We start from the raw sequence: 115,343 nt of genomic DNA, 5'->3' as shown, positions 1-115,343 counted from the left end.
GTTTCAATTCATGAGGAAGATGGTTCTGTTCGAGTATTCACTCAAGCATTCTCATCATTGCCCGTAATGCAACGAGCTGGAACATTTAAATATGAAGTTACAGCAGGTCAATACAATGGTGGCATAACCGAGGGTAATAAAAAAAGTAATTTCTTGATGGGGACACTCATATACGGATTACCAAAAGCGGTCACACTCTATACTGGTTTTTTAGGGGCTAATCATTACTGGACAGGTATTGTTGGTACAGGTTTCTCATTAGGCTCATTTGGTGCTATGTCAATCGATGCGACCCATGCCTATGCCACAATCAGAGATGAAAATAAGCAAGGTCAATCTTTCAGACTTCGTTATTCAAAAAACTTATCTGATTTTGGTACATCTATTGACTTGACCGCGTTGAGGTACTCAACAAAGGACTACTATAGTTTTTCAGACTTTAACCATGCAGGTTATCGTTTGAAAGATAATGTTGCCCCGTGGTTGAACGGGCGTCAACGCAGTAGCTTTCAATCTTATATAAACCAATCACTTGGCAAATGGGGGGCAATTTATTTTAGGGGTATGCGGAGTGATTATTGGGGCCGTAAAGATACAGTAACGACCTTAGGGGTTGGTTATAGCGGTTTCTATAAAGGTTTATCTTATGGTATCGATTACAGTATTAGCCGTACACAAGGCGATGGAAACTGGCCTGAAAACCGCCAAGTTAGCTTCAACGTTAGCGTGCCATTTAGTCTGTTTTCACATAACAAAGATATTGAAAATATCTACAGTAACTTCCAAATAAGTCACGATAATACAGGTAGAACCTATCAACAGTTGGGTATTAATGGCCAGTTATTAGACAATAAATTGACTTATCAGTTAAGTGAAAGTGGCGATAACCGTGACCAGAAATTATCCAGCTCTATCAATATTGGTTATCAAGGAAGTAAAGGTTATGCGGGTGTTGGTTACAGTTATGGCCGTGAAAACCAACTTACTTATGTGAATGGAAATGGTGGTGTTGTCATTCACCCAGGTGGCATAACATTAAGTCAGTTCATTGGTAATTCTGCCGCGATAGTCTATGCACCAGAAGCTGCGGGAACAAGCATCAATAATGGAGCGGCTGTTATTGACTCTCGAGGTTACGCTATTGTGCCTAATATGATGGAATATAGCCAAAATATTATTAACTTAGATATTAATACGTTACCGACAGATGTTGAGAGTAAAGATACGTCCACGAATGTTTACCCAACAAAAGGGGCTTTAGTCAAGGCTAAGTTTAATACCCTAAAAGGGTATCAAGCAATGATCACATTAACAGGGGAAAAAGCAATTCCAATGGGAGCTGTAGCATCACTACAGCAATCTGAACAAGAGAGCCTTGGGGCAATATCAGGAATTGTTGGTGACAATGGCCGTGTATATATAAGCGGATTACCTGAAAAAGGCACATTATTGGTTGTATGGGGCAGAGCGACTTCTGAGCAATGCCAAACCCCATTTGATATGAGTCAATCAACTGAAAACACTTATTCGTCACTGCGTAATTTAACGATAACATGTCAGTAATTTTTAGGTAAAATAATGAAAAAGATTTTATTAGCAATGGTTTTGACAAGTATAACGTTACCAACATTCGCTGCGGACGTTAAGGTATTTAATGGGCGAGGTTTAGTCGGGGTATTTGGTTATTATTGGAAAACTAATCGTATGACTACACATGCTAATGTTGGTGATGTATATCAGTATGTTACTTTAACTAATCATTTTAATGGATACTACAACCAATGCTATCAACGTATTATGATGGAAGTCGATGGCATATGGGGAATACCGATTAGTAATGACTTAATGCTAGTCCCTGAGTTTACTTATACGGATAAACGAACAAAAATGACTTATCCATTCCAACCCATAGATACTGTAACAGGGCACTTTAATGGCTGGGGTTCTGGTACCAACCAATATCCATATACCTCAGCGTGTATTTTTGAACCTTACCAATCAACCCCCGAAATGAGTTTAACTCATAACGTAACAATCACGGGGCGTTTGCTTGTTTATGGAACTGGAAATCAAAAAAGTGGTACATACTTTTTAAAAGATAATATAGGAACTTCAATTAAAGACTGGCGTAATTTAAATGAAGGGGCATGGGTAGTATTAGTTTCTAAATCTGAACCAATAAATATCACGGTTTCTGGACTAACATGCAATTTACAGACTGCGAATAAAATTAATTTTGGTATTCAAGACTCAGGTGCGGCTGAAGGTACTTTATTAGCTTCTGTTCAACGTCCTATGACGATAAATTGTAGCCAATTTAAAGATCAAGTTGATGCCTATATCGGAATTTCAGCTAATGTTAAACCAGAGTTCTATTCTGGTAATGCTATTGATGTCAATTTAAATAGCGGAAGTCGTAGAGCTGCTGCATATGTAAAATTATTTGTGCACCACAACGGTTCTAAATTACCGATACGTTTAGATCAGAGTATGGTCGATCTTGGGCATATTAACGCAAATGAAAACAATATCAATATGACAAAAATGCTTGAATATGAACTTTATTCAAAAGGGACAGGAATAACCGGTGTAGCACGTGGTTCCGTGGAGCTTTCCGTCATTATGCGTTAAGTTTATCGTAAGATTGATTTTAAACTAGGCATTTTAAAATTAGCGATAGCTCACCAATAATCATGACAGTAGATTTAATACTGTGATTGACTCTCAAAAAGGGACTGAAGATAGAGATAAAACCCTGATGGTAGTTTTTCATAATTTAACCATACGGACTATCGCCTAAAAGATAATGTTGCATTGTGGTTAAGCGGATATCAATACAGTCGTTTTTTATCTTATATAAATCGAACACTTGGAAAATGAGATTCAATTTATTTTAAAAGATTATTGGGAATGTAAAGATACGATAACAACTTTAGGAGTTAGTTATAGTGGTTTCTATAACATGCCAGTAATTTTTAGGTAAAATGATGAAAAAGATTTTATTAGCAATGGTTTTGACAAGTATAACGTTACCAACATTCGCTGCGGACGTTAAGGTATTCAATGGGCGAGGTTTAGTCGGGGTATTTGGTTATTATTCGAAAACTAATCGTATGACTACACATACTAATATTGGTGATGTATATCCGTATGTTACTTTAACTAATCACTTTAATGGATACTACAACCAATGCCATCAACCTGTTATGATGGAAATCGATGGCATATGGGGAATACCGATTAGTAATGACTTAATGCTAGTCCCTGAGTTTACTTTTACGGATAGACGAACAAGACCGACTTATCCATACGTACCCATAGATACTGTAACAGGGCACTTTAATGGCTGGGGTTCTGGTACCAACCAATATGGATATAACGCAGGGTGTGTTTTTGAACCTTATCAATCAACCCCCGAAATAAGTTTAACTCATAATGTAACAATCACGGGGCGTTTGCTTGTTTATGGAACTGGAAATCAAAAAAGTGGCAGATACTTTTTAAAAGATAATCTAGGAACTTCAATTAAAGACTGGCGTAATTTAAATGAAGGGGCATGGGTAATATTAGTTCCTAAAACTGAGCCTATAAATATCACGGTTTCTGGACTAACATGTAATTTACAGACTGCGAATAAAATTAATTTTGGTATTCAAGACTCAGGTGCGGCTGAAGGTACTTTGTTAGCTTCTGTTCAACGTCCTATGACGATAAATTGTAGCCAATTTAAAGATCAAGTTGACGCCTATATCGGAATTTCAGCTAACGTTAAACCAGAGTTTTATTCTGGTAATGCTTTTGATGTTAATTTAAACAACGCAAGTCGTAGAGCTGCTGCATATGTGAAATTATTTGTACACCATAACGGTTCTAAATTACCGATACGTTTAGATCAGACGATGGTCGAGCTTGGGCGTATTAACGCAAATGAAAACAATATCAATATGACGAAAACGCTTGAATATGAGTTATATTCAAAGGGGGCAGGGATAACCGGCGTAGCACGTGGTTCCGTGGAACTTTCCGTTATTATGCGTTAAGCGGTATCACTACAGGCAGTGAAGGATTATGCAAGCGAATATGTGGAACAAATCATATTGGCTGTAGTGGACGTAAATAACAATGTCGCGGGTGAAGTGTGGCTCACGTTCGTTAGGCTTCACACTCCATTATGATAACTAGCCCGATAAATTTTATTTTTACTTATAGTTTTAGATTTAAATCCAGTAATAAAATTAGGCTGTAGTTTATGTTATTTCCAAAATGGTCAACTCGAACACGCAATTTTCTCGAATTTTAATTCAGTTTCAATTAATAAAGATGAATAGTGAGGAAGGTTGATATTCTTAATAATAAATAATATAACGCATTGTTTATTACAGATTATCAAAAAATCCTTCCTCTAATATTTCTGTTTTCAAAAAGAGCGGTTGCGTGTTATCCCCCAAATAATAAGTGCAAATACGCTAACTAATGCACCTAAAATACAAACACCATTCCAACCTGCGTAAGCATACATGGCCGTTGAGCTGATAGCGCCCAAACCACTACCTATTGCATAAAACATCATATATAAGCTGATCATTCTGCTGTTTGCTTCCGGTTTAGTACGATAAATCATGCTCTGATTGGTAACATGTAATGCTTGCCCGCCTGCATCTAATAAAATAATCCCAACAATCAGAGCCCATATTGACCAACTGATTAATGATATTGGGAACCAAGCTAAAATTAAGATAACTAACGCATAAAAACTGACTTGTTTTCCATAACCACGATCTGCCCAACCCCCTGATTTTGAAGCGACTAATGCTCCAATAGCACCAACCAATCCTAAAGAACCAATAACTGTACGGGAGTAATTAAAAGGTGCATCACTTAATGGAATAACAATAGCGCTCCAAAAGATATTAAAAGCAGCAAACATGAGTAACGCTAAAAGTCCTCTAACCTGTAATACTTTTTGCTCTTTTAATAAATAAAATAGAGAAAATATTAATTGGTGATATTTTATATCTTTTGTCATAACGTTTAGGTTTGGTAGGCGACGCGATAGTGGGTATGCAATACTTAGCATCAAGATAGCAGAACAGATATAAACACCACGCCAACCCACTAAATCACTGATAAGGCCAGAAAAAGTGCGTGATAATAAAAGACCAATGAACACACCACTTTGCGCCGTACCAATAACTCGCCCTTGATCACTAAGACTAGAAGAACTTGCCGCATAGGCGATAAGACCTTGAGTCATCGCTGTCCCTAGCATGCCAACAGCTAACATTCCTATCATTAATGTCATTGGTGTCTTTGCCATTCCCACAACAATAAGCGATATAACCAGTGCAACCAACTGTAATAACATGAGTTTTTTTCGTTCTATTTTATCGCCAAGTGGCACTAAGAATAAAAGGGCAAGGGCACATCCTATTTGAGTCAGGGTGATCACACTACCAATTGCTGCATTACTTATACTAAATTCAAGTGAAAGGGCATCAAGCAATGGTTGAGCATAATAAACATTTGCCACACTTAATCCACAGGCAACCGCAAAAAGCAGAACAAGGCTATTCGACAATTTAGACTCGAGTCCATGGCTGATATGACAGTGGGTATTGGGGGTTGTGATTAATTCTTTCATTTAACACCTGCATTCTAGTTTCAAATTAAAACCAGTTGAACAATAGGATAACTAGTTTTAAAATGCAACTAGAAATTCATTTATTTAAAAAGAGAATTTTATGCTCAGTAAAAATGCAGTACCTCAAACGCCTTGTCCTGTTGCCAGAAGTTTAGATTTAATTGGTGACCGTTGGTCGTTACTTATTATCCGTGATGCTTTCGATGGAATTAGGCGCTTTCGTGATTTTCAGAAGAATTTAGGTGTTGCGCGTAATATTTTATCTGACAGGTTACGTAAATTGGTTGAGGCCAATATTTTAGAAATGAGAGAGGCCTCTGATGGAACCGCGTATCAAGAGTATATATTGACGCCTGAGGGGGAAAACCTGTTCCCAATAGTCGTTGCTTTTAGGCAGTGGGGAGAAAAGTATCTTTTCGAGCCAAACGAGCCACGTTCAATATTAGTGGATAAAGAGACGGGTGCAGAAATTGGATTAATGTTACCAGTCAGCAAAGATGGAAAGGTTTTAGATGCCAAAGCCACATTTGTGAAGAAAGTGGTAGAGTGATAGATATTTCGACTATTCGATTGATGCCATAATTTTTCTATAAATCCACATGTTCAAGTTAAGTTATATGAATATGAAGCTGAAAAGGAATTTTTGCATTTTTTCTGTGATTTATTGGGGATTAGAGGGCGGTTTTAAGGATGAACATACCTTTACTGATTTTTATATTACAGTGATTAACGGGTTAATAATACAAGTCTGTGATGGCGCGGATATTGATAAGCTTAATCAAGTGATCCTCAATGAGATCAAAGCATGGCCAATTTTTGGTGTGGATGTTAACTAGCAATAATCAGGAAATAAAATTAATACTATGATTGAACATAAAATTCGCCTACTCGGAATAGCTGATGTACAAGATTTTCGTAACATTCGCTTGTCAGCGTTGAAGAAATCGTCAGAGATGTTCGGCTCCACGTATGATTGTGAGGAAAAGCAGCCACTTCAATCATTTGTAAAACGGTTGGATAGTTTTACGGCATTCGGTGCATACATAGACGGAAAGATTGTCGGTTTGTGTGTTTTTAAACAAGAGGATGGCGTTAAAGATGCTCACAAAGCTTATTTATCGAGTGTTTTTGTTGAGCCTGAATTTCGAGGGTTAGGTATAGCTGAAAAGCTATTACAGTCAGTGAAAAATTATGCGATTAAGCATGTTGAACAAATCATGCTGAGCGTAGTAGATGGAAATGTCGCCGCTATCAACCTCTATGAAAAACAGGGTTTCAAAATCTACGGTGTGGAACCTCGTGCACTGAAAGAGGGCATGGAATATCGGGATGAAATTCTGATGGCGTTAATTCTTCGCTAAACCGTTCAATATCATCCTGAGTTTATTGAATAAGGGTAAAGCACCGGCACAATCCTTAAGTGCAATAATTTCCGGAACAGTTGTAACGGATAGTCTTGATGATGAAATAGAAGAGCTTACGAAATGGGCAATTCGTTAAATAATGAAGAACGTCTTTGTGTGACGTTGTCACTTATTTTTGTTGATAACGCTATAGACTACGATTATATAGCTTACATGGTTAAAAATTATGATATTAAATACATTGAAGATGTGTTGTTTAATTATGTGGCTCCAGCTTGCTACTTCAATGTTATATCGCCAGTTCCGCCTGTTTGTTATTTTTTTGATGAAGAGCAATTGCTTACAGAGATAGAAAAAATAAAAAGTATAAAAAACAAATTCTTAGGAAGGCTAAAAATGTCTTTTTTTACCTATTATCTTAAGATGGAGTTTAAAAATGAATGGATTCAGTTGAAATCACGTTTATAAAAATAATATTTTTAGAATCACGGGGTCACTACAGGTAATGATTCTGATATCAAAGGAGAATAGGGTAGCAGCATTTTATCAAGGCATAATAGTTGCTTTTTCGTTAAACTCCGGTAATTGGGATTGTGCTTCATATCACCTGGCTGTACTTTGCTAAAATTCTGAGCGATTACTTTATGTAGCATCCGTTTCAATCGCGTGGCGTCCAGATGTCATACCTGTCAATCTATTGAAAGCACTGATTCCTATTTATTAAAAGAATTTAGACATTGTTCGTAGGTGCTCAGCATTATTTTTGCATGATTCAAAAGATACATTTTGAATTGAAACTATGCTTTTAGTACTTTTTTATTACCCAAGTGATGATAGAAACCATCCAATTCAGAAATGCAATTTGCAATATCGTCGTTAGATTCCCCGAAAGAAAAATCGAATCTTTTACTGAATTTATTTTCCCAACACTTAAAGAAATACTTCAGCGTGAACAATTCCTTTTCTTGGTGCGGAAACGTAGAAGTGAAAACTTTCTTATTGAGTATATTGCAACAAACAAGGATGGAAGAGTTGGTTTGCTCATCGATTTAGGTCAGTATTTGTTTCTTATCCATGCTGTACTACGTATCTCATTAAAATGCACAGATTGGCGAGAAGTGAAGTGATTAAATTTTTAACACGTATCTGAATCAATAGGGGTTAGAAGCGCTAATTCATTGAAAGGGATTCATCCTATGAAGTTATTGGTCATTATATCCTATTTAACATAATATGCATTATGCGAATCCAAGGGTGAAATGAAGAAATCCAGTGTTCTGGCTGGTTAATCGTGTTGGTTCATTTAGGAACTAAATCGATGTTATTTTCATCATCTGCTATCACTATGTACAATCTTAGGTCTCCATGGTAAGTTCAAATGAACCCGATATAATTAGTTATTTTACGGAAAGTCCGTAATTGTCTTGAGACTAGCACGGGGGTTTTAACTGCCCTTCACTAAAGAATAATGCTTGTACTAAAAAGAGGATTAGACATGCCACAAATTGTTATGGAAAATCTTAAAAATCTTTACTACGACATGCGTTCAAATAAATTGTCAGTTCAAATTTATAATGTTCAGTTAGGCGCTATTAGTTTCAATGTCTGTTTTTCAATTTCAGAAAACCCATTTGTCTTAACTTTGACGTCTCGTACAGATACTCCCGAATTTTTTCTATTCAATGTAACAAATGGATTTAAACTAGAAACATTCATCAATATCGATACATTCAAACGACTTCAACATCTTCTATATATTGGAAAAAATAGTAATAAGCTAAGTACCGTTAACTGGTCAAACTGAAGTTATGCGAATAACTGAGGATGTTGGCAAGGTTAGTGAGTATATGAAGCGGTTTGAGTATCCTGCTGCAAAGTCTGGGGAATATGAAATAACTATCAAACAAATTTGGTTGATGTTTAGAAATAATGGCCGTACTGTTGGTTCATTCCAAATAAGAGGTGATAATGTTCGTACTGGGAATGGCTATATAAAGCCTAACTACACCAACGATGCAGTAATGGCGTTAATTAATGAGGCTAAAAAAGAAACTTTGCAAACTGGCAAACCAAGTCATATCGTTTTTGGTGGAAACTACGAAATCCCAATGAGCACAGGCTCTGGAAAATATACCCTTGCGAATAAAGGGAATCTATTAATTATACCGAGGGTGAGAAATAATGAGAAATATATTATTCCTCATTTGCTGGGTGATACTCACAAAGGGGAAGCAGCTCGATGCGAAGGCACTGCTTCCGCCCGCACGTCAGACGGTACGCTTGAGTATGCTGAGCTATATAATCCAGACGAGGCTTGGTTAAAGCTTGAAAAGCCATTAGTAGCGCTGAATGCAAATTACTTTGATGTAAGGCCTCAATTAAATGGAGCGACTTGGAAAAGCAATAAATGCTCAACGCCTTTGGGGATTTATTTTGATAATATTTCTAACGGGCCAACACAAGGTACTCACAACGAACCCAATAAGTATTTTGCGGGGCCTAGCTATTTCATTGATGAAGATGGCAGCAAAGCGCCGCTTGATGCCCTGTTTTGGAAAATGGATTTAAATTCAAGCATTGAAGTATATTACAGCAACGGTGTATCTGATCCAGCGATCGAACAACATGCTATAGAGTTAGACAATAGTGGTTATAAATTCCTTGCTATTGCAGGAACAGGATTACCTCTTAGTGTTGTTTCACCAAAACCTACACCTGATTCGGGTTCGTCAGAAACTACCCGCATAGGCATTGCCGCGGACGATAATAATAGTGTGATTTATGTGTTTCAAGGCGGAAGTTACCGTAATGGGATAAGTAGAACGGATCTTAAAAATCTGTATTATGGTTTAGGTGTTTCAAGTTCAATGGAACTCGATGGAGGTGGGTCTGCCGCCATTGCGATAGACAGTAATGCTTTTGTCGTTAAGGGAGATGCAAGGCCTTCCTCATCATGCGACACGTCGGGGGTCTGGTGTTCATTAATATCTCAGCCCGACGGTAAACATAGACCAGTACCTTCATGGTTAGGGCTATCTATCAATAAATAGTGATAAAAGAAGAGCTGAGTTTACTGCTCTTCTTTTTGAGCAAGGTAACATTGGTTAGTTATTTTTAATCAAAAGGATGGCATCCGAGACTAACCTTTCTTCTTCATCAGAAAAGGGACCTGTAGGCTTGCCGTCTACAATCATCACTGATGACCCGCCACCATCAAGGTTCATCGCAGTGATAGCGCCTAGCGCCTTCATTAAACGCCCCATTTCTGTAATGGTTGCCCCTTCTGAATTAGTTGGATTTCTTCCATAAACAACCGCGATGAAAAGAACATTGTCTTTAGTGATACCAATAGCTGTCCGAGGGTGCCGGCGAAGTACCCAGCCTTCATAAAACCCCTCTCTATTTTCGGAATCATTTGCGAGTGACAATCCATCATCGTCTTGACTTTGGTTAAGATCCTTTATTTTAGGGTAAGGATCCCAGCCCTGAGTAGCTCTGATTTCAATAGGAATATTTCCATTCACAAGAAGAGAAGGCCCAGCACTTATCATTGTTATTCCAGGTTTGAGTGTGAATTCTTTATTATCAATAAACACTTTGTGAACTAGCTTCACGGGTATATCTTTCTTCAATTCCAACTTTTTATTACCAGTCACCTGAATGTAAGTTTTATCACTCTCTATTTTTGTATTTACTTTATCTGAATAACTTATAATATCGCCACGTTTATTTATTATTATTTCTGTCGCCGTTACATTTGGGGTGTGGTTTCCATACATGCGGTTATAAGCAATAACTTCGTTATCATTGTGACACACAAAATCATGAACAGGTTTTTCTGTTGGCTTGCTTTCATAACCGCCACAATTTAATAATTTTCCCGGAACTCTATTTAACCCGTTTATTTGGTAACTCAGGTCACCTTGCGTTATAAATGATTTTGTTACCACTGACGTTCCAAAAAATACATTTGTTTTATTACCACTGTTGTCAAAAATAATGACGGGTCTATTATTTGTAGCCTCGCGTATCAACTCTCCATTACTTACATATATACCTGCTGGAGCGCCGTAATCACCGACTGAATTATCAAAGGCAAAAAAACCACCATTTACGCCTGCGATTGCTTTTTTTCTGTCAATCATTGATGTAACGGATTCTGCTCCCTGTATTGTATCTTTAGCTAGGGCGCTAACAATCTTCCCATCAAATTTATTTAAATCAATCTTTAATACGCTAATATCGAATGGCCCACTTGTATGCAAACCTTCCTGTGCGCTATACCGCACATTAAATTCAAGGCCTTTGGCTTGTAATTTATCCGCCTTGTCTTTAGCTTCATTTTGGTTATTAAAACCCTTAATTCTAATTATGGGGCCAATGAAATTGCCTAGTGGCGCTGTTTCAGGGGCGAAATTGACTTCAAAGGGAATATTTAAATTTTTAAGTTCGTCTATATATTTTTGTTTTGTCTGAGAATTTATTACACCAGTGGAAAGAATATACCCATCCTTCCCTACTGTTCCTCTTTTTATTTCATACAGAGTGGCTCCTTCACTCAAATCTTTTTTAATTACGGACTGGTTCAATTTTGGCTCTCCGATATTTAGATCAGGAACAATCCAATCAGAGGCATAGCTTAATAAGGGGGCCGCCGTAAGTAATGCCAGTAATATTATTCTTCGCATTAGAATTTCCTCAGGTGTCAAAGTACCGAGGATACATAATTCGTGATGAACAATATGTAACATGCATCATAATTTAACTATTTGGTGGAATATATAGATAAAATTGGAAAGGTAAGTTAAAACAGCTAAATATTGTCCAGTTTGACCTTGAGTTACAAAGTTATTTCTCTCTCTATAAAATATAATAACACTTTTGAATTCGCATGCTGTGGTTTGATGTAAGCGTAAGGCCCTTCTCTGCCGTTAGCATCACGGAATAACTTCATCTCCCTCAATGCCAAGTTCGGATTGAGGCATTCTATTCATAACTATTCATCTGTTTGATTTGTTTATCAAACCATTCTCACATTTTCTAGAATGGTGATGAAGAGAAAATGCGAAACAATTGTGACCCACAAAGAGCATTTGCTTCCTTAGAGTTAAACGACTTAGCAGACCTATGCGAGGCTTCAGTTTGGAGCAAGTTTATTTTAGCGCTGGACTTTATGTTTTTAAAATAAAAACGGAAATGTTATTTTGGATAGATTGTAATGTCGTATGAGCAATCAAACGAAAAGTTTATTTACTGGTTTATATAAATGCATAAGGCTTAATAATTTAGCCTTACGCAATCAAGCTATTTTTGAAGATTTTTATTATTAGCGATAATGCTGCTAATTAAAGACTCTCCTGGGAAGTCAGCGATTATTATTCCAACCGTTCGATTAACGCCCAGCCTGTTGTATTGATTAATTTTATCTCTTGTCAAAATATTTGTACCTTCAAACGCGATTGTACAAATCCCAATAAAACAAGAAACCCTAGGAAAATCAGGATAGCTATACTTCCAGCCCGGGGTCGTTAGTCCTGTAGATAACCTTGGGGCTGAAGTACCAGGAGATGAGTGACCGCTTGCTACAAAGTAAGGAAATGAACCTCCAGAACCACTCAGATAGTTAATATATGTAGTACGAGAACTACCGCTTGTTGCTGTCGCTAACTGTTCTTTAACATGTTCCCACTTCGTGTATAAGTCCCAATTGGTTTTAAGATGATATTCATCTTGTATATTAGCCTGCCAATAGGAGACGCCATAGTCCCAAAACTCCCTTCCATCACTCAATATGGCAAACTTCCCCCTCACTTCAGCCAATCTTGTGTTTAAAGACGTTAACTTCACATATTTATCCTTATGCAAGGAAATGTAATATTCTAGGGTTTCACTCATAGAGCGAGTGTTGTTATTATTTGGCTTCATTTCTTCTTTCAATCTAAATATAACGGTTTCGGATGGGTTCTTTTCCAGAAACCTATCAACGGAGTTAAGAAAATCGCCAAACATGACGTCTAGGAAAACAGTCCCATGATGCAAAGCAAACCTGTCGCTCGTATGTCTAACACGTATATCAAACATCCGAATTCCATATTCAAGTTGTTGATCAAAATTAAGAGTTTGAGTTGCGACGCTATCAACAAAACCTTTGTAAGCTGCGCTATCATGTGTACCTGGTATCGCTATCTCAGAAAGTAACACATCATCCCTAATCGAGCTCATCCACTTTGATTTACTAGTGAATCCGTCACTAGCCTTTCTGAAGTACGCAGAATCCCAATGAGCATGACTTGTGGTGCAAAAAGACATTATTAGAATATAGAAAAATATCTTTAACATGTTTTGTGCCCTTGATTTGGAGAGAAGAACATTTTGAATAAAGTGAAAAATCACGCGTTAGTTATGAGTGCAGCCATCTAAATGATAGCATTTTAGTGAAATAATGGAGTAACCTGGCAAGGAAGATTTTTTTATAAGAACTAATAAAAACAGATAGATAGCCGTTATTATTGCACCAGTAATAATATTGGTAATTAATAATTTGAAAGGCAGTTTTATTGAATTTATTACAAGATTTTGGCCGATCCGCTGGCATTTCCAAGATACCGTTAGGATTATCACTCACGGTTTGAATCACATTGACCCGATTTTATTCTTTATCCGACATAGCCACCAATATTTTAATGCCCTTTATTTCAGCAAAAGATTGACTTCTTTATGCTGAAAAATGACGTTTTTATTAACTTACACAGCTTCAGAACAGCAAATTGTGAAGATTGTAGCTGCCAAGTTTGGGGCCTCACAGCGTCATCCCTCTACTCTTTATTGTGTAATAACAATAAGTTTTTTGTAGATCATTACTGCAAGCGCGTTAGAATAACTGAACACTAAGCAATAATAAGAGACAGGGGTAAGCATGATCATTTTAGTTACAGGAGCATCATCAGGTTTTGGCGAAGCAATTGCTCGTCGTTTCATTCAGCATGGAGCAACCGTTATTGGTACCGGTCGACGAACTGAACGTTTAGTCGCATTACAAAAAGAGTTAGGCGATAAATTTCACCCTATTACGCTTGATATTCGTGATAGAGAAGCTATTCAATCAGCAATTGCAGGCTTGCCAGCATCACTAAAAAACATTGATGTATTAGTTAATAACGCGGGCTTAGCGTTGGGTATCGAACCTGCCTTCAATGCTAATCCAGAAGATTGGGCCACCATGATTGATACTAATACTAAAGGGTTGGTTAACATGACTTATGAAGTACTGCAAACGATGGTGGCCAATAATCATGGACATATTATTAACATTGGCTCAACCGCTGCAAATTGGCCATATAAAGGTGGTAACGTTTATGGTGCAACCAAAGCTTTTGTTAGGCAGTTTTCACTAGGTTTGCGTGCAGATCTTCAAGGTAAAAAAGTACGTGTCACTGACATTGAACCTGGCTTGGTTGGCGGAACTGAGTTTTCTAATGTTCGACTCAATGGCGATGATGCTAAAGCTGCTAATATATATAAAGGCGCCGACGCACTTACCCCTGAAGATATCGCTGAAACAGTTTATTGGGTCTCTACCTTGCCTGCTCGCATGAATGTGAATACACTTGAATTAATGCCTGTGTGCCAAACATTTGCAGGTTTAACCGTTCATAAAGAAGAGTGATTTTTCGTACTTTTCTAAAGGGATTCGCCTCATATTTGTGGTTAAATAGCGAAATGGAACTCATTTAGTAAGGATTTAATGATGAACTCATCTCTCAAAGTTGTTAAGCAAGGCTTGTCAGCATTATTGCTGTGTCTTCCTTTGTTAGGGCTTTCTTCAGCGCATGCTGCGAATGTCAACTGCACTGCGGGAAGTACTTGTGTAACGTCAGGAAATGTTGATAGTGTTCTGACGAAAGAGCAAGCTCGCCAAGAAAAAGAACAGTGGGATCAAACACGTCAGTTACGTACAAAAGTGAATGCGCGCACTGAAAAAGAGTTCGATAAGGTTGATGCCGCGTTTGATGCGAAAGATGCATGCGAAAAAAGTCTTAATTTAAATGCTTATTGGGAACCTAATACACAACGTTGTCTTGATGTAAATACTGGACGCCCATTAGCTCGCCCATAACTCATTAACCTAATTAAGGAGTTATTATGAAAACGAGACTTATACTTCCAGCACTGTGTATCCTGTTTGCCCCTGTATTAGCACAGGCATCATGTGAAAGTGTGATTGAAGAAATTAAGCAAAAGATTATCAATAATGGTGTTCCTGCTGATAATTTTAGCTTAGTGGCTGTTCCAAATGACGAAGTCGATCAAACACAAGGACAGGTTGTTGGCCACTGTCAGAATGAGACGTATAAAATCATTTATACTCGTCACCAATAAAATAGCTAGGGCGCTTTGAGCGCCCTTTTCAATTTTATCTAAGCATATTCACACATAAATTCTTTAAGCTTATCTTTATCTAAATATTGACAGAGTTCTTTCTCTTCTGGCCGCAATAAATAGGGGATCTCACCGAGTAATGGTGCTTTTAAGTGCTTTTGTAATCGACTAATAATCTGAGCGTAATGGGCAAGGCCTGGATTAATTCGGTTCGCTATCCAGCCGACAAGTGGTAAACCATCGGCTCGTATTGCCTCTGCTGTAAGCAATGTGTGATTAACACAACCGTGTTGAATTCCGACAACAAGTATTACACCAACCTTTTGGCCTTTTAACCAATCAGTGTAAAACGTATTGTCATCTAATAAATAACGCCAGCCACCATTACCTTCGATAACAACGGTATCGCATTGACTATTTAGGTTTTCTAAGCCTAGTTTAATTTTACTGAAATCAATACGGTTTTCGTGATTGTAATTATCTTTAATTTTTATTGGATTGATATCATCATATGATACAACCTCTTGTGATATTCCATGAATGAGTAAAGCATCCTTATTTCTCATACCTTCTGGAGTATCAATACATTGATCAGCAATGGGCTTGTAGCCTACCGCTTTAATTCCTTGGCTATTAAGCGCCTGCAATATGGCCAATGTGGATACTGTCTTCCCGACATCTGTATCTGTCCCGGTAATAAATAGATTCATCATAGTTATTTTCTATCCTGAAGTGACAGACGACTGCATAATTGCAGTGAAAAATGATATGGAATCAGTTTATGGGAATGGGCAAGTCTTAAGTTTGCGTTAGCTCAATTTTCTAGTTAATAGCAAAAACTTTATCAACTTTTGTTAACCTTGTAGTAACTGGATCAATAAAGAGCCATCGTATAAAGCCTGTTGAATTAAAGCAGTTTCACTCTCTTTTTTAGTAATTTCAGATTTTTCAATATGCAATTCTTGATAGTAGATATGAATGCACTGAGAGCGACAGTATTGATATAAAAGTGGATAAAATAGCGAAGAGACACGATTTAATGGTGAATTGATCAAAATTAACTCAATGCCAAAAATATTAATTAATTGATAGAGCTGCCCTGCGAGTATTTGAGCAATATTATCTAATATGTGCAGGCAAAGAGGATCTTCAGTTTCGATACCTAAACAGAAATTATCGAAATTAATTTCTTCATTTAAAAGCGAGGTTTCTGGGTATAAATGAAATAATTTAGGAATACGCTTTAAGATCGCTGGAATCGAAATCGATCTTTCTAAGCAGCCAATCCCGCCACAATAACAACTCTCGTGGCTGTTCTGAATCTGTCCATGACCGAAATAAATGGTACGTCTGGTATGGCTATCTAGCGCAATACCATTATTGATAATGGCGGCACTAACCACAGCATCGATTTGTAAATAAATAATATTTTTAGCTGTTCTTTTAGCATGAAAAGAAAAATAATCGGTTAAGGCTAACGTATTAACATAAGGTTGAATATAGGTTGGTAAACCGGTTTGTTCTGTTAAGTGATGGCCAAGTGATAAATGATCAATATCATAGTCCGGTAATTTATAAATCACACCGGAAAAAGGCTCAATTAGACCATCTAAAATAATGCTAATTGCAGTGACACGCTCAAGGTGTTGTGAGTAAGTGGCAAAAAAATGGCTAATTAAAGATGAGAGAGTATTTGAAAATTCATCATTGCCTTTTACGTGAAAAGGATAGCTTTGTTCTACGATGGTTTGGGTATTGATCTCTTTTAGGGCTAAGCTGATAGAACCATTTTCAATTCGGATAGATAAAAATTGCCACCCTTCACTTTCTATTACTAAGCCAATGGCTGGTCGACCACGTAAGCCAAGAACGGGGAATTCAATTTCTTTCACTAAGTGAGCATCGATCAATTCACGGGTGATTTTTGTAATACTCGCTGGAGCGAGTAGTGATTGTTTGGACAACGCAATACGCGAGATTGGCCCGTGTTGATCAATCACTCGGTAAACAATCCCTGTATTTAGTTGCTTAATCTGATCGATATGACCGGTTTGATTTTCCATTATGAAATATTAAATCCCATGCTAAAGCAGCCAGCTATTATGCGTAATATAAGTCATCAACGCCTTGAACCACATGTTAATTGTGACTTAAATCACATGATTTAACCAACAATGTTTTTTATGAGTAACTGAGTTAATTTTTGTGCGGCCGCTGGTAATGTCCTACGACTATTGTAGACTAACCATACCTCCGATGCTGCATTGATATTAGAAAATTTGATGTACTTTACACCATCAATCTTCATGCGAGTGAAGGACTCTGTGATAATAGAAATTCCCATGCCAGCTGCAACTAATCCTAAAATGGTCATCGCTTCACCGGCTTCTTGAGATATTTTAGGCGTGACCCCAGCGGATGTAAGCAGATTATGTATTTCATCATAAAGCGCCGTTCCCACCTCTCTTTCGAAAAAAACTAAAGGATAATCAGCCAATAAGTGAATATCGACACCTGTTTTTTCGTATTTTAATAGCGGATGCCCTTCATACACCGCAACCATGAAAGGTTCTTTAAACAATAATTGGTAATTCAATTGTTCGGGTAATTGAGTATTACGCATAATACCCATATCAATCCTACCCGTTAATAATGGTGCAAGTTGTTGTCTTGTATTCATTTGATGCATATGAATAGCGACTTCAGGGTAGGATTCACGATATTGACGTAAACACATAGTCACTTTATGCATAAAGGGGGTTGTTGAGGTGAAGCCTATAGAAAGTTCGCCTAACTCACCCTTTTCCATTCTTGCGGCTTTCGTGGCGGCAGCTTCGACCTGAGACAATATTTGATAAGCCTCTTTAAGAAACATAGTGCCTGCGGGGGTTAAGGATACATTCCTATTATTACGCTCAAGTAACTTTGCATTAATTTGCTCTTCAAGTGACTGAATTTGCTGACTCAATGGTGGTTGAGAAATATGCAGTCGATCAGCCGCTCTCCCAAAATGTAACTCTTCTGCAACAGCAACAAAATAGCGTAAGTGTCTTAATTCAATAGCCATTTTCTTTATGATATCTTTAAAGTATTATTGGTAATTATTAATATATTAGACAAAATAGTCTGAGATTTCTATCCTTTGATCGAAATCAATTGGGTTATATGGCAAGGAAATCTCTATGGAACATTCATCAAATAGTCTTACTACTGAAGACACCGCTAACGGAACGCGGGATAACTCAAATAAGAATACTGTCCCTAAAAAGCACTATATTCAACGTGATGATGCACTATATTTGCGCGTGACACTTTCATTCTTTACCGTGGGGTTAGCCACATTTGCATTACTTTATTTTGTGCAACCGATTTTGCCGATGTTATCAGAGGATTTTAATGTTTCCCCTGCTACGGCTAGTCTCTCGTTATCATTAAGTACTGGATTAATGGCGCTAGGGCTACTGATTACTGGACCAATTTCCGATGCGATTGGACGAAAAAATGTCATGGTCGTTGCGTTAACAAGTGCGGCATTGTTCACACTGTTAAGTGCTTTTATGCAAAGTTGGCAAGGTATTTTAATTGCTAGAGCGCTCGTTGGATTATCGTTGAGTGGTGTTGCAGCGGTTGCGATGACCTACCTAAGTGAAGAAATCCATCCTAGCTATGTCGCATTATCAATGGGGTTATATATTAGTGGTAACTCTATTGGTGGAATGAGCGGACGTCTTGTTACGGGCATTATCGCTGATTTTTATTCATGGCGTGTCGCTGTGGTTTTGTTGGGCAGCCTAGCTTTAATTGCTGCAATTGGCTTTTGGCGGTTATTGCCACCTTCACAACATTTTAGAGCAAGCTCTTTAAAACCCAAAAATTTGTGGATTAACTTACGCCTTCATTTTCGTGATAAAGGTTTACCATGGTTATTTGTTGAAGGCTTTGTTTTGATGGGAGGGTTTGTCACTATGTATAACTATATTGGTTATCGATTACTTGAAGCCCCCTATCATTTTAGCCAAGCTACTGTTGGCTTATTATCAATAATTTATTTAACAGGTACATATAGCGCATCGAAATCCGGAAGTTTAACCTCTAGATTTGGTTTGGGAAGTGTGCTGATTGCTGCATTAGTTCTCATGTTGTCAGGGATCTTGTTAACACTATTTTCGAGTTTTTGGCTCATCCTTTTGGGAATGACGGTGTTAACAGCTGGGTTCTTTTCTGCTCATTCAGTCGCCAGTAGTTGGGTTGGACACCGAGCTAAACGGGCTAGAGGCCAAGCTTCTTCACTTTACTTGTTTAGTTATTATGCAGGTTCAAGTATTGCAGGAACTGTTGGCGGGATTTTTTGGCTGCAATTTGGATGGGCTGGCGTTGCTTGGTTTATTGCTGGGCTGCTTCTTATTGGTATGCTAATCGCTTACAAATTAAAGGCTAACTGCTGATCAAGCCAGTGTCTTTACTTTATCAATACCTATTAAATGATGAAATTTATTTTGTGAGTTTGATTCAGTGAAAATGTTGCTCTCAACAACGATGAGGGCAACCAATGAAAAATCTATTTTTATTTCCTTTTCTACTCTGTTTTTCAACATTTATATTCGCGCACGGCTATGTATTTGAACCACAAAGCCGTGCTTACCTGTGTAATCAAAAGCTCAATGCCGAGTGTGGTGCAATACAATATGAGCCACAATCTCTTGAAGCTGCAAAAGGTTTCCCTTTATCAGGCCCTATAGATGGTCAAATCGCAAGTGCGGGTATTACTCGCTTTGCTGAACTTGATGTGCAAACAGCCGCTCGTTGGAGCAAAAATGATCTTCATCACTCTCAACAAACGTTTAAATGGTATTTAACTGCCAGACATTCAACATCTAAGTGGGAATACTTTATTACCAAGCCGAATTGGAACCCTAATTTACCAATAAGCCGTAATCAATTAGTTTTAACACCATTTTGCCAGTATGATGAACCCAAACGCCCTGGTTCAGTCGTCGAGCATCATTGTACATTACCAAAAGAAAATTTAGGCTATCAACTGGTGTTAGCGGTTTGGACGATTGCTGATACGGGTAATGCTTTTTATCAAGTGATAGACCTCAATATCAAATAAGACTTTTTATAAAGGGGAAAAGAAGGCCCCTTTCGTTCTGTTTGACAGATTTATTTTGCACGATGCTGAAGATTTGTTATATTTTCAACACATAGAATGTTGTAACTAAATGGGTGTGTTGGCTTATGACAAATGCTAAATATGAGCTTATAAATTGCTTTAATCAATTAGAGAACAAAATAAGTAAGTTTAGTCATCTCATGGCTGAACAGCCCGTTTTTTCTGCCTCCGTATTTCGTCTCCCTGAAATAATGAAAGGTGATGAAAATAATGAAATAAAACATATTGAGGTTGAGAAAATAACAGGAAAAGATGCAATCAATCATGCTATAGCGCATTTTAATTTGTTGTTTATTCATGATAAATCAGAGTTAACCAGCAACAAATCGGCAGTTAGGTTACCCGGTGCTATTTGTATAAATGCGCCCTATTCTACTTATCGGATGTTTCATTCATTACTAGAAGATATCAATGAATTAAAAGTGAAAATAAAGAAGATTGTGACTCAGCAATCTGGCGTCGATGAATCACAACGTTTTGAGTTTATTCATGATAGTCTCCATGGTCTATTGACGTTAAATACTTATCGTTCTTTAACTTATCTAACGGATGTCGATACCGTTAGATTTGGCTGGGCAAATAAAAAAGTCATCAATAAGACCACCAAAGAACAGGTATTAAATAAGTTGCAAGCCTCATTAGAAAATGGCCGTCAACCATTAGGTATACCTAGAGAACATTGGCTGAAGCAATTAGAGCAAGAAATTACTCTAATTAGTCAGCTAAATCAGGATGCCGTACTTAAAACTCAGAGACCGGTGAAAGTTCAGCCTATTGCTCGTGTTTGGGATAGCGCACAACAAAAACAGACTCAACTTGCCTGTGCCAATCCGTTAATCATATTTGCCGTCGAAAAATCATTAGATGATATTGTGATCGGTGATTTGCCGGATTATAACGCAGACAATATTACTCTTCGCAACCGCCCCCGATCAAAGCCCATAGAATTATTGATCCCTCGCCTCAACTTATATCAAGAAGTCTAGAGATAAAATGCGATGTTCGTTGGAGATTGAGCGTGATAAAAAGTACATAGATTATGCAACATAAAAAAGCACTTACTTATTGTTAAGCAAGTGCTTTTTTTAGCTTAAACTAATCTGTTAATTAGTTTTTCATGCTGCCAACCATATCTTCAGGACGAACCCACTCGTCGAACTGTTCAGCGGTTAGATAATTCAGTTTTAAAGCTGATTCTTTCAGCGTTAACCCTTCTTTATGGGCTTTTTTAGCAATTTCAGCTGCTTTATCGTAGCCAATATGGGTATTTAGTGCAGTCACTAACATCAGTGATTCATGCAGAAGTTTTTCAATGCGCTCACGGTTTGGTTCAATACCAATCGCACAGTGCTCATTGAAGCTACGCATACCATCGGCCAAGAGGCGAATTGATTGTAAGAAATTATCAATGACCATTGGACGGAATACGTTCAGCTCAAAATTACCTGAAGCACCACCAATATTGATAGCAACATCGTTACCCATAACTTGAGCACAAAGCATCGTTAGCGCTTCGCATTGTGTTGGGTTAACTTTACCTGGCATAATTGAGCTACCTGGCTCATTTTCAGGGATTGCAATCTCACCAATACCGCAACGAGGACCAGATGCCAACCAACGAACATCATTCGCAATTTTCATCAAAGATGAAGCAAGACCTTTTAGTGCACCATGAGCGTGAACTAAAGCATCACACGTTGCTAATGCTTCAAACTTGTTAGGTGAAGTAACAAATGGTTGCCCTGTTAACTCAGCAATTTTTTTAGCGACACGTACAGCATATTCAGGGTGAGTATTTAAACCCGTACCGACCGCGGTACCGCCAAGAGCCAGTTCGCACACATGAGGTACAGAGTTTTCAATATGTTTTTCATTGTGAGCTAACATCGCTACCCAGCCAGAAATTTCTTGGCCTAACGTCAGCGGAGTTGCATCTTGTAGGTGTGTACGACCAATTTTAACGATATCTTTAAATTCTTTTGCCTTAGCATCTAATACTTTATGTAATGCTTTTAGCTCAGGAAGTAAATGTTCGCGAATAGCAACAACGGCCGCAACGTGCATAGCTGTTGGGAAGACGTCATTGGAACTTTGGCTCTTGTTAACATCATCGTTCGGGTGAATAAGACGGTCATTACCTCTTTGGCCACCTAAGATCTCACTACCACGGTTTGCAAGCACTTCATTCATATTCATGTTACTTTGAGTGCCAGAACCTGTTTGCCAGATAGCAAGAGGGAATTCTGTCGGATGCTTACCAGCGAGTACTTCGTCAGCAGCAGCGATAATCGCATCGCCACGATCTTTAGGAAGTAATCCTAAATCCATGTTAACGCTTGCAGCTGCTTTTTTAGTCACCGCTAAGGCATGGATTAAAGCAACTGGCATCTTCTCTACAGATATACGGAAATGTTCTAAAGAACGCTGGGTTTGCGCGCCCCACAACTGGTCAGCTGGTACTTCAATTGGTCCCATTGAGTCTTTTTCAATGCGAGTGGCTGCCATTACTATCTCCTTAAGTACATACACAGAATAATCGGTTTTAAAATCACCAGCTTGCAGGTAAGCTGGCAATACCCCTCTATGATGCCACACATTTAATTTCAATAATGCGACTTAACCGTGTTTATTGTATTGTAGTATCAAGGAAATAAGTTGATTTTTAGAAAAAGAGAGTTTGGCTATGCTAAAAATGATTAATAAAGTTCAAAATTATGACTGGGGAAGTAAAACTGCGCTCACACAGTTATACGCTATCCCTAACCCAGAACATTTGCCAATGGCCGAATTATGGATGGGGGCCCATCCTAAAGCGAGTTCTTATGTTGTTAACGCTAAAACCGGTCAAAAACTCTCATTAATTGATTACATTGCCAGTGATCCTGAGAAAATTCTAGGCAAAAAAGTAGCCGCGTCTTTTTCATCACGCTTGCCCTTTTTATTCAAAGTATTGTGTGCAGCAAAACCCCTTTCTGTACAGGTTCATCCGAATAAAGTTTACGCTGAGGTTGGTTTCGCTAAAGAAAATGCAGCGGGTATCCCTCTAGACTCACCTATCCGTAATTATAAAGATGATAATCATAAGCCTGAGCTAATTTATGCGCTCACCCCTTTTAAAGCGATGAATGCATTTCGCCCATTGCAAGAGATCGCCGAGTTACTTGATTTTGTTTCCGCGGCACACCCTGAAATTCAATTTTTTGTTCAATCACCGACGGAAGAAAAGCTGGCTAAATTATTTGCACAAATTCTCAGTCTTTCTGGGGAGCAGAAAGAATTAGCATTAGGTGTATTAAAAGCGGCACTTAATAGCCGCCAAGGTGAACCTTGGAATACGATAAAACAAATGGTTAGCCTTTATCCTGAAGATACTGGTTTATTTGTGCCACTTCTGCTTAATGTGATTGAGTTACAACCTGGCGAAGCGATGTTCTTATATGCAAGAACGCCACACGCATATATTGAAGGTGTAGGTTTAGAAATCATGGCAAATTCAGATAATGTCCTACGAGCTGGTTTGACCAATAAGCATATTGATGTGCCTGAATTGATAGCTAACGTTGATTTTGTTCCTAAAACAAGCAAAAGTTTACTTAGTGAACCCCAGAAATCAGGAAATATCTGTAAATACCATATACCAGTAGAAGATTTTGCATTTAATATATATTCTATTAACGGCACGGAGATAAACATAACTAATGAGACAGCTTCTATCTTATTTTGTATAGACGGTGAGTTAGTTTTGAGATCAGGCAGTGAAGAATTAAAAATCAGTTCTGGAGAATCTGTTTTTATTTCAGCCTTTGAAAAAGAAGTTCGCTTAACAGGTATAGGTGAACTTGCTCGCGTGTATAACCTTTGATTTATTTTGCGTTTTGTTCGTCTTGATTGCACGCAAAAGACGGTTTGTTAAAACTTGTACAAAATTCATTGCATGTTGAATAACGTGCTGAAAGGATGGATGTTTATAATGAAAAAGTCATTAGTTGCAGTTGGTGTTATTATTGCTGTGGGTGCTGCTTGGACAGGGGCGTCATGGTATACTGGCTCTAAAGTAGAAAAGGAATTAAACAAAGTTATCAGCAACACTAACGCATTTTTTGCTGCAAATGCGCCAGAAGCTGGACTCACATTTAAAGTTGAAAACTTTAAACGTGGCGTATTCTCATCTCAAGCAAATATCGTTATTTCAGCAGCTGAATCAGCAGGTCCTGATGAAACTATCGTTTTCAATACCGATATTGATCACGGCCCTTTCCCGCTATCACAAGTTGCTAAATTTAACCTAATGCCGAAATTAGGTGCAGCACATATTGAATTGGCAAATAACGCTTCTACAAAAGAATTATTTGAAATAACAAAAGGTAAACCTTTTATTTCAGGTGATGCTGTAATTGGTTATAGCAAAAGTATTGATTCAGATTTAGAACTGTTACCGATTGAATATTCGAAAGAAGATGCAAGTATCTCTTTCAGCGGTTCAAAAATGGTGTTCAATACGACATCTGACCTCGAAAAAGTGGATGCATCTCTAATCACTGATAATTTAGTGATTCAAAAAGCAGATAAATCTGAGGGAATGACCTTAAAAGGATTGAAATTAATCTCTAACGTAACGAAAACTCAATATGGCTTCTATACGGGTAAACAAGAGTTTGTTATCGCAGATACTGATTTTAATATCCCTGAAGTTAAATTTTCTTTCAAAAATTTAGCTATCAATTCAGATACTGTTCTTGAAAAAGAAACGGTCAAAGGGAATTTAGCTTATAGTATTGATGGACTGACAGCGCTAGGACAAAACTTAGGTTCAGGTAAAGCGGTTCTTTCAATCGATAAATTAGATGCAAAAGCATTAGGTCAATTTGTTGAGCAGTATAACAAAGCCTTAGCAGAAGGTCTGGCAAGTGGTAATCCATCCGCTGCTGGGGAACAAATTGCTATGGATATAGTCACAAAAACATTACCTCAACTGCTGCAAAGCAAACCAACCTTTTCGATTAGCCCTGCTTACTGGAAAAATGATGCTGGACAAAGCTCAATTGACTTAAGCATGACTTTCAACAAATGGAATCAAGACGAACTGACTTCATTAGCGTTGTCGAATAAGGTTGATGAAGCAGTTAAGAGCCTGTTGACCTCTTTTGACTTTAATTTCACGCTGAATAAACCTATGGCGATCGAGTTGCTTGCTCAAGCAGCTATTTTAGATCAAGGTAAAGCTGTCGATGCTGAAATCAAAAAACAGTATGTGGAACAAGCAACAGCTGAATTTGAACAAGCACAAATGATGCTGACTTCTGATATGTTCTCTTCTCCGTTTGAAGAAATGTTTATGACAGACGAAGAACGTGCTGAAAAAGCTAAGCAGAAAAAATCACCGTGGATGGTTGAAAAAGGTAATGACCTGACAATGACTATCAAATTTGCAGGTAATGATATTACTTTCAACGCGGATAAATACACTTTAGCTGACTTCTTAACTAAGATGAAGATCATGTCTAGCCCAGAAAGCACTCTGGATTATGAAGAAGAAATCATCGTTCCTGAAGTTGAAGAAGCGCCAGCTGAAGGTGCAGAAGTCGCACAACCAGCAAACTAATTTAGTTTAAAATAAATCTTAAAACGCCAGTCAATCAATTTTGACTGGCGTTTTTACATCTATACTAAGAACATATATACAACGAACTATCAGCAAGATAAAGGGATGCAATTAGTGATTAACAGACAACTGCCATTAACGGATATCCACCGCCATTTAGATGGTAATATCCGCCCTGAAACGATTCTTTCTCTCGCTCAACAGCATAATATCGCGTTGCCTGCCTATGAGCTAGAAACTCTACGCCCTCACGTACAAATCATGACGCAAGAAGCTGATTTAGTCGGATTTTTACAAAAATTAGATTGGGGAGTCGCTGTGTTAGCAGATTTAGATGCCTGCAAACGAGTGGCTCAAGAAAATGTTGAAGATGCTTATAATGCAGGCATTGACTACGCTGAACTACGTTTTTCTCCCTACTATATGGCAATGCAACACAAATTACCCATTGAAGGTGTCGTTGAAGCCGTGATTGATGGGATAATGGCGGGTTGTAAGCAGTATGATATCAAGATCAATTTAATTGGTATTTTGAGCCGGACTTTCGGACCAGAAGCTTGTTCTCAAGAATTAGCGGGTCTTCTCGCTCATCGTGATAAGCTTTGTGCGCTAGATCTTGCTGGTGACGAACTTGGTTTTCCTGGCTCCCTATTTAATACCCACTTTACCCGAGCTCGTGATGCCGGTTTGCAAATAACGGTTCATGCGGGAGAAGCGGCAGGTGCAGAGAGTATTTGGCATGCGATTAAACAGTTAGGTGCGCAAAGAATCGGTCATGGCGTTAAAGCAAATGAAGACCCAGAACTCATTGAGTACTTAGCCTCACATAAAATCGGTATTGAAAGCTGCCTGACCTCCAATATTCAAACGAGTACAGTATCATCATTATCTGCACATCCGTTGAAAATGTTTTTAAATCACGGCGTATTAGCCTCAATCAATACAGATGACCCAGCGGTTGAAGGTATTGAGCTAGACCATGAATATAATATCGCCGCTCCGATGGCAGGATTAACGCAAGCTGAAATTGAACAGGCGCAAATCAATGGATTAACGATGTCTTTTCTCAGTGAGAGCGAAAAGCAGCAATTGCGACAAAAAGCTGCCCTTCGCTAATCAGGGGATATTCCTTTTTCATTTTGGGAGGTTGGCTTAGAGAACAAACGGTTGCTAGCTATCAACTCTTGCTCTAGCGCATTAAGGCATGAGAGTTTCGAGCCGCTCTCCCGCCATAAACAACCTCCTTTAACAGTGGATAAAATCGATGTTATTGAGTTGATGGGACATAGAAATAATATATAAGATTATTATTCAATTAGTTAATAGATTGAATATTCATTTTCAACCTTACTATCCGCTGTCATTAAATGTTTAAACGGATTTTAAGATAAAGTCAGATAAGCTGTATTCTAACCCCAAACATCCCCGTTTAGGGCAGTTCAACCAAATTCTGCCCTGTTTAGCTTTTTCATTTTCATACTCAGTGGCTAATGTATGAAGTTTGTTTCCACTCATTAGTATGTTGTAACTAAATGCGAGTATTTTATCGAGTAGATACCTCTACTCGACACAGGACTAATTATTTAGCTAAGCGCTTTGCATAGCGTTGAGCAAGAACAGCGCAAACCATCAACTGTATTTGATGGAATATCATTAATGGCAATAGTATCACTCCAACGACTGAGGCTGGGAAAAGAACATTCGCCATTGGAACACCATTAGCAAGACTTTTTTTAGAGCCACAAAATACAATCGTTATTTCATCTTCTTTGCTAAATTTAAATAGGCGAGCCGCTAATGTATTGAGCACCATAACAATAAATAAAATAAGGCAACTGATTACAGCGATCATAAAGAGTGAATAGGCATCAATACGCTGCCATATCCCTTCAACGACCGCTTCACTGAATGCAACATAAACAACCAATAATATTGATGACCGGTCGGTAATATTAATTAGTTTGCGATTCCGGTTAATCCAATTCGCTAATAACGGCCTAGAAAGGTGCCCTACGACAAATGGCAACATTAGCTGTAATAAAATAGCACCAATTGCATTCAGTGTATCCATCGCTTGGCTGCCATCTTCATCCATTAAGAAGCCCACTAAGATCGGCGATAAAAAGACCCCCAAAATGCTCGATGCTGAGGCACTACAAATTGCCGCGGCAACATTCCCGCCTGCAACAGAAGTAAATGCAATTGCCGATTGTACCGTTGCAGGTAACGCGCAAAGGTAAAGGAAGCCCATGTACACGGTTGGTGACATCCAAGTTGGCACCATGAAATGCAACCCTAAACCAATAATAGGAAATAAAATAAATGTGCTAGAAAAAACCAATAAATGCAGTCGCCAGTGTCCAATTCCGGCCATGATAGATTCGCGAGACAGCTTTGCGCCATGCATAAAAAATAACAGTGCAATTGCTGCTGTCGTTAAGTATTGAAAGCCGATTTTAATCTCCCCCTCACAAGGAAATAGGCTAGCAATTACCACAACACAAATCATGATAAGCAAGAAAGGATCAATTTTAAGTTTTGCTAACAAATTCATTTTAGTACCTAACAAAGAGCCAGCTTTTGCTGGCTCATTAATTTAAAATTAATTTTAGAAATCAATATCTACAGTACGTTTTTCTTTGGCTGAAATGATACCGGCTTCAATCAGCTTCATGATTTCAATCGCTTCTTGGGGTTGTACTGGGTTTTCGGCGCCATGACGGATTGCGTCGAAAATCTTAAGGTAATAACCACCGTAATGACCTTTTTTGTTCACCCACTCTTTAGAAATCAATTCATCGCCTTGTGACAGCGTCACAACTCCGTTACGTTCATCAACACCCCAATTTTCATCGTTGGGTAACGCCCCACTTTTTAGTTTATCTTCTTGGGAATCAAGACCATATTTAACATAACTGCCTTTCATGCCATGGACGACATAAAGCGGAGATTCCGCCGCAGCCACGGTGGTAGCATGAAGAATCACTTTTTTATCTGCGTAATTAAGCAACACATGGAAATAATCGACGGCTTCTGCATTAGGGCGGATCATCGCTAAATCTGCATGAATACTGGTAGGCTTACCAAAAAATTGTAAGGCTTGATCTAATAAATGCGGGCCTAAATCATACCAAATCCCACCGCCGGCAACAGCCGATTCACGCCATCTTTGGCGTGTCACTGGACGATAGCGATCAAAATGAGATTCATAATATTTAATGTCACCTAAGCAGCCGTCAGCAAAGAGCTGTTTTAACGTCAAAAAGCCCGCATCCCAACGACGATTATGGTACACAGAAAGTATTTTTCCTGCTTTTTGGGCCTGTTGTTGTAGCGCTTCGGCTTCTTCAACAGTAACGGTAAAAGGTTTATCCACAACAACATGTTTACCTGCCGCTAGTGCTTGGCTCGCCAGCGGATAATGAGTATCGTTCGGTGTTGGAATAATAACTAATTCTATTTCAGGATTTGCAAGTAACTGTTCTGGAGAGGAGACTACCGTAACATTCGGCCAATCTGTCGTCACTTTATCTGGCTGACTGCTTGAAATTGCTGTCAGCTCATAACCTGGCAAAGTGGCAATAAAAGGTGCATGAAATGTTTTACTTGCATAACCATAACCAATAATACCCACTTTAATTGGTGCAGACATAATAACCTCATTTTATTAGTTTCCACAGAACGTATAAAAAGTATCACCATAACCAATTAATTAGCAAATAAAACTATGGTAGGATATCCATTGATTGATTCTATCAAAATAATTTTAAGTACCATTGAACACTGAAAAAAAGCATTTTAAACGCTAGCTTAGATGCTCTTAGGCAGGTAACAATATGTATTTGAATTATTATGAACTTAAATATGGAATAAATTGATATGACGCCTGTCTATGACCATCATCGAATTACGGGTTGGCTCCTTGCTCCAGCCGCCTTTATTTTAATGACATTTTTTGCTGTGTGCGCCATGGTAGTAATGTATTCCATTAAACTTTATCAAATTGTCACTACTATTGAGAATTGGTCCAGTTATATCCCGTTAGATTGGTGTTTATCATTTCTTATTACCGTTGTGATGGCTCTATTTACCGCTCATATTTTGAAATTGATGTTTATTCGTTCTAAACATTTCCCTCGCCGTTTTATTATTTGGCTATTAGTGTTATTGCTGTTGGGATTAAAAACCTTCGCCTTCGCTGCCGTTGAAGACGATATCGCACTAAAAACACTCGCTTGGCCACTTATTGGCGCGGGAGTCTTTGTGCCTTACATTAAAAATTCTGCCCGCGTGAAAATGACTTTCACACAAGATCGATAAGCATCACAAAAATAGCTTGTTATCATACGTTCAGTTTTACTGACATACGTCGGTCTTTGTTCTTTAATTTTGTTTTCAGGCTATGAAATGACTGATTATCTTTTACTATTTATTGGAACAGTGCTGGTTAATAACTTTGTGCTGGTAAAATTCCTTGGTCTGTGTCCATTTATGGGCGTATCAAAAAAACTCGAAACAGCCATTGGAATGGGCTTTGCTACGACTTTTGTCATGACACTTGCCTCCATCAGTTCTTGGCTGATGGACACGTTAATTTTAGTGCCTCTTGACCTTCTCTATCTACGCACCCTCAGCTTTATTTTAGTGATCGCCGTCGTTGTTCAGTTCACCGAAATGGTTGTCAGAAAAACCAGTCCAACACTCTACCGCTTATTAGGGATTTTTCTCCCACTCATTACAACTAACTGTGCTGTGTTAGGTGTTGCTCTGTTAAATATCAACCAGTCGCATGGTTTCTTACAGTCAGCCGTTTATGGTTTTGCTGCCGCAGTCGGCTTCTCATTGGTCATGGTTTTGTTTGCCGCTATTCGTGAGCGGCTTGCTGTTGCCGATGTCCCTGCTCCTTTTCGTGGTTCATCTATTGGCCTAGTTACTGCTGGACTTATGTCTTTAGCATTTATGGGTTTTAGTGGTTTGGTGAAATTCTAATGATGTCGTTATGGATTGCTATTGGCATTTTAGCTGTTTTGGGACTGATTTTTGGTTTAGTCCTTGGCTATGCCTCTCTACGCTTTAAAGTTGAAGAAGACCCTATTGTCGAAAAAATCGATGCGATTTTGCCTCAAAGCCAATGTGGTCAATGCAGCTACCCTGGCTGTCGTCCTTATGCGGAAGCCGTCGCTAATAATGGTGAGATGATCAATAAATGTGCCCCCGGCGGCGAGCAAGTTATGTTGAAAATTTCCGAGCTGCTGAATGTCGACCCTCAACCGATTGACGGCGATGAGAGTGCACAGAATCCCGTTCGTAAAGTTGCCATTATTGATGAGGAAAACTGTATTGGATGCACCAAATGTATCCAAGCATGCCCTGTCGATGCCATTGTTGGTGCAACCAGAGCGATGCATACCGTCATTGAAGACTTGTGTACAGGTTGTGACCTATGTGTCGCACCCTGCCCAACCGACTGTATTGAACTGGTTCCCGTGAAAACGACGACGGCAAACTGGAAATGGGATTTAAACAGTATTCCAGTTAAAAATATTCCTGTGTCAGCTAATGAACAACAGCCCAAATCACCCTTTTCTGCGGTAAAAGGTGATGCACATGTTTAATTTATTTAACTGGCTGAAAAAAGATACTATTTGGGATTTTTCAGGCGGCATACATCCACCTGAAATGAAGCTTCAATCCAGCCAAGTTCCAATGCGCGTGGCTTCAATCCCTGAGCAGCTTATTATTCCGTTACAACAGCATTTAGGCCCTGAAGGTGAGTTAATTGTTAAAGCGGGTGATCATGTACTCAAAGGCCAACCTTTAACACGTGGTGTTGGCCGAACCGTACCTGTCCATGCTTCAACGTCCGGTACAATCACCGCAATTAAACCGATGGTTACCGCTCATCCTTCTGGCTTAAAAGAACTGTCGGTTTGCCTCAACGCTGATGGCGAAGATACTTGGTGCGAATTATTTCCTGAGCCTAATTATTTACAACTCACCCCAGCGCAATTATTGCAAAAAATTGAACAAGCAGGTATCGCCGGACTTGGGGGAGCAGGCTTTCCAACAGCCTCTAAGCTTGCTGGGGGGAAAGATGCGATCAAGACCTTAATTGTGAATGCCGCGGAATGTGAACCTTATATCACCGCGGATGATCGCCTCATGCAAGAACATGCGGATGAGGTCATCGAAGGCTGTCGCGTTTTGCAACACCTACTCAATCCTGATCAAATTCTTATTGGTATTGAAGACAATAAGCCAGACGCTATTGCGGCTTTAAAAAAAGCAATAACCACTCATGATAAGCATATTTTTATTCGGGTCATTCCGACTAAATATCCTTCTGGCGGAGCCAAACAGCTTACTAAAATTTTGACGGGTAAAGAGGTTCCCTCCGGTGCTCGTTCATCTCAAATCGGCGTATTAATGCAGAACGTGGGAACGGTGGTTGCAATAAAACGAGCCGTGATTGATGGTCAACCTTTAATCGAACGTGTCGTGACCGTAACGGGTGAGTCGATCGCCTCTCCGGGTAACTTTTGGACTCGTCTAGGTACCCCTGTACAACACCTTTTACAACAGACGGGTTTTACGCCTGCAACTGAGCAAATGGTCATTATGGGTGGCCCATTAATGGGGTTTACTTTGCCTGACCTTAACGCGCCCGTTGTTAAGATTTGTAACTGTTTACTGGTTCCTAGTATCGAAGAGGTTGGGCAAAAGCCTCTTGAAGAAGCGTGTATTCGTTGTGGTTTATGTGTTGATGCATGCCCTGCTGCTCTGCTCCCTCAGCAACTGTATTGGTTCAGTAAAGGTAAAGAGCATGAGAAAGCACAGAAGCATAACCTATTTGATTGTATAGAATGCGGCGCTTGCGCCTATGTTTGTCCAAGTAATATTCCACTCGTGCAATATTACCGACAAGAAAAAGCAGAAATACGTGAGATTAAGCAAGAGGAACGACGGGCAGCAGAAGCAAAATTACGTTTTGAAGCGAAACAGCAGCGGATGGAACGCGAAAAACTGGCCCGAGAAGAACGCCATAAAAAATCAGCTGTTCAAGTGGAGGCATCCGATAAAGATGCTGTTGCCGCAGCCCTTGCTCGTGTAAAAGCCAAAAAATCAGCTGCCACATCCGCAATTGATGTCATTGTAGGTGCAGAGCCTGATAACAGTGCGGTTATTGCCGCAAGAGCGGCACGTAAAGAGCAAGCGAGAGCAAAACAGGCCGAGAAACAAGCCGCTACAATGATAGCAGAAGATAATACTAACGACCCACGTAAGGCTGCCGTAGCCGCTGCACTTGCTCGCGCTAAGGCGAGAAAAGCCGCGGCCGCGCAAGAAAGCAAAGGTGACACTGTCACTCAACCTACGGAAGCAAACGAGGGGAATGATCCGCGTAAAGCAGCGGTTGCTGCGGCTATTGCTCGTGCGAAAGCCAAGAAAGCGGCTCAACAGGAGACTATCGCCTCAGAGAACGTAGACCCAACCAGCGCTGACGAACCGGCTGAGGTTGATCCACGTAAGGCTGCGGTTGCTGCGGCTATTGCTCGTGCAAAAGCCAAGAAAGCGGCTCAACAGGAGACTATCGCCTCAGAGAACGTAGAACCAACCGGCGCTGACGAACCGGCTGAGGTTGATCCACGTAAGGCAGCGGTTGCCGCCGCTATTGCCCGTGCTAAAGCCAAAAAAGCGGCTCAACAGGAGGCTACCACCTCAGAGAGCGCAGAGCCAACTAGCGCTGACGAACCGGCTGAGGTTGATCCACGTAAGGCTGCGGTTGCCGCCGCTATTGCTCGTGCGAAAGCCAAAAAAGCGGCTCAACAGGAGGCTACCGCCTCAGAGAACGCAGAGCCAACCAGCGCTGACGAACCAGCTGAGGTTGATCCGCGCAAGGCAGCGGTTGCCGCCGCTATTGCTCGTGCGAAAGCCAAAAAAGCGGCTCAACAGGAGGCTACTGCCTCGGAGAGCGCAGAGCCAACCAGCGCTGACGAACCAGCTGAGGTTGATCCACGTAAGGCAGCGGTTGCCGCCGCTATTGCCCGTGCGAAAGCCAAGAAAGCGGCTCAACAGGAGGCTACCGCCTCAGAGAGCGCAGAGCCAACCAGCGCTGACGAACCGGCTGAGGTTGATCCACGTAAGGCTGCGATTGCCGCCGCTATTGCTCGTGCGAAAGCCAAGAAAGCGGCTCAACAGGAGGCTACTGCCTCAGAGAGCGCAGAGCCAACCAGCGCTGACGAACCGGCTGAGGTTGATCCGCGTAAGGCAGCGGTTGCTGCGGCCATTGCCCGTGCGAAAGCCAAAAAAGCAGCACAAGATAAAGCACAACTTATCGCGAAAGCCGATGAAGAGGAAATGCTTTCCCCTGCTGCTGAGCAGCCAATTGAAGAAGAAACAGATCCTCGTAAAGTCGCCGTTGCCGCAGCGATAGCTCGTGTAAAAGCGAAACAGGCTCAAAAACAAAACGAACAAACCATGACAGAGTAAGTGATTAAATACCATGAAATTTAGGCCTATTGACCCAAATAATCGCCGTTTAAAAATTGCAAGCGCTCCATTTACCCATGATAATCAAAGCACTAGCCTTGTTATGCTATGGGTGATATTGGCCGCTTTGCCTGGTATTGCGGCACAAATTTACTTTTTTGGTATTGGTACTCTCTATCAAATTGTTTTAGCCATAATCACGGCCATTATCGTCGAGGGCATTGCTATTCGCCTTCGTCAAAAGCCTGTATTGAATGTACTCAAAGATAACTCTGCGGTTGTAACGGCGCTATTATTAGGTATTAGCCTACCGCCATTAGCGCCGTGGTGGATGATCGTTTTAGGAACAGCTTTCGCGATAATTATTGCAAAACAATGCTATGGTGGATTAGGACAAAATCCATTTAACCCTGCTATGGTCGGTTATGTTGTACTCTTAATTTCATTTCCCGTACAAATGACCAGTTGGTTACCTCCCCATGAGTTACAAACTTTAAATATCAATGCATTAGAAAGTCTATCAATTATTTTTACAGGGCATACCCCAACTGGAGTTACGCTTGATACCTTACGAATGGGTGTCGATGGAATGAGCCAAGCAACCCCATTAGACAGTTTTAAAACAGGGCTTTTAACTCATCCTATTTCAGATGTTTTACAGCAGCCTATTTTGCAAGGCTCTCTCGCTGGTATTGGCTGGCAATGGGTGAATATTGCCTATTTAGTCGGTGGCGTAATCATGTTGAATCGCCGTATTATCAGTTGGCAAATCCCTGTTGCATTTCTCGCTACATTGGCATTTTGTGCAATCGTAAGCTGGTTAATCGATTCTGGGCGCTACTCTCCACCTTTAGTGCAATTACTCTCAGGCGCAACTATGTTAGGGGCTTTCTTTATTGCAACTGACCCGGTAACAGCCTCCACAACACCAAAAGGTCGCCTAATTTATGGTGTGATGATTGGTTTATTAGTGTGGTTAATTCGTGTTTATGGTGGTTATCCCGATGCCGTCGCTTTTGCTGTCTTATTAACCAACATTACCGTTCCTCTCATTGACCACTATACGCAACCCCGTGCATACGGGCATGGACATAAGTAAGGAGGCTGTATGTTGAATACGATGCGCCGTCATGGGGCTATTTTGGCGCTATTTGCAGCAGGTACAACGGCTCTCAGTGCTACGGTTTATACGTTAACTAAGGATACCATTGCTCAACAAGCAGCGATTGTGCAAAAGCAATTACTTGACCAAGTCGTACCAACCCGTTTATATGATAATAATTTTGGACAAGAGTGTTATTTAGTCGGTGCTGAGGCCCAACTTGGCGGTAAACAACCCCATCGACTGTACATTGCACGAAAGAATGGTGAACCTGTCGCCGCCGCTCTCGAATCGATTGCGCCTGATGGCTATTCTGGCGCGATACATCTATTAGTTGGCGCTGATTTTAACGGTAATGTCCTTGGTGTTAGGGTGACTGAACATCATGAAACCCCCGGACTCGGCGATAAAATTGAAACTCGAATTTCCGATTGGATCACGCTATTAACAGGTAACGTTGCTTCTGAGCAGGACCCTAAATGGGCGGTAAAAAAAGATGGTGGTAATTTTGATCAATTTACGGGTGCGACAATAACGCCAAGAGCGGTTGTGAATGCCACTAAGCGCACTGCTGTTTTTATGCAAAAAATACCACAAAATCTATCAAGTTACCCAATTTGTGGAGCTGAATAATCATGAGTGAATCTAAAGAACTTTTTGCCCAAGGCTTATGGAAAAATAACTCAGCGCTGGTACAACTTTTAGGGCTATGCCCTTTACTCGCGGTTTCATCAACAGCAACCAATGCACTAGGACTTGGGCTTGCCACAACACTGGTATTAATCTGTACCAATGTGGCTGTCTCGGCATTTCGTCGTTGGGTACCGAGTGAAATCCGTATACCTATTTATGTCATGATTATTGCTTCTGTTGTTAGCGCCGTACAGATGTTAATTAATGCTTATGCTTTCGGCCTCTATGAGTCTTTAGGCATTTTTATCCCCCTAATTGTGACAAACTGTATTGTTATTGGCCGCGCGGAAGCCTATGCATCAAGGAATCCAGTGCCACTTTCAGCCGTTGATGGACTTGCTATGGGATTAGGGGCTACCGCGGCTTTACTTGTTCTCGGCGCTATGCGTGAAATTTTAGGCAATGGCACGTTATTTGATGGTGCAGATTTACTTTTAGGGCCATGGGCTAAATCATTAAGAATTGAAGTGTTACAGCTTGACTCTCCGTTTTTACTCGCTATGCTGCCACCGGGTGCTTTTATCGGTCTAGCATTAATGCTTGCGGGTAAATATTTAATTGATGAAAAAATGAAAAAACGAGCCGCTCTCAAGTCAGGTCTGCAACCTGAACGTGAATACCCAAAAGAACAAGGATGCGGCAGCCATATTTCTAGATAAAATTGATTGTGAGCTATGAATAAATCAAAACGTATTGAGATATTAACTCGTTTACGCGATAACAATCCCAATCCAACAACGGAATTACAATTTAATTCCCCTTTCGAGCTGCTGATCGCTGTTTTGCTATCAGCACAAGCCACGGATGTTAGTGTTAACAAAGCAACCGCTAAATTATATCCGGTAGCAAATACACCTGAAGCTATGTTGGCGCTAGGTGTTGATGGCATCAAAGAATATATAAAAACCATTGGGCTATTTAACACCAAAGCGGAAAGTGTGATTAAAACTTGTAAGATCTTAATTGAAAAACATAACAGCCAAGTGCCCGAAGATCGTGCCGCGCTCGAAGCCTTACCTGGCGTGGGTCGCAAAACGGCCAATGTTGTTCTAAATACCGCATTTGGCTGGCCAACTATCGCTGTTGATACCCATATTTTTAGGGTCTGTAATCGAACTAACTTTGCACCGGGTAAAAATGTTGTCGAAGTGGAAGAAAAGCTCCTAAAAGTCGTCCCCGCTGAGTTTAAAGTCGATTGCCACCATTGGTTTATTTTGCATGGTCGCTATACCTGTATTGCTCGTAAGCCTCGTTGTGGTTCTTGCATTATCGAAGACTTATGCGAATTTAAAGATAAAGTTTACCCTGAAAATTAATATTACACTGCTCCCAGTAATTTGTTCACGATGCAATTTTTTCTTGCTCTAAGACTTTGTCTTACGTAACAATGGGAGTCAAACTCAACCTCCATAAAAACGGTAAGTATGTTTCAAGACAACCCATTGCTCGCGCAACTCAAACAGCAGCTACATTCTCAAACCCCACGAGTTGAGGGTTTGATAAAAAGTACCGACAAAGGTTTCGGTTTTCTCGAAGTAGATGGACAAAAAAGCTACTTTGTACCTCCTCCGCAGATGAAGAAAGTCATGCATGGTGACCGTGTTGTGGCTGCCATTCATACCGATAAAGACCGTGAATTCGCTGAGCCAGAAGAACTTGTCGAACCTTTTCTCACGCGTTTTGTAGGTCGAATTCAGAAAAAAGATAATGATAACCGTTTATTCGTTATTCCAGATCATCCGCTACTAAAAGATACGATTTCTTGCCGCCCAACCAAAGACGTTACCCATGAATTTGCACAAGGAGATTGGGTTGTTGCTGAAATGCGTCGTCACCCCTTAAAAGGTGATAAAGGTTTTTACGCTGACATTACAGAATTCATTACGGATGGTGAAGACCATTTTGCGCCTTGGTGGGTAACACTGCGTCGTCATCAACTTGATCGTGCAGAGCCACAAATGGTGGATAGTGAACGTGACGATGAAGGCATTGAACGCATTGACCTCACTCACCTTCATTTTGTCACTATCGATAGTGCCAGCACGGAAGATATGGATGATGCGCTCTATGTTGAAAGAACCCCTGAAGGTAATCTAAAGCTTTATATTGCTATTGCCGATCCAACCAGTTATATCAAAGAAGGCAGTGAATTAGATAAACTGGCTTTGGCACGTTCTTATACCAATTATCTTCCTGGTTTTAACATTCCAATGCTACCTCGTGAGCTATCCGACAACCTATGCTCTTTGCGCCCTAATGAGCAGCGCCCTGCACTTGTCTGTGCCACGACGATATTAGCAGATGGCAGTATCGCTGAAGATATTCAATTCTTTAGTGCTTGGGTTGAGTCTAAATCTAAATTGGTTTACGACGAAGTTTCTGATTGGTTGGAAAAAACAGGTAGTTGGCAGCCAGCTAATCCAGCGGATCAACAACAGATCGAGTTACTAAAAGAGATGGCTGATAAACGCCATCAATGGCGTCAACAAAATGCACTGGTGTTTAAAGATCGCCCTGATTATCGTTTCCTATTAGATGATAAAGGCAATGTCATTGATATCATTGTAGAAAGCCGCCGTACAGCAAATCGTATTGTCGAAGAAGCCATGATAACGGCTAACCTGTGTGCAGCAATACAACTGAAAAACAGCTTAGGTTTTGGTGTATTTAATGTCCACATGGGCTTTGAACCATTACAAATTGACCAAGTTGTACAAACGTTGAAAGATCATGGTATCGAAACGACCGCGGACGCATTGCTAACTTTGGAAGGTTTCCGTCAACTACGTCGTCAGTTAGATGCACAACCGACCCAATTCTTAGACAGTCGTATCCGCCGCTTCCAAACATTTGCTGAGGTGAAAAGTGAACCCGGCCCGCATTTTGGCTTAGGTTTTGACGCTTACGCAACTTGGACATCACCGATCCGTAAATATACAGACATCGTTAACCATCGGTTATTAAAGTCTGTGATTGCTGGCGAGCCTTCAACGAATAAGCCAACAGAAGAGTTGTCAATAAAATTAGCTGAACGCCGCCGTGCAAACCGCATGGCTGAACGCGATGTCGGTGATTGGCTATATGCGCGTTTCTTAAAGCCATTTGAGGGGACTGACCAAGTTTTCCCAGCGGAGATCATCGATATTACTCGTGGTGGTGTTCGTGTCCGACTCACCGATAATGGTGCTGTTGCTTTTATCCCAGCGCCGTTCTTACATGCTGTGCGCGACGAAATACAATGTAGCCAAGAAACGGGCAGCGTATTAATTAAAGGTGAACCTGCGTACAAACTCAACGATATTATTCATGTCAATATCGCCGAAGTGCGTATGGAAACACGTAATATCGTTGCTCGCCCCGCCGCATAATTCTTTTTAATACTATACTATAAATATGCTACTGATTTTATCAGTAGCATATTGTTTTATTGCCGTCTTATTTAGTCTACAACACTTAGTTATATTTCCGTTTTTTATAGATATTAATTCCCGATAATTCTGATTCGTATAATTACTGATTGTGATAATTTGGTTACGTCCACAAAACTCGGAGTCACTAAAATGAACACGACAAGTAAACGCGTTACGACATTCGCTTTAGCCACTATTATCGCTATTAGCCTGAGTGCATGCTCAAATATGTCAAAACGAGACAAGAATACCGCTGTAGGTGCTGGCGTAGGTGCCGTAGGTGGGGCAATCCTAACGGGAGGTAGCACACTAGGAACTGTTGGTGGCGCTGCTGTTGGTGGGATTATTGGACATCAAGTCGGAAAATAAATTCATGGCTAAGGGGCTTTCCCCTTAGCCTGTACTACGATCAGCCACCCGCTAACTTAACGTGATAGCCTTTTGCTTCTAAAAGTTGTTTGATTATGTCGCGTTTATCGCCTTGGATCTCAATATCACCGTCTTTTACTGAGCCGCCACAACCGCACTTTTTCTTCAATTCCGCAGCCAGTTTTGCCAGTTCGCCATCGTCTAGGTCAAGTCCGGTAACAATACAAACGCCCTTACCTTTACGCCCAGCCGTTTCACGACGGATCCTAACAATACCGTCTCCTTTAGGCCGTTGGATTTTAGGCTTCTCTTGTTCTATTCGCCCACTCTCAGTGCTATAGACTAGGCGACTATTTGAATCACTCATACTCAAGCCTTAATCGATTGGTTGATTTGCTGTAATGCTAATGCAGGGTTATCGCTACGAGTGATCGGCCGACCAATCACCATATAATCAACCCCTGCTTGTAATGCATCTTGTGGCGTCATGATACGACGTTGGTCACCCACATCACTTCCTACAGGGCGAATACCTGGCGTGACTAATTTAAAATCACGACCACACAATGATTTCAATCTTTTTGCTTCGTGCGCTGAACACACGACACCATCTAAACCACACTCTTTCGTCAATAATGCCAAACGTTCAGCATGCTCTGCCGGTGTTGCATTAATACCAACCCCCAGCAAATCAGATTGATCCATACTGGTTAAAACGGTAACTGCTGTTAATAATGGCGCTTCTTTACCATAAGGCTCTAATGCTTTTCGGGCGGCTTCCATCATACGGCTGCCACCACCTGCATGAACGTTCACCATCCAAACCCCCATCTCTGCTGCCGCAGCGACTGCACGAGCAACGGTATTTGGGATATCGTGGAATTTCAAATCAAGGAAAACCTCAAAGCCTCGTTGATGCAGTGACTTGACAAAGTGCGGGCCATTAAAGGTAAACATCTCTTTACCGACTTTCAAACGGCATTCACGGGGATCAATTAGGTCAACAAACGCCAATGCAGCGTCTACATCTTCATAGTCGAGTGCAACAATGACTGGCGAGTGAGTAGATACACGAGCGTGGTTTTCTGTTGAAGAAATCATTTAGTTGTAGCCTTAATCATATTTGGTAAAAAGTGACACTGTCACTGTCCATCTAATCCACGAATTGGTTTGATTGTGTCCCATGAACGGCAAGATGGGCAATGCCAATATAACGAATGTGAGGTAAAACCACATTTGTGGCAACGGTAATCGGGTTTAGTTCTAATTTGCTCACCTACCATTTTGCGTAACAGGATTAAGCTTTCTTTTGCTCGCCCTTCTTCCGCTTCTTGTAGGTGGTAATCCATTAAGCGATAAAATAATCGCATGGTGGGATGGCGTTGAATCTGATCATTAATATAACTTGCAGCAGCCTCATGATTCTGTTTATCAACAATAATATCGGCTAAGTAAAGTTCAGCAATTGCGCCCGTATTGCCAGCAACACATTGACGTAAGTACGTTTCCCAATCTTCGATATTCGCAGTTTGTTGGTAGCAATCATGCAATAAAGGCAAGGTTTCAGCCACCAGCTCTCTGTCTTGTTCATAAACTTGTTTTAGGACCGCAATGGCTTTGTCATACTGCCCTTGCTCAATAAAAATGCGCCCTTTCATAATCGACACACGAGCACAGGTTTTATCGGCCTGTTCTGCCTTATTGAGTAAGCTTAATGCACCATCAAGGTCGTCACTGCTAAGATGTTGGCTAGCTAGCTCACAATAGAAATGCGCAATATTTTCACGTTGATCTTCATTACCCAATTTAACTAATTTGGTGGCAATCTCGATAGCCTTACTCCATTCACTAGTCAGTTGGAAAATACTGAGTAATGACTGCAAGGCATTTTGCTTAAAATCGACCTCATCAGTTAATTGCTGAAACATATTTTCAGCGCGATCATAAACCCCTGCCGCCATATAATCACGGCCGAGTTGCTGAGTGGCTAAAAGACGTTGTTCAAAAGATAATGATGCACTTTCAACAAGCGATTGATGAATTCGGATTGCTCGTTCAACCTCACCTCGGGAGCGAAATAAATTACCTAATGTGAGATGTGCTTCAAATGCGGAGCTATCCTCTTTCAACATATCGAGAAAGAGGTCAACAGCTTTATCTTGCTGATTTGACAAAAGAAAGTTAACACCCGTCACATAGTCTCGTGACAGGCGATTAGCATGTTGCTGCTTGTCTTGTTGAGCGCTTCGACGCCCCATATACCAGCCGTATGCAGCCGCGACAGGTAACAACAGAAACAGCAGCTCAAACATACAAGTTTATTCCTTGTTCTTCTGAGCCACAATTTCTGTAGAATCAGAGAATGTTTTATCATCCACACTCAGTTGGGATTCAAGGCGTTTGATTTTACGGCGCGCATTTTTCAGGCTAACCACCGCACGCAAATAAAACAGCCCTGCAACTAACCAACCGAGCACAAAACCGACCCCAAACAACGAAGCCAAAAGCGAAGATAATGCAAAATCTCCCTGCGCAATCAGATAGTTAAATGTAATCACCTGATTATTGCTTGAGCCTAGCGTTATTGAAATGATAAAAATCACAACAGCTAGTAATAATATCAGAAAATATTTCACATTCTTTCCCGTTATCCGTTTTTATGAAATGAAATTATCTACCTGATAAGGTAGCATTTCTGGCGCACTCAGACAAAGTAATTTATCTTATACGCCGACTTTGCTGATGCCTTATGGCGCTTATTTAAGCGACTTTTGTGCTATCACTCGCGACTTATGCTCGCTCTTTTAATACAGCACATGCCACCAAGGCTAGAATCGCGCTAATGATAATGGAGGCAATAGCATCAACTGGCCAATGCATTCCTAGTAGCAATCGACTCAAAACAATCCCTTCAGCCCACACAGCAATTATCACTGAAAGTAGATATTGCCTACGCTGCCAAAATAGCCCGATCAATAATAACGCCCAACCTGCGGCAAATAAAACATGGCCTGATGGAAATGAATACCCTGTTTCAGCCTGCCAATGTTTCCGTTGCCATGACGGAACCTGAGCATTTTCTGTAACAAACTGTTTAATTACCTCAGCCCGTTGTTTTCTTTTTAATTCATAAAAATCTGAATTCGAAATGCCATACTCTTTTTCTAACCAAACCACATAAGGTCGTGGTTCTTGGAGACTGTTTTTAACAATCCCTTTGATACCTTGTCCCGCAAGAATACAACAGATAATCACGATCCCCCATAAAATGGTGTGTTTTAATTTGAGCTTACAAACATAAAAAGTCAGAGCGAGTAAAACGGTTGAGGTTATTAGGCTATAAGGGAGCCCCGCAGTTTCGGTTAACCAAAACAGCCATTTAATCGATTCTACTTTCGATGACGGCAGCCAATACCAGCCGCTCATCCACAGTACGGTAGGCGGAATAAGTAATAAAACAGCAAAAGCGATGATGGGATATATTGATCTATTCATTTTATGCTATTTATGCCTGTTGAGTATTTGAATTAATAAAATTTGATTCACAAGTGATTAACTCTGTTATAGTAATGAATAGGAGACCGTGTGCAAATAAAAGTCTTCTCTATATGCTAAACACCATATAGCATCGATAGATTATCCCCTATCGATTAACGTTCTTAATTACGCAAGAGTTATTTCAACTAATGAATGAAAATATGCAGCTAATACGTGTTGCCGAAGCCAAATTACCCACTCCTTTCGGCGAGTTCTTAATGGTCGGGTTTGAGGAAATAGCAACCGGTCGTGACCACGTCGCTCTCATTTTTGGCGATATATCAGGTCCGGAACCAGTGCTCAGTCGTATCCACTCCGAATGCTTAACGGGTGATGCGTTATTCAGCTTACGCTGTGATTGCGGTTTCCAATTAGAAGCAGCACTTTCTCAGATTAGTAAAGAAGGCCGTGGAGTGCTACTTTATCATCGCCAAGAAGGTCGCAATATTGGCCTACTCAATAAAATTCGTGCCTATGCATTACAGGATCAAGGCTTAGATACCGTCGAAGCGAATCTTAAATTAGGTTTTAAAGCGGATGAGCGCGATTTTACACTGTGCTCTGACATGTATAAATTATTGGGTATTAACGAAGTCCGCTTATTAACCAATAATCCTAAAAAAATTAATATTATGCGTGAAGCCGGCATTAATGTTGTTGAACGTGTTCCTTTAATTGTTGGCCGTAATCCAAGCAATGCTCATTACTTAGATATAAAAGCTGAGAAAATGGGGCATATGCTATTTAAGCATCAATAATTTTTCAAAAATGGAAGAGCTTATGATCGCGCTCTTCCTTTACCAATATTAAAATAATAACAATCGGTTGTATGACTTTCCCTCTCTGATATATTCACTTTCACTCTATAAGGTTTATACTGTTACCCATCAATGATCTCGAAAAATAAATTTAACGACTTAAATTTATTTCTCTGATAATAAGGAGCTACGGTGAATAACCTGCATTCTATCCAACGTATGAGAAGATTACGCAAAACTGAAAAAATGCGTGACCTTTTCCAAGAAACGCATCTTTCCCTTAATGACCTGTGTCTACCTATCTTTGTTGAAGAAGGTATTGACGATTATAAACAAATCGACAGTATGCCTGGCGTTGTACGTATCCCTGAAAAACGTTTAGCCTTTGAAATAGAACGTATTGCCAAAGCAGGCATTAAATCTGTGATGACATTTGGCGTTTCTCATCATTTGGATGAAACGGGTAGCGATGCGTGGCAAGAAAATGGTTTAGTCGCACGTATGTCACGCATATGTAAAGATACCGTCCCCGAAATGATTGTGATGTCAGATACTTGTTTCTGTGAATATACATCACATGGTCATTGTGGTGTTATGCAGGGTGACATTGTTGATAATGATGCCACAATCCATAACTTAGGTTTGCAAGCAGTGGCCGCTGCTCGAGCAGGTGCGGACTTTATCGCCCCTTCAGCTGCAATGGATGGACAAGTTGCAGCCATTCGCCACGCTCTAGATGCAGCGGGTTTTACAGACACCGCAATCATGTCTTACTCCACAAAATTTGCGTCAGCGCTCTATGGTCCATTTAGAGATGCGGCAGGCTCTTGTTTGAAAGGTGACAGAAAAACCTATCAAATGAATCCGATGAACCGCCGCGAAGCCATTCATGAATCATTGATTGATGTTCAAGAAGGCGCTGATGCACTAATGGTTAAACCCGCGGGAGCTTATTTAGATATCATTCGTGACCTACGCGAACGTACTGAATTGCCGATTGGCGCTTATCAGGTTAGTGGCGAATATGCACAAATTAAATTTGCTGCAATGGCGGGAGCGATCGACGAAACTCGCGTGACGCTTGAAACTTTAGGCGCGATCAAACGCGCTGGTGCTGATATGATTTTCACCTATTTTGCACTTCAACTCGCTGAAGACAAAATTCTGTCCTTCTAATGATTGTCTACAGTGCCCGTTAATGCATTCATTAACGGGCATTTTCATTTACCCTTTTTGCCTGTTAAGTTGTTCTGTTAATCGTAGGGCATAACTTTGCGCAACACTTGGGTCATGTAGGCCTGTAATCAACAATTTTTGCTTTTCATCGGCAGTCTTTGCAGCCACTCCCCAGCAGGCGATATCCGCCCTTGAGTGAGGCATTTCATCCAAATTGGCTACTTTTTCTGGCATGGCCACAATATCGTTGTTTTGAGATAAGGGGACTATATCTATTGCGACATAATCCGCATGACGACCTAATGGGAATTCTTTATCTACCAATAAACGGAGATCACAAACTTCAGTTTCGGGTGTTTGCATCACAATGGAATATAAATTTGGAATATGTTCAAGAATATCTCGAACTTCATTTTGATAATGATGACTTGACGAACTTGACGAGGTAGAGACGAGAATATCTGCAGCCCAAAGTGCACCTTTGTAAAAATCCGTTGCATTAATATCTGCCATATCTTTTTCCTTTACGTTAGATCATTTCATTAGCCCGTTTATATCTTATCGAATATCAATATACGCTATTTGTATCCGCCGATTTAAAAATACGTCCCCACTCCTTACGCATTTTTATCCCCCTGTGAGCAGTTATTCCCCCCTTACCGACCGCAAAATGTATTTCGCCACCCAAAAAACACTCTGTACATCCATTCATAGAGCCTAACAGCAACATCATCATAACCTGAAGTTAATCGCATTATATTGCGAAATAACAATAAAAAACGCCCATTGTAAAAATACATATGGGCGTTTTTAACTAACAAATGCCAAAAATTAGTGCAGCATTTGACGGATCACATAATGCAAGATACCGCCATTTCGGTAATATTCCATCTCGGTGGCTGTATCAATGCGGCAACGTGTGGCGATTTCTTTCACCTGCCCATCTCCATAGGTGATTTTCACCACGATATGTTGACCCGGCTCAATGGATTGCAAGTACTCAACATCTATACGCTCATCACCTTTAAGCCCCAGCGTTTTACGCGTGGTGCCTTGTGGGAATTCCAGAGGAATAACCCCCATACCAATGAGGTTAGAACGGTGAATACGCTCATAAGATTCTGCAATCACCACGCGAACACCCAGCAAATTAGTGCCTTTTGCTGCCCAATCTCGACTCGAACCAGAACCATATTCCTTACCGGCAATGATGGCTAAAGGCAATTTTTCTTTTTGGTACAGCATGGCGGCATCATAAATTGCCATTTGTTTGCCTGTTGGAATATGTTTTGTATAGCCACCTTCAACCCCTGGCACCATTTCATTACGAATACGAATATTTGCAAACGTACCACGCATCATCACTTCATGGTTACCACGGCGAGAACCGTAGGAGTTAAAATCAGCGACAGCCACACCATGTTCCTGCAAGTAGCGTCCCGCTGGACTATCTACCTTAATATTCCCTGCTGGAGAAATATGGTCCGTTGTGACTGAATCGCCTAATATGGCCAGAATATGCGCTCCATGGATATCCTGAACAACTTCTGGTTCCGCCTTCATACCTTCAAAGAAAGGTGGATGACGGATATAGGTAGAATCCTCCTGCCAGTGATAAGTAGAGGAGCTTTCAACCTGTAATGCTTGCCATGCTTCGTCTCCATCAAAAACAGCACTGTATTCTTTACGGAACATTTCTGTTTTCACTTTTTCAACCGCTTGGGCAATTTCAGCGCTTGATGGCCAAATATCTTTCAGGTAGACATCATTACCTTGATGGTCTTTACCTAGCGGGTCTGTTTTGACATTGATATTCATGTTGCCCGCGAGTGCATAGGCAACCACCAGCGGTGGTGACGCAAGCCAATTGGTTTTGACTAAAGGATGGATCCGCCCTTCAAAGTTGCGGTTTCCAGATAATACCGCCCCTACGGTCAAATCGCTCTCTTTGATCGCTTGTTCAATCGGTTCTGGTAATGGACCTGAGTTACCGATACAAGTTGTACAACCATAACCCACAAGATTAAAGCCTAATTTGTCTAAATACGGCGTCAAACCGGCTAAAGCTAAATAGTCGGTAACCACTTTAGAACCCGGCGCTAAAGAAGATTTAACCCAAGGTTGACGCGTTAAGCCTTTTTCTACTGCTTTTTTTGCTAATAGCCCAGCAGCCATTAGGACACTTGGGTTTGAGGTATTTGTACAAGATGTTATTGCCGCAATGACAACAGCACCATCGGTCATGTCAAAGGTTTGTCCTTGATAATTTACCGTTGGATGTGCCGCTTTATCTTTTTTATTCAGTTCCAATTCGACAGCGGCTTGAAACGCTTTTGGTACTTGGCTCAGTTCGACGCGATCTTGTGGACGCTTAGGCCCTGCTAAACTGGATTCCACTGTCGACATATCAAGCTCTAAGGTGCTCGTAAAGATCGGTTCATCACCGGCATGACGCCATAAACCTTGCTCTTTAGAATAAGCTTCCACCAACGCAATTTCATCATCACTGCGTCCTGTTAGCTTCATATACTCTAATGTGACATTATCAACAGGGAAGAAACCACAAGTCGCACCGTATTCTGGCGACATGTTCGCGATCGTTGCCCTATCCGCCAATGGTAAATCCGCAAGGCCATCACCATAAAACTCAACAAACTTACCAACCACACCATGCTTACGTAGCATTTGTGTGACCGTTAAAACTAAGTCCGTTGCAGTAATACCTTCACGTAATTTGCCTGTCAGTTTAAACCCGACAACATCAGGGATGAGCATTGAGACGGGTTGACCGAGCATAGCGGCCTCAGCCTCAATTCCCCCAACCCCCCAGCCTAATACACCAAGGCCATTGATCATGGTTGTATGTGAATCGGTACCCACTAAAGTATCTGGGTAGGCATATAATTGACCATCAATTTCTTCATACCACACTGCTTTACCGAGGTACTCTAAATTCACTTGGTGGCAAATACCAGTACCCGGTGGAACGACTCTAAAGCGGTTAAACGCTTTTTGTCCCCAACGCAAAAAGAGATAACGTTCATGGTTGCGCTTCATTTCAATTTCAACGTTATCATCAAATGCTTTGTCGGTCGCAAATTCATCAACCATCACCGAGTGGTCAATAACAAGATCCACCGGAGACAACGGATTGACTTGATTAACATTACCACCTAACGATTTCACCGCTTCACGCATCGCAGCCAAATCAACAACCGCCGGTACCCCTGTAAAGTCTTGCATCAGTACCCTAGCGGGTCGATAAGCTATTTCTCTCTCAGCATGCCCCGTTTTTTGCCAATCGATGATCGCTTGCAAATCAGCTTCGACCACTGATTTGCCATCAATATTACGCAACAGGTTTTCAAGTAGGACTTTGAGGGATTTGGGTAGCTTAGTAGCATCACCGAGTTGTTTAGTAGCAATCGGCAAACTGAAGTAATTATAGAGCTTGCTTCCGACACTGAGTGTTGATGCACTCTGTGTTTTTAGACTCAACGACATAACTCCTCCTTGGTTTTATGATGATTATGGGTCATCTTACTTGCCTAACAAATTCACAATGTTTTGTTAATTACTTGTAATTATAGTTGCTGAAAATATTTACTTTATGGATTTTGTGTCAAATCCTTAAATTCTCTGTGCTTTTCATCAAAAAACACAAAAAAATTTAAGAAAAATAGGTATCGAAATATAATATGAGAAATTCGCTCGTCTTATGAGCAATCATTAAATGACTTAAATAGAAACCTTATGTCGCGCATAAAAACAGGCGACATAAGGTAAAGAAAGGGGTTGAAAGGTGTCATTACACGATAGGCAATTTAATGTCTTTAAACATCTCTTCAATATCTTCATTGTTACGAAGTGCAATCGCCTTATCCACAACATCCCGAGTAAGATGAGGGGCAAAACGCCAAATAAAGTCATACATATAACTACGCAAAAAGCTGGTTCGCTTAAAGCCTATTTTCGTTGTGCTATAGCTAAATTTATCCCGCATATCAATCACAACGAGATCACTATCCAACTCAGGGTTCACCGCCATACTCGCAATGATACCAATCCCTAACCCAAGACGAACATAGGTTTTAATAACGTCCGCATCTGTTGCCGTAAAAATAATTTTAGGCTCAAGATTTGCCTTTTGAAAAGCAATATCTAATTCAGAACGCCCTGTAAAACCGTGGGTATAAGTCACTATCTGGTATTGTGCTACATCCTCAATCGTGACATTTTTCTTCTCCGCTAACGGGTGATCTTTTTTCACCACAACACAGCGATTCCAGTGATAACAAGGAAGCATGATCAAATCACTATAGAGATGCAGCGCTTCTGTTGCTATTGCAAAGTCACTATTTCCCTTACAGACTTCTTCAGCAATTTGGGTCGGCGAACCTTGCTGCATGTGCAATGAAACATGTGGATAACGCTCGATAAAACCTTTTATGACCGGCGGTAATGCATAGCGTGCTTGGGTATGCGTTGTCGCAATATGCAAGGTGCCTTTATCTGGATATGTATGCTCCCCTGCAACCGAGCGAATGGCCTCTATTTTTGACAAAACCTCACGAGAAATACGGATCACCTCTTCACCGGCGGGTGTAACATGAGTGAGATGTTTACCACTGCGAGCAAAGATTTGAATACCTAGCTCATCTTCTAGCATGCGAACTTGTTTACTGATGCCTGGCTGTGAGGTAAATAGCCCTTCAGCAGTTGAAGAGACATTCAAGTCATGATTAACCACTTCAACAATATAGCGTAATTGCTGTAATTTCATTTTTAGGTTCACCTCTACAGAGCGTGTCAGAATTTAGCTATAGCTAAAAATTATTACTTATAATTAAAAGCTATATATATGATATTTAATATAACTAATATAACACCATAATGCAGACTGTGAATAGCCAGATGATGAAATTCCACATAAGTTAATTTAAATATAAAACTATTTATACAGTTAACTAGTAAGGAAATGCAAAGTTATGACCCAATTTTCGTAAACTATGATTGAATAGGAGATAAGCAACTTTGTAAGATGGGTAAATCCACTTTAGCCTTAGTAATGGAAATCAAAATTCTCAACGAAGAGAGGACGTTACATGCAGAAAAACATTTTGGCGCTCATTATCAGTATGTCGACTATCGCCATGGCCCCTCAGCTGTATGCCAAAGAAATTTCCTATGGAAATCAAAAGATTGTTTTATCAGACAACATCGCTTCTGGTGATGATTTTTATCGCTACGTGAATCAGGATTGGATCAGTAAGGCAAAGATCCCTACCGGTATGCCACGCATCAACTCGTTTGTTGAGCTATACCTAACCACAGAAAAGCAGCTACAAAGTATTATCGACCAACTTCAAAACGCGCCGGCCAACACGCTCAATCATAATCAAACAAATATTCGTAACTTGTATGCTAGCTACCTTAATGAAGAGGCCATCGAAAAAACTGGCATTGCGCCTCTTAAGGAAGAGTTAGATGCCATTAGCCATGCGAAAAACCATAATGATATTAGCAAATTGATGGCATTACCTGCTTATACGCCATTTATTTCTTATTGGGTCGACCTTGATGCCAAACAACCTGATACTTATGTTTTATACCTTGGTCAAGGCGGTTTAGGCTTACCGAATCGTAATTATTATCTCGACGACACCCCTCAGATGGAAGATATTCGCAAAAACTATATTGCTTATATCGCAACAATCTTAAACTTAGCGGGTGAAAAAGAGGTTGAGCAGAAAGCTCAGCAAATTTTTGCTCTAGAAAAATCCATGGCTCAGGTACATTGGAGCCCAGAAGCACGTCGCGATACGATCAAAAATTATCATCCCATGACGCTCGATGAAATGAAAAATTTCACTGAAGGATTTGAGTGGGATAACTTCATAAATCAATGGCAACTTTCAAACAAACAATTGAATAAGGTCATTGTGGAAAATGATAGTGCTGTAAAACAGTTAGCAAAAATCTATGCTGATACCCCCGTCTCGACACTTCAAGACTATCTGCGTTTTCATTATTTAAGCGACCAAGCCCCCTATTTAAACCGTGATTATTCTGACGCTAGATTTGATTTTTATTCACGTAAATTGAATGGTATTGAAAAACAAAGATCCCGCAAAGAACGTGCTCTTGAAACAGTAAACCGTTTACAAGGCGAGCCGATGGGCCAGATTTATGTCGAGAAATATTTCGACCCTGAATCAAAAGCTAAAATTACTGAGCTGGTGAGTTATATTAGAGGCACTTTCAATTCACGCTTAAAAGATAATGACTGGATGGATAACCCAACGCGTGAAGAAGCGCTCAAAAAGCTTGAACAATTTACCGTTAAAGTAGGCTACCCTGATAAGTGGAATGATTTTAGTAGCATTAATTTAAAGCCTGATACTTTATTGGATAACTATAAGCAAGTCTTGAATTGGTCCTATCAGGATAACATGAGCAAAATAGGACAACCGGTTCGTCAATGGGAATGGGGAATGACACCTCAAACCATTAATGCGTATTTTAATCCTGTTCAAAATGAGATTGTATTCCCTGCCGCAATTTTGCAGGCGCCATTCTTTGACCCTAATGTTGACCCTGCTTATAACTACGGCGCTATTGGCGCTGTCATCGGCCATGAAATGGGCCATGGGTTCGATGATCAAGGAAGCTTATATGATGGTACAGGGCAACTTCGTAACTGGTGGAGTGATGCTTCAAAACAACACTTCAAGCAGAAAACTGATAAATTAGTTGAGCAATATGATGGCTTTCGTGTCGATGGCCAAAAAGTAAATGGTCAACTCACATTAGGGGAAAATATTGGTGATTTGGGCGGCCTTAATATCGCACTGAGCGCGTATAAGCAATTCGTCAAAGAGAATTACCCAAATGGTGAAGCACCTATTATTGATGGCACAACGGGATTACAACGTTTCTTCATTTCTTGGGCAAGAACTTGGCAAGAACTGTCAAATAAAGAATCTGAACGAAACAAAATCTTAACCGACCCGCATAGCCCAAACCAATTCAGAGCGAATGGTGTCGTACGAAATATGGATGAATGGTATCAAACATTCTCTGTTGATAAAGATAACAAATTATATCTTGAGCCAGAACAGCGTATCCGTATTTGGTAATTAACCATTAACAAAGGCGCTAGCAATGAGTGCCTTTGTTAGTTCTGACAAATACAGGTAACTGTATATTTATACAGTTACCCATGAATTCAGCATCAACCTTCTCTTAATAAAAATAAATTATTTATTTTCAATAAATTAAAGGCCCTGAATAACTCAGAGCCTCATAGTAAGATTGATTTTTGGTAGGCTTTCCCTAATGACTGTATTTATATACCGTATTATTTAATAACACCGCACGCCATACGAGCACCACCACCCCCTAGCGCTTCCGGATGGTCTGAGTAATTATCCCCGCCAACGTGCACCATTAGAGCACGGTTTTCAACGTCTTTGAGTGTTTTTAAGCGTGGCGCTAATACGGCATAGTCCGCATTACCTTTAGCATCAACAACTAGACCAGGTAAATCACCTAAGTGACCTGTTTTATCATAAGGGCCTTTGTGAACGCCGGTTTTTGCTGGATCCATATGCCCACCCGCTTTTAATGCAGGCACTGTTTTACCTTCTTTTTCGCCAGCTTCACAGCTTGGGTTTTCATGAATATGGAAGCCATGAACCCCGCCTTGTAGGCCTGTTAATTTTGGTGAGAACAGTAACCCATAATCCGTTTCGGAAATAACAACCTCACCAATGGCTTTACCTTCACCTTGTGGAGTTGCTTCTTTCAAGACTACTGTTTTTTCCGCTGCGTTAGCTGCAAAAGCGGTGAGTAAACCAGCGAGTAAACACATTTTGAATTTCATTCTACCTCCAGTCGTGGGTCTATTTTTATACGTTTATATCGTTACATTGATTATTGCGTTTGTTGCTAAAAAGCGGATAAATATCAATAAACTGATAACTATTGATATTCGCTATTTATCAGCATAGCAAACCCGCATCATATTGCTTTGCGGTTAGCCACATAAATCAACACTTAACCTAAATATACGCATTTTTAAGACTGCGCCTGAAAAGTGATAAAATAATAAACCGTTCATCAAAGATGGGATTTCAGGGAGAGAGGATGAACCCTATGTCACCCCTGAAAATTATTTGAGTTCTTACAGAGAAAAAGGCGATAGAATCGTCTATCGCCTTTGGCTTTTAGAGGTGCAATATAAAGAATGTTACTTCTCTTTTGCTTCCCATTTACCTTCTACAAAAAATGCACTCCAACCCGTCGCTTTGCCATTTTTCTCAGAAGAGACATATTGTTGCTTGGTTTTACGGCTAAAACGTACCACTGTTGGATTACCTTCTGGGTCTTGCGCTGGCGCATCTGCTAAATATTTTAGCTTTTCAGGCAATCGGTCCTTGAAGCGTTGCAGTTCTTCCACCAGAGGTGCTCGAGTTTCACGCGATTTAGGGAACGTGTTTGCCGCAAGAAATACCCCAGCAGCACCATCACGCAACACAAAATAAGCGTCTGATTTCTCACATGGCAATTCAGGCAAGGGAACCGGATCTTCTTTTGGTGGGGCAATCTCACCATTTTTTAAGATCTTACGCGTGTTTTTACACTCTTCATTTGTGCATCCCATATAAGGCCCAAAGCGCCCTGTTTTTAGGTGCATTTCAGAACCACATTTGTCACATTCAATGACAGGGCCATCATAGCCTTTAATACGGAATTCACCCTCTTCAATCTCATAACCTTCACAGGCTGGGTTATTACCGCAAACATGCAATTTACGTTGATTATCAATCAAGTAGCTATCCATCGCTGTGCCACATTTCGGGCAACGGCGCTTAGCACGTAACGCATTAGTTTCCGCATCATCACCCTCAAGTATATTCAATACTTCATGTTCAGGTATCAAATTGATGGTTTTCTTACAACGTTCTTTTGGTGGAAGCGCGTAGCCTTCACAACCAAGGAATACACCGGTTGATGCAGTACGAATTCCCATATGACGTTCACAATCAGGACAAGTAATTGATGTGATCACCATTGGGTTAGTACGCATTCCACCTTCTTCAGGCTCTTTCTCTGCAATATCCAACTGCTTGCTAAAGTCAGAGAAGAATTCATCTAACACGGCTTTCCATTCAGCTTCATGGTTAGCAATATGGTCAAGTTGATTTTCCATACGTGCCGTGAAATCGTAGTTCATCAGATCGTTAAAGTTTTCTTCCAATCTATCAGTGACGATTTCACCCATTTTTTCTGCATAGAAACGGCGGTTTTCAACTTTAACGTAACCCCTATCTTGAATAGTCGAGATAATTGCCGCATAAGTTGATGGGCGACCAATGCCACGTTTCTCGAGCTCTTTAACCAAAGAGGCTTCACTAAAACGTGCTGGAGGCTTAGTAAAGTGCTGACTTGGTAGCAGTTCAACGAGTGACAATTCAGAGCCCACCTGAATTGGTGGCAATGTTTTATCTTCATCGTTTTTACGCAGAGCAGGCATGACACGCGTCCAACCATCGAAACGCAAAGTACGCCCTTTGGCTTTTAGCTCAAAATCACCCGCTTTCACCGTTAATGTCGTCGAATCATATTTTGCAGGTGTCATCTGACAAGCCACAAATTGATTCCAAATCAACTGGTAAAGTTTTTTCGCATCAGCTTCCATGTCTTTTAGTGAATCAGTTAAGACATCAACACTTGACGGACGAATTGCTTCGTGAGCTTCCTGCGAATTATCTTTGCTCGTGTAAACGTTAGCTTCTTTTGGTAAATATTTCTCACCAAAATTGTCATTGATGTAACCACGCGCCATATTGATTGCGTCTTGGCTCAAGTTCGTTGAGTCAGTACGCATATAAGTGATATAACCCGCTTCATAAAGACGCTGAGCCATCATCATGGTTTTTTTCACACCGAAACCTAGGCGAGTACTTGCCGCCTGTTGTAATGTCGATGTGATAAAAGGTGCGCTTGGTTTACTTGACGTTGGTCGATCTTCACGATCAACAACTTGAAAACGAGCTTTTTCAAGCACGCTCACCGCCGCTTCGGTCTGAGCTTTTGTAACTGGCTTGAAAGGTTTACCTAATTGGTGTGTGACTTCCATACGTAATGCTGCAATATTTTTGTCAGCAAGATCTGCATGAAGCTCCCAATACTCTTCCGGCACAAACGCTTTAATTTCACGTTCACGTTCAACAATCAAACGTACCGCAACGGATTGCACACGCCCCGCGGATAAACCACGCGCGACTTTTTTCCACAATAAAGGCGATACCATATAACCCACAACACGATCCATAAAACGGCGTGCTTGTTGAGCATTGACCCTGTCAATGTTTAACTCACCTGGGTTTTCAAATGCTTGAGTAATCGCATTTTTAGTAATTTCATTGAACACGACACGACTGAAGCGAGAATCATCACCTCCAATCACTTCGCGTAAATGCCATGCAATTGCTTCCCCTTCACGGTCAAGGTCCGTCGCAAGATAGACATGATCTGCATCTTCCGCTAACGCTTGTAATTCAGAAACGACTTTTTCCTTACCTGGCAATATCTGGTAATTCGCCTTCCAACCATGGTAAGGATCAACCCCCATACGTTTCACAAGCGCTGTTTGAGGGTCTTTTTTAACCTTTTTAGTTTTGTCGGTAGATGAGCCTGTACTCTTTTGTGAGCCGGACCCGCTTTTCGGCAGATCGCGAATGTGGCCAACGCTGCTTTTTACAACGTAGCCACTGCCAAGATACTTATTGATCGTTTTGGCTTTTGCCGGGGACTCCACGATAACAAGAGCTTTACCCATATTTACCTTTACCTAAATTTCTACAATGGCGCATTTCTACATTAAAATGCACAAAATGAAAATCTCTTTTTTATATTGCGGCACAATTGCAATATATCAATATAATTTCTTTAAATAGTTTGCGTTTAAGCAAAAACTACCAGACCAATCACGCTATGCTAAAAAGAATACAAAGTGTGCTAGCTGACTGATTTTAGCCGTATAATAACTAATTATGGCTAACGAAAAGCACACACTCTACCTGATAAAACGCCAGACGCAACCAATTATTTTTTTTATGGGGCTAACTTATGGATAACAATATTCAATCTATAACACAAAATGAACTTCTAGAAAAAGCCAATGAGATCATAAGGAAGCATGATGACTTCATTCATGGGATGTTCGTTCATACCGTCGAGCAACACCGTGACACTTTAGTCTTTAAAGGTGAATCTTTTCTCGATGCCAATGGTATTCCAACAACCAAAAGTGCCGCGGCTTTCAATATGTATAAACATCTATCACATATACTGTCTGAACAGTATCGCCTTAAGTAATAATGCCTAAGCAAAAAATTACCGGCTTTTAGCCGGTAATTAATAATAGTTATGAAATGTATTTTTTGCGAGAAAACTTAATCTCAATTTAATTACATAAATGGTTTCTGACCACGCTGCCACCAGCGTAATAACAACTTATCGACATTTTCAGAAACACTCCCCGTAAACCTTTCTAACATTTTTTTACTTTGAGTATAACGAACACTGATTATTTCTTTGGTTTCTACCGCAGAAATAATAATATCATCACTGACACCAATTTGATCAATCAACCCTTTCTCAAGTGCTTGACTACCATACCAGTATTCGCCAGTCGCAACCGCATCGATATCCAATGATGGGCGGTTTTGATGAACAAACTGCTTAAATAACTCATGAGTTTCATTAAGGTTTTCAACAAACTTCTTACGCCCTTGTTCGGTATTCTCACCTAACATAGTTAACGTACGTTTGTATTCACCCGCTGTATGTAACTCAACATCAACATCATGTTTTTTTAACAAACGGTGGATATTAGGTACTTGAGCAACCACGCCTATTGATCCTAGGATAGCAAAGGGAGCCGCAACAATTTTATTCGCGATACAGGCCATCATATAGCCACCGCTTGCCGCAACTTTATCGACAGCTATCGTTAACGGAATATTTTTTTCTTTAATGCGCGAAAGTTGCGATGCAGCCAAACCATAGCCATGCACCATCCCACCTGGGCTTTCAAGACGTAATAAAACTTCATCATGAGCTTCTGCCACAGCCAGAATAGCACTGACTTCTTCTCTTAAAGAATTCACTTCTCGCGCATCCATACTGCCTTTAAAGTCTAAAACATATAAACAAGGCTTTTTAACTGTCGTTTGACCTATTTTAGCCCCTGCTTTTTCATTTTTTTCCTGCACCTTTTGTTGTTTCTTAAATGCTTTCATCCAAACTTTATGCTCAGATGCATTCATTTTAACTTGCTGCATTTGGCGTTGGCGCTCACGATAATTCTCACCTAAATCAGTAAGTTTTAGCTCACCTCTACCACCTTGGCGACGCATTCCAACACCAAAAACAAAAACGGCTAGTGCGATAATCGCAACGACTATCGTGACAACTTTTGCCAAAAATAGTCCATACAGAGAGAAATACTCCACAAAATCATCCTTCTCATGTTTATCTTGATAAAAATAGTCTCATGATTGCTCTTAAACAACCAGTAAAATAACTCTGCTTTTTATCGTAATTTCACTTAAATCTCTACGCTACATTAGCCAATAGCATCAATCAATGAGATGATATCGTAACTGTTAACAAATAGGATAGGAAAAATACTATGCTCCACTATCAACCCAAACATGACCTGCTAAGTCGTAAAACCCTTTTAGTTACTGGGGCCGGTGATGGTATTGGCCGTGAAGCCGCATTAACCTATGCCCGCTTCGGTGCCTCTTTAATCCTTGTAGGTAGAACAAAACATAAGCTTGAAAGCGTTAGCCAAGAAATCGAAAAACTCACTGGCAAAGCGGCTGATATCTATGTATTAGACCTATTAACAGCCCCTTATGAACAGTATGTTGAGTTAGCCGATGAAATTGCTAAAAAGCACCCTTATCTTGATGGCGTGTTACATAACGCTGGGCTATTGGGTGTTGTAGCACCAATCATCGAGCAGCCCGCTGACTTATGGCATGATGTTATGCAGGTCAACGTTAATGCTTCATTTATGTTAACTCAAGTTTTGCTTCCTCTATTATTGAAAGCGCCAAACGCATCCCTTGTTTTCACCAGTTCCAGCGTAGGTAAAAAAGGCCGCGCAGACTGGGGAGCTTACTCTGTTTCTAAATTTGCGACTGAAGGCCTAATGCAGATTCTCTCAGAGGAGTATAAAAATACTGGCTTACGTGTGAATTGCATTAATCCAGGACGTACACGAACCAGTATGCGTGCTAGCGCTGCGCCAGATGAAGATCCAATGACCATCAAAGCCCCCGCTGATATCATGCCAATCTATCTATTCTTGATGAGTAATGATAGCTTACGTAAAACTGGCATTAGTTTTGATGCTCAACCGGCTCAACAAGTCAAGGCAACGGAGTGATTTTATGTCTCAAAGTCGACATGAAGAACGCCAACAACGTCTAAAAGAAAAAGTCGATGCTCGAATTGAATCCGCTCAATTAGAGCGAGGCATTTTGCTTGTTTTTACAGGGAACGGTAAAGGCAAAACAACCGCGGCATTTGGTACAGTTTGCCGAGCGGTAGGTCATGGCCAAAAAGCGGCGGTAGTGCAATTTATCAAAGGCAGCTGGGATAACGGTGAACGTGAATTATTGCAACCTCATGGTGTCGCTTTTCATGTCATGTCCACAGGTTTTACATGGGAGACCCAAGATCGTGAAGCCGATACCCTTGCCTGCCTTGATACATGGCATCATGCACAACAGTTACTGACCGACCCATTAATCGATTTGGTTGTGCTTGATGAAATCACTTATATGATTAGCTACAATTATCTGCCGCTAGAAGTCGTGATACATGCCCTCACTCATCGGCCTGAAAATCAATCAGTGATTATTACGGGACGAGGCTGTCATCGTGATTTACTCAATTTAGCCGATACTGTAACAGAAATGCGCCCTGTCAAACATGCATTTGATGCCGGTATAAAAGCCCAAAAAGGGATAGATTGGTAACTCTCTTTTCAACTGCCGGTAGGCTCACTCGCGTATCGGCAACTTAGTGATACATCAACGTACCAGCACCAAATATCGCGCGTGTTTGCTGCATAAATTCAGCATATTTACGTTTTTCTTGTAATGAGCTTCTATCGCTCCCCATTTGGCTATAAATGATCGCCATATGCGAAATTTTATTATGATATTGATTGTAATAAAATTGCTTTCTTTGCGGATCGAGTGAACGCCGGAAGCTATCGATCAGATTAACCACCTCTTGAGCATGCAGCTGCAAGGCCTCATCTGAGAAATCGGGTTGAGTGAGAGGGTAATCAAAATGAACTGTCACTGATTGATTGGCGTGATTCACCATTTTTTTCACAATAAGCTGTGATATCAATCCATCCTCTTGATGAATTAAGTCTACTAATTCTTTATGCGTCAAACATTTCGTTTTCACTTGGCTGACTGTTGTCGAGCTGTTTATCTCTTCAGGCACCGCTTCCCCAACGTGAAAATCACAATTAAACACATTATTATCAATAATATAATCATTACTACTATTGATTCTACCATTTAGCAGATAACCATTCACGACTAAGGATTGTTTCTTTAAATGATGAATAGAAGGAATACCTTCAGTGCCATGAACAAAACTGTATGTATAATAAATTTGCTTATTGGGATTGAGAATGCCGCCTTTATTGCCTGGGTACACAATAAATTGTACAGCTTTGCCTGACATTGTCGTCATCAAATGCGGCCCTGGCCGTAATAGAATACTGCCCACCCCTTGATGTGGAATAACGATCGGCTGGTAATCGATAAAAAATATCAAACTTTCTGATGAATCGTTTGTAAAATAAAAACGCCCACTTTCAGATGTTATCGTTTTGGGATCATCACAAGCGCTAATACTGAAGCCTAAACTAACGACTAGCAACGTCTTGATTAATCGAAAACCAATCATAGAAGACAATAACCTTTTATTCTATCCTTACAGCCAATGAAAGTACCGTAAACACCGGGTATTCTCAAATACGTTTTTATCATTTTGTGACAAATACATTACTAGAATTAATAAAAAAGGTTATAGAAAATTCTATAACCTTTTTTAAAGAAATAATAAATCCAAATATCGTTAGATACGTGTACGGCGCTTCGCTGTCGGTCTAGATGATTGGCGTTTAGAGGCCGGTCTTGAAGCGACTTGTGAATGACGTTTAACTGCACGACGGATTTGATTCGCTTTAATACGTCGTTGGTCACGTTCAACCGCCACTTTCGTTTCCGTTTCTGGCTCCAGTTCCACCAGCTCTCTTAAGTAGTTGGTTTGTTCCAGTCCCAGTTCTGTCCAACCACCACGTGGTAAGCCTTTTGGTAGGTCAATATCACCATATCTTACACGGATCAGGCGGCTAACTTGTACACCAACGGCTTCCCATAAGCGACGCACTTCACGGTTACGTCCTTCCGTTAAAGTAACGTTATACCATTGGTTCATACCTTCACCACCTCGGTATGAAACTGTTTTAAATGCTGCGGGACCATCCTCAAGTTGAACACCTTGAGTTAGCTGACGTATTTTCGCATCGGTAATTTCACCAAATACACGCACAGCATATTCACGTTCAACTTCACGACTTGGATGCATCAAACGGTTTGCCAGCTCACCGTCTGTCGTAAACAGTAATAATCCACTTGTATTAACATCAAGACGTCCAACAGCAATCCAGCGTGCACCAACAAGTTTTGGTAAACGGGTAAAGACTGTCGGGCGACCTTCAGGGTCATGACGAGTACATAACTCCCCTTCAGGTTTATAGTAAGCCATGACACGGCAGATCTCTTTTTCAGCTTCTTTTATCGCTAAAATACGCCCATCTAATCTAATTTTTGTCGATGATTTAACTTCAATGCGATCACCTAACGTGGCCATTTTACCATCGACACTGATGCGCCCTTCTTTTAAAAAGGATTCGATTTCACGGCGGGAGCCATGCCCTGAACGGGCAAGAATTTTTTGTAACTTTTCAGTTTTTTGCGGTTTGGCGCTCATATAACCCTCAAATGTCGCCTTCACAGGCGTCAGATAATTTTTCGTCAATAATGATGACAAAAAATAACGAATTGGAAAACCTGCGCATTATACACAGGTTTATGGAGATCCCCTATTATTAATCCATATATCGAACTTAACGTTATTCGAACGGAGATGGGTCACCGGTGCCAACACGGACAACAACTGGGCTATCGTCAGTTAAATCAATGACCGTCGTTGGTTTCTGGCCAATATAGCCTCCATGGATAACTAAATCGACCTGTTTACCCAGTACGTCACGGATTTCTTCAGGATCGGATTGCGTAAAATCATCTCCTGGCATTATCAGGCTGGTTGACATTAATGGTTCACCAACGGCTTCAAGCAAATCACGAGCAATTGGGTTTGATGGCACTCTTAACCCAATTGTTTTACGCTTTTCATTCATCAAACGGCGCGGAACCTCTTTTGTGCCACGAAGAATAAACGTGTAATTACCCGGTGTATTGTTTTTGATTAAACGAAATGCCGTATTATCAACATGGGCGTAATTGGAGAGTTCAGAAAGATCACGACACATTAAGGTGAAGTTATGATTTGCATCCAGTTGGCGTATACGGCAAATGCGTTGCAGCGCATCTTTTTCCTCTAAACGACACCCTATCGCATAACCAGAATCCGTCGGATAAACAATCACACCACCTTTATTTATAATTTCAACACTTTGCGCAATTAGCCGTGCTTGTGGATTATCCGGATGGATATAAAAAAACTGACTCATACAGACCTCTGATCTTTAGTATTGACAGCATCATCCGGTAAAAAACCTTAAAATGGTACTATCTTTTATTAATTATTTACCCTAGTGCACACACCTGTCATGATATGTTCACTGAATGATTAGGTTAGTTTTTAACAAGTTAACTTGCTTATCGTGTGCCAATTCAATGACCCAGAAGCGCCAAATAACGTCACCTCTCCACCATTAAATTTTTCTCTCTATCGCGATAGAAAATAAGCAACTTAACCTGAATCCACTTAAGTATAATGCGTATATTTTACACCGTATTTATTATACATCAACGGTTTATGCTGTTTTCACCTCATTCCATAGGGTCCAGACAGCCTGTTGGTCATCCGGCAACCAAAGGTTACGACCTAACTCTATCCATGAACAAGGGCGATGAAAATCCGACCCCACAGAGGTTTTTAAATCATTTAATAGAGCCAATTCCGCTAAATATTGCTTCTCGTTTGCGGGTTGTTGGCAATGAGATACTTCCATCGCATCCCCTTGAGACTGCTTAAAATAGGCAACTAACCGTTTGATCCATTTATTGGATAGTTGATATTTCGATGGATGAGCGAGTACTGCAACGCCTCCTGATTGATGAATGGCATTCACTGCATCATCAATACTGCACCATTTGGCCGGAACATACCCTATCTTCCCTTTTGATAAATAGCGTTTAAAGACATTATTAATATTTTTTTCTTTGCCTATTTTCACTAAATACTGTGCAAAATGTGCTCTGGTCACCTGCCCACCTGTTGCAATTTGCAATGCATTTTCCCATGCATCCGGTATGCCCGCTTTTTGTAAACGCCGACCCATTTCGATCCCACGTTCTAAACGTAGCTGAGACTGTTGCTTTAATAATTGAACCATTGACGGCGCAGTAGGTGAAAAATTTAATCCAACAATATGAATCTCAATATTTTCCCATAGCGTTGAAATTTCAACGCCATTAATGAGTGTTAGAGGCCGTTGTGTTTGTTCAAGGTATTCACGCGCCTCAATAACCCCTTCACATGTATCGTGATCGGTGATGGACAGCACATCAATTCCCATATCAATCGCACGCTCAATCACGTCACTTGGGGATAAATCGCCATCGGAGGCATTCGTATGGCAATGTAAATCATACCGAGTAATTAATGGACTCGAAAATTGTGACATGAGGTGTTTTTCTCCTTTTTTCCAATTTCTGGATATTTTTCCTAAATATAAATAATAAACAGCTTGACACAATCAATGCGATCCAGTTTACTAGTACACAGGACGGCTTGCTAGCCGATATTAGTTTGATTATCCAGAGAGGCACTTATGGCTATCATTAATTTATCAAATCGTTGGTGGCGTAACTTCCCAAATTGGGCGGAAGTCGCACACGCATAAATTTGATATGCCTTAGTGCCAAACCCGCCTTTATCAGCGGGTTTTTTTATGTCTAAAAACAATATAAAAGGCAATAAAATGAATAACCAAAACACAACATTACCACATTTTAGTTTTCTGGATAGCCCAATTAACTACCAGCAAGACCCTACATTGCTATTTCATCATCTGTGTCAGGATACGCCGGCGACGATGCTATTAGAATCTGCCGAAATCAATAGTAAAGCAAACTTACAAAGCTTGCTGATTGTTGACAGTGCTCTACGCATTCGAGCGTTTGGTCAACGTGTAGAAATCGACGCACTCACCGATAATGGCTGCCAATTACTCCCTGTGCTCGCAACACACTTAGCAGATAAAGCACAACATTGTGAATTATCCGCCCAACATTTGACCGTCTCCTTTAAGCAGCCTAGCAGTGATCTCGATGAAGACAGTCGTTTAAAAAGCCCATCATGCTTAGATGTATTACGTTTGCTACCAACACTGGCACAGGCTAATTCACACCAAAGTGACAATTTATTTGTCGGTGGGCTATTTGCTTATGACTTGATCGCCAGTTTTGAATCACTGCCAGAAGTGAAAAATATCAATCGTTGCCCAGATTACTGCTTCTTTGTCGCTGAACACTATTTAGTGATCGACCATCAAAATCAGGCTGCTCGCCTAAAAAGTTGTCTTTTTTCAACTGTTGATGAACATATTCAAACGGTGACGCAACGACATAACCAAATCATTGCCGCATGCCGTCCATTTTTATCCCCTCTACCATTAGGTGAGGCGGAAAAATTCAGCGTAAAAACCAATAAAAGTGATGAGCAATACGGTGCTGTGGTCAATGCGATGAAAGAAGCGATTTATCGTGGTGATATATTTCAAGTTGTACCATCACGTAAATTTTCAATGCCTTGCCCTTACCCATTAATCGCATATCAAAAACTGAAAGCACAGAACCCGAGTCCTTATATGTTTTTTATGCAAGACAATGATTTTTCGCTATTCGGAGCCTCACCCGAAAGTGCGCTGAAATACAATGCGAGTAGCCGTAAGGTCGAAATCTACCCCATCGCTGGCACGCGTCCTCGCGGTCGCGATGCTTCAGGTAAGATTGATTTAGACCTTGATAGTCGTATTGAACTGTCAATGCGAACTGATCATAAAGAATTAGCCGAACATTTTATGCTCGTGGACTTAGCACGTAATGACCTCGCGCGTATCTGTACCCCAGGTAGCCGTTATGTGGCGAATTTAACCAAAGTGGATCGTTACTCATACGTCATGCACCTTGTTTCGCAAGTTGTCGGTACGCTACGTGATGACCTCGATATCTTTCATGCTTATCAAGCGTGTATGAACATGGGAACACTGACGGGGGCACCTAAAGTCAGAGCGATGCAATTAATCGCGGAATATGAGCAAGAGCGCCGCGGTTCTTATGGTGGCGCGGTTGGTTACTTTACCGGTAAAGGCGATTTTGATACTTGCATCGTCATCCGTTCTGCTTATGTCGAAAATGGTATTGCTACCGTACAAGCCGGAGGTGGTGTAGTACTTGATTCATCACCACAAAGTGAAGCTGATGAAACACGTAATAAAGCTCGTGCTGTTATTCGCGCGATTGCCCAAGCCCACCAAGCAGAGGAGTTGTTCTAATGGCTAACATACTATTACTCGATAATGTTGATTCTTTTACTTACAACCTTGTCGATCAACTCCGCTCTGGTGGTCATCAAGTCGTTATTTATCGTAACACGGTGAGTTCAGAACATATTTTATCCGTTCTCAATAAGATGGAATCGCCATTACTCGTGCTCTCTCCCGGTCCGGGTAAACCTAGTGATGCGGGCTGTATGCCTGACGTTCTACAACAGGTTATCGGTAAGTTACCTATTATTGGTATCTGTTTAGGTCATCAAGCGATTATCGAAGCTTATGGTGGCCATGTTTCTGCCGCTGGGGAAATTCTGCATGGTAAATCGTCTATGGCAACACATGACCAACAAGCGATGTTTAGCGGACTTGATAATCCAATTCCTGTCGCTCGCTATCATTCATTAGTGGGTAGTCAAATCCCTGAAAAATTAACAATTTGTGCACAGTCGAATGGCATGGTGATGGCTGTACGTAATGATCATGACCGTGTTTGTGGTTTTCAATTTCATCCGGAATCTATTTTAACCACTGAAGGTGCCATTTTACTGGAAAAAACCGTGGCATGGGCTCTTTCAACACCAACTTGCTCAATCACACCATCGTTATAACCAGGGAAGAGAGAACCTATTATGCAAACTATTTTCGATAAATTATTCCGTGCCCAAGCGCTGACACAACAAGAAAGCCAACAATTATTTAATGCCATCATTCGCGGTGAATTAACTGAGGCGCAATTAGCCGGTGTATTAGTCAGCATGAAAATGCGTGGTGAACAACCAGAAGAGATTGCTGGTGCAGCATTGGCTTGCCTAGAAAATGCGCAACCTTTTCCACGTCCTGATTACCCCTTCAGCGATATTGTCGGTACAGGAGGTGATGGTGCAAATAGTATCAATATCTCTACAGCCAGTGCTTTTGTTGCCGCACAAGCGGGTATTAAAGTGGCTAAGCATGGCAACCGTAGTGTATCTAGCCGCTCAGGCTCTTCGGATTTACTCGCTGCTTTTGGTATTTCATTGGATTTAAGTGCCCAAAGCGCGCGCGATGCACTAGATGAATTAGGCGTGTGTTTCTTATTTGCCCCACAATATCACAGTGGTTTTCGCCATGCGGCGCCTGTACGTACCCAACTAAAAACACGAACTTTATTCAATGTACTGGGGCCACTGATTAATCCTGCACGCCCACCTATTGCCTTAATTGGTGTGTATCAAGAAACATTGGTTGAACCTGTAGCAAAAACGCTACAAATGCTTGGTTTTACACGTGCAGCTGTGGTACACAGTGGAGGAATGGATGAAGTCTCTCTTCATGCAACAACTCAAGTTGCAGAGCTCAATCAAGGAACTTTATCTTTTTATCAGCTCACTGCCAGTGATTTTGGTTTGCAACCGTATCAGCTGTCTGACCTAGAAGGTGGAACGCCCGATGAAAATCGGATTTTGTTGAGCAATTTGTTACAGGGTCACGGAAAACCTGCCCACGAAGCCGCCGTTGCAGCGAATGTTGCCATGCTAATGCGTATTAATGGCTTTGAAGACCTCAAGGCCAATAGCGAACATGCTCTAAATATTATTCGTAGTGGTGCCGCGTATGATCGTGTTACTGCTCTAGCGTCAAGGAACCAATAAAATGAAAGCGACTGTATTACAAAAAATTGTTAATGATAAGCTAACGTATTTAGCGGCGCGCAAAGCTAAACAGCCTTTGGATAGCTTCATTGGTCAAGTCACCCCTGCTAGCCGCAGTTTCTATGAAGCCTTATCAGCAAAAAAACCGGCTTTCATACTTGAATGTAAAAAAGCATCGCCATCAAAAGGATTAATCAGAGAAGACTTTGATCCGGCAGTGATTGCCAACATATATGCCCCCTATGCTTCCGCGATTTCTGTCTTAACCGATGAGAAGTACTTCCAAGGTGATATGGCGTACCTGACCATCGTTAGCAATACCGTTAAACAACCGGTTTTATGTAAGGATTTCATTGTCGACCCTTACCAAATTTACCTTGCGCGGTATTATCAGGCAGATGCTATCTTATTAATGCTCTCCGTCGTCAATGATGAGGAATATATTGCACTCGCTGACGTCGCACACCAATTAAATATGGGTGTATTAACCGAAGTCAGTAATGAAGAAGAATTACAACGCGCCATAAAGCTAAAAGCACACGTTGTCGGTATTAACAACCGTGATTTGCGTGACCTCTCGATAGATTTAAACCGAACGCGTCAACTCGCACCACGTTTACCAAAAGAGACGATTATCATCAGTGAGTCAGGTATTCACCGTCATCAACATATTCAAGCCTTAAGCCAGTACGTAAATGGTTTTCTAATTGGCAGTGCATTGATGGAACAAGCGGATATCGACAAAGGATTACAAAAATTATTGATCGGTGAACATAAAGTCTGTGGACTTACTCGAGGCCAAGATGCTAAAGCCGCCCTCACAGCTGGCGCAACATACGGAGGACTGATTTTTGCTGAAAGCTCCCCGAGAAAAGTGACACTGTCACAAGCAAAACAGATTGTCCATACTGTACCTCTACAATATGTCGGTGTATTTCGTGATCAATCTACTGATTTTATTGCCCACATGGTAGAACAACTCGCACTCTCCGCGGTACAACTGCATGGCAATGAAGATATCGACTATGTGCAAAATCTGCGCGCTATCTTACCTAAACATTGTGAAATTTGGAAAGCGGTCAACATGTCGCAACCTGACTTTAGTCAGTTTGAAGGACAACCCATTGACCTACTCGTTCTCGATAATGGCGCTGGTGGCAGCGGACACACCTTTGATTGGGAAAAAATACCTAGTCATAGTCCGTTCCGCGTTATGGTTGCCGGCGGATTAAACGCTGACAATTGTCGACAAGCGGCAACACTATTATGCAATGGCCTTGATTTTAACTCCGGTGTCGAAGTTGAACCTGGTATCAAAAGCGAGACAAAGATCAAACAAGTTTTCAGTTGTTTAGCCAGCTAATGTCCCATTGATTGGCATTATATTTGGCTTCAACGCCCTAAACTGAACCCTAATTAAGTCGCATGACATAAAGAGATGAATAATAAAATGAGTAAATTAGACCCCTACTTCGGTGAATTTGGTGGACAATATGTTCCAGAGATTTTAATCCCTGCGCTTAATCAGCTTGAAGATGCATTTATTGACGCACAAAACGATCCTCAATTTATAAAAGAGTTTCATGACTTACTCAAAAACTATGCGGGTCGACCAACGGCGCTCACACTCTGCCGAAACTTAACCGACGGTACTAAAACAAAGCTTTACCTTAAGCGTGAAGACTTGCTACACGGTGGTGCACATAAAACCAACCAAGTATTAGGCCAAGCGTTATTAGCTAAAAGAATGGGCAAAACCGAGATTATCGCTGAAACAGGCGCGGGTCAGCATGGTGTAGCGACAGCACTCGCTTGCGCATTACTTAATATGAAATGCCGTATTTATATGGGTGCAAAAGATGTAGAACGCCAATCACCTAACGTCTTTCGCATGAAATTAATGGGCGCAGAAGTCATTCCTGTACACAGTGGTTCAGCGACATTAAAAGATGCGTGTAATGAAGCGCTTAGAGACTGGTCTGGCAGTTATGACAAAGCGCATTATCTGTTGGGAACGGCAGCGGGTCCACACCCATATCCAACAATTGTACGCGATTTCCAACGCATGATTGGTGATGAAGCGAAACAACAAATTTTGGAAAAAGAAGGCCGTTTACCCGATGCCGTCATCGCCTGTATTGGCGGTGGTTCAAATGCGATTGGTCTATTTGCTTCATTTATTCCAGAAGAAAATGTCCGTTTAATCGGTGTGGAACCTGCCGGATTGGGGATAGAAACCGGTCAACATGGTGCCCCACTTAAACATGGCCGTGTTGGGATCTACTTTGGAATGAAATCCCCCATGATGCAAACTGACGAAGGACAAATCGAGGAGTCTTACTCAATTTCAGCAGGACTGGATTTCCCTTCTGTTGGCCCTCAGCATGCGCATTTGAATAGTATTGGCCGAGCAGATTATGTCTCTATTACTGACGATGAAGCCTTAACGGCTTTTAAACTGTTATCTCGCAAAGAAGGGATCATCCCCGCGCTAGAATCATCTCATGCGCTCGCTTATGCCTTGAAGCTGGCTGAACAAGAGCCAAATAAAGAGCAATTGTTGATCGTTAATCTATCGGGCCGTGGCGATAAAGATATTTTTACAGTACACGATATTTTAAAAAGCAAGGGAGAAATCTAATGGAACGCTATACACAACTTTTTAAGCGTTTGAGCAGTGTAAACCAAGGTGCATTCGTTCCATTCGTCACATTAGGTGATCCTGACGCTGAACTTTCGCTGAAAATCATTGATGCTTTAATTGCTGGTGGCGCAGATGCCTTAGAAATTGGTATTCCATTTTCGGATCCACTTGCTGATGGGCCTACCATTCAAAATGCCAACTTAAGGGCATTTAAAAGTGATATTACACCAACGCTATGTTTTGAACTTTTAGCTCGTATTAGACAAACACATCCTGACATGCCAATTGGCTTATTAGTTTATGCTAATTTAGTGTTCAGTAATGGCATTGATCATTTTTATTCGCGTTGCCAGCAAGCTGGCGTAGATTCTGTATTAGTTGCAGATGTACCTATGCGAGAATCAACACCATTTCGTCAATCTGCAATTGCTCACGGTATTGCCCCCATTTTCATCTGCCCACCCAATGCTGATGAAGCATTAATTAAGCAAATTGGGGAGTATAGCGAAGGTTATACGTATCTATTATCCCGTGCTGGTGTCACTGGGACAGAAAAACGTGCTGAAATACCATTGACTAACCTCATTAGTCAATTAAGCCAATATCAGGCAGCCCCTGCTCTACAAGGGTTTGGTATCTCTGAACCAGCACAAGTCAGTGAAGCCATTGCCAATGGCGCTGCGGGAGCGATTTCAGGTTCTGCTGTTGTGAAAATTATTGAGAATAATCTGCAACGCCCAGATATCATGCTAGCTGAATTAACTCAATTTGTGAGAAAAATGAAAGCAGCTACACAAAAATAACCTGTAACCATAACGACAGATTGCCCATATCTTATATGGCAATCTGTCTACCCTATCTATTTTATACCCACTATTTTCTTCTTTAAGTTGAATTTTTTTCGCTTTCTACTGATACTAAAATTATCAGTGATACACCATGATCTATAGTCTCTGATAAATTTTTGCTGGATGACTTAACAATCAACGTATTTTGTAGTTTGAAACGTTAGGAGATAAAAGGATGAAATTATTCAAATCCGTTAGTGCATTATTTGTCGCTATCTTTATGGCTTTCACACTCGCGGCCTGCGCACCAACAGACAAATCTGAAGGTACCGGTGGTTATATTGATGATACCGTCATTACAACTAAAGTAAAATCAGCGCTACTGGCTGAGAAGGATTTAAAATCAACACAAATTAGTGTTGAAACCTTTAAAGGCCGAGTGCAATTAAGTGGTTTTGTTGATTCAAGAGCTGACGCTAATAAAGCGATTGAAACAACGAAAAAGGTCAAAGGCGTTCAGTCTGTGATTGATTCAATGAAAATCCGCTAAACGGTTACCTGTCAATTTTATCAATATCAGCTCAATTTGGGCTGATATTGATAGCCTAAATTAATTTTATATATCTCAATAAAATGATCACTGCCATTTATTATAACGCAATGAGTTACGCGCATGTTTAATTATTGTTAAAAGATGTGGCTTTATTATTTCCTGACAGATGATTTATAAAAACTCAGCGATTATTTTTCGGATATATTATTTCTTAATAAAAAAATCCGAGAATATAGATTCTCGGATTTACGATGACACTCTCATCCATTAGAGTTAATTTTTTACCTATTATCTAAGGTCTTCAATACAAATTGATTAGAAACGGTAACCCGCACCAAACATAAATACAAATGGGTCTAAGCGAGTATCAATTTTATGTTGCTCACCTTGGAATTTGAATTTAACGTCAGTGTCGATATCCATCCACCAAACTGAAGCGTTCAACATCCAGTTATCCGTTAGCATGTAGTCCATACCTGCTTGTGCAGCAAAGCCCCATGAGCTTGATAGGTCTAGGTCGCTCAAACCAAGCTGTTTAGCACCTGAATTGAATTTCTCATCAAAGAAGAAGGTATAGTTAAGACCCGCACCTAGGTATGGGCGTAATTTATCTTCTTTGCTACCAAAATAATATTGCGCCATTAATGTTGGTGGTAAATGATGGACTGTCGCAATATTACCTAATTCACCTAAACTAACTTTATGCTCAAATGGTGTCGCAGCTAATAATTCCACACCAATATTATCTGTCACCATGTAGCTGAATGTCAGACCTAATTGAGTATTATTATTCGCATTAAAGTGACCAAGATTTAATACATCTTCAGATCCTGCATTTGGACGAACAGTTGCAGTACCCGCACGGAAAATAAAATCGCCAGCTTCATGAGCAAATGAAGCTGCTGGTGCAAGAGTTGCAGCAGCTAAGACAAGCGCAGTGAGTTTTTTCATTATTAATCCCATTCCTGTGTTTTTATTTTGGTATAAAATATACCGTTTAATTTTATTTAATGTTCAAATCAAGATCACATCTTTTAATAAAAATGACCTAATCTGACTACGTTGAATTTATTATTTCATTTATAAATTTTTTAATTTTGATTTAAATCAATTTTTGTCAGGTATACGTTTAAAATAAGAATTGATCCCTCGCTTTTGTTATTTTATTCAAAAGATATAAATTATATTTTAAATGCATCTTATGCAGAGTTAGATCTATTTAAGATAACAATAGTCCTTCATGAAATAACAATCCGCATTTATCCTTTTTTGCTCACCCCTCGTCTTATCTGAACTTTCTCTACCTATACGTTAGATACTCGGTTACAATCACCTAAAATTTTGTCCCGTTTTTGTAGATAGGAGCAGTTACATGTCCATTTCGGCCAACTCACTCATCAATGATAGTGTGAATTTTTTCAAGAATCAGTTGGGTGGCCTATTCACAATTGTGCTGTTAGCAACGGTTGTCAGTGTTGTGATTTACGCAATAATGGTACCAAATGCCCATATGCTTGCCGTTTTGTATAATGCACAGGCACAATTAATTGATTCAGGAAATTCAGGCTTACAAAATTGGGTACAAGACCTTTCGGAAGAAGATAAAAGCAGTATCTTACGCGTTTCTTTTGGTCTTATCCTATCGGTTACCTTTGGTAGCCTAATCTTGATTTGCGGTGTTTTATCCTATATTGCGGGGTTATCCCGTGGCGAAGACATCACCGCAACTCAAGCGTTATCAGCATCTTTACCTAAAGCGCCTTCTATGTTTTTGCTGTTAGTTGTCTGCTCTTTGCTGGTGCAACTCGGCATCACTATTATGCTGATCCCAGGGATAGTGCTGGCTATTGGCTTCTCATTAGCCCCCGCGGTACTCATGAGTGAAAATGTTAATCCCTTTAGCGCAATGGGGAAAAGTTGGAAAATGGCCTATGCCAACTGGCGAGTGGTATTACCGATGGTTCTGATTTGGATGGCATCGCAAATGCTCGTCAGCATATTAATTAACAAACTCCAACTCAATCACATCGTTGCTAATGGGTTGTCCTTTTTCATCAACAACATCATTGCTGCTTTCGCGTTGTTGTATTTTTATCGGTTATATATGCTGATCACTCAAAAGTAATCATTACTGATTAAAAATGACGCTCAACGGCACCTTAAATGTTCTCTCATTAAGGTGCCGTTTGATTTTATAGCCTAGCATCATTAACACTAATCAATATCTCGGCGTTATTCGGGATCGGGTGATTCCAGCTCTTTTAGCTGCTTCTGTTGCTTACTTTGGATCAGACGAATAGCAAAATAGATATCAGGTACAACCAACAGGTCATCGTCTGAACGATTAATTTTATTCTTCTCCAACCAGCTGTTGATTGATGTTCTACGCCCCGCCAGTACCAGTGTTACCCCTTTTGCTTTTAACGCCGTCACGATATCATTTAACGCAGAAAAAACGCTTACATCGTTATGAGTGAAGCTAACAGCGGCATCAACGATCACCCATGCTGGACGTTTGGGCTGATTATCCAAATGTTTATTTAAACGTTCTTTAAAATAATTAACGTTAAAATAGGTCAATGGTGAGTTAAACCGGTAGATCAACACACCTTCAACAGGTTGAACGCCATTATCTTTAGAAATTGAATGTAGCATCCCTTGGTCATCAACCCCTAACAGTTGGTCTGTTGGACGGAAAATAACGCGAATAAACTGTAATAATCCAAGCAAAACCGCTAAGCCAACACCATTTATCAGCCCAGCAACTAATACCGCACCGAGTGTAAAGATACTCAGAGTAAAGGCTTGCTTATTGCGTTTGCGCATCGACCCTATATTACGAATACTGAGCAATGACCACGTCGAAACAATTAACACCACACCCAATGCAGGCATTGGTATATATTCCAATAAATCGACAGAAAAAAGCAGCACCATTGCAATCGCGACAGCAGCAACAATCGAGACCAGCTGAGTTTTCCCCCCCATCATATCATTTACCGCGGTACGACTACTGGCCGCACTAACCGCAAATCCTTGAGAGAATGCTGACGCAATATTGGCCATACCTAAAGCGCGTAATTCTTGATCAGCGTCGATGCTATAGCCATTTTTACTGGCGAAACTTCTCGCTGTCATCATAAAACTCACAAAGCTTATGACAGCCAAGTTTAAAGAAGGGGTAATTAAATCACGCATCAATCCTGGGTTAAATTGCGGCATAGGAATGAAAGGAAGCCCTTCCCCCAAATCCCCCACCACACTAATTCCATATTTTTCAATGTCGAAAACATAACTGACGAATGTAGCAAAGATCATCGCAATCAATAATGATGGCCACATGCTACGTATTTTTTTTATTGTAATGATAATGATGAATGTCATAACTGACATCAACAAAGTGGGAATATGGGTAGCCAATAATGCGGTTGGAAAAGCGACTAAGCGCTCAATAAAACCACTCGGCAAATCGACGATACCAAAAACTTTACCGATTTGGCTGACAATAATAGTAATAGCAACACCATTTAACAGCCCTTGTAAAATTGGTCGCGATAAAAAATCAGCAAACGTGCCTAACCTAAACCGAGCCGCAATCAAACACCACATTCCCGTCATGAGACTCATAACAATAATCAATTGCCATCGCGTTGCTTCATCCCCCATCGCCAAAGGGCTAACCGCAGCGGCAATCACCGCACAAGTTGCAGCGTCAGGGCCGATAATCAATTGTTTTGATGTGCCAAATAATGCATAAAAAATCATTGGGAAAATGCATGCATATAAACCGATAATGGCATTGATTCCCATCAGTTCAGCATAAGCAATTGCGACAGGCAAAGCGACTGCTGCAACCGATAAACCCGCTTTAACATCAGGACCTAAGTCAGCAAAACGATAATGAAATAACGTTTCTAAGCCGGGCATCCAGACAAACAGTCGCGCCTTTATCATTGTCAGAAAACTCTCTAAAAATTAATGAGTTAAATTATTATAGATACTATATATATCTGAAGTATCAAAGATTATCTATCACTTATCTCAAATAACCGTAAAATAATGCAAATATGATTGGTAACAAAGCGTGTTTATTGGTAAAAAGAAGCAAATTCTTAACAACTCATCTAAAAATCGGTTAAACTACCCCATTATCTTTATGCGAGGCTGTGGTACTCACTGTTATGAAACAACTTATTGATTTTATCCCTTTGGTGATATTTTTTATTGTCTATAAAAGTTATGATATTTTTTATGCCAGCGGTGCGTTACTGGTAGCAACCCCTTTAGCATTACTCGCAACATACCTGATTTATAAACACGTCGAAAAAGTCGCAAAAATCACTTGTATACTGGTGATGGTGTTTGCTTCCCTCACCTTGATTTTCCACAGTGACGCCTTTATCAAATGGAAAGTAACCATTATTTATGCATTATTTGCTTTGGCATTACTGATTAGCCAATGGTTCACTAAAAAACCATTAATTCAGCGTATGTTAGGTAGTAATCAAGAAATTAAGTTACAAGATAGTCATTGGGTTAAATTAAATAGCGCATGGGCTATTTTCTTTATTGTCTGTGCGGCATTAAATATTTATATCGCGTTTTGGTTATCGTTGGATACTTGGATGAATTTTAAAGTGTTTGGTTTAACCGCGGGAACGTTAATTTTTACTGTCCTCAGTGTTATTTATATTTACAAAAACATGTCGAAAGAACCCATCGAACAAGAAAAGTAATAGATTAGTTACGCGATTACGAATAAAAAAAAGAAAACCTGCATTTGCAGGTTTTTTTATTTTTAACGACCTCTTCCGAGAGCCTGATCTATTTTCTTATCTGTATTGTATTGGGATAAGGCATACACTGACCAAATTGCGGCAGGAAGCCAACCAATTAACGTAATTTGTAGAATGAGGCAAATAATGCCTGCGAATGGGCGACCGATAGTAAAAAACTGTAACCAAGGTAATAAAATTGCCAATATCAATCTCATATTATCTCCCTAGAGTTTACGACCCAACTTTAGCAAATATTTTGCCATTGTAGACAGTCAAGTCTCAATATGAAATATAAAAAACACTTCTTGCAGTTTCTTTGCATATTTTTAGTCTATTTATTTGCTTTTATTGCCTTATAAAAAGCTATTGATAACACATTCCAGTTATCTTTTGACGCTTTTAACAGCAATAAGCGTATCAGTTCATGATTCATCGTGACGGATACGCTCATTCTAGTTTATGATGAGAATGGGTTTAAATATTTCTATATTTTGATAAAGAGTTTGATATGCAATTACCAAACGGGGAATTAGTCTTACGTACTTTAGCCATGCCAGCAGATACAAATGCAAATGGTGATATTTTTGGTGGCTGGTTAATGTCTCAAATGGATATTGGCGGTGCAATTTTAGCAAAAGAAATTGCACTTGGGCGCGTTGTCACTGTTGCCGTAAATGGCATTAAATTTCAAAAACCTGTCGCCGTTGGTGATGTAGTTTGCTGCTATGCGCGTTGTTTAAAAACAGGTAAAAGCTCCATTACCATTAATATTGAAGTATGGGTAAAAAAAGTGGCGACAGAGCCAGTGGGTCATCGTTATCGAGCAACAGATGCCGTCTTCACCTATGTGGCTGTTAATGATGATAATTCGCCTCGTCAACTACCTCAGGAAAAACAATATTTTCAGTTAGAGAGCACTGAGTAACTTTGCATATCAATTCGAGTATCTGACCAATCAATAACGCCCCCAAAACTTATTTAGTCGTTTCTGGGGGCGTTTTATTTTCTCTATCGTTTAACAAAACGGCTTTACACTTGGCTTACTGTGCCATCAATTTTGAAATATATTTCCGTCACATAACCTTTTGCAGGCAATTTTTCGAATGTCCAACGATTCATCGCGCGTTTTACGTCACGTTCAAATAAACCTTTTGGCGTTGCTTCTACAAACTCAATATTGGTAACACGCCCATCAGCATCAATGTCATAGCGAACCTTAACGTAACCATCTTTACCTAAACGGCGAGCACGTTCTGGGTAAGAAGGAGCCTGTTTACGGATAGCTTTAGGTCCACGTTGACTGGTAGATTGAGAGCTCGTTGCCCCTTTGTTGTTTGCAGTGACATTCGCCGTTGATTTAGGCGCCGCGGCATTCAAGTTAGATAGCGGTTTTAAATCGTTGTTTGCTAGCTGTTTTTCAACTGGCTTCGCCTCTTTCTTAACTTCACGTTTTTCTTCTTTTTTAGGCTTTGGCTTTTTCTTAACTTCAGGTTTCTTTTCTAATGCGATAGCCGGTTCAACAACGGGTTCAGGTTCAACAATAGGTTCTGGTTCTGGCTCAGGTTCTGGTTCAGGTTGTGGCGTTGGTTCCGGTTGAGCGGCGGCAGGCTCGACCGCGGGTTCATCCGACTCAAATGCAACCATGGCTATCGTCATAGGCTCCACCACGGTTGCTGTCTTCGGCTGATTGAAAATCCATGCCATAGCAAGCCCTGCATGAATAGACAACGAAATGATAATAATAAGAGGCCAACGGATCCAACGCATACGAATTTTCTACCCTACGACTTTCAACCTAAAGAATATGATCGATAGTTTAAATGCAAATAGCAATCATATTCAATAAGGTTTGTCATTCAAAGTGAAAATTGTGAGACTGAGCCCTACTCTTTTTACTCACTCCACTGGGTAAATAGTAAGGAACGGCGGCGTTTATAGATATCAAATTTTCTGATTGAGTAGATATGCATATTGCGCCTTGAATGCCCTTCAAGCCAGCGTCGACGGCGTCTTAAGGATTGTCTTAACATCCGCCAGCGACCCACTTCATGCCTACTACGTCTCATTTTTTTATCCTTTTGATTACTGAATTTAACTACGAGTGAAATTGGTAAAATATTATAGACCTTTAGTCGCGCTAGCCAAGAATAACCTTAAAATTGGTAAAATATTTCAACTCTGCATGAATTTGATATCAAAAGATAACTATCAAGAGAATAAATTGTTTTTTCATTATTAATCTATAAGATTTAGCAAAGCTTTTAAGATGACTTTTTGCTAAATTCTATTAGGATTAACATCAGTTTTTATTTTATAAGGTCTATTTCATTTTTTGACTATTTTTACACTCTCCTATTTTGTGAGGCATGTAATCGATTATGGCAACCGTGTATACGCTATTGAGCTGGTTATTGTTTTTCTTATATTGGTTAATAATTGCAGCAATTACCGTTCGAATTCTTGTGAAACGACGCCCTGTCACCTCAGCGATGACATGGTTATTAATTATCTATATTCTGCCATTAGTCGGTATTATCGCCTATATTGCATTCGGCGAGCTCCATTTGGGGAAACGGCGTGTTGATAAAGCACAGCAAATGTGGCCATCTGTCGCGACTTGGCTTGAAAACTTGCGTCATTCAAAACATATTTTTGCCACTGAAAATAGCCCTGTCGCCGAGCCACTTTTTCAGTTGTGTGAAAAACGCCAAGGTATTGCTGGCGTTAAAGGGAATCGCATTCAGCTCCTGACTACTTGTGAAGAATCCCTTAAATCTATCGTCAACGATATCAACAATGCACAGCATTCTATTGAAATGGTATTTTATATCTGGCAACCCGGTGGATTAGTCGATGGCGTTACCGAAGCCTTACTCAACGCGGCTAAACGTGGTGTAAGATGCCGCATTATGGTGGACTCTGCGGGTAGTTGGCATTTTTTCCGTAGCGATTACCCCGCCAAAATGCGGGCTGCTGGAATTGAATTTGTTGAATCATTAAAAGTAAATCTAATGCGTTTTTTCTTGCGCCGCATGGATTTACGTCAACACCGTAAAATTGTGGTGATCGATAACTATATCTCTTATACCGGAAGTATGAATATGGTTGACCCACGCTATTTCAAGCAGGATGCTGGTGTGGGTGAATGGGTCGATATTTTGGTACGTATGGAAGGCCCTGTCAGTACCACGTTAGGTATTGTTTATGCATTTGATTGGGAAATGGAGACGGGACAACGTATTTTGCCACCGCCACCAGACACCAATATTATGCCATTTGAACAAGCTAACGGTCATACCACGCAAATGATTGCTTCTGGTCCAGGTTTCCCTGACGAGTTGATTCAACAATCATTAATGACGGCGATTTTCTCCGCTCGTAAACAGCTCATAATGACTACGCCTTATTTCGTTCCTAGTGATGATTTATTACACGCTATTTGCACCGCAGCAATGCGTGGAGTCGATGTCAGTATTGTGATGCCAAGGCAAAATGACTCGTTTCTTGTTCGTTGGGCAAGCCGTTCGTTTTATTCTGAGTTGTTAGAAGCCGGCGTCAAAATTTATCAATTTGAAGATGGACTCTTGCACACGAAAAGTGTTCTAGTTGATGGAGAACTTAGCCTCGTAGGCTCGGTCAACTTGGATATGCGGAGTTTATGGCTGAATTTTGAAATCACCGTTGTGATCGATGATAAAAACTTTGGTAGCGACCTAACGATGGTACAGTATGATTATATCGCCCGTTCTACACGACTCGAAATCGAGGAATGGGAACAACGACCATTCTGGAATCGCGTTGTTGAACGTTTATGCTACTTCTTTAGCCCGTTATTGTAATTTATTTAACTTTAGGAACTGTCATGACTAAGCCACTAACTGTACAACTTATCGATGAGGATGAAATCATTGAAATAGCCTATGACTTGTTCCTAGAAGGCGCTATGACAAACTTAGAGCCTGCTGATCAGGTGATTTTTGCCCTGCAATTTGAAGAGTGTGGCGCTGCTGAAATTGTGCCACTGACTTCGCATTGGCAAAGCATTATTCAACCTGAATTTAATTTAGAAAATTTTAGCGAAGTGATTATTGGCTTAGCGCAATCCGCAGATGAAGATATTAACGATATCTTTGCTCGAGTTTTGATTAGCCGTAATCCAGCCGTTCCCTTCCACCATATTTTATGGAAGCGTTGATCAATATTGATACGGCTTTCGCATAAAATACGCATTAAAAAAAGGGCCTAACGGCCCTTTTAAATTTCATCGTTAAAGTGGATCAACCTTTAAACAAGATACCGCATGTTTAAAACTTCCCTCTAACAAAGGCTTCGTTTTCGCACAACCTTCATCAGCTAATGGGCAACGAGTTCTAAACACACAACCCGACGGTGGATTAATGGGAGAAGGTAATTCCCCTTCCAATAACTCTATCGCTTTATTTTTCTCTTTATCCGGATCAGGAACAGGCACTGCTGACATCAAGGCTTTCGTATAAGGATGAAGAGGATTGTTATACACCTCATCATAGGTTCCCAACTCAACCGCATTACCTAAATACATCACTAATACCCGGTCAGAAATATGCTTTACGACGGCCAAATCATGAGCAATAAAGATCAAGGATAAGCCCATTTCCCTTTGCAATTCTTGCAATAAATTAACCACCTGTGCTTGAATGGACACATCAAGTGCAGATACTGGTTCATCACAAATAACGAGTTTGGGTTCAAGGATCAGTGCTCTTGCAATCCCAATACGCTGACATTGTCCACCAGAAAACTCGTGAGGATAACGGTTGATTAAATTGGGTAATAACCCTACTCGCATCATCATTTTTCTGACCTTTTCCGTCACTTCAGATTGACGCATCTTTGGATTATAGGTTTTCAACGGTTCAGCGATGATATCACCGATTGTCATACGCGGATTTAGTGACGCCAAAGGGTCTTGGAAAATCATTTGAATGTCGTTACGTACATCTCGCCACTGTTTTTCATTTAACCCTAGTAAATCACGTCCTAACCAACTGACGGTGCCTCCCGATGATTTCACTAACCCAATAATAGCGCGAGCAAAAGTGGACTTTCCACACCCAGATTCCCCCACGACACCCAGTGTTTCACCTTCATATAAGCGCAGTGTCACACCATCAACCGCCTTTAAACTTTTATCAGGCTGCCAGAACCATTGTTTTTTGTCTCGAATAGCAAAATGAACTTTTAAATCATTAACTTCGAGCAAAACGGGTCTATTTTCATGCTGTGTCATACCAACTCCTCCACTGGCTTAAAGCAAGCTCTCAAACGATCCGTTGAAAAGACGCTCAGCTCAGGCTCATGTTCAATACATTGTTCATTCGCATATTGGCAGCGCGGAGAAAATGGGCAGCCTTTTGGCAGGCGCAACAAATTAGGCGGGTTACCAGGTATGGTTGCGAGACTTTCATCATCACCATCCAAACGCGGTACTGCTGCAAGTAATCCCAACGAATAGGGATGAGAAGGATGATAAAAAATATCGCGCGCTGTGCCGTATTCCATGGTACGCCCTGCATACATCACCAGAACTTTGTCACACACCCCAGCAACCACGCCTAAGTCATGAGTGATCAAAATAATAGCGGTATCAAACTCTTGTTTCAGTTCATTTAATAACGTCATGATCTGCGCTTGAACCGTAACATCTAATGCCGTTGTCGGTTCATCCGCTATCAATAATTTAGGCTGACACAATAATGCCATGGCGATCATGACACGTTGACGCATCCCACCAGAAAATTCATGAGGATACATATTCATTCTTTTACGGGCTTCTGGCATTTTTACTGCATCGAGCATACGTACGGACTCTTCAAAAGCTTCCTGTTTCCCCATACCTTTATGCAGCATTAGCACTTCAGATAATTGTGTTCCAATTTTTAAGTAAGGATTTAATGACGTCATAGGATCTTGGAAGATAATCGAAATCTCTTCTGCTCGCATCCTATTCAAATCCTTTTCTTTTAAATTAAGGATTTCACGACCATTAAATATGGCCGAGCCACCTATTTTGCCATTACGGGCTAGCAACCCCATGAGAGCGAAAGCCGTTTGGGATTTTCCTGAACCTGATTCTCCCACAATACCTAAGGTTTCACCGGCACGTAATTCAAAATTCAGTTTATTAACGGCTGTTACATCACCATCTGGCGTTGAAAAAGTGACGTTGAGATCTTTAACTCTCAGTAGAGGGTTAGATGATTTAATTTCAGACATAGTCATTCCCTCTAGCGGTCTTTCGGGTCGAGGGCATCACGTAAACCATCGCCGATAAAGTTAAAACAAAATAGTGTGACAACAAGAAAACACGCTGGGATCAATAATAACCATGGCGTCACTTCCATAGAATTAGCACCATCACTTAATAATGCCCCCCAACTACTCAACGGCTCTTGAGTACCTAACCCGAGAAAGCTTAAAAACGATTCAAATAAGATCATACTTGGCACGAGTAATGATGCATACACGACAACAACACCTAATACGTTAGGAACAATATGGCGTAAAATAATGTGGCGAGTGCTCACACCACAAACTAAAGCGGCCTCAATAAATTCTTTTCGTTTCAGCCCTAAAGTTTGCCCACGCACGATACGCGCCATATCCAACCAAGAAACCATACCAATAGCGACAAATATCAATAAGATATTCGTGCCAAATAATGTCACTAGCAAAATCACAAAGAACATAAATGGAAATGAGTTTAAGATCTCCAATAAACGCATCATAAAGGAGTCTACTTTTCCACCAACATAGCCAGCCAGAGAGCCATAAAGTGTGCCCACAATAACAGCCACAAGTGCAGCAGCGACCCCAACCATCAGAGAGATACGCCCACCGATAGCGACCCTAACTAAAAGATCTCGACCAGAAGCATCGGTACCAAAATAGTGCCCACTCGCCATATCTGGCGGCATCGACATCATTTCCCAGTCCGTATCATCATATAAAAAGGGGGATAACATCGGTGCAAAAATCACAAATAACGTAATCAAAAATAGGACAAACAGGCTAAATATCGCAGCACGGTTATGCATAAATCGACGTCGTGCATCCTGCCACAAACTACGCCCTTCAATATCTAATTGCTCCGAAAGTTTTTCCAGAGCTTCACTATTCTTTTGATTCAATAACACAGTGTCTTCTCCGGATTAATAACGAATTTTCGGGTCGATAACAGCGTATAACACATCGACAATCGCATTAAAGGCAATGGTCAATACACCGACTAAAATGGTTAGACTAAGAACCAATGAATAGTCACGGTTCAATGCACCATTAACAAATAATTGCCCAATGCCTGGTAAACCAAAAATCGTTTCTATCACCATTGAACCTGTGATAATCCCCACAAATGCAGGCCCCATATACGAAAGCACAGGAAGCAAAGCAGGTTTCAATGCATGACGTAAGATGATAGTACGAAGTGGTAAGCCTTTTGCACGCGCAGTACGAATGAAGTTTGAGTGCATAATCTCTATCATTGAGCCACGTGTAATACGTGAGATGCTTGCAATATAGGCTAGCGATAATGCCACCATCGGTAATATCATGTGTTTGATATTACCGCCGTCCCAGCCACCACCAGGGAGCCATTTCAAATGAATGGCGAAAACCAGCACCAATAGCGGTGCCACTACAAAGCTGGGGATGACAACCCCCGTCATGGCAAACCCCATGACCGTAAAGTCCCATTTACTATTTTGATTTAATGCGGCAATAACGCCAGCAGACACACCAAAGAATACGGCAACGATAAAGGCAGTTGCCCCTAATTTTGCAGAGACAGGAAATGCTTTCGCGACTAAGTCGTTAACACTATAGTCTTTATATTTAAATGATGGGCCAAAATCACCTTTAGATAATTGCACTAAATAGTTGAAATATTGCTTATACATCGGGTCATTTAAGTGATATTTCGCTTCTATATTCGCCATAACTTCAGGCGGTAGTTTACGTTCTCCCGTGAAAGGGCTGCCTGGTGCTAACCGCATCATAAAAAATGAAATCGTAATAAGAATAAAAAGTGTCGGAATCGCTTCTAGTAAGCGACGTATAATAAATTTTAACATTGCCCTTCCCTACATCTGTTGCTTAGCCGGACCAATCATCACATTGTTGTCCGGCTCCTCAGAGCCGGACTGTTATTGTTAGTGCTTAATAATATAAAGGTCTTTAGTATGAAGGTTATCGAGAGGGTCTTTACCTGTATAACCCCCCACATACGGTTTAACTAAACGCGTGTTTACATAGTAGTACAATGGCACAACAGCGGAATCTTTATCTAAGATTTTTTCAGCTTTATCATAGAGATCGGCACGTTCTTCATCCGTTTTCACTTGCAACGTCTGTTTCATCGTAGCATCGAAGTCTTTATTCTTATAATGAACAGTATTATTACTACTATGGGACAGTAGCATATTGAGGAAAGAAGAAGGTTCGTTATAGTCTGCACACCAACCAGCACGAGCAACATCATAAGCGCCTTGATGTCGGCTATCTAAGAAAGTTTTCCACTCTTGGTTTTCTAATTTGACTTCTGCGCCAATGTTTTTCTTCCACATTGAGGAAGCGGCAATCGCAATACGCTTATGTAAATCAGAGGTGTTATACAATAAATTAAACTTCAATGGATTTGCTTTGTTGTAACCCGCTTCTTCGAGCAGCTGTTTCGCTTTTTCGTTGCGCTGCTCTTGCGTCATATTCGCATACCAATCTGGCTTTTCCGTTTTCATGCCGTTGGTAAATGGTGGTGTAAACCCATAAGCAGGGATATCGCCTTGAGCTTTCACTTTATAAGTAATGACGTCTCTATCCATAGAAAGTTTTAATGCTTCCCTTACACGAGGATCATTAAAGGGTGGCTTTTCGTTGTTAATTTCATAGTAATAGATACACAGATAAGGATTTACCCGTAGCTCATCTGGCATATTTTTTTGCAGCGTTTTAAATTGCTCAATGGGTAAATTACTGTAAGTCATGTCGATTTCACCGCTACGGTAACGGTTAACATCGGTAACTTCAGAGGAAATTGGCAGGTAAGTGACTTGGTCGATAATGGTATTAGCATTATCCCAATAGCTCGGGCTACGCTCAAGGACAATGCGTTCATTGACTGTCCAGTCTTTTAATTTATAAGCCCCATTCCCCACAAAGTTTTGTGGTTGAGTCCATTTTGCACCATATTTTTCAATCACTTTTTTGTTTACTGGTGACATTGAAGAATGGATCAAAAGTTTAGGGATATACGGTACTGCTTCACTCAATTCGAGAACAAGGGTATGGTCATCTAATGCTTTAACACCGAGTTCTTCTGGTTTTTTCTTACCAACAATAATGTCATCTACATTTTTCAAGTGCGCATACTGTAAATAGCTTGCATAAGGAGAAGCGGTATCAGGGTCAACAAGACGTTGGAAACTATAGACAAAATCGTGGGCCGTTACGGGATCTCCATTTGACCATTTAGCTCCCTCACGAATTTTAAAAGTCCATTCTTTAAAATCTTTATTTTCCCAGCTGACTGCCGAGCCAGGCAAAATTTCACCATTTGGTCCAACGATCGTGAGACCTTCAAAAAGATCACGAGCTAAAGCGGATTCCGGAACACCTTCAATTTTATGTGGATCAAGAGATTGAGGTTCAGAGCCATTATTACGAACGAGTGTTTGTTTCTGCGCAAGCTCAACACCAGCAGGTACCGTTGCAGCAACACTACTCGTCATCCCTCCAGCCATCAATCCAGCAGTAACACCTAAAGCAACCATGGTTTTATGAATGTATTTACTCATCTTATCCGTTACTCCCATACCATATTTCATTGTTATATTGTGGATTGTGATGCTTACCAACGCGGTAAACTGTTTATTATATTATTTTAGTACTATTTATTAGTTTGGTTTATATATAACCGCTTAATATCCATATGATCAAGAGGGTCTTTACCTTTAAATCCTCCAATTGCTGGGTTAACCAATCGAACACTTACTCGGTAATAAACAGGAATAAGCGCTGAGTCTTGATCAAGCAAGGCCTCCGCCTGTTGATAAATTTGCTTGCGCGCTGCATCATCAGGCGCAACTAATGCTTTTTCTAATAGAGAATCGAACTGAGGGTTTTTATAGAAAGCGGTATTATTACTACTATCTGAAGACATGATGTTCAAAAATGCAGAAGGCTCATTATAGTCGGCACACCAAGTCGCACGTACGACATCATAATTACCGTCGTGGCGGCTTTGTAATGATGTTTTCCATTCTTGATTTTGTAAGCTCACTTCTGCCCCAATATTTTTTTTCCACATGGAAGCAGCAACTATGGCTTGCTGTTTGTTTTGATCAGAAGTGTTATAAAGCAGAGAAAATTTAAGTGGATTCGCGGCATTGTAGCCTGCTTCAGCTAAAAGCGCTTTTGCACGTTGATAGCGTTTCTCATCACTCCAACTGGCCCACTCAGGCGGTGAAAAATCACTATTATTAATAAAAGTAGGCGTAAAACCATAAGCAACTATCTGCCCTTGTCCCATAATTTTATGAGTAATAATGTCTCTATCCAATCCGAGTTTTATGGCTTCTCGCACTCTGGGGTCAGTAAAAGGTGGCTTGTTATTATTAATCTCATAATAAAAAGTGCATAAGTAAGGACGAACATATAATTCATCTGGTCGCTCTGATTGCATTTTTTTATATAAAACGGGGGGAATAGCGGAATTACTAATATCAATTTCACCACTACGATAACGATTGACATCACTGACTTCCGACGAAATGGTTAAAAAAGTTGCTTCATCTATTTTGCTATTCTGATTATTCCAATACAAAGGGTTACGTTTAAGAACAATACGTTCGTTAACAACCCACTTATCCAATAAATAGGCGCCATTTCCGACAAAATGATTACTTTGCGTCCACTTATCCCCGTATTTTTCAATTGCTTGCTTATTTACGGGTTTCATCGCCGTATGGTTAAGCATATCAATAAAATAAGGCACAGGATGGCTCAGCGTGACTTGTAAATGTTTTTCATCGAGTGCTTTTACACCTAGCGACTCCAGTGGTTTTTGACCTTTTAAAATCTCAGCAGCATTTTCAATATAGGCACTTTGCAGATAACTTGAATAAGGTGAACCTGTTTTTGGGTCAGCTAATCGCTGCCAACTGTAAACAAAATCTTGGGCAGTCACAGGAGAACCATCGCTCCATTTCGCATTATCTCTGAGCGTAAATACCCAAGTGGTATAATTCTCATTAGTCCAACTTTCAGCCACGCCTGGCGTGACTTTACCGTCAACATCCGTATAAATGAGCCCTTCAAGCAGGTTAAGGATAATACTGGTTTCCGGTATACCCTCAACTTTATGTGGATCTAATGAAGCAACTTCAGAACCATTATTAATCGTAATAGCTTGTTTAACTGCCGTCGCTACAGGCGCGGCATTAGAATGAAATGCAACTAAAAAAATAGGTAGTGAACACAAACTCTTATAAAGAAAATTCATCATCACCCTCAAAGGTTATAAGTGTTGCTACAACAAAATCCAGCACTTAATCGGCTTATTTCGTCAAAGTAATATCCTAAGTTAGCGATACCACTCACCTTTTAGATTAGTTTTCATAATTCACAAGTACCACCTATAAAAAACAACAAATTGTTAACATTGTGTAATTATGCTGAAATCTATCGTTACTATACAAATCAATAAACATTATGATTTTACGGTACTAACAGAGGATTTATCTGTTATTGCTATATTTAAATACCAAGGACTGGTTTAAACATATCATTAACATTAGATAAATTAAATAGCGTAAAAATTTACTCAGCTCACATTTCCTTACTTTTTATACCTTCTTTGACAAAAAATGCGACATATTATTATAAGTATTGCCAGACTATAATAGTACAAAATAACAGCACATTAATGTGTGAAATTATCCCTTTGATGATAATCAAATAATGATATTGGGCTTTTATTTTTTCTATTAACACGAGATAGTAAAAAAACCCACATACGCTTTATTGCTTAAGCACTATAACGTTCAGAATATTATTACTAATGCGATAACAACCTAATTAATCGCCATATTAGTGACGATTAATTAGGAGGTATTAGTCATTTTTGGAGTGGATTAGAGAAGGCCTGGGAATATCGCTTTAACACCTGTGACAATGAACTCAATCCCCAATGACATCAGAAGTAAGCCCATAATACGCGTCACGACGTTGATACCTGTTTGTCCTAAATAACGAACTAATAATGACGCTGAACGAAACAGTAACCAGCAACAAAATGCAAATACAATACTTGTCAGCGCAAGGCCGATAAAATTTTGCCATCCATGCCAGCGAGATGACCAAACGATACAAGAACTAATTGCCCCTGGCCCTGCCATTAAAGGTAACGCAAGAGGAACCACGCCGATACTATCACGGACGGCAGTTTCTGTTTTCTCTTGCTTATTTTGTTTATCTTCACCAATTTTCCCACTGATCATTGACATTGCGATAGTCACTATCAAGATCCCCCCCGCAATACGAAACGAATCAATAGAAATACCAAATAGCTGAAGAATAGAATCGCCAATTAATAAGGACGTACATAAAATGATAGCTACAGAAGTATTCGCGATCGTATTGGTTTTATTACGCCCTGCACTACTTTGATAATTGGTCATGCTAATAAACACAGGTAAGATCCCTACTGGGTTTACTAACGCAAAAAGGCCGATAAAAAATTTTATATAGCCTGATAAATCAAGTAATCCTGCACCCACTCATTAGCACCTTCAAAAAGTCTCGTTTGAGAAAATGATCGATAGATAAAGTTTATCATTAAATTAATGAAATACATTGTGCTAAGTTTTGTTTTAGTTACCACGATTAACCATCGGCTTAATAAGCATACAAAAAGCAGGCTATTTCTCTATTTCACCAGCGTAATAACGATATTTTGGGTTAATTTCCAAAAAAGAAGCGAATTTGGCTAAAATTGCCATGCTGAAAGGTTTCAGTTTTGATTTTTTGTGATTTAGATCACGTTAATAAATATGAATAATGTTAATCTATTCTTAACTGATAGGGAGAGAAAATTTAAGAAAAGTACGCTTTTCATATTGATTTAAAAGCTTTTTAAGCCAATAAGCGGATAAGCAAAGTATGATAATAAATATAAACTATAATTATCTACTCACTTTTGTAACACCGTTGTGTTTCTGGATGCACTGCTCATTGGCTTAAAAAGTTTAACATTTATCAGGAGTAATCTCTATGTCAGTAACTAATGTTACCGAACTCAATGACCTCGTTGCTCGTGTCAAAAAAGCTCAGCGTGAATTCGCTAACTTCTCTCAAGAACAAGTTGACCGTATTTTCCGCGCAGCGGCGCTTGCCGCAGCAGATGCACGAATCCCTCTCGCAAAACTGGCGGTTGAAGAATCAGGCATGGGTATTATTGAAGATAAAGTGATCAAAAATCACTTTGCTTCCGAGTATATATACAATGCCTATAAAGATGAAAAAACCTGTGGCGTGCTTTCAGAAGACCCAACTTTCGGTACCATCACAATTGCAGAACCTATCGGCATTATCTGTGGTATCGTGCCAACCACTAACCCAACATCAACCGCTATTTTTAAGTCGCTGATTAGCTTAAAAACACGAAATGCAATTATTTTTTCACCACACCCAAGAGCAAAAAATGCAACCAATAAAGCGGCTGAAATCGTTCTAAAAGCAGCAATAGCCGCGGGTGCACCAAAAGATATCATCGGTTGGATAGATGCGCCATCTGTTGAATTATCCAATGCACTCATGCATCACGATGACATCAATCTGATTTTAGCAACTGGTGGTCCGGGTATGGTAAAAGCCGCCTATAGTTCCGGTAAACCGGCTATTGGTGTAGGTGCGGGAAATACCCCTGTAGTGATCGATGAAACTGCGGATATCAAACGCGCTGTTGCCTCTATTTTGATGTCAAAAACGTTTGATAATGGCGTGATATGTGCCTCAGAACAATCCGTTGTGGTCGTTGATGAAATCTATAATCAAGTTCGTGAACGCTTTGCTAGCCATGGCGGCTATATTTTGCAAGGCAAAGAACTGAAAGCTGTTCAAGACGTTATTCTTAAAAATGGTAATCTCAACGCCGCCATTGTTGGCCAACCTGCCTACAAAATTGCAGAAATGGCCGGTATCACTGTTCCTGTGACGACAAAAATTCTGATTGGTGAAGTTAAAGTCATTGATGAATCAGAACCATTCGCTCATGAAAAACTTTCCCCACTACTCGCCATGTATCGTGGTAAAAACTTTGAAGATGCCGTAGAAAAAGCAGAGTTACTGGTGGAAATGGGCGGAATTGGTCACACTTCTTGTTTATATACAGATCAAGATAACCAAGCTGAACGCGTTAATTATTTTGGCGTGAAAATGAAAACAGCGCGTATTTTGATTAATACCCCTGCCTCACAAGGTGGTATCGGTGACCTATATAACTTTAAATTAGCGCCTTCTCTCACACTGGGTTGTGGTTCATGGGGAGGTAACTCCATCTCTGAAAACGTTGGACCAAAACACTTAATTAATACTAAGACTGTGGCGAAAAGAGCTGAAAATATGTTATGGCATAAACTTCCTAACTCAATTTATTTCCGTCGCGGTTGTCTTCCTATTGCCCTTGAAGAGATAGCAACGGATGGTGCAAAACGTGCGTTTATCGTGACTGATGGTTATTTATTCAATAATGGCTATGTCGAAGAAGTCATTAATGTCCTTAAACAACATCATATTGAAACTGACGTCTTCTTTGAAGTTGAGGCTGATCCAACCTTAACCGTTGTCCGTAAAGGTGCAGCACAAATGAACGCCTTCAAACCTGATGTCATTATTGCATTAGGTGGTGGCTCACCAATGGATGCCGCCAAAATTATGTGGGTAATGTACGAGCACCCAGAAACCCATTTCGAAGAGTTAGCATTACGCTTTATGGATATCCGTAAACGTATCCATCGCTTCCCCAAAATGGGCGTGAAAGCAAAATTAGTCGCTATTACCACAACGTCTGGTACTGGTTCTGAAGTGACACCATTTGCGGTAGTTACTGATGATAAAACAGGTCAAAAATATCCATTAGCAGACTATGCTCTAACACCTAACATGGCGATCGTTGATGCAAACCTAGTCATGAACATGCCGAAATCGTTGACTGCATTTGGTGGTTTAGATGCTGTGACGCATGCTCTAGAAGCTTATGTTTCTGTTTTAGCGAACGAATACTCAGATGGGCAAGCACTACAAGCGCTGAGCTTATTAAAAGACTATCTACCCGCTAGCTATCATGAAGGGGCGACTAACCCTGTGGCAAGAGAACGTGTTCATAACGCCGCTACCATTGCAGGTATTGCATTTGCAAACGCCTTCTTAGGGGTATGTCACTCAATGGCCCATAAACTGGGGTCTGAATTCCATATACCGCACGGATTAGCTAATGCACTATTAATTAGTAATGTGATTCGTTACAACGCCAACGATAACCCAACCAAACAAACCGCATTCAGCCAATATGACCGCCCACAAGCACGTCGTCGTTATGCTGAAGTCGCTGACCATTTAGGTCTGACGAAAGCGGGTGATCGTACCGATACGAAGGTTGAGAAGCTATTGGCTTGGCTTGAAGAGATCAAAGCAGATTTAGGCATTCCTAAGTCTATACGTGAAGCTGGCGTTGCTGAGGCAGACTTCTTAGCGCATGTTGATAAGTTGTCTGAGGACGCGTTTGATGACCAATGTACAGGTGCAAACCCACGTTACCCATTAATTTCCGAGTTAAAACAACTGCTACTTGATTCCTATTATGGACGTGAATTTACTGAAGAACCTGTTGTCGCAACCGCGAAAACAGAAAAGAAAAATTCAAAGAAATAATTAAATAATTGCACAATTAATAAAAAGGCACTGATTAAAAACCAGTGCCTTTTTGGGTAATATAATAAGTAATTATTTATTATACACTTTTATCAACTAATAACGCCCTGCCTCTGTTTTATTTCCAGTAACCATCAATTAGTTAACGTTAATTAAAGTGAATAGCAACCTTAGGAATAACCCCTTGATTCATTAGTTTTGCTTGTTCGATGGCTTCCGTATAGTGCTTACGACACACTGAAATATACTTCTCGTTACCGCCTATATCGACCTGTGCGCCTTCGTAGACGGGAATACCATCATTCCCTATTCTCAACACTTTATTTGCTTTACGACCGCAATAGCACACTGTTTTTAATTCGACTAATTTGTCTGCCCATGCTAATAAATATTGACTACCCGCAAACAATTCTCCTGAAAAATCGGTTCTCAGGCCATAACATAAAACGGGAATATCACAGTTATCGACAATATCGCATAGCTGTTCAACTTGCTGTTTTGTTAAAAATTGACACTCATCAATTAAGACACAATGTACCTTTTTTATCCCATTTTCACTTTTGATGATTTCAGCCATATTCGTTGTAGGCGAAAATAGTAACGCATCCGCAGACAGCCCAATTCGAGAAGAGACTTTACCTTGCGAGAAGCGAGTGTCGATTTCAGCGGTGAAAATCAATGTGCGCATTCCTCTTTCATTATAGTTATAAGAAGATTGCAGCAGGGATGTCGATTTTCCCGCATTCATAGCAGAATAGTAAAAATATAGCTGAGCCATCAGCCTAGTTCCTCTAAATTAATAAACGAAATAATCTTACCATAAAACATGTTATTAGATTAACAATCCGCATTTTAAGGGTTTAAAAACAGCACAATACACAAAACTCTATTGGCTTTAATGAATTTAGACTGATACTAAACACCTTTTTTGCTCCTATAACAGGTAAAATAACGAACTATCGTTTGTGCAAAATAGCCTGTTATTTTATCAATCATATAGCTAGCCTGCTGTATCAAAAAAAGAAAATTTACGTTTAGGCTCATTTATTTGAGATTTTACCACTAATAAAGATGTCACCGTTTACGAGTGAGTACCTCAAATTATAATCCAAAAAAACTTCGGTTAATTGAATCCGTTTTTCATTAGTTTGGATATTGATAATAGCGGTATATATATATCAGTGAAAAGTTAATATTTCTTTTGTAAAAAAATTGCTTTTGGTAAAGATAACTTTTAAACTAATAGTGTAAATTAGCTATTGCAGAAAATAAAATAGCATTCTATTATTAGTGTACACAGGCCAACAATTAAATTTGAGACCAGGAAAATGAGCGAATCTTTAAAAGCATTAAATAACATCCGTACTCTTCGTGCACAAGCAAGAGAAATTGCTTTAGAATCACTGGAAGAAATGCTGGAAAAATTAACCGTCGTTGTTGAAGAACGTCGTGAAGAAGAAAATCAAGCTCGTGCAGAGCTAGAAGAGAAAAGCCGTAAGCTGGAAAGTTTCCGTCAAATGGCAGAGGAACAAGGTATCGATCTAAACGAACTTGTTCAAATTTTAGATACAGGTAAAGGCACTAGCACTCGTGCTAAACGTGCTGCTCGCCCTGCTAAATACAAATATGTTGATGAAAATGGCGAAACTAAAACTTGGACAGGCCAAGGCCGTACGCCAGCTGTTATCAAGATTGCCATTGAAGAACAAGGTAAATCTTTGGACGATTTCTTAATCTAAAATTTTAACCTTATTCAAAAAAACGCCCTAATATTAGGGCGTTTTTTTTATCTGATATTTGTTTTTTTTATTATATAAGCCTGTCTATACAAATAGCACCGCCAATATTCCCTGTATTAAATAAAAGCCCCCTAACCCAAACACCGCAACCTGCTATAACCGTCGTTGAACTTTTTATCTCCAAGTTATTTATCATTATGATTTAAATTTTGTCACACCATAAAGTAAAGTTATGTAATTTGCCCTACCCTCAAACGCGTGATTGAATAATCAGATTTAGGGTTATACAAAAAAATGATGTATTTACCCATTCAATATGTAAATTAAATTAAATAATAATTTACATTACACTACCCTTAACTATCGACTGTTCTAAAATCAACAAACAAAAAAAGCCAACCTTCCAGTTAGCTTTTATCAATCATCATAGAGAGAAGCTGTGTTATTTAGAACTGTTCAACTCGTGTGATAAATTTTTAATCCATTGGGAAAAGTCTTTGCCTAAAGTATCATGCTGCAACCCATATTCTACAAAGGCTTTCATATAACCTAGCTTATTACCACAATCATGGCTTTTACCACATAAGTGATATGCTTCAACAGGTTCATTATTTTCCATCATGATGGCAATAGCATCGGTCAATTGAATTTCATCACCAGCTCCAGGTGCTGTTTTCGCCAATGTATCCCAAATTTTTTCGGATAAGACATAACGTCCAACAATAGAAAGGTTTGATGGCGCTTCTTCTTTCTTCGGTTTTTCAACCATACGACTGATTGGTTTACTATCACCAGGAAGTAAAACCGCACCATCACAATCCACGATACCATAATTGGATACTTCATCTTCTGGAACAGGCTCGACTAAAATTTGACTCGCACCTGTTGCTTCAAAATGTTCAAGCATTTCGCTCAAATTAAATTTCGTTAAATCGGTGCTATAGCGGTCTAAAATTACGTCGGGCAAAATAACGGCAAAAGGCTCATCACCCACAAGTGGTTTAGCACACAAAATTGCATGGCCTAATCCCTTAGCGATACCTTGACGCGTTTGCATAATAGTGACATGACTAGGACAAATAGATTGCACCTCATCAAGTAACTGGCGTTTTACACGCGCTTCTAAAATAGCTTCAAGTTCAAAACTCGTATCAAAGTGGTTTTCAATCGAGTTCTTTGATGAGTGAGTGACTAAAACAATTTCATTAATACCTGCTGCGATACACTCATTAACCACATATTGAATGAGTGGCTTATCAACAAGAGGTAACATCTCTTTTGGAATTGCTTTAGTCGCTGGAAGCATACGTGTGCCGAGACCCGCAACAGGAATGACTGCCTTACGTACCTTTCTTTGTGTCATATTCGTCATAACTCCAGAATTCTCCTAAGCACCTTATTCTATAGACTAAATCAACAGTAATAATGTGGTGCGTTTTTAGTGCGAGGCAGTATAACAGGAATAATTTCTGGATAAATAGTACTAATCCCTAATAAGGAATGATATTGCATCTAATGGATTAAATTTAAACAAAACTTAAGCTTCTGGATTAAACATTAATTTAATATTTTGATGATTATTCCAAATTCGACACTGCCAAAATGTTCCTCGAACATCCAAGTGATTGGAGGGTTGATGCTTTAAAGTGCCTAGCGGAACACTTCGTGACAAGCTATATTGTGCGTTTTCGGTAGATACTTCAACCTCCAAACCACCACTAGCCAAAATAATTGCTTTATTATATGTATTGAAATACCCCAGCAATATTGGAAATTGCCCGCTAAAACCAGAGTCTTCTAATAAATAATTTATCTGATTAATAATTTTATCAATTTTCGGCAACTTTTTATCAGGAAAACTCACCGCATTTTTTAATAAGTCATTAAATACAACCCGGATCAAAAATGCTGCCATGATACCTTCTCGAGGCGAACGCTCAATATCAATACAGTAAAAACCAATTTGTGTATCTGATATCGGTGCTAAATCCAGTAATAATCCAAATTGGTTAATTGCATTTAATTGACGGTAATTAATTCGATAGCCATTAATAACCTGATTTACTGGTGGTTGCAGTTGCTTTAAGACAGGAATGATATCCTGCTCATCATAATCCATTAATGATGAGATATCTTGAGGATGTAATGTATTTATCAGTTCACTATCATATAGCTCTGGATAAAGATTGGCGTGAATCGTGACTTTCAACTCTTCTAAATTTTTGATTGGCTTTAATAAGGCATCTTTTGCTCCCAACCTCAGCATACGATCCAACTGAGTAAAATCGGTTGTCGCCGATATCACAATGACAGGTATATGAATATGCTGAGCGACCAGTTCTGACATAAAAGCCTCACCACTCATCACTGGCATATTAAGATCACACAAAATAACATCCGGCCTAATTTTTTCGACCGTGAGTCTTATTAATGCGCTTTGACCATTATCAGCGACGAAAACCTGCATACCTTGTGCTTGTAAGTACCCTTCTAACATTGAGCGAAAAATTTTTTCATCTTCAACGATGAGTATCTTTTTATTTTTCATGTTGAACCTACTTCTGGCTATAATTGGCGATTAACTACCAATACTATTATTCATATGACAAAATCATTGTACTATCACTTTTAAAGTATAGTTATTTTTATTACCTATACTTATTTTTATAGAGTAAAAAGATGGAACAATCCTTAAACCAGTGCTGTTTTTGTGGCAATACCGCACCTTTTGACCAATGTTGCCAACCTTATCTCGAAAATAAAGCGACGCCTGAAACCCCAGAACAACTGATGCGATCCCGCTATAGTGCGTATGTGACACACAATGCGGATTATCTCATCGCAACTTGGCATCCTGATTGTCAGGCTGAACAGTGGCGAGAAGAACTCCAACAAAGTTTCTCACAAACGAAATGGATCTCTCTTCGTGTTATTAGTTCTTCTTATGCTAAAAATAGCGATGAAGGATATGTCGAATTTTCAACTTGCTTTATTGATGAAAAAGCTGATCATAAACAGCTTATTCATGAACGTTCCCGTTTTCTTCGCATAGATAAACGTTGGTATTACATAGATGGTGTGACACCTAAGACGGGTCGAAATGACCTATGCCCATGTGGTTCCGGCAAAAAATTTAAAAAATGCTGTAACAATAATTAGTGGTTATGTTTTACCCATCGTAACGGAAATGCAGAATGTATCGCTTGCTGAATTGTTTGCTTTATCATTCACGCGGCTAACTGGTTCACAGAGAGAGGATTTATCTTTGTGCACCAGAGCGTTATGAACCTAGTCATAAGTCGCCGCAAAGAAAGAATGATAGCCAATTCGCTTTGTAAGTTAAGGATCAGACACCTCCATGCAACAAAAAAATGTACAAAAAAAAGTCCTTCGCACTATATGTCCTGACGCAAAAGGATTGATCGCTAAAATCACCAATATTTGTTACAAGCACCAACTCAACATAGTCCAAAATAATGAATTTGTTGATCATCGTACTGGTCGGTTCTTTATGAGAACGGAGCTTGAAGGGATTTTTAATGATGAAACCCTTCTCGCTGACCTAGATGATGCATTACCAGTAGGTTCAAAACGTGAATTAAATTCATCGGGTCGTCGTCGCATCGTGATTATGGTTACGAAAGAAGCTCATTGCTTAGGTGACCTATTAATGAAAAGCGCATACGATGGCTTAGACGTTGAAATTGCAGCTGTTATCGGTAATCACGACACACTAAAAAACCTTGTTGAGCAATTTGGTATTCCTTTCCATCATATTAGCCATGAAGGTTTAACCCGAGAGCAGCATGATGAGAAAATGATTGCGCAAATCGACCAATACCAACCTGATTATGTTGTTTTAGCCAAATATATGCGTGTATTGACTCCCGCATTTGTCCAGCACTACCCGAATCAAATCATTAATATTCATCATTCATTTTTACCCGCCTTCATTGGTGCCCGTCCATATCATCAAGCATATGAACGGGGCGTTAAAATCATTGGAGCAACCGCCCACTTTGTTAATGATAATCTTGATGAAGGCCCTATTATCACGCAAAACGTCATTAATGTAGACCATACCTTCACTGCTGACGATATGATGCGAGCGGGTAGAGATGTAGAAAAAAACGTGCTTAGCCATGCATTATATTGGGTATTAGCGCAACGCGTTTTTGTTTACGGAAATAGAACTATTATCTTGTAAGACACTTAGCTGCTGTTTAAATATGCATGCAGAGTAAAAAAACAGCACTTAAACAGCTTTTAAAAATTAATGCTTTACAGGGGCGCGTCATTTGATATGATGCCGCCCGCTGTCAACGAATACAGCAATTCAAAATCTGGTGGGATACCCAAGCGGCCAAAGGGAGCAGACTGTAAATCTGCCGTCACAGACTTCGAAGGTTCGAATCCTTCTCCCACCACCATTCAAGCAACTCCCTGACCTAAATCATCAATAGTATCCATAAAGCGATTTAACACACTCGAATGTGATTTAGACTTATAAATATAGCAACTACACTCATCTATAATGGAATTCAAGGGAATATATTGCAGTAAGTTGTCCGCGATTTCATGCTCAGGATAACAATCAATAATAGCAATAAAATCACCCACTTGTAGAAAACTTTGACAACTACTGATGTTATCCATTTGCCGAACACTTGCTTTGTTACCCTCAAGCTCCACCTTTTCGAGTAATTCCCCCATTAAATTACTCTTATAGAATGCAGGGTCACATAACCAAGTGCAATTTTTTAATAGTGCCATAATATTATGTTGATGCTTTTGATATAGCTCACTTCGACAAAAAATTCCTAATGATGCATTTTCTATTTTTCGTTGTAAGGAAAAACGCTCACTCACGACTGGCTGTGAACTTAAAATTAGTGTATTTCCATCATAATCGACTATTTCATCAACCTCCTCATAATTAAATCTTAATATATTAATTTGGACATTATTTTTATTAGCGGCTTGATAAAGATTAATAAGAAAGTTTTCTTTCCCCCAGTCATAATAAATATTTGCTTCATTGACAATATAGCCCGTGAAATGTTTTTTGGTTATTTCTTTCTCCTGCAAGTAAAGATCGCGCAAGTCATTATATAATTCTTGTCCATCTTTAGTTAAAGTCATACCAAATTTTTCTCTCTTAAATAACCGCTTACCCAAGCTGGTTTCGAAATCTTTAATCGACTTGGCGATAGGTGGCGTCGTTCGGTTCATCACTCTAGCAGCCTTACTTAATGAGCCATTTTCAACAACTGCCATAAATGCCTCTAATTTTCTTGAAAAGAACATATCTATGACCCCATTCTGTTTATTAAACATGCAGAATCCAACATTATTAATCATTAAAAACAATATGTTGAATAGCCCATCACTTGACATTTCAGATGAAAACTTTAATTTAACTTTTCATTGAATGAGTAACAATATTTCATAAAAGTATTTTTATATTTTCCAACAATGCAAAGCAATATATTATACTGTTTCATTTCATTATTTTTTATGGCTCGACTATTAAATCACATTAAATATAAATCACCAATTGGAAATCAATGAACATATTTTTCATTAATTGTACAATTAATAATGTTACTTAAAATTTGGAATGTAATGTTATTATTATAATTAAGGTAAAAAATATTTATTCCCCATAATTAAAGTCCTGTTTAAATAGTTCTTTAATAGTTACAGTTAACTCCGCATCTGATAGAATCCCCCTGTACAGACAATATCTAACAGGTGATAAAAGACCATGAAATTTATCTCGTTCAACATAAATGGCCTCCGTGCTCGCCCACATCAATTGGCGGCTATTATTGATAAGCATCAGCCTGAAGTGATCGGGCTACAGGAAACCAAAGTTCATGATGACATGTTTCCTTATGATGAGGTCAGCAAGCTAGGCTATCATGTATTTTATCACGGCCAAAAAGCCCACTATGGCGTAGCGCTATTGACCAAAAATGAACCTGTCGCTGTGCGTAAAGGGTTCCCTACTGACGACGACGATGCACAACGCAGAATTATTATGGCGGATATTGAGACCAATAATGGTCTGCTAACTGTCGTGAATGGTTACTTTCCCCAGGGTGAAAGTCGCGACCATCCAACAAAATTTCCTGCCAAAGAAAAATTCTATCAGGACTTACAAGACTATATTACATCAACTCAGACACCTGAGTCACAACTGTTAATCATGGGTGATATGAATATTAGCCCAACCGATCTCGATATTGGTATCGGTGACGCAAACCGTAAGCGTTGGTTAAAAACAGGGAAATGTTCTTTCTTACCAGAAGAGCGGGAATGGATGGAAAGATTACTCAATTGGGGCTTAGTCGATACCTATCGTGCCATGCACCCTGAAACCAATGATTGCTATTCATGGTTTGACTACCGTTCAAAAGGATTTGATGATAATCGAGGATTACGTATAGACCTACTATTAGCCTCAACGGCTCTTTCTCGCCGCTGTTTAGCGACAGGGATTGATTATGAAATCAGAGGAATGGAAAAACCATCAGATCACGCCCCCGTTTGGGCTGAATTCGATTTAACGAAAGACTAACCTTTCCCCATTCAATAAGGGAGTGGCTCTCATTCCCTTATTGATCACGATAAAAACAAGAATGATTTTTGGATTGTTAACTACTCTTGTACACTCTTTTTCATTTTTTTAGCCGATTTAGTGGCTTTTTTAGTGCCTTTGGCATGCGTTACCGGTGGTAATTCACGAAACGCACGTAAATTAGTCAACTGGCGAGCCTGAGAGATCAGCTGTGTCAAGGTGGCGCTTAACGGATTCATAAAATCATCATATCGCGTTTGCTTTTCACTGATTTGCGTCAAAATAGATTCCCAATGTGCGGTCATATCCGGTAATGTCGCCATATCAGGCAATACATGAATGAGCGCTCGGCCTGCGGGGGTGGAGTGAATATAACGACCTTTTTTAAATAGGAACTGACGTTTAAATAATAAATCAATGATCCCTGCACGTGTCGCTTCAGTGCCTAACCCATCCGTTTCGCGCAATACTTTTTTTAAGGCTTTATCTTGAACAAAGCGCGCTATCCCAGTCATTGCTGATAATAAAGTTGCATCAGTAAAAGGTCTTGGTGGCTGAGTTTGCTTTTCAACAACCTCTCCTTTTTCACACAATAACTCATCCCCTTTAGCCACAACAGGTAATGGACTACCATCATTTTCAGAGTCTCGCTCTTTATTCCCAAGAACCACTCGCCAACCTGCTTCCGCTAAAAAACGTGCCTTAGCAATAAATTTACCCTTTTCAATATCAAGCTCAATGGTACATTTGCGATAAACGGCATCTGACATAAATTGAATGATATATTGACGCGCCACTAACTGATAAATATTAGCTTCATTTTCAGTTAATTTAACCGCCGTTGCTTTAGCTGTCGGAATAATCGCATGATGAGCATCAACTTTTTTGTCATCCCAACAACGATTTTTTTTATCCAGTTCAGGCAGTTCGAACTGGGTTAGTTCTGGTTGATGAACTGAAATCGCATTCAATACCGAATGACGTCCAGCAAAGTGCTCATCAGGCAGATAACGGCTATCTGAACGTGGATAAGTGATGAGTTTGTGGGTTTCATACAGACGTTGGCAAATGTCCAACACCTCTTGTGCGCTTAATCCAAATTTTTTAGCCGCTTCAATCTGTAATGCAGATAGTGAAAAAGGTAACGGAGCCGTTTCAGATTCACGCTTGTCTTGATATTGGGTGACAAAAGCCGGTTTTCCGGTAATACGCGAGACAACATGTTCAGCGAGAGGACGATGAAATAGACGCCCTTCCTCATCCTGATAATCAATGCAAGATTCACTTGGTTGCCAAATGGCCACAAAACGTTCATCTTGAGGCGTCACTATATGCGCTTTGACCTCAAAATAATCTTTCGGTACAAAATTTTCGATGTCTTCATCACGGCGAACAACCAGACCTAGTACTGGTGTTTGCACTCTTCCCACCGACAACACACCTTGATAACCGCCTCGTTGCCCCAACAACGTGTACGCTCGAGTCATGTTAATCCCATACAACCAATCTGCTCGTGCCCGTGCTAGTGCGGAAACACATAATGGAATAAATTCGCGATTTTCTCGTAGCCGGTCGATGGCTCTTTCTACTGCTTGTGGGTTAAGGTCATTAATCAAACAACGTTTGACTTGCTTTCTTTTATCGGCCGGAAGTTTTAAGAAATCTAAAACTTCATCCACTAACAATTGCCCTTCTCTATCAGGGTCTCCTGCATGCACGACCTCAGTCGCTTGTTTGAGCAAAGTATCAATTGTCTTTAATTGTTTGGTTACTGCGGAACGCGGTTTAAGTTGCCATTTTTCAGGAATGATCGGCAAGTCTTGCAAATTCCAGCGTGCATATCGAGGTTCATACGCGTCGGGTTCTGCTTGTTCCAATAGATGCCCGATACACCACGTGACTATTTGATCATTACCACACTGGATAAAACCATCACCTCGTTTGTGAGGCTTAGGAAGTACATCCGCAATTGCCCGCGCAAGGCTAGGCTTTTCCGCAATAAACAAACGCATTAAGTTAATCTTTCACTTCAATTAAAGGAACATTTTCCCGCTGGGGTAATAATTTACCGATAGACTGTAACAAAACACCTTGCTGCTGTGCAATGTCTTTAATTTTAGCGACCTCAGAAGGCTCTACAGCGATGAGTAATCCACCAGATGTTTGCGGATCACAGAGTAACTTGCGCTGAGCTTCCGTCATTGGCCCAATGAGATGCCCATAGCTGTCAAAGTTCCGTTGGGTTCCACCGGGAACACAACCCGCATCGATATATTGCTCAACATTCGCCAATTTGGGTACTTGGCTAAAGTAAATTTCTGCACGGACTTTCGAACCTTCGCAAATTTCACTCAAATGACCAAGTAGGCCGAATCCCGTCACATCGGTCATGGCCGTCACCCCCGTTAATGGCGCAATAATTGCCCCTAACTTATTTATCTGACACATAGTTTCAGTGGCTAAGTTTTGGTGCTCTGACGCCAATACCCCTTTTTTCTCTGCGGTCGTTAACACACCGATACCTAACGGTTTAGTCAGGAAGAGTTCACACCCTGCGGTAGCCGCACTATTTTTCTTCACATATTCCGTATTCACTACGCCAGTCACTGCAAGACCAAAAATAGGTTCAGGTGCATCAATCGAATGCCCACCAGCAAGAGAGATCCCCGCCTCAGCACACGCTGCTCGCCCCCCCTCGATGACTTCTTTTGCCACTTCCGGAGGTAATTTTGCGATTGGCCACCCTAAAATCGCAATCGCCATGATGGGTTTGCCTCCCATGGCAAAAATATCACTAATTGCATTCGTGGCGGCTATCCGACCGAACTCAAAAGGTGAATCGACAATCGGCATAAAAAAATCAGTCGTACTGATAATACCGATGCCATTTCCTAAGTCATACACCGCCGCATCATCTTTCGTTTCATTACCGACTAATAAATTAGGGTCGTGAAATTTAGCTTGTTCGGTATGAAGAATTTGCTCCAATATTTTTGGGGCGATTTTACAACCACAGCCTGCGCCATGGCTGTACTGAGTTAATCTGATTTTTTCCACTGAACTTGGCCTTATCAAAAGTGAGAAACAAAATCTTGCATATCAGGAAATTGAACTTTTGCAGGTGCCTTCAGCTCAGGTGTGCCTAAATATAAGAAACCAACAATATGGTCATTCGGCGTGCAACCTAAACCTTCACGAACAATAGCATCTTCCGTCCAAGATCCTGAACGCCAGATCCCTCCAAAACCTTGTGCTACTGCGGCCATTTGCATGGCTTGTACAGTACACCCTGCGGCGACAATTTGTTCCCATTCAGGCACTTTAGGGTGCTTTTGTGTCTTCGCAATAACGGTAATAATCAATGGCGCTCTAAAGGGAGCATTACGCGCTTTTTCTTCAACTTCTGCGCCTAAATTGCCTTCTTTTGCCGCTTTTTCCAGTAATTGACTAAAACGATTTAACCCTTCACCTTGCATAACAACAAAGTGCCAAGGACGTAAAGCACCATGATCCGGCGCTCGCATGCCTGCGGCCAAAATATTTTGTAACTCATCACCTTGTGGTGCTGGCGTTGTTAGCCGTGAAGCTGAACGGCGGTTCAATAAAAGGGTTAAAGCATCCATATTCATCTCCGATTCAGAGTAAACTGATATAATAGTCATTCAAACAAGCAATCATAATCATGCTATTTAATGATTAAATAACCGATTTAAGGTTATTCTACTGTGTCTACAAAGCTTTTTGGCAGTCTTATTCGCTTGAGAGAGACTACAGTATTATATTGATTAATAAATTGAATTATATCATTTGTGTGTGTTGAAAAATATAATCACGATATTGTACAACGCGCTAGAAAACATTGTTATGAATAAAAATATCATTCATTAGCAGACAACTGTTTTTATTTCATTAAGATAACAAGTGCAAATTCGTGTGTCGGAGAAATTATGCGTCAAATATGGGAAATCATCGCCACTGTATTTAAGTTTAGTTGGCGAATACTAAATTTTATTCGAGAGCTGGTTTTCAATACCATTTTTCTTGTATTGTGTTTTTTAGTCATTGGTTCGATAGCGCTATATCAATCCGATTCTAAACCTGACCAAAACTATTTTGGTGCACTGTATGTTGATTTACAGGGCGTAGTTGTTGATCAAGTCTCAACACCTGACCCTTTTGGTCGTATGAGCCGTGAACTCTTGGGGACTCCCAATAGCCGAATGCAAGAAAACTCGCTATTTGATATTGTCGATACGATCCGCAGTGCCGCCACCGATGACCGTATTACCGGTATGGTACTCCGCTTAGACAATCTTGTTGGAGCCGACCAACCTTCGCTCAATTTTATTGGTAAAGCCATTACCGAGTTTAAAGACTCTGGTAAACCTATTTATGCAGTTGGTGATAGCTTTAGTCAATCTCAATATTACTTAGCCAGTTATGCTGACCACATTTTCCTTGCACCACAGGGAATGGTCGGCATTCAAGGTTTTTCAACCAATACCCTTTATTACAAATCACTGTTAGAAAAGCTCAAAGTCAGTAGCCATATTTTCCGTGTAGGGACGTATAAATCGGCAGTTGAGCCGCTAATGCGTGACAATATGTCACCAGAAGCTCGTGAATCGACTAAGCAGTGGTTAGATGCCTTATGGGGTAACTATCTAGAGACTTTGGCTAAAAACCGTAAAACCACAGTGGAAGGAATTTTTCCAGGTACAGAGGCATTACTCAATAAATTACGTGCTTCTGACGGTGATAACGCAAAATATGCGCTAAACCAAAAACTGGTCGACAAAATCTATACGCGTGAACAAGCTGAAAATGTGCTCAAAAAGCAATTTGGTTGGAATGACCAAGAGAAACATTTTAATTACGTGAGTATCTATGATTATTCAGCAAAAATCACCAGTATCGGCGCTGAAATGCCCGGCAATATTGCGGTGATCGTTGTACAAGGTGCGATCATGGATGGCCCCCAAGCGCCGGGTATTGCCAGTGGAGACCTGATCAGCTCGCAAATTAGAGAAGCTCGCTTAGATAACAACATCAAAGCAATCATCTTACGTGTTAATAGCCCCGGCGGTAGTGTCACAGCCTCTGATCTGATTCGTAATGAATTAGCCTCTGCGCGAGCAGCAGGTAAGCCGGTTATCGTCTCTATGGGCGGTATGGCGGCATCAGGTGGCTATTGGGTCTCAACACCAGCTGACTATATTATTTCTAGCCCAAATACGATAACAGGTTCTATCGGCATCTTTGGTGTGATCAATACATTTGAAAATACACTAGATTCTGTCGGAGTCTATACAGATGGCGTATCAACAACCCCACTGGCTGATATTTCTGCCACTAAAGGCATAAGCCCTGAATTTGCTGATATGATGCAGATTACCATCGAAAATGGTTACAAAACCTTTATTGGTTTAGTGGCGAAAGCACGTCATAAAACACCGGAAGAGATCGACAAAATTGCACAAGGTCGCGTCTGGATCGGCAGTGATGCGAAAAAGCTTGGTCTAGTCGACCAATTAGGTGATTTCGATGATGCCGTCACCAAAGCCGCTGAATTAGCCAAGCTTGATTCTGTACAATTGGACTGGATGCAACCTGAGTTGTCATTTATGGATCAGTTAATTCTCGAACTGAGCAACAGCGCACAAGCGATAGTACCCGATGTGTTACAGGTATTCTTACCTCCCGCGGTCGCCACTGATATTCGCCAGCAAGCCCAATTTTTCTTAAAAATGAACGATCCTCAAAATCGTTATGCCTTTTGCCTAAATTGCGCGGATATTCATTAATCTCCCCGATCCCCTTTAGAATATCTAAAGGGGATTAATTGATTTATCTTGTCATTCTCCCTAGCAAAAGCCATTTAAGCAGTAGATAACTGCAATTAAATGCGTCAGAATTATCTCGCTTCCAAATAGAGCCAATGGTAACAAGCGCTTTTTATCTTGTTAGGCAATGTGTTCAGAAATAAATTAGGTAATTAAATGCAGAAGAAATCGATTTATGTTGTGTATACCGGTGGAACCATTGGTATGCGCCACTCTCCCCAAGGTTATATTCCTATTTCAGGCCATCTTCAGGCCCAGCTAGCTAAAATGCCAGAGTTTCATCGTCCTGAAATGCCAGAATTTACAATCAGAGAACATCAACCTTTAATCGACTCTTCTGATATCACACCTGAGGATTGGCAAAATATCGCCGATGATATCAGCGAAAATTATGACAATTATGATGGGTTTGTCATCCTTCATGGCACAGATACCATGGCTTATACCGCTTCTGCGCTATCCTTTATGTTAGAGAACTTACGCAAGCCCGTTATTGTGACAGGGTCACAGATCCCCTTGGAGGCATTGCGTTCTGATGGCCAAACTAACCTACTGAATGCATTGTATCTTGCCGCTAATTACCCCATTAATGAAGTTGGATTGTTCTTTAACAACAAGCTGTATCGGGGCAATCGTACTGTCAAATCTCATGCGGATGGCTTCGATGCATTTACCTCTCCTAACTGTCCTCCTTTGATGGAGGCGGGTATTCATATTCGCACATTCAACACATGTCCAGCTCCCATCGGTATAGGTCCGTTGATTACCCATAGGATAACCCCTCAACCTATTGGCGTTGTCATGATCTATCCAGGGTTATCGATTGAAATTGTACGTAATATTCTCCAGCAACCCGTGAAAGCACTCATTCTGCGTTCTTATGGTATTGGTAATGCTCCCCAGCAACCTGAATTACTGAAAATCCTCCATGATGCAACAAACCGCGGCATTATCGTGGTAAATCTGACGCAATGTATTTCTGGTCGCGTCAATATGGAGGGGTATGCAACAGGCCACGCTCTTGCCGAAGCTGGGGTGATTAGTGGATTTGATATGACATTTGAGGCCGCTTTAAGTAAATTACATTACTTACTCAGTCAAGAATATACACCGGCACATGTTCGGGAATTAATGCAAAATAATCTTAGAGGTGAACTCAGCTATGCCGATGAATAATCCCCATGAGGATTTAATTAAATCCGCTTTACTCTTAGTTGATCTACAAAATGATTTCTGCACTGGCGGCGCACTTGCTGTCGCAGACAGTGAAATAGTGATAGAGACAGCGAATAGAGCCATAGAGCTATGCCAACAACAAAATATTCCGATTATCGCTAGCCAAGACTGGCATCCTGCCAACCATCTGAGTTTTGCCGTTAATTCAGGAACCCGTGTGGGGGATATTGGCACTCTCAATGGCATTCCTCAAGTCTGGTGGCCAGTGCATTGTGTGCAAGGTGAAACGGGCGCTGACTTTCATCCAAAGCTCAATCGAGAGGCTATCTGTGAAGTCTTCACTAAGGGGGAAAATCCTCAAGTAGATAGCTACAGCGCTTTTTTCGACAATGATCGGATTAGCCAAACACGCTTGCATGCATGGCTACAAGAACAGCAAATTACACAATTATTTATTATGGGTATTGCCACCGATTATTGCGTCAAATTTACCGTACTGGATGCACTCAAACTAGGCTATAACGTCGATGTGCTGATTGATGGTTGCCGTGGTGTAAACTTATCAGCCATGGACAGTGAGCTTGCCTTAGCTGAAATGTCGCAAAAAGGGGCGACTTTACTGACAACCGACTCCTTGCAATAGACATAAAAATACCCGCTGGATCCGATGATGCAGTGGGTAAAACATCACGCTATCATTTCAGATTAACTGCATCCTCTTTTGATCACTAAAGCTATCATGTTGCGAGCCCACTTTACCCTTGCTGTGACACACTTAAGTTTGCTCGCCGTCTGTTTAAACCGCTGCGTTCTTGTTGCTTTAATGGTTGAAACTTAACGAGCAGTTTTAGTCAATATAGTAACCTTCCGTTCTGTTACTGGAACAATAGCTACGGAACGCGAATATGAGTTGCTATGGCTCCCACCAGCTCCTCCTCACCGGTGACTCTTCCATGGTTATTATCACTATCAAGGCTTGCCGATACGCTCATGAGAATCATTATTTGCCATAAATTATCTTTATTTATTAAGCAAAATTATAGGCGTGTTTATCGAAACAGTGCTTTGATGCTTTTTATGGTACCCCCAATAAATAACCTTAATTATCAATGACTATCATCAATTTAAATAAACAGTGAACAAATTAATTAAAGCCGACTTTGAGGCCGTAAAAATCTTTCTCATGCCAGACTTTATGTTTGAAAAATCGTCGGAAGAAATTATTTGAAAGAAAAGAGTAAATGAGAAGACAATTTCATAATGTGCCTCTTAACCTTTTGTATTAGCGGAGAAGACCGTTTTAGCAATAGCGTATTATCGATATGACTTGCCTCTTATTGAGATAAAGAGGCAAGCAGATGAAACTAGTCTTTGTTTTGTGGTTTCAATGTCGCCAGCATCTCGCCTTGAAACATTGATTTGAGCTCCTGCTTACTTTTCATGGTAATTTGCCCATCCGTACCAATCGTCATATGTTCAGGGTCATGATTGTGACGCGATTGCCATAACATCACCATTTGTAAGCTATGTTCTTTTTGTTCTGCGGTTAAAGCGACACCATCAGGCCATTTTCCTAATTCAACAGCGGTCACTAAACGCTGATAAATCTCAGGGGTCATCACTGATAACAGTTGCTCTAATTGTTCTGGCTCTAACTCTATACTCACTTCACGACTCCTTCAAAGAGACTCAGCAAATCATCTATCGATATTTCATGATCTATTTCAATTTAGCTGAATCGATAATGCTTTATTTTGTTTTTTAGCTTCAGCTTGCTTCAGCACCCTATCCACGAGTCTTTTCGCCGGTTTGCTCATCGATAAAGCTTAATGATGCTGAATTAATGCAGTAACGCTGCCCAGTAGGTTGCGGTCCATCAGGAAAGACATGTCCTAAGTGAGCATCACAGTTTTGGCAGCGAACTTCGATTCGATGCATGCCATGAGAGAAATCTTCGATGTATTTAATCGCATCTTCATTCACTGGCTGATAAAAACTAGGCCATCCACATCCGGCATCAAATTTGGTCTCTGATAGAAAAAGTGGTGTACCACAACACAGACATTCATACACCCCATCTTTACGATTATGCAATAAAACCCCAGTAAAAGGACGCTCTGTTCCTGCTTGTTGGGTCACATATTGCTGAATATCATTTAGCTCCGAAATATCAATCGGTTGCTTACTTTTATCTGTCATATCAAACCCAAATATTGAAATCACTTAGTGGTATTAAGCTAATAATACCCCCATTTGACGCAACAAAAAATTAACAACAAGTTTTATAAAGATATTCTAAACTAATTAACACGCTGCTTTGTGTTTTGATTTGTGACGGGTTTCACATATATCACTGATAGCAGGTTTCATTATCCCGCACAATCCCGATAATACGTGCGGATGTATTTGCCTCTAAAGTGGCTGACAAGTAAGCAATTAGTGCGAGTAGTTTTGATTTTTTTCAATAATTGACACGATTCCGCTTGACGGCTGGCAAGGTTTTGGTAACTTTAACTACAACTTAATTCACGAATAAATAGCTGGTGGAAATACTATGACTATCAAAGTAGGTATTAATGGTTTTGGTCGTATTGGCCGTATCGTTTTCCGTGCTGCACAAGAGCGTTCTGATATCGAAATCGTTGCTATCAACGACCTGCTCGATGCAGACTATATGGCTTACATGCTGAAATATGACTCTACTCACGGTCGTTTCAACGGTACTGTTGAAGTTAAAGATGGTCACCTAGTTGTAAATGGCAAAAAAATTCGCGTTACCGCAGAGAAAGATCCTGCAAACCTGAAGTGGAACGAAGTGGGTGTTGACGTCGTTGCTGAAGCAACGGGTATCTTCTTAACAGATGAAACCGCACGTAAACACATCCAAGCAGGCGCGAAAAAAGTTGTTCTGACAGGTCCTTCAAAAGACGACACGCCAATGTTTGTTATGGGTGTTAACCATAAGAGCTATGCAGGTCAAGAAATCGTTTCTAACGCTTCTTGTACAACTAACTGCTTGGCCCCTCTGGCTAAAGTTATCAACGACAAATTCGGTATCATCGAAGGTCTGATGACAACTGTTCACGCAACTACAGCAACGCAAAAAACTGTTGATGGCCCTTCTCACAAAGACTGGCGTGGTGGTCGTGGTGCTTCTCAAAACATCATCCCATCTTCAACAGGTGCAGCTAAAGCAGTAGGTAAAGTTATTCCTGAACTGAATGGCAAGCTGACCGGTATGTCTTTCCGTGTTCCGACGCCTAACGTTTCCGTTGTTGACTTAACTGTTCGTATGGAAAAACCAGCGACTTACGCTCAAATCTGTGATGCTATCAAAGAAGCTGCTGCGGGCGAGCTGAAAGGCGTTCTGGGTTATACTGAAGATGACGTTGTATCAACAGATTTCAACGGCGAAAAACTGACTTCAGTATTCGATGCTAAAGCAGGTATCGCACTGAATGATAACTTTGTAAAACTGGTTTCTTGGTATGACAACGAAACTGGCTATTCAAACAAAGTTCTTGACCTGATTGCTCATATTTCTAAATAAGAGTCATTCATGTTTTAAGGTTAATTTGAGCCGCCTTTTGGCGGCTCTTTTGTTTTATTTACCGCCAATTTTGTCGGGAGTCCCCCACTTACGTCTCAGGGAGAATGACGGTTTTCCTGAGTTCTGCTAACCTATTTGTATTCACTGTTCCATATATACAGGCAAATAATTATGCATGATACACTCTTTGCTTTACCCGTTATTAAGCAACTTTCAGCCTACATTAGCCAACGTCAGTTGGGTGAACTGCCCTTAATTATTATTTCTCACCCTAAAGTACGTGGTGCTGTTAGCATTCAAGGTGCTCAACTAATTGATTGGCAACCTCATGGTCAAAAACCGTGTATCTGGCTCAGCAGTGAAAGTGCATTCAAAGCAGGCGCCGCTATTCGCGGTGGTATTCCTATTTGTTGGCCTTGGTTTGGTCCTGCTGGCAGCCCTAGCCATGGTTTTGCACGGATTTTACCGTGGCAGTTTACTGCACATAATGAACACGAAGATGGTGTGATCCTCACCTTTACCCTCACCGATAACGACTATACCCGTAAACTCTGGCCACATGAGTTTACCCTCATATTACGTATGAAACTCGGTGAAACTTGTGAATTAGAGTTAGAAAGCTATGGTGATTTTGACACTACGGCCGCCATGCACACTTACCTCAACGTTGGTGATATCCATAAAACGACGGTCTATGGCCTAGGTGGTCATTATTTTGATAAGGTGAGTGATCGTGAAGTCTATGCAGATAAACCCCTAAAAATAACCGCTCATACTGACAGAATTTATTCTGAGCCAGAAGAGTATAGCTTGGTCAGAGATGATTGCTGGTCACGCACTATTGAAATCCATCATTATCATAATTCTGATGTCGTGTGCTGGAATCCATGGGCTGAATTATCATGCAGCATGCAAGATATGCCAAATAATGGTTATAAACAGATGGTCTGTGTCGAAACAGCACGCATTAATCAGCCAATGAAAAGCGAAAGTCAGCACCCTGCTCGCCTTTCCTTAGTGATGATGACACGAGACAATAAACCGCAAGAGTAATACATAAAATAAAGCCCCAAAAGCATATCGCACGTCTGGGGCTTTTTAGGCATTTCTATTCAGCCGTTAGAATGTGTAGGTCACACCACTCCAAACAATTGCAGAAACAGATTTGTTAACCATTGGGCTATCTTTAACCTCATTTGGTAAACGGTCAACACGCCCCATGGCGAATGCACTCCAGTTTTCAGTAAATTTATAGTTACCTGATAGCTCCACATATGGCGTCCAGCTATCACCTGGGCGGTAACGAGCTAAACCACTATTTTGTGACTCTTTTGAGGAGACCCCATATTCATAGCGGTTTTGGTTTTTGCTATCCCATTTGATACCAACACCTGGCACCAAAGACCATTTATCGCCATGGAAACCATACAGATAAGCAACTTCCGCACGTAAACCATTACTGATGCCTAACATATCCCCTGAAGCGATGGTTCTGATCGTTCCCCAATCCGCTCTGTGCTTGTAGGTCAGACCGCCCATGACCGTGTCTCTGCGACGATCCAGTTCACGCATATCGCGATCATCATTGTCTTTTGGTTTAAAAAATTGTGGATAGTAATAAGCGTCAAGGGATAATTGGTCAACTTGATCATTCCACAAATAGTAACCTACCGCTAAGGTATGAAAGTAAAAATTTTCCCCTTCATAATTAACAATGGGAACTGGTGTAACATAATCTTTTGTTTTTATGCCTTTATACGGTGTTGATTGTGCTAAAACCGAACCACCTACAGACCAAGTGCCTGCTACCGCAGCGGAAGATAAGAAACCTAGTGCAACAGCAAGTGATGTTAATTTAATTGTTTTAGACATATAAAACCTGAAATATTAGATAATTGAACAATAGTGTGCATCATACCTTGATGCACACCTTAGCCAAAATGCTAGTAGAGATGATCACATTTTTAGCTAAATTTATAGCTATGTCTAATAATAGTTTATGCAATTATTCTAATTTTCATATTTCACTGGCACCCTTTTAGCCAATGCGCACATCAATTCATAGCCAATAGTGCCTGCTGCCTGTGCAACATCATCAATGGGTAAATTTTTCCCCCACAGTTCCACTCGATCACCAATCTTGGCCCCAGGACAGTCACTAATATCGATAGTCAACATATCCATCGAAATAGCCCCTAATATTGGGCAACGCATTCCATTTAACCAAGTGGGTGTGCCTGTTGGCGCATGACGAGGATAACCATCCGCGTAACCACATGCGACTGTCGCAATTTTCATTGGATGAGTCGCCGTAAACTTACTGCCATAACCAATTGATTCACCCTTAGCGATATCATGCGTTGCAATAATTTGTGATTGCAACGTCATCGTTGCGCGCAGATCCTTATCAGCAATATCTTGCCAACAACCACTTGGTGATGCGCCGTACAGAATGACGCCAGAACGTACCCAGTCATAATGCGTATCTGGATGCCATAACGTGGCACCTGAATTAGCAATACACACAGGTAGACTCTCATCAATAAACGACTTAATGATTTGGTGTGGTTTGTCTGTTCCTGTCAACGTATCTGAGTTAGCAAAGTGAGTCATCAATGTCACCGAAGCCACATTATTGATTGCAGAGAGTCGGTGCAGTACCGCTGCATACTCTTCAGGTCTAAAACCAAGGCGATTCATACCACTATTCAATTTGACATATACGGGTATTGCAGAGTTAACCGTTGCATTTTCTAGCGCATCTAATTGCCAATGGCTATGCAGTGCCGTTGTCAACTGATATTGGTCTATCAGCTGTAGATCGTCAGGTTGGAAAAACCCCTCTAACAATAAAATAGGGCCTTGCCAACCCTGCTCACGTAACAAAATAGCCTCATCCAAATCTAAAATGGCAAAACCATCTGATGCGGCTAACGCATGCCAGACTCGTTGAATACTGTGCCCATAGGCATCTGCCTTCATGACTGACCATATTTTCGCTTGTCCAACATGCTGACGCACAATGGATAAGTTATGGGTAAAATTTTGCAGGTGAATGACCGCACTAATTGGGCGAGGCATCGTGTTTCCTTCTTTTTATGCTATCCGAATGTATTTCCAGCCAATTGCTCAACGCGCAGGCGATAAATCACCGTTTGGAATTAATTTGGTATTAAATCCATCTATATATCTGAATACGGATAAATCGTCCGATGCAATATCGGGTTTATTGCCAGAAATCAAATCAGCCAATAGCTTGCCTGAGCCACATGCCATCGTCCAGCCTAATGTCCCGTGCCCAGTATTTAAATATAAATTGCTATAAGCCGTAGGACCAACAATCGGCGTACCATCTGGTGTCATTGGTCTTAATCCAGTCCAAAATGTGGCTTGAGAAATATCCCCACCGCCCTGATAAAGATCTTGCACCACCATCTTTAAGGTTTCACAGCGTTTTTTTAATACATTCAAATTGAATCCAACAACCTCAGCCATACCACCGACACGGATACGATCATCAAAGCGTGTCACGGCTATTTTGTATGTTTCATCCAATACCGTTGATGTTGGTGCACGTTGAATGTCAATGATAGGCATAGTCAAAGAGTAGCCTTTCAAAGGATAAACTGGGATTTTTACTAAATTATGTAATAACGATGTTGAATACGAGCCCATTGCCACGATATAACGATCGGCCTGCAATATTTCGCCTTCACAACGTATACCACTGACTTTATTTCCCTCAGTCAGAATTTGTTCAATGTGACAACCAAATCGAAATTTCACGCCTAAATCTTGAGCCATTTTGGCGAGTTTTTTGGTAAATTGCTGACAGTCACCCGTTTCATCGTTCGGTAAACGCAATCCACCTGTCAATTTATGTTTCACATAGTCTAGGGCTGGTTCGGCTTTCACTAACTCATTTGCCGTTAATAACTCGTATGGCACCCCTTCTTGCTGTAAAACAGCAATATCATTTGCTGCATTATCAAACTGTTTTTCAGTCCTAAATAGCTGCAATGTACCGCCTTCACGTCCTTCATAAGTAATGCCTGTATCAGCACGTAATTGACGAATGCAGTCACGGCTATACTCAGCAATTCTGACCATACGGCTTTTATTCATTGCATAATGCTGAATATCGCAATTTTTTAACATTTGCCACATCCAACGTAATTGAAACAATGTTCCATCTGGCCGAATTGCGAGAGGGGCGTGTTTTTCAAACATCCATTTCACTGCTTTAAGGGGAATACCGGGCGCTCCCCATGGAGTGGCATAACCAGGGGAAATTTGCCCTGCATTACCTGCACTCGTTTCTTCGGCAACATCCATTTGTCTATCTAGCACAGTCACTTCATGCCCTTCTCGTGCTAAATACCAAGCTGTCGTAACACCGATGACACCTGCACCTAATACTAAAACTTTCATTATTCCCCCTGCCATGTAGCATGAAATATTTTTAGTTAGAATAATATTCTATAAT

The 115,343-nt window shown here is 40.4% G+C and carries 101 protein-coding genes, 1 tRNA gene, 1 pseudogene and 1 other annotated feature (1 of these 104 running past the window's edge); of the genes and pseudogenes, 55 read left to right on the top strand and 48 right to left on the bottom strand.

Annotated features, from left to right (window positions below):
• The 3 genes from ACWPW6_RS09615 to ACWPW6_RS09605 all read left to right on the top strand — a co-directional run.
• Positions 1–1,563 carry the 3' portion of a fimbria/pilus outer membrane usher protein gene (locus ACWPW6_RS09615; RefSeq protein WP_272682969.1) on the top strand. It extends 741 nt beyond the left edge of the window, so only the last 1,563 of its 2,304 coding nucleotides appear in the window; the start codon falls outside the window, past its left edge; the stop codon is at positions 1,561–1,563.
• Between the two features lie 15 nt (positions 1,564–1,578).
• Positions 1,579–2,631 carry a hypothetical protein gene (locus ACWPW6_RS09610; RefSeq protein ID WP_250000479.1) on the top strand — a complete coding sequence of 351 codons (1,053 nt, stop codon included), beginning with the start codon at positions 1,579–1,581 and terminating at the stop codon, positions 2,629–2,631.
• Positions 2,632–2,987: 356 nt separating this feature from the next.
• Positions 2,988–4,040, top strand: coding sequence for a hypothetical protein (locus tag ACWPW6_RS09605; protein WP_454209648.1), 1,053 nt, complete (start codon positions 2,988–2,990; stop codon positions 4,038–4,040).
• A 377-nt stretch (positions 4,041–4,417) separates the two neighbouring features.
• On the opposite strand, the gene ACWPW6_RS09600 is transcribed toward ACWPW6_RS09605, so the two are convergent.
• Positions 4,418–5,641 (bottom strand): MFS transporter, encoded by a 1,224-nt coding sequence (locus tag ACWPW6_RS09600; RefSeq protein ID WP_250000475.1) that lies wholly within the window; start codon positions 5,639–5,641, stop codon positions 4,418–4,420.
• 100 nt (positions 5,642–5,741) lie between these two features.
• Here ACWPW6_RS09600 and ACWPW6_RS09595 point away from each other — a divergent pair, with 100 nt between their 5' ends.
• The 5 genes from ACWPW6_RS09595 (at position 5,742) to ACWPW6_RS09575 (ending at position 10,055) form a co-directional block, all read left to right on the top strand.
• Positions 5,742–6,191 (top strand): winged helix-turn-helix transcriptional regulator, encoded by a 450-nt coding sequence (locus ACWPW6_RS09595; RefSeq protein ID WP_250000473.1) that lies wholly within the window; start codon positions 5,742–5,744, stop codon positions 6,189–6,191.
• Between the two features lie 73 nt (positions 6,192–6,264).
• A complete protein-coding gene (locus tag ACWPW6_RS09590; protein WP_250000472.1) occupies positions 6,265–6,477 on the top strand; it encodes a hypothetical protein in 213 nt (70 codons plus the stop codon).
• Positions 6,478–6,504: 27 nt separating this feature from the next.
• Positions 6,505–7,002: a GNAT family N-acetyltransferase gene (locus tag ACWPW6_RS09585; protein ID WP_250000470.1), complete on the top strand. Its 498-nt coding sequence runs from the start codon at positions 6,505–6,507 to the stop codon at positions 7,000–7,002.
• 123 nt (positions 7,003–7,125) lie between these two features.
• Positions 7,126–7,473, top strand: a complete 348-nt coding sequence (locus ACWPW6_RS09580) for a DUF7079 family protein (RefSeq protein ID WP_250000468.1) — start codon at positions 7,126–7,128, stop codon at positions 7,471–7,473.
• Between the two features lie 1,379 nt (positions 7,474–8,852).
• On the top strand, positions 8,853–10,055 hold the full coding sequence (locus ACWPW6_RS09575) for a phosphodiester glycosidase family protein (RefSeq protein ID WP_454209644.1): 1,203 nt from the start codon (positions 8,853–8,855) through the stop codon (positions 10,053–10,055).
• A 54-nt stretch (positions 10,056–10,109) separates the two neighbouring features.
• On the opposite strand, the gene ACWPW6_RS09570 is transcribed toward ACWPW6_RS09575, so the two are convergent.
• Positions 10,110–11,693, bottom strand: coding sequence for a phosphodiester glycosidase family protein (locus ACWPW6_RS09570; RefSeq protein WP_195848627.1), 1,584 nt, complete (start codon positions 11,691–11,693; stop codon positions 10,110–10,112).
• Between the two features lie 616 nt (positions 11,694–12,309).
• Positions 12,310–13,344 carry a phosphatidylinositol-specific phospholipase C gene (locus tag ACWPW6_RS09565; protein WP_154635673.1) on the bottom strand — a complete coding sequence of 345 codons (1,035 nt, stop codon included), beginning with the start codon at positions 13,342–13,344 and terminating at the stop codon, positions 12,310–12,312.
• A gap of 577 nt (positions 13,345–13,921) precedes the next feature.
• On the opposite strand from ACWPW6_RS09565, the gene ydfG reads away from it, so the two are divergent.
• The 3 genes from ydfG to ACWPW6_RS09550 all read left to right on the top strand — a co-directional run bounded on the left by ydfG (position 13,922) and on the right by ACWPW6_RS09550 (position 15,384).
• Positions 13,922–14,671: a bifunctional NADP-dependent 3-hydroxy acid dehydrogenase/3-hydroxypropionate dehydrogenase YdfG gene (ydfG, locus tag ACWPW6_RS09560; protein WP_154635672.1), complete on the top strand. Its 750-nt coding sequence runs from the start codon at positions 13,922–13,924 to the stop codon at positions 14,669–14,671.
• A gap of 81 nt (positions 14,672–14,752) precedes the next feature.
• Complete coding sequence (locus ACWPW6_RS09555) at positions 14,753–15,121, top strand: DUF1283 family protein (protein WP_154635671.1); 369 nt, start codon at positions 14,753–14,755, stop codon at positions 15,119–15,121.
• A gap of 26 nt (positions 15,122–15,147) precedes the next feature.
• Positions 15,148–15,384 (top strand): DUF1161 domain-containing protein, encoded by a 237-nt coding sequence (locus ACWPW6_RS09550; protein ID WP_154635670.1) that lies wholly within the window; start codon positions 15,148–15,150, stop codon positions 15,382–15,384.
• A gap of 38 nt (positions 15,385–15,422) precedes the next feature.
• On the opposite strand, the gene bioD is transcribed toward ACWPW6_RS09550, so the two are convergent.
• The 3 genes from bioD to ACWPW6_RS09535 all read right to left on the bottom strand — a co-directional run bounded on the left by bioD (position 15,423) and on the right by ACWPW6_RS09535 (position 18,451).
• A complete protein-coding gene (gene bioD, locus ACWPW6_RS09545) occupies positions 15,423–16,097 on the bottom strand; it encodes a dethiobiotin synthase (RefSeq protein ID WP_154635669.1) in 675 nt (224 codons plus the stop codon).
• A gap of 141 nt (positions 16,098–16,238) precedes the next feature.
• Entirely contained in the window at positions 16,239–17,447 is a 1,209-nt protein-coding gene (locus tag ACWPW6_RS09540; RefSeq protein ID WP_250000464.1) for an ROK family protein, read from the bottom strand.
• A gap of 101 nt (positions 17,448–17,548) precedes the next feature.
• Entirely contained in the window at positions 17,549–18,451 is a 903-nt protein-coding gene (locus tag ACWPW6_RS09535; protein WP_250000463.1) for a LysR family transcriptional regulator, read from the bottom strand.
• 115 nt (positions 18,452–18,566) lie between these two features.
• On the opposite strand from ACWPW6_RS09535, the gene ACWPW6_RS09530 reads away from it, so the two are divergent.
• From ACWPW6_RS09530 to tus, 3 genes are all read left to right on the top strand, one after another.
• Positions 18,567–19,829, top strand: coding sequence for an MFS transporter (locus tag ACWPW6_RS09530; protein ID WP_154624818.1), 1,263 nt, complete (start codon positions 18,567–18,569; stop codon positions 19,827–19,829).
• Between the two features lie 104 nt (positions 19,830–19,933).
• Positions 19,934–20,497, top strand: a complete 564-nt coding sequence (locus tag ACWPW6_RS09525; RefSeq protein ID WP_250000461.1) for a lytic polysaccharide monooxygenase — start codon at positions 19,934–19,936, stop codon at positions 20,495–20,497.
• Positions 20,498–20,622: 125 nt separating this feature from the next.
• Entirely contained in the window at positions 20,623–21,543 is a 921-nt protein-coding gene (gene tus, locus ACWPW6_RS09520; RefSeq protein ID WP_163861596.1) for a DNA replication terminus site-binding protein, read from the top strand.
• A 121-nt stretch (positions 21,544–21,664) separates the two neighbouring features.
• Here tus and fumC read toward each other — a convergent pair whose 3' ends face one another.
• Positions 21,665–23,062, bottom strand: coding sequence for a class II fumarate hydratase (fumC, locus tag ACWPW6_RS09515; RefSeq protein WP_154624821.1), 1,398 nt, complete (start codon positions 23,060–23,062; stop codon positions 21,665–21,667).
• A gap of 178 nt (positions 23,063–23,240) precedes the next feature.
• Between fumC and manA the strand changes: the two genes are divergently transcribed.
• The 3 genes from manA to add all read left to right on the top strand — a co-directional run bounded on the left by manA (position 23,241) and on the right by add (position 27,275).
• Entirely contained in the window at positions 23,241–24,419 is a 1,179-nt protein-coding gene (manA, locus tag ACWPW6_RS09510; RefSeq protein WP_247047036.1) for a mannose-6-phosphate isomerase, read from the top strand.
• Between the two features lie 108 nt (positions 24,420–24,527).
• Entirely contained in the window at positions 24,528–26,159 is a 1,632-nt protein-coding gene (locus ACWPW6_RS09505; protein ID WP_250000459.1) for a YdgA family protein, read from the top strand.
• Between the two features lie 114 nt (positions 26,160–26,273).
• Positions 26,274–27,275, top strand: a complete 1,002-nt coding sequence (gene add / locus ACWPW6_RS09500) for an adenosine deaminase (RefSeq protein WP_247047038.1) — start codon at positions 26,274–26,276, stop codon at positions 27,273–27,275.
• A gap of 463 nt (positions 27,276–27,738) precedes the next feature.
• Here add and ACWPW6_RS09495 read toward each other — a convergent pair whose 3' ends face one another.
• Both ACWPW6_RS09495 and ACWPW6_RS09490 read right to left on the bottom strand, forming a co-directional pair.
• Positions 27,739–28,713, bottom strand: coding sequence for a bile acid:sodium symporter family protein (locus ACWPW6_RS09495; protein ID WP_154624825.1), 975 nt, complete (start codon positions 28,711–28,713; stop codon positions 27,739–27,741).
• Between the two features lie 54 nt (positions 28,714–28,767).
• Positions 28,768–29,811 carry an oxidoreductase gene (locus ACWPW6_RS09490; protein WP_154624826.1) on the bottom strand — a complete coding sequence of 348 codons (1,044 nt, stop codon included), beginning with the start codon at positions 29,809–29,811 and terminating at the stop codon, positions 28,768–28,770.
• A 227-nt stretch (positions 29,812–30,038) separates the two neighbouring features.
• Between ACWPW6_RS09490 and ACWPW6_RS09485 the strand changes: the two genes are divergently transcribed.
• The 10 genes from ACWPW6_RS09485 (at position 30,039) to osmB (ending at position 40,220) form a co-directional block, all read left to right on the top strand.
• On the top strand, positions 30,039–30,479 hold the full coding sequence (locus tag ACWPW6_RS09485; RefSeq protein ID WP_250000457.1) for a DUF2569 domain-containing protein: 441 nt from the start codon (positions 30,039–30,041) through the stop codon (positions 30,477–30,479).
• A gap of 87 nt (positions 30,480–30,566) precedes the next feature.
• On the top strand, positions 30,567–31,148 hold the full coding sequence (rsxA, locus tag ACWPW6_RS09480) for an electron transport complex subunit RsxA (protein WP_154624828.1): 582 nt from the start codon (positions 30,567–30,569) through the stop codon (positions 31,146–31,148).
• Positions 31,148–31,774, top strand: coding sequence for an electron transport complex subunit RsxB (rsxB, locus tag ACWPW6_RS09475; RefSeq protein WP_154624829.1), 627 nt, complete (start codon positions 31,148–31,150; stop codon positions 31,772–31,774). The genes rsxA and rsxB overlap by 1 nt, the downstream gene beginning before the upstream one ends.
• Entirely contained in the window at positions 31,767–34,646 is a 2,880-nt protein-coding gene (rsxC, locus tag ACWPW6_RS09470) for an electron transport complex subunit RsxC (protein ID WP_250000455.1), read from the top strand. The genes rsxB and rsxC overlap by 8 nt, the downstream gene beginning before the upstream one ends.
• A 13-nt stretch (positions 34,647–34,659) precedes the next feature.
• Positions 34,660–35,745 carry an electron transport complex subunit RsxD gene (rsxD, locus tag ACWPW6_RS09465; RefSeq protein WP_250000454.1) on the top strand — a complete coding sequence of 362 codons (1,086 nt, stop codon included), beginning with the start codon at positions 34,660–34,662 and terminating at the stop codon, positions 35,743–35,745.
• Between the two features lie 9 nt (positions 35,746–35,754).
• A complete protein-coding gene (rsxG, locus tag ACWPW6_RS09460) occupies positions 35,755–36,381 on the top strand; it encodes an electron transport complex subunit RsxG (RefSeq protein WP_247047040.1) in 627 nt (208 codons plus the stop codon).
• 2 nt (positions 36,382–36,383) lie between these two features.
• Positions 36,384–37,100, top strand: coding sequence for an electron transport complex subunit E (locus ACWPW6_RS09455; protein ID WP_154624603.1), 717 nt, complete (start codon positions 36,384–36,386; stop codon positions 37,098–37,100).
• A gap of 15 nt (positions 37,101–37,115) precedes the next feature.
• Positions 37,116–37,757: an endonuclease III gene (gene nth, locus ACWPW6_RS09450; RefSeq protein WP_154624602.1), complete on the top strand. Its 642-nt coding sequence runs from the start codon at positions 37,116–37,118 to the stop codon at positions 37,755–37,757.
• 108 nt (positions 37,758–37,865) lie between these two features.
• Positions 37,866–39,809: an exoribonuclease II gene (locus tag ACWPW6_RS09445; RefSeq protein ID WP_250000452.1), complete on the top strand. Its 1,944-nt coding sequence runs from the start codon at positions 37,866–37,868 to the stop codon at positions 39,807–39,809.
• 192 nt (positions 39,810–40,001) lie between these two features.
• Complete coding sequence (gene osmB, locus ACWPW6_RS09440) at positions 40,002–40,220, top strand: osmotically-inducible lipoprotein OsmB (RefSeq protein WP_154624600.1); 219 nt, start codon at positions 40,002–40,004, stop codon at positions 40,218–40,220.
• Positions 40,221–40,260: 40 nt separating this feature from the next.
• Here osmB and yciH read toward each other — a convergent pair whose 3' ends face one another.
• The 5 genes from yciH to pgpB form a co-directional block, all read right to left on the bottom strand.
• On the bottom strand, positions 40,261–40,587 hold the full coding sequence (gene yciH / locus ACWPW6_RS09435) for a stress response translation initiation inhibitor YciH (protein WP_154624599.1): 327 nt from the start codon (positions 40,585–40,587) through the stop codon (positions 40,261–40,263).
• Between the two features lie 2 nt (positions 40,588–40,589).
• Positions 40,590–41,321, bottom strand: coding sequence for an orotidine-5'-phosphate decarboxylase (gene pyrF, locus ACWPW6_RS09430; RefSeq protein WP_154624598.1), 732 nt, complete (start codon positions 41,319–41,321; stop codon positions 40,590–40,592).
• A gap of 41 nt (positions 41,322–41,362) precedes the next feature.
• The gene (gene lapB / locus ACWPW6_RS09425; protein ID WP_250000450.1) at positions 41,363–42,532 is read right to left on the bottom strand and encodes a lipopolysaccharide assembly protein LapB; all 1,170 of its coding nucleotides are present in this window, start codon (positions 42,530–42,532) and stop codon (positions 41,363–41,365) included.
• Positions 42,533–42,538: 6 nt separating this feature from the next.
• Complete coding sequence (locus ACWPW6_RS09420; RefSeq protein ID WP_163861572.1) at positions 42,539–42,856, bottom strand: LapA family protein; 318 nt, start codon at positions 42,854–42,856, stop codon at positions 42,539–42,541.
• A gap of 154 nt (positions 42,857–43,010) precedes the next feature.
• Positions 43,011–43,715, bottom strand: coding sequence for a phosphatidylglycerophosphatase B (pgpB, locus tag ACWPW6_RS09415; protein WP_250000448.1), 705 nt, complete (start codon positions 43,713–43,715; stop codon positions 43,011–43,013).
• A gap of 203 nt (positions 43,716–43,918) precedes the next feature.
• Between pgpB and ribA the strand changes: the two genes are divergently transcribed.
• Both ribA and hemB read left to right on the top strand, forming a co-directional pair.
• Positions 43,919–44,515 carry a GTP cyclohydrolase II gene (gene ribA / locus ACWPW6_RS09410; RefSeq protein ID WP_154624607.1) on the top strand — a complete coding sequence of 199 codons (597 nt, stop codon included), beginning with the start codon at positions 43,919–43,921 and terminating at the stop codon, positions 44,513–44,515.
• Between the two features lie 192 nt (positions 44,516–44,707).
• Positions 44,708–45,691, top strand: coding sequence for a porphobilinogen synthase (gene hemB / locus ACWPW6_RS09405; RefSeq protein WP_250000447.1), 984 nt, complete (start codon positions 44,708–44,710; stop codon positions 45,689–45,691).
• A gap of 48 nt (positions 45,692–45,739) precedes the next feature.
• On the opposite strand, the gene ACWPW6_RS09400 is transcribed toward hemB, so the two are convergent.
• The 3 genes from ACWPW6_RS09400 to cysB form a co-directional block, all read right to left on the bottom strand.
• Complete coding sequence (locus ACWPW6_RS09400) at positions 45,740–46,204, bottom strand: hypothetical protein (RefSeq protein ID WP_250000445.1); 465 nt, start codon at positions 46,202–46,204, stop codon at positions 45,740–45,742.
• Positions 46,205–46,522: 318 nt separating this feature from the next.
• The gene (gene acnA / locus ACWPW6_RS09395; protein ID WP_154624594.1) at positions 46,523–49,195 is read right to left on the bottom strand and encodes an aconitate hydratase AcnA; all 2,673 of its coding nucleotides are present in this window, start codon (positions 49,193–49,195) and stop codon (positions 46,523–46,525) included.
• Positions 49,196–49,499: 304 nt separating this feature from the next.
• Positions 49,500–50,474, bottom strand: a complete 975-nt coding sequence (cysB, locus tag ACWPW6_RS09390; protein ID WP_154624593.1) for an HTH-type transcriptional regulator CysB — start codon at positions 50,472–50,474, stop codon at positions 49,500–49,502.
• A gap of 322 nt (positions 50,475–50,796) precedes the next feature.
• Here cysB and ACWPW6_RS09385 point away from each other — a divergent pair, with 322 nt between their 5' ends.
• Complete coding sequence (locus ACWPW6_RS09385) at positions 50,797–52,830, top strand: M13 family metallopeptidase (protein WP_247047253.1); 2,034 nt, start codon at positions 50,797–50,799, stop codon at positions 52,828–52,830.
• 221 nt (positions 52,831–53,051) lie between these two features.
• Here ACWPW6_RS09385 and sodC read toward each other — a convergent pair whose 3' ends face one another.
• Positions 53,052–53,576: a superoxide dismutase family protein gene (gene sodC / locus ACWPW6_RS09380; RefSeq protein WP_154624948.1), complete on the bottom strand. Its 525-nt coding sequence runs from the start codon at positions 53,574–53,576 to the stop codon at positions 53,052–53,054.
• 366 nt (positions 53,577–53,942) lie between these two features.
• Entirely contained in the window at positions 53,943–56,537 is a 2,595-nt protein-coding gene (gene topA / locus ACWPW6_RS09375) for a type I DNA topoisomerase (RefSeq protein WP_250000444.1), read from the bottom strand.
• A gap of 290 nt (positions 56,538–56,827) precedes the next feature.
• On the opposite strand from topA, the gene ACWPW6_RS09370 reads away from it, so the two are divergent.
• Positions 56,828–57,076, top strand: a complete 249-nt coding sequence (locus ACWPW6_RS09370) for a DUF2498 family protein (RefSeq protein ID WP_154624946.1) — start codon at positions 56,828–56,830, stop codon at positions 57,074–57,076.
• 92 nt (positions 57,077–57,168) lie between these two features.
• Here the strand turns inward: ACWPW6_RS09370 and sohB are convergent, their stop codons facing one another.
• Complete coding sequence (gene sohB, locus ACWPW6_RS09365) at positions 57,169–58,215, bottom strand: protease SohB (RefSeq protein WP_163861558.1); 1,047 nt, start codon at positions 58,213–58,215, stop codon at positions 57,169–57,171.
• Positions 58,216–58,394: 179 nt separating this feature from the next.
• Here sohB and ACWPW6_RS09360 point away from each other — a divergent pair, with 179 nt between their 5' ends.
• Positions 58,395–59,159 (top strand): YciK family oxidoreductase, encoded by a 765-nt coding sequence (locus ACWPW6_RS09360; RefSeq protein ID WP_154624945.1) that lies wholly within the window; start codon positions 58,395–58,397, stop codon positions 59,157–59,159.
• 4 nt (positions 59,160–59,163) lie between these two features.
• Complete coding sequence (gene cobO / locus ACWPW6_RS09355; protein WP_250000442.1) at positions 59,164–59,754, top strand: cob(I)yrinic acid a,c-diamide adenosyltransferase; 591 nt, start codon at positions 59,164–59,166, stop codon at positions 59,752–59,754.
• Positions 59,755–59,797: 43 nt separating this feature from the next.
• Here the strand turns inward: cobO and ACWPW6_RS09350 are convergent, their stop codons facing one another.
• The 4 genes from ACWPW6_RS09350 to rnm all read right to left on the bottom strand — a co-directional run bounded on the left by ACWPW6_RS09350 (position 59,798) and on the right by rnm (position 63,737).
• Positions 59,798–60,706: a hypothetical protein gene (locus ACWPW6_RS09350; RefSeq protein ID WP_154624943.1), complete on the bottom strand. Its 909-nt coding sequence runs from the start codon at positions 60,704–60,706 to the stop codon at positions 59,798–59,800.
• Positions 60,707–60,877: 171 nt separating this feature from the next.
• Positions 60,878–61,795 (bottom strand): 23S rRNA pseudouridine(2605) synthase RluB, encoded by a 918-nt coding sequence (gene rluB, locus ACWPW6_RS09345; RefSeq protein ID WP_154624942.1) that lies wholly within the window; start codon positions 61,793–61,795, stop codon positions 60,878–60,880.
• A 142-nt stretch (positions 61,796–61,937) separates the two neighbouring features.
• Positions 61,938–62,558, bottom strand: coding sequence for an L-threonylcarbamoyladenylate synthase (locus ACWPW6_RS09340; RefSeq protein ID WP_154624941.1), 621 nt, complete (start codon positions 62,556–62,558; stop codon positions 61,938–61,940).
• 306 nt (positions 62,559–62,864) lie between these two features.
• Positions 62,865–63,737, bottom strand: a complete 873-nt coding sequence (gene rnm / locus ACWPW6_RS09335) for an RNase RNM (RefSeq protein ID WP_154624940.1) — start codon at positions 63,735–63,737, stop codon at positions 62,865–62,867.
• A 168-nt stretch (positions 63,738–63,905) separates the two neighbouring features.
• Positions 63,906–64,006: a sequence feature (Trp leader region), on the top strand.
• A 28-nt stretch (positions 64,007–64,034) separates the two neighbouring features.
• Here rnm and ACWPW6_RS09330 point away from each other — a divergent pair.
• The 6 genes and pseudogenes from ACWPW6_RS09330 to ACWPW6_RS09305 all read left to right on the top strand — a co-directional run bounded on the left by ACWPW6_RS09330 (position 64,035) and on the right by ACWPW6_RS09305 (position 71,222).
• Positions 64,035–65,609, top strand: coding sequence for an anthranilate synthase component 1 (locus tag ACWPW6_RS09330; protein WP_154624949.1), 1,575 nt, complete (start codon positions 64,035–64,037; stop codon positions 65,607–65,609).
• Positions 65,609–67,240, top strand: a pseudogene (trpD, locus tag ACWPW6_RS09325) (bifunctional anthranilate synthase glutamate amidotransferase component TrpG/anthranilate phosphoribosyltransferase TrpD). Before ACWPW6_RS09330 ends, trpD begins: the two are co-directional and overlap by 1 nt.
• Before the next feature lies 1 nt (position 67,241).
• Positions 67,242–68,603 (top strand): bifunctional indole-3-glycerol-phosphate synthase TrpC/phosphoribosylanthranilate isomerase TrpF, encoded by a 1,362-nt coding sequence (gene trpCF, locus ACWPW6_RS09320; protein WP_163861555.1) that lies wholly within the window; start codon positions 67,242–67,244, stop codon positions 68,601–68,603.
• Between the two features lie 87 nt (positions 68,604–68,690).
• Positions 68,691–69,881 carry a tryptophan synthase subunit beta gene (gene trpB, locus ACWPW6_RS09315; protein ID WP_154624936.1) on the top strand — a complete coding sequence of 397 codons (1,191 nt, stop codon included), beginning with the start codon at positions 68,691–68,693 and terminating at the stop codon, positions 69,879–69,881.
• Positions 69,881–70,687: a tryptophan synthase subunit alpha gene (trpA, locus tag ACWPW6_RS09310; protein WP_154624935.1), complete on the top strand. Its 807-nt coding sequence runs from the start codon at positions 69,881–69,883 to the stop codon at positions 70,685–70,687. The genes trpB and trpA overlap by 1 nt, the downstream gene beginning before the upstream one ends.
• Positions 70,688–70,907: 220 nt before the next feature.
• Positions 70,908–71,222 (top strand): BON domain-containing protein, encoded by a 315-nt coding sequence (locus ACWPW6_RS09305; protein WP_154624934.1) that lies wholly within the window; start codon positions 70,908–70,910, stop codon positions 71,220–71,222.
• Positions 71,223–71,540: 318 nt separating this feature from the next.
• Here ACWPW6_RS09305 and ompW read toward each other — a convergent pair whose 3' ends face one another.
• The gene (gene ompW / locus ACWPW6_RS09300) at positions 71,541–72,176 is read right to left on the bottom strand and encodes an outer membrane protein OmpW (RefSeq protein WP_154635701.1); all 636 of its coding nucleotides are present in this window, start codon (positions 72,174–72,176) and stop codon (positions 71,541–71,543) included.
• Between the two features lie 421 nt (positions 72,177–72,597).
• Here ompW and ACWPW6_RS09295 point away from each other — a divergent pair, with 421 nt between their 5' ends.
• Positions 72,598–73,350 carry a YciC family protein gene (locus ACWPW6_RS09295; protein ID WP_154624646.1) on the top strand — a complete coding sequence of 251 codons (753 nt, stop codon included), beginning with the start codon at positions 72,598–72,600 and terminating at the stop codon, positions 73,348–73,350.
• Between the two features lie 107 nt (positions 73,351–73,457).
• On the opposite strand, the gene ACWPW6_RS09290 is transcribed toward ACWPW6_RS09295, so the two are convergent.
• Positions 73,458–75,179: a SulP family inorganic anion transporter gene (locus ACWPW6_RS09290; RefSeq protein WP_247047247.1), complete on the bottom strand. Its 1,722-nt coding sequence runs from the start codon at positions 75,177–75,179 to the stop codon at positions 73,458–73,460.
• 227 nt (positions 75,180–75,406) lie between these two features.
• Here ACWPW6_RS09290 and ACWPW6_RS09285 point away from each other — a divergent pair, with 227 nt between their 5' ends.
• Positions 75,407–75,961 (top strand): septation protein A, encoded by a 555-nt coding sequence (locus ACWPW6_RS09285; protein WP_163861549.1) that lies wholly within the window; start codon positions 75,407–75,409, stop codon positions 75,959–75,961.
• 62 nt (positions 75,962–76,023) lie between these two features.
• On the opposite strand, the gene ACWPW6_RS09280 is transcribed toward ACWPW6_RS09285, so the two are convergent.
• Positions 76,024–76,218, bottom strand: a complete 195-nt coding sequence (locus ACWPW6_RS09280; protein WP_154624648.1) for a YqaE/Pmp3 family membrane protein — start codon at positions 76,216–76,218, stop codon at positions 76,024–76,026.
• A 293-nt stretch (positions 76,219–76,511) separates the two neighbouring features.
• On the opposite strand from ACWPW6_RS09280, the gene yciA reads away from it, so the two are divergent.
• Positions 76,512–76,928 carry an acyl-CoA thioester hydrolase YciA gene (gene yciA, locus ACWPW6_RS09275; RefSeq protein ID WP_154624649.1) on the top strand — a complete coding sequence of 139 codons (417 nt, stop codon included), beginning with the start codon at positions 76,512–76,514 and terminating at the stop codon, positions 76,926–76,928.
• A 104-nt stretch (positions 76,929–77,032) separates the two neighbouring features.
• Here the strand turns inward: yciA and ACWPW6_RS09270 are convergent, their stop codons facing one another.
• Positions 77,033–77,770: a TonB family protein gene (locus tag ACWPW6_RS09270; RefSeq protein ID WP_154624650.1), complete on the bottom strand. Its 738-nt coding sequence runs from the start codon at positions 77,768–77,770 to the stop codon at positions 77,033–77,035.
• Positions 77,771–77,895: 125 nt separating this feature from the next.
• Positions 77,896–78,069 carry a YciY family protein gene (locus tag ACWPW6_RS09265; RefSeq protein WP_154624651.1) on the bottom strand — a complete coding sequence of 58 codons (174 nt, stop codon included), beginning with the start codon at positions 78,067–78,069 and terminating at the stop codon, positions 77,896–77,898.
• Positions 78,070–78,381: 312 nt separating this feature from the next.
• Between ACWPW6_RS09265 and cls the strand changes: the two genes are divergently transcribed.
• Together cls and ACWPW6_RS09255 are read left to right on the top strand one after the other, a co-directional pair.
• Positions 78,382–79,842, top strand: coding sequence for a cardiolipin synthase (gene cls / locus ACWPW6_RS09260; protein WP_154623662.1), 1,461 nt, complete (start codon positions 78,382–78,384; stop codon positions 79,840–79,842).
• Positions 79,843–79,865: 23 nt separating this feature from the next.
• Positions 79,866–80,198: an HI1450 family dsDNA-mimic protein gene (locus tag ACWPW6_RS09255; RefSeq protein WP_154623663.1), complete on the top strand. Its 333-nt coding sequence runs from the start codon at positions 79,866–79,868 to the stop codon at positions 80,196–80,198.
• Positions 80,199–80,270: 72 nt separating this feature from the next.
• Here ACWPW6_RS09255 and oppF read toward each other — a convergent pair whose 3' ends face one another.
• The 7 genes from oppF to ACWPW6_RS09220 form a co-directional block, all read right to left on the bottom strand.
• A complete protein-coding gene (gene oppF / locus ACWPW6_RS09250; RefSeq protein ID WP_163861546.1) occupies positions 80,271–81,272 on the bottom strand; it encodes a murein tripeptide/oligopeptide ABC transporter ATP binding protein OppF in 1,002 nt (333 codons plus the stop codon).
• Positions 81,269–82,258 (bottom strand): ABC transporter ATP-binding protein, encoded by a 990-nt coding sequence (gene oppD / locus ACWPW6_RS09245; protein WP_154623665.1) that lies wholly within the window; start codon positions 82,256–82,258, stop codon positions 81,269–81,271. Before oppD ends, oppF begins: the two co-directional genes overlap by 4 nt.
• A gap of 11 nt (positions 82,259–82,269) precedes the next feature.
• Entirely contained in the window at positions 82,270–83,178 is a 909-nt protein-coding gene (gene oppC / locus ACWPW6_RS09240; RefSeq protein ID WP_163861540.1) for an oligopeptide ABC transporter permease OppC, read from the bottom strand.
• Between the two features lie 15 nt (positions 83,179–83,193).
• Positions 83,194–84,114 (bottom strand): oligopeptide ABC transporter permease OppB, encoded by a 921-nt coding sequence (gene oppB, locus ACWPW6_RS09235; protein ID WP_250000440.1) that lies wholly within the window; start codon positions 84,112–84,114, stop codon positions 83,194–83,196.
• Positions 84,115–84,192: 78 nt separating this feature from the next.
• On the bottom strand, positions 84,193–85,833 hold the full coding sequence (gene oppA / locus ACWPW6_RS09230; protein WP_154623667.1) for an oligopeptide ABC transporter substrate-binding protein OppA: 1,641 nt from the start codon (positions 85,831–85,833) through the stop codon (positions 84,193–84,195).
• Between the two features lie 92 nt (positions 85,834–85,925).
• Positions 85,926–87,542 (bottom strand): ABC transporter substrate-binding protein, encoded by a 1,617-nt coding sequence (locus ACWPW6_RS09225; RefSeq protein WP_454209625.1) that lies wholly within the window; start codon positions 87,540–87,542, stop codon positions 85,926–85,928.
• Positions 87,543–88,170: 628 nt separating this feature from the next.
• Positions 88,171–88,815: a YchE family NAAT transporter gene (locus ACWPW6_RS09220; RefSeq protein WP_163861536.1), complete on the bottom strand. Its 645-nt coding sequence runs from the start codon at positions 88,813–88,815 to the stop codon at positions 88,171–88,173.
• Positions 88,816–89,308: 493 nt separating this feature from the next.
• Here ACWPW6_RS09220 and adhE point away from each other — a divergent pair, with 493 nt between their 5' ends.
• Positions 89,309–91,966 (top strand): bifunctional acetaldehyde-CoA/alcohol dehydrogenase, encoded by a 2,658-nt coding sequence (adhE, locus tag ACWPW6_RS09215; protein ID WP_154623668.1) that lies wholly within the window; start codon positions 89,309–89,311, stop codon positions 91,964–91,966.
• A gap of 148 nt (positions 91,967–92,114) precedes the next feature.
• Here the strand turns inward: adhE and ACWPW6_RS09210 are convergent, their stop codons facing one another.
• Positions 92,115–92,744, bottom strand: a complete 630-nt coding sequence (locus ACWPW6_RS09210; RefSeq protein ID WP_247047249.1) for a thymidine kinase — start codon at positions 92,742–92,744, stop codon at positions 92,115–92,117.
• Between the two features lie 550 nt (positions 92,745–93,294).
• Between ACWPW6_RS09210 and hns the strand changes: the two genes are divergently transcribed.
• On the top strand, positions 93,295–93,705 hold the full coding sequence (hns, locus tag ACWPW6_RS09205; protein WP_163861532.1) for a histone-like nucleoid-structuring protein H-NS: 411 nt from the start codon (positions 93,295–93,297) through the stop codon (positions 93,703–93,705).
• Positions 93,706–94,147: 442 nt separating this feature from the next.
• On the opposite strand, the gene galU is transcribed toward hns, so the two are convergent.
• Together galU and rssB are read right to left on the bottom strand one after the other, a co-directional pair.
• On the bottom strand, positions 94,148–95,068 hold the full coding sequence (galU, locus tag ACWPW6_RS09200) for a UTP--glucose-1-phosphate uridylyltransferase GalU (protein ID WP_410241975.1): 921 nt from the start codon (positions 95,066–95,068) through the stop codon (positions 94,148–94,150).
• A gap of 174 nt (positions 95,069–95,242) precedes the next feature.
• Positions 95,243–96,253: a two-component system response regulator RssB gene (gene rssB / locus ACWPW6_RS09195; protein WP_154635699.1), complete on the bottom strand. Its 1,011-nt coding sequence runs from the start codon at positions 96,251–96,253 to the stop codon at positions 95,243–95,245.
• A gap of 131 nt (positions 96,254–96,384) precedes the next feature.
• On the opposite strand from rssB, the gene ACWPW6_RS09190 reads away from it, so the two are divergent.
• From ACWPW6_RS09190 to ACWPW6_RS09180, 3 genes are all read left to right on the top strand, one after another.
• Positions 96,385–96,864, top strand: coding sequence for a YchJ family protein (locus tag ACWPW6_RS09190; RefSeq protein ID WP_154623828.1), 480 nt, complete (start codon positions 96,385–96,387; stop codon positions 96,862–96,864).
• Between the two features lie 199 nt (positions 96,865–97,063).
• On the top strand, positions 97,064–97,912 hold the full coding sequence (gene purU, locus ACWPW6_RS09185; RefSeq protein ID WP_154623829.1) for a formyltetrahydrofolate deformylase: 849 nt from the start codon (positions 97,064–97,066) through the stop codon (positions 97,910–97,912).
• Between the two features lie 138 nt (positions 97,913–98,050).
• Positions 98,051–98,135 (top strand) — tRNA-Tyr (locus ACWPW6_RS09180).
• Position 98,136: 1 nt separating this feature from the next.
• Here the strand turns inward: ACWPW6_RS09180 and ACWPW6_RS09175 are convergent.
• On the bottom strand, positions 98,137–99,012 hold the full coding sequence (locus ACWPW6_RS09175; RefSeq protein ID WP_154635702.1) for a LysR family transcriptional regulator: 876 nt from the start codon (positions 99,010–99,012) through the stop codon (positions 98,137–98,139).
• A gap of 460 nt (positions 99,013–99,472) precedes the next feature.
• On the opposite strand from ACWPW6_RS09175, the gene xthA reads away from it, so the two are divergent.
• Positions 99,473–100,288, top strand: coding sequence for an exodeoxyribonuclease III (xthA, locus tag ACWPW6_RS09170; RefSeq protein ID WP_154621941.1), 816 nt, complete (start codon positions 99,473–99,475; stop codon positions 100,286–100,288).
• A gap of 80 nt (positions 100,289–100,368) precedes the next feature.
• Here xthA and ACWPW6_RS09165 read toward each other — a convergent pair whose 3' ends face one another.
• The 3 genes from ACWPW6_RS09165 to ACWPW6_RS09155 are packed head-to-tail and all read right to left on the bottom strand — an operon-like array spanning position 100,369 to position 103,911.
• Positions 100,369–102,300 (bottom strand): DNA topoisomerase III, encoded by a 1,932-nt coding sequence (locus tag ACWPW6_RS09165; protein WP_154621942.1) that lies wholly within the window; start codon positions 102,298–102,300, stop codon positions 100,369–100,371.
• 4 nt (positions 102,301–102,304) lie between these two features.
• Positions 102,305–103,345: a selenide, water dikinase SelD gene (selD, locus tag ACWPW6_RS09160; RefSeq protein ID WP_163861526.1), complete on the bottom strand. Its 1,041-nt coding sequence runs from the start codon at positions 103,343–103,345 to the stop codon at positions 102,305–102,307.
• Positions 103,346–103,359: 14 nt separating this feature from the next.
• Positions 103,360–103,911 carry an NAD(P)H nitroreductase gene (locus ACWPW6_RS09155; RefSeq protein ID WP_154621944.1) on the bottom strand — a complete coding sequence of 184 codons (552 nt, stop codon included), beginning with the start codon at positions 103,909–103,911 and terminating at the stop codon, positions 103,360–103,362.
• A gap of 324 nt (positions 103,912–104,235) precedes the next feature.
• On the opposite strand from ACWPW6_RS09155, the gene sppA reads away from it, so the two are divergent.
• The 3 genes from sppA (at position 104,236) to pncA (ending at position 107,950) form a co-directional block, all read left to right on the top strand.
• Positions 104,236–106,092 carry a signal peptide peptidase SppA gene (sppA, locus tag ACWPW6_RS09150; protein WP_250000438.1) on the top strand — a complete coding sequence of 619 codons (1,857 nt, stop codon included), beginning with the start codon at positions 104,236–104,238 and terminating at the stop codon, positions 106,090–106,092.
• 195 nt (positions 106,093–106,287) lie between these two features.
• The gene (gene ansA, locus ACWPW6_RS09145; RefSeq protein ID WP_154621946.1) at positions 106,288–107,307 is read left to right on the top strand and encodes an asparaginase; all 1,020 of its coding nucleotides are present in this window, start codon (positions 106,288–106,290) and stop codon (positions 107,305–107,307) included.
• Positions 107,294–107,950, top strand: a complete 657-nt coding sequence (gene pncA, locus ACWPW6_RS09140) for a bifunctional nicotinamidase/pyrazinamidase (RefSeq protein WP_196713136.1) — start codon at positions 107,294–107,296, stop codon at positions 107,948–107,950. The genes ansA and pncA overlap by 14 nt, the downstream gene beginning before the upstream one ends.
• 721 nt (positions 107,951–108,671) lie before the next feature.
• Here pncA and ACWPW6_RS09135 read toward each other — a convergent pair.
• Complete coding sequence (locus ACWPW6_RS09135) at positions 108,672–108,974, bottom strand: YeaC family protein (RefSeq protein WP_163861518.1); 303 nt, start codon at positions 108,972–108,974, stop codon at positions 108,672–108,674.
• Positions 108,975–109,092: 118 nt separating this feature from the next.
• Complete coding sequence (gene msrB / locus ACWPW6_RS09130; RefSeq protein WP_154621948.1) at positions 109,093–109,506, bottom strand: peptide-methionine (R)-S-oxide reductase MsrB; 414 nt, start codon at positions 109,504–109,506, stop codon at positions 109,093–109,095.
• A 355-nt stretch (positions 109,507–109,861) separates the two neighbouring features.
• Between msrB and gapA the strand changes: the two genes are divergently transcribed.
• Positions 109,862–110,857, top strand: a complete 996-nt coding sequence (gene gapA / locus ACWPW6_RS09125; RefSeq protein ID WP_004920333.1) for a glyceraldehyde-3-phosphate dehydrogenase — start codon at positions 109,862–109,864, stop codon at positions 110,855–110,857.
• 171 nt (positions 110,858–111,028) lie between these two features.
• On the top strand, positions 111,029–111,910 hold the full coding sequence (locus ACWPW6_RS09120; RefSeq protein WP_250000436.1) for a D-hexose-6-phosphate mutarotase: 882 nt from the start codon (positions 111,029–111,031) through the stop codon (positions 111,908–111,910).
• Positions 111,911–111,976: 66 nt separating this feature from the next.
• Here the strand turns inward: ACWPW6_RS09120 and ACWPW6_RS09115 are convergent, their stop codons facing one another.
• From ACWPW6_RS09115 to ACWPW6_RS09105, 3 genes are all read right to left on the bottom strand, one after another.
• Positions 111,977–112,729: a MipA/OmpV family protein gene (locus tag ACWPW6_RS09115; RefSeq protein WP_154621950.1), complete on the bottom strand. Its 753-nt coding sequence runs from the start codon at positions 112,727–112,729 to the stop codon at positions 111,977–111,979.
• Positions 112,730–112,867: 138 nt separating this feature from the next.
• Positions 112,868–113,938, bottom strand: coding sequence for an alanine racemase (alr, locus tag ACWPW6_RS09110; RefSeq protein WP_154621951.1), 1,071 nt, complete (start codon positions 113,936–113,938; stop codon positions 112,868–112,870).
• A gap of 48 nt (positions 113,939–113,986) precedes the next feature.
• Entirely contained in the window at positions 113,987–115,288 is a 1,302-nt protein-coding gene (locus ACWPW6_RS09105) for a D-amino acid dehydrogenase (RefSeq protein WP_244316419.1), read from the bottom strand.
• Between the last annotated feature and the right edge of the window lie 55 nt (positions 115,289–115,343).

The organism is Providencia sp. Marseille-Q8014 (genome assembly GCF_965112055.1).
The sequence above is the reverse complement of the archived record's forward strand: the minus strand, read 5'-3'. Positions and strand labels throughout refer to the sequence as shown.

What these genes read in the sequence shown, in the direction of transcription:
- ACWPW6_RS09610 (WP_250000479.1), top strand. Translation starts at nt 1,579, where the DNA reads ATGAAAAAGATTTTATTAGCAATGGTTTTGACAAGTATAACGTTACCA.
- ACWPW6_RS09605 (WP_454209648.1), top strand. Translation starts at nt 2,988, where the DNA reads ATGAAAAAGATTTTATTAGCAATGGTTTTGACAAGTATAACGTTACCA.
- ACWPW6_RS09600 (WP_250000475.1), bottom strand. Translation starts at nt 5,641, where the DNA reads ATGAAAGAATTAATCACAACCCCCAATACCCACTGTCATATCAGCCAT.
- ACWPW6_RS09595 (WP_250000473.1), top strand. Translation starts at nt 5,742, where the DNA reads ATGCTCAGTAAAAATGCAGTACCTCAAACGCCTTGTCCTGTTGCCAGA.
- ACWPW6_RS09590 (WP_250000472.1), top strand. Translation starts at nt 6,265, where the DNA reads ATGAAGCTGAAAAGGAATTTTTGCATTTTTTCTGTGATTTATTGGGGA.
- ACWPW6_RS09585 (WP_250000470.1), top strand. Translation starts at nt 6,505, where the DNA reads ATGATTGAACATAAAATTCGCCTACTCGGAATAGCTGATGTACAAGAT.
- ACWPW6_RS09580 (WP_250000468.1), top strand. Translation starts at nt 7,126, where the DNA reads ATGGGCAATTCGTTAAATAATGAAGAACGTCTTTGTGTGACGTTGTCA.
- ACWPW6_RS09575 (WP_454209644.1), top strand. Translation starts at nt 8,853, where the DNA reads ATGAAGCGGTTTGAGTATCCTGCTGCAAAGTCTGGGGAATATGAAATA.
- ACWPW6_RS09570 (WP_195848627.1), bottom strand. Translation starts at nt 11,693, where the DNA reads ATGCGAAGAATAATATTACTGGCATTACTTACGGCGGCCCCCTTATTA.
- ACWPW6_RS09565 (WP_154635673.1), bottom strand. Translation starts at nt 13,344, where the DNA reads ATGTTAAAGATATTTTTCTATATTCTAATAATGTCTTTTTGCACCACA.
- ydfG (WP_154635672.1), top strand. Translation starts at nt 13,922, where the DNA reads ATGATCATTTTAGTTACAGGAGCATCATCAGGTTTTGGCGAAGCAATT.
- ACWPW6_RS09555 (WP_154635671.1), top strand. Translation starts at nt 14,753, where the DNA reads ATGAACTCATCTCTCAAAGTTGTTAAGCAAGGCTTGTCAGCATTATTG.
- ACWPW6_RS09550 (WP_154635670.1), top strand. Translation starts at nt 15,148, where the DNA reads ATGAAAACGAGACTTATACTTCCAGCACTGTGTATCCTGTTTGCCCCT.
- bioD (WP_154635669.1), bottom strand. Translation starts at nt 16,097, where the DNA reads ATGATGAATCTATTTATTACCGGGACAGATACAGATGTCGGGAAGACA.
- ACWPW6_RS09540 (WP_250000464.1), bottom strand. Translation starts at nt 17,447, where the DNA reads ATGGAAAATCAAACCGGTCATATCGATCAGATTAAGCAACTAAATACA.
- ACWPW6_RS09535 (WP_250000463.1), bottom strand. Translation starts at nt 18,451, where the DNA reads ATGGCTATTGAATTAAGACACTTACGCTATTTTGTTGCTGTTGCAGAA.
- ACWPW6_RS09530 (WP_154624818.1), top strand. Translation starts at nt 18,567, where the DNA reads ATGGAACATTCATCAAATAGTCTTACTACTGAAGACACCGCTAACGGA.
- ACWPW6_RS09525 (WP_250000461.1), top strand. Translation starts at nt 19,934, where the DNA reads ATGAAAAATCTATTTTTATTTCCTTTTCTACTCTGTTTTTCAACATTT.
- tus (WP_163861596.1), top strand. Translation starts at nt 20,623, where the DNA reads ATGACAAATGCTAAATATGAGCTTATAAATTGCTTTAATCAATTAGAG.
- fumC (WP_154624821.1), bottom strand. Translation starts at nt 23,062, where the DNA reads ATGGCAGCCACTCGCATTGAAAAAGACTCAATGGGACCAATTGAAGTA.
- manA (WP_247047036.1), top strand. Translation starts at nt 23,241, where the DNA reads ATGCTAAAAATGATTAATAAAGTTCAAAATTATGACTGGGGAAGTAAA.
- ACWPW6_RS09505 (WP_250000459.1), top strand. Translation starts at nt 24,528, where the DNA reads ATGAAAAAGTCATTAGTTGCAGTTGGTGTTATTATTGCTGTGGGTGCT.
- ACWPW6_RS09495 (WP_154624825.1), bottom strand. Translation starts at nt 28,713, where the DNA reads ATGAATTTGTTAGCAAAACTTAAAATTGATCCTTTCTTGCTTATCATG.
- ACWPW6_RS09490 (WP_154624826.1), bottom strand. Translation starts at nt 29,811, where the DNA reads ATGTCTGCACCAATTAAAGTGGGTATTATTGGTTATGGTTATGCAAGT.
- ACWPW6_RS09485 (WP_250000457.1), top strand. Translation starts at nt 30,039, where the DNA reads ATGACGCCTGTCTATGACCATCATCGAATTACGGGTTGGCTCCTTGCT.
- rsxA (WP_154624828.1), top strand. Translation starts at nt 30,567, where the DNA reads ATGACTGATTATCTTTTACTATTTATTGGAACAGTGCTGGTTAATAAC.
- rsxB (WP_154624829.1), top strand. Translation starts at nt 31,148, where the DNA reads ATGATGTCGTTATGGATTGCTATTGGCATTTTAGCTGTTTTGGGACTG.
- rsxC (WP_250000455.1), top strand. Translation starts at nt 31,767, where the DNA reads ATGTTTAATTTATTTAACTGGCTGAAAAAAGATACTATTTGGGATTTT.
- rsxD (WP_250000454.1), top strand. Translation starts at nt 34,660, where the DNA reads ATGAAATTTAGGCCTATTGACCCAAATAATCGCCGTTTAAAAATTGCA.
- rsxG (WP_247047040.1), top strand. Translation starts at nt 35,755, where the DNA reads ATGTTGAATACGATGCGCCGTCATGGGGCTATTTTGGCGCTATTTGCA.
- ACWPW6_RS09455 (WP_154624603.1), top strand. Translation starts at nt 36,384, where the DNA reads ATGAGTGAATCTAAAGAACTTTTTGCCCAAGGCTTATGGAAAAATAAC.
- nth (WP_154624602.1), top strand. Translation starts at nt 37,116, where the DNA reads ATGAATAAATCAAAACGTATTGAGATATTAACTCGTTTACGCGATAAC.
- ACWPW6_RS09445 (WP_250000452.1), top strand. Translation starts at nt 37,866, where the DNA reads ATGTTTCAAGACAACCCATTGCTCGCGCAACTCAAACAGCAGCTACAT.
- osmB (WP_154624600.1), top strand. Translation starts at nt 40,002, where the DNA reads ATGAACACGACAAGTAAACGCGTTACGACATTCGCTTTAGCCACTATT.
- yciH (WP_154624599.1), bottom strand. Translation starts at nt 40,587, where the DNA reads ATGAGTGATTCAAATAGTCGCCTAGTCTATAGCACTGAGAGTGGGCGA.
- pyrF (WP_154624598.1), bottom strand. Translation starts at nt 41,321, where the DNA reads ATGATTTCTTCAACAGAAAACCACGCTCGTGTATCTACTCACTCGCCA.
- lapB (WP_250000450.1), bottom strand. Translation starts at nt 42,532, where the DNA reads ATGTTTGAGCTGCTGTTTCTGTTGTTACCTGTCGCGGCTGCATACGGC.
- pgpB (WP_250000448.1), bottom strand. Translation starts at nt 43,715, where the DNA reads ATGAATAGATCAATATATCCCATCATCGCTTTTGCTGTTTTATTACTT.
- ribA (WP_154624607.1), top strand. Translation starts at nt 43,919, where the DNA reads ATGCAGCTAATACGTGTTGCCGAAGCCAAATTACCCACTCCTTTCGGC.
- ACWPW6_RS09400 (WP_250000445.1), bottom strand. Translation starts at nt 46,204, where the DNA reads ATGGCAGATATTAATGCAACGGATTTTTACAAAGGTGCACTTTGGGCT.
- acnA (WP_154624594.1), bottom strand. Translation starts at nt 49,195, where the DNA reads ATGTCGTTGAGTCTAAAAACACAGAGTGCATCAACACTCAGTGTCGGA.
- cysB (WP_154624593.1), bottom strand. Translation starts at nt 50,474, where the DNA reads ATGAAATTACAGCAATTACGCTATATTGTTGAAGTGGTTAATCATGAC.
- ACWPW6_RS09385 (WP_247047253.1), top strand. Translation starts at nt 50,797, where the DNA reads ATGCAGAAAAACATTTTGGCGCTCATTATCAGTATGTCGACTATCGCC.
- sodC (WP_154624948.1), bottom strand. Translation starts at nt 53,576, where the DNA reads ATGAAATTCAAAATGTGTTTACTCGCTGGTTTACTCACCGCTTTTGCA.
- topA (WP_250000444.1), bottom strand. Translation starts at nt 56,537, where the DNA reads ATGGGTAAAGCTCTTGTTATCGTGGAGTCCCCGGCAAAAGCCAAAACG.
- ACWPW6_RS09370 (WP_154624946.1), top strand. Translation starts at nt 56,828, where the DNA reads ATGGATAACAATATTCAATCTATAACACAAAATGAACTTCTAGAAAAA.
- ACWPW6_RS09360 (WP_154624945.1), top strand. Translation starts at nt 58,395, where the DNA reads ATGCTCCACTATCAACCCAAACATGACCTGCTAAGTCGTAAAACCCTT.
- cobO (WP_250000442.1), top strand. Translation starts at nt 59,164, where the DNA reads ATGTCTCAAAGTCGACATGAAGAACGCCAACAACGTCTAAAAGAAAAA.
- ACWPW6_RS09350 (WP_154624943.1), bottom strand. Translation starts at nt 60,706, where the DNA reads ATGATTGGTTTTCGATTAATCAAGACGTTGCTAGTCGTTAGTTTAGGC.
- rluB (WP_154624942.1), bottom strand. Translation starts at nt 61,795, where the DNA reads ATGAGCGCCAAACCGCAAAAAACTGAAAAGTTACAAAAAATTCTTGCC.
- ACWPW6_RS09340 (WP_154624941.1), bottom strand. Translation starts at nt 62,558, where the DNA reads ATGAGTCAGTTTTTTTATATCCATCCGGATAATCCACAAGCACGGCTA.
- rnm (WP_154624940.1), bottom strand. Translation starts at nt 63,737, where the DNA reads ATGTCACAATTTTCGAGTCCATTAATTACTCGGTATGATTTACATTGC.
- ACWPW6_RS09330 (WP_154624949.1), top strand. Translation starts at nt 64,035, where the DNA reads ATGAATAACCAAAACACAACATTACCACATTTTAGTTTTCTGGATAGC.
- trpCF (WP_163861555.1), top strand. Translation starts at nt 67,242, where the DNA reads ATGAAAGCGACTGTATTACAAAAAATTGTTAATGATAAGCTAACGTAT.
- trpB (WP_154624936.1), top strand. Translation starts at nt 68,691, where the DNA reads ATGAGTAAATTAGACCCCTACTTCGGTGAATTTGGTGGACAATATGTT.
- trpA (WP_154624935.1), top strand. Translation starts at nt 69,881, where the DNA reads ATGGAACGCTATACACAACTTTTTAAGCGTTTGAGCAGTGTAAACCAA.
- ACWPW6_RS09305 (WP_154624934.1), top strand. Translation starts at nt 70,908, where the DNA reads ATGAAATTATTCAAATCCGTTAGTGCATTATTTGTCGCTATCTTTATG.
- ompW (WP_154635701.1), bottom strand. Translation starts at nt 72,176, where the DNA reads ATGAAAAAACTCACTGCGCTTGTCTTAGCTGCTGCAACTCTTGCACCA.
- ACWPW6_RS09295 (WP_154624646.1), top strand. Translation starts at nt 72,598, where the DNA reads ATGTCCATTTCGGCCAACTCACTCATCAATGATAGTGTGAATTTTTTC.
- ACWPW6_RS09290 (WP_247047247.1), bottom strand. Translation starts at nt 75,179, where the DNA reads ATGATAAAGGCGCGACTGTTTGTCTGGATGCCCGGCTTAGAAACGTTA.
- ACWPW6_RS09285 (WP_163861549.1), top strand. Translation starts at nt 75,407, where the DNA reads ATGAAACAACTTATTGATTTTATCCCTTTGGTGATATTTTTTATTGTC.
- ACWPW6_RS09280 (WP_154624648.1), bottom strand. Translation starts at nt 76,218, where the DNA reads ATGAGATTGATATTGGCAATTTTATTACCTTGGTTACAGTTTTTTACT.
- yciA (WP_154624649.1), top strand. Translation starts at nt 76,512, where the DNA reads ATGCAATTACCAAACGGGGAATTAGTCTTACGTACTTTAGCCATGCCA.
- ACWPW6_RS09270 (WP_154624650.1), bottom strand. Translation starts at nt 77,770, where the DNA reads ATGCGTTGGATCCGTTGGCCTCTTATTATTATCATTTCGTTGTCTATT.
- ACWPW6_RS09265 (WP_154624651.1), bottom strand. Translation starts at nt 78,069, where the DNA reads ATGAGACGTAGTAGGCATGAAGTGGGTCGCTGGCGGATGTTAAGACAA.
- cls (WP_154623662.1), top strand. Translation starts at nt 78,382, where the DNA reads ATGGCAACCGTGTATACGCTATTGAGCTGGTTATTGTTTTTCTTATAT.
- ACWPW6_RS09255 (WP_154623663.1), top strand. Translation starts at nt 79,866, where the DNA reads ATGACTAAGCCACTAACTGTACAACTTATCGATGAGGATGAAATCATT.
- oppF (WP_163861546.1), bottom strand. Translation starts at nt 81,272, where the DNA reads ATGACACAGCATGAAAATAGACCCGTTTTGCTCGAAGTTAATGATTTA.
- oppD (WP_154623665.1), bottom strand. Translation starts at nt 82,258, where the DNA reads ATGTCTGAAATTAAATCATCTAACCCTCTACTGAGAGTTAAAGATCTC.
- oppB (WP_250000440.1), bottom strand. Translation starts at nt 84,114, where the DNA reads ATGTTAAAATTTATTATACGTCGCTTACTAGAAGCGATTCCGACACTT.
- oppA (WP_154623667.1), bottom strand. Translation starts at nt 85,833, where the DNA reads ATGAGTAAATACATTCATAAAACCATGGTTGCTTTAGGTGTTACTGCT.
- ACWPW6_RS09225 (WP_454209625.1), bottom strand. Translation starts at nt 87,542, where the DNA reads ATGATGAATTTTCTTTATAAGAGTTTGTGTTCACTACCTATTTTTTTA.
- adhE (WP_154623668.1), top strand. Translation starts at nt 89,309, where the DNA reads ATGTCAGTAACTAATGTTACCGAACTCAATGACCTCGTTGCTCGTGTC.
- ACWPW6_RS09210 (WP_247047249.1), bottom strand. Translation starts at nt 92,744, where the DNA reads ATGGCTCAGCTATATTTTTACTATTCTGCTATGAATGCGGGAAAATCG.
- hns (WP_163861532.1), top strand. Translation starts at nt 93,295, where the DNA reads ATGAGCGAATCTTTAAAAGCATTAAATAACATCCGTACTCTTCGTGCA.
- galU (WP_410241975.1), bottom strand. Translation starts at nt 95,068, where the DNA reads ATGACACAAAGAAAGGTACGTAAGGCAGTCATTCCTGTTGCGGGTCTC.
- rssB (WP_154635699.1), bottom strand. Translation starts at nt 96,253, where the DNA reads ATGAAAAATAAAAAGATACTCATCGTTGAAGATGAAAAAATTTTTCGC.
- ACWPW6_RS09190 (WP_154623828.1), top strand. Translation starts at nt 96,385, where the DNA reads ATGGAACAATCCTTAAACCAGTGCTGTTTTTGTGGCAATACCGCACCT.
- purU (WP_154623829.1), top strand. Translation starts at nt 97,064, where the DNA reads ATGCAACAAAAAAATGTACAAAAAAAAGTCCTTCGCACTATATGTCCT.
- ACWPW6_RS09175 (WP_154635702.1), bottom strand. Translation starts at nt 99,012, where the DNA reads ATGTTCTTTTCAAGAAAATTAGAGGCATTTATGGCAGTTGTTGAAAAT.
- xthA (WP_154621941.1), top strand. Translation starts at nt 99,473, where the DNA reads ATGAAATTTATCTCGTTCAACATAAATGGCCTCCGTGCTCGCCCACAT.
- ACWPW6_RS09165 (WP_154621942.1), bottom strand. Translation starts at nt 102,300, where the DNA reads ATGCGTTTGTTTATTGCGGAAAAGCCTAGCCTTGCGCGGGCAATTGCG.
- ACWPW6_RS09155 (WP_154621944.1), bottom strand. Translation starts at nt 103,911, where the DNA reads ATGGATGCTTTAACCCTTTTATTGAACCGCCGTTCAGCTTCACGGCTA.
- sppA (WP_250000438.1), top strand. Translation starts at nt 104,236, where the DNA reads ATGCGTCAAATATGGGAAATCATCGCCACTGTATTTAAGTTTAGTTGG.
- ansA (WP_154621946.1), top strand. Translation starts at nt 106,288, where the DNA reads ATGCAGAAGAAATCGATTTATGTTGTGTATACCGGTGGAACCATTGGT.
- pncA (WP_196713136.1), top strand. Translation starts at nt 107,294, where the DNA reads ATGCCGATGAATAATCCCCATGAGGATTTAATTAAATCCGCTTTACTC.
- msrB (WP_154621948.1), bottom strand. Translation starts at nt 109,506, where the DNA reads ATGACAGATAAAAGTAAGCAACCGATTGATATTTCGGAGCTAAATGAT.
- gapA (WP_004920333.1), top strand. Translation starts at nt 109,862, where the DNA reads ATGACTATCAAAGTAGGTATTAATGGTTTTGGTCGTATTGGCCGTATC.
- ACWPW6_RS09120 (WP_250000436.1), top strand. Translation starts at nt 111,029, where the DNA reads ATGCATGATACACTCTTTGCTTTACCCGTTATTAAGCAACTTTCAGCC.
- ACWPW6_RS09115 (WP_154621950.1), bottom strand. Translation starts at nt 112,729, where the DNA reads ATGTCTAAAACAATTAAATTAACATCACTTGCTGTTGCACTAGGTTTC.
- alr (WP_154621951.1), bottom strand. Translation starts at nt 113,938, where the DNA reads ATGCCTCGCCCAATTAGTGCGGTCATTCACCTGCAAAATTTTACCCAT.
- ACWPW6_RS09105 (WP_244316419.1), bottom strand. Translation starts at nt 115,288, where the DNA reads ATGAAAGTTTTAGTATTAGGTGCAGGTGTCATCGGTGTTACGACAGCT.